General features: G+C 61.3%; 116 protein-coding genes, 1 tRNA gene and 1 pseudogene (1 of these 118 running past the window's edge). 26 read left to right on the forward strand and 92 right to left on the reverse strand.

Annotated elements, in window-relative coordinates; genetic code table 11:
- From CHB88_RS16270 to CHB88_RS24635, 9 genes are all read left to right on the forward strand, one after another.
- Positions 1–365: the 3' portion of a hypothetical protein gene (locus CHB88_RS16270; protein WP_143131321.1), read on the forward strand. 19 nt of this gene lie to the left of the window's left edge; only the last 365 of its 384 coding nucleotides appear in the window; its start codon lies off the left edge, out of view; its stop codon occupies positions 363–365.
- A 132-nt stretch (positions 366–497) separates the two neighbouring features.
- Complete coding sequence (locus tag CHB88_RS26020) at positions 498–1,283, forward strand: endonuclease/exonuclease/phosphatase family protein (protein WP_143131322.1); 786 nt, start codon at positions 498–500, stop codon at positions 1,281–1,283.
- A gap of 593 nt (positions 1,284–1,876) precedes the next feature.
- A complete protein-coding gene (mads1, locus tag CHB88_RS16275) occupies positions 1,877–2,077 on the forward strand; it encodes a methylation-associated defense system helix-turn-helix domain-containing protein MAD1 (RefSeq protein WP_089400506.1) in 201 nt (66 codons plus the stop codon).
- Positions 2,078–2,153: 76 nt separating this feature from the next.
- On the forward strand, positions 2,154–5,009 hold the full coding sequence (locus CHB88_RS16280) for an SNF2-related protein (RefSeq protein WP_425436113.1): 2,856 nt from the start codon (positions 2,154–2,156) through the stop codon (positions 5,007–5,009).
- A 64-nt stretch (positions 5,010–5,073) separates the two neighbouring features.
- A complete protein-coding gene (locus CHB88_RS16285; protein WP_176442515.1) occupies positions 5,074–6,138 on the forward strand; it encodes a phospholipase D-like domain-containing protein in 1,065 nt (354 codons plus the stop codon).
- A complete protein-coding gene (locus CHB88_RS16290) occupies positions 6,101–7,843 on the forward strand; it encodes a site-specific DNA-methyltransferase (protein WP_425436114.1) in 1,743 nt (580 codons plus the stop codon). The genes CHB88_RS16285 and CHB88_RS16290 overlap by 38 nt, the downstream gene beginning before the upstream one ends.
- A complete protein-coding gene (locus CHB88_RS16295) occupies positions 7,840–10,575 on the forward strand; it encodes a DEAD/DEAH box helicase (protein ID WP_089400401.1) in 2,736 nt (911 codons plus the stop codon). Before CHB88_RS16290 ends, CHB88_RS16295 begins: the two co-directional genes overlap by 4 nt.
- A 344-nt stretch (positions 10,576–10,919) precedes the next feature.
- Entirely contained in the window at positions 10,920–11,861 is a 942-nt protein-coding gene (locus tag CHB88_RS24630) for a hypothetical protein (protein WP_143131323.1), read from the forward strand.
- Between the two features lie 44 nt (positions 11,862–11,905).
- Entirely contained in the window at positions 11,906–12,169 is a 264-nt protein-coding gene (locus tag CHB88_RS24635; protein WP_143131324.1) for a DUF4357 domain-containing protein, read from the forward strand.
- Positions 12,170–12,835: 666 nt separating this feature from the next.
- On the opposite strand, the gene CHB88_RS16300 is transcribed toward CHB88_RS24635, so the two are convergent.
- The 8 genes from CHB88_RS16300 to CHB88_RS16335 form a co-directional block, all read right to left on the reverse strand.
- A tRNA-Thr gene (locus tag CHB88_RS16300) sits at positions 12,836–12,911 on the reverse strand.
- A 25-nt stretch (positions 12,912–12,936) separates the two neighbouring features.
- Positions 12,937–13,422: a ClpXP protease specificity-enhancing factor gene (locus tag CHB88_RS16305; RefSeq protein ID WP_089400402.1), complete on the reverse strand. Its 486-nt coding sequence runs from the start codon at positions 13,420–13,422 to the stop codon at positions 12,937–12,939.
- A 75-nt stretch (positions 13,423–13,497) separates the two neighbouring features.
- Entirely contained in the window at positions 13,498–14,109 is a 612-nt protein-coding gene (locus CHB88_RS16310; RefSeq protein ID WP_089400403.1) for a glutathione S-transferase N-terminal domain-containing protein, read from the reverse strand.
- Positions 14,110–14,193: 84 nt separating this feature from the next.
- Positions 14,194–14,958, reverse strand: a complete 765-nt coding sequence (locus CHB88_RS16315; protein WP_089400404.1) for a cytochrome c1 — start codon at positions 14,956–14,958, stop codon at positions 14,194–14,196.
- Between the two features lie 21 nt (positions 14,959–14,979).
- Entirely contained in the window at positions 14,980–16,386 is a 1,407-nt protein-coding gene (locus CHB88_RS16320; protein WP_089400405.1) for a cytochrome b, read from the reverse strand.
- Between the two features lie 2 nt (positions 16,387–16,388).
- Positions 16,389–16,997 (reverse strand): ubiquinol-cytochrome c reductase iron-sulfur subunit, encoded by a 609-nt coding sequence (petA, locus tag CHB88_RS16325; RefSeq protein WP_089400406.1) that lies wholly within the window; start codon positions 16,995–16,997, stop codon positions 16,389–16,391.
- Between the two features lie 303 nt (positions 16,998–17,300).
- The gene (locus tag CHB88_RS16330; RefSeq protein ID WP_089400407.1) at positions 17,301–17,987 is read right to left on the reverse strand and encodes a response regulator; all 687 of its coding nucleotides are present in this window, start codon (positions 17,985–17,987) and stop codon (positions 17,301–17,303) included.
- Between the two features lie 68 nt (positions 17,988–18,055).
- Positions 18,056–18,823 carry a Nif3-like dinuclear metal center hexameric protein gene (locus tag CHB88_RS16335; RefSeq protein WP_089400408.1) on the reverse strand — a complete coding sequence of 256 codons (768 nt, stop codon included), beginning with the start codon at positions 18,821–18,823 and terminating at the stop codon, positions 18,056–18,058.
- Between the two features lie 12 nt (positions 18,824–18,835).
- On the opposite strand from CHB88_RS16335, the gene CHB88_RS16340 reads away from it, so the two are divergent.
- Positions 18,836–20,008, forward strand: a complete 1,173-nt coding sequence (locus CHB88_RS16340; RefSeq protein WP_089400409.1) for a Do family serine endopeptidase — start codon at positions 18,836–18,838, stop codon at positions 20,006–20,008.
- A gap of 12 nt (positions 20,009–20,020) precedes the next feature.
- Entirely contained in the window at positions 20,021–20,698 is a 678-nt protein-coding gene (locus CHB88_RS16345) for a DUF2461 domain-containing protein (protein WP_089400410.1), read from the forward strand.
- Positions 20,699–20,729: 31 nt separating this feature from the next.
- Here the strand turns inward: CHB88_RS16345 and tatC are convergent, their stop codons facing one another.
- From tatC to CHB88_RS16510, 34 genes are all read right to left on the reverse strand, one after another.
- Positions 20,730–21,491 carry a twin-arginine translocase subunit TatC gene (gene tatC / locus CHB88_RS16350; protein WP_089400411.1) on the reverse strand — a complete coding sequence of 254 codons (762 nt, stop codon included), beginning with the start codon at positions 21,489–21,491 and terminating at the stop codon, positions 20,730–20,732.
- Position 21,492: 1 nt separating this feature from the next.
- Entirely contained in the window at positions 21,493–21,999 is a 507-nt protein-coding gene (tatB, locus tag CHB88_RS16355; protein WP_089400412.1) for a Sec-independent protein translocase protein TatB, read from the reverse strand.
- A 66-nt stretch (positions 22,000–22,065) separates the two neighbouring features.
- Positions 22,066–22,293 carry a Sec-independent protein translocase subunit TatA gene (gene tatA / locus CHB88_RS16360; RefSeq protein WP_089400413.1) on the reverse strand — a complete coding sequence of 76 codons (228 nt, stop codon included), beginning with the start codon at positions 22,291–22,293 and terminating at the stop codon, positions 22,066–22,068.
- A gap of 95 nt (positions 22,294–22,388) precedes the next feature.
- Positions 22,389–22,757 (reverse strand): histidine triad nucleotide-binding protein, encoded by a 369-nt coding sequence (locus CHB88_RS16365; protein WP_089400414.1) that lies wholly within the window; start codon positions 22,755–22,757, stop codon positions 22,389–22,391.
- Positions 22,758–22,802: 45 nt separating this feature from the next.
- On the reverse strand, positions 22,803–23,162 hold the full coding sequence (locus CHB88_RS16370) for a phosphoribosyl-ATP diphosphatase (protein WP_089400415.1): 360 nt from the start codon (positions 23,160–23,162) through the stop codon (positions 22,803–22,805).
- Positions 23,163–23,208: 46 nt separating this feature from the next.
- On the reverse strand, positions 23,209–23,613 hold the full coding sequence (gene hisI, locus CHB88_RS16375) for a phosphoribosyl-AMP cyclohydrolase (protein ID WP_089400416.1): 405 nt from the start codon (positions 23,611–23,613) through the stop codon (positions 23,209–23,211).
- Positions 23,610–24,374: an imidazole glycerol phosphate synthase subunit HisF gene (gene hisF, locus CHB88_RS16380; protein WP_089400417.1), complete on the reverse strand. Its 765-nt coding sequence runs from the start codon at positions 24,372–24,374 to the stop codon at positions 23,610–23,612. Before hisF ends, hisI begins: the two co-directional genes overlap by 4 nt.
- Positions 24,371–25,165 carry a 1-(5-phosphoribosyl)-5-[(5-phosphoribosylamino)methylideneamino]imidazole-4-carboxamide isomerase gene (hisA, locus tag CHB88_RS16385; RefSeq protein WP_089400418.1) on the reverse strand — a complete coding sequence of 265 codons (795 nt, stop codon included), beginning with the start codon at positions 25,163–25,165 and terminating at the stop codon, positions 24,371–24,373. The genes hisF and hisA overlap by 4 nt, the downstream gene beginning before the upstream one ends.
- A 68-nt stretch (positions 25,166–25,233) precedes the next feature.
- Positions 25,234–25,872 (reverse strand): imidazole glycerol phosphate synthase subunit HisH, encoded by a 639-nt coding sequence (hisH, locus tag CHB88_RS16390; protein WP_089400419.1) that lies wholly within the window; start codon positions 25,870–25,872, stop codon positions 25,234–25,236.
- Positions 25,873–25,908: 36 nt separating this feature from the next.
- Positions 25,909–26,505 (reverse strand): imidazoleglycerol-phosphate dehydratase HisB, encoded by a 597-nt coding sequence (gene hisB, locus CHB88_RS16395; RefSeq protein WP_089400420.1) that lies wholly within the window; start codon positions 26,503–26,505, stop codon positions 25,909–25,911.
- Between the two features lie 18 nt (positions 26,506–26,523).
- Positions 26,524–27,612: a histidinol-phosphate transaminase gene (gene hisC, locus CHB88_RS16400; RefSeq protein WP_089400421.1), complete on the reverse strand. Its 1,089-nt coding sequence runs from the start codon at positions 27,610–27,612 to the stop codon at positions 26,524–26,526.
- A gap of 29 nt (positions 27,613–27,641) precedes the next feature.
- Positions 27,642–28,412 carry a DNA-methyltransferase gene (locus CHB88_RS16405; protein WP_089400422.1) on the reverse strand — a complete coding sequence of 257 codons (771 nt, stop codon included), beginning with the start codon at positions 28,410–28,412 and terminating at the stop codon, positions 27,642–27,644.
- 13 nt (positions 28,413–28,425) lie between these two features.
- A complete protein-coding gene (gene hisD / locus CHB88_RS16410) occupies positions 28,426–29,739 on the reverse strand; it encodes a histidinol dehydrogenase (RefSeq protein WP_089400423.1) in 1,314 nt (437 codons plus the stop codon).
- A gap of 8 nt (positions 29,740–29,747) precedes the next feature.
- A complete protein-coding gene (gene hisG, locus CHB88_RS16415; protein WP_089400424.1) occupies positions 29,748–30,398 on the reverse strand; it encodes an ATP phosphoribosyltransferase in 651 nt (216 codons plus the stop codon).
- Positions 30,395–31,648: a UDP-N-acetylglucosamine 1-carboxyvinyltransferase gene (gene murA, locus CHB88_RS16420; RefSeq protein ID WP_089400425.1), complete on the reverse strand. Its 1,254-nt coding sequence runs from the start codon at positions 31,646–31,648 to the stop codon at positions 30,395–30,397. Before murA ends, hisG begins: the two co-directional genes overlap by 4 nt.
- On the reverse strand, positions 31,648–31,884 hold the full coding sequence (locus tag CHB88_RS16425) for a BolA family protein (protein ID WP_089400426.1): 237 nt from the start codon (positions 31,882–31,884) through the stop codon (positions 31,648–31,650). The genes murA and CHB88_RS16425 overlap by 1 nt, the downstream gene beginning before the upstream one ends.
- Positions 31,885–31,918: 34 nt before the next feature.
- A complete protein-coding gene (locus tag CHB88_RS16430; protein ID WP_089400427.1) occupies positions 31,919–32,674 on the reverse strand; it encodes an ABC transporter permease in 756 nt (251 codons plus the stop codon).
- Positions 32,671–33,582 (reverse strand): ABC transporter ATP-binding protein, encoded by a 912-nt coding sequence (locus tag CHB88_RS16435; protein WP_089400428.1) that lies wholly within the window; start codon positions 33,580–33,582, stop codon positions 32,671–32,673. Before CHB88_RS16435 ends, CHB88_RS16430 begins: the two co-directional genes overlap by 4 nt.
- A gap of 128 nt (positions 33,583–33,710) precedes the next feature.
- Positions 33,711–33,974, reverse strand: coding sequence for an STAS domain-containing protein (locus tag CHB88_RS16440; RefSeq protein WP_089400429.1), 264 nt, complete (start codon positions 33,972–33,974; stop codon positions 33,711–33,713).
- Positions 33,975–33,983: 9 nt separating this feature from the next.
- The gene (locus CHB88_RS16445; protein WP_089400507.1) at positions 33,984–34,631 is read right to left on the reverse strand and encodes an MlaC/ttg2D family ABC transporter substrate-binding protein; all 648 of its coding nucleotides are present in this window, start codon (positions 34,629–34,631) and stop codon (positions 33,984–33,986) included.
- 188 nt (positions 34,632–34,819) lie between these two features.
- Entirely contained in the window at positions 34,820–35,689 is an 870-nt protein-coding gene (locus tag CHB88_RS16450; protein WP_089400430.1) for an MlaA family lipoprotein, read from the reverse strand.
- Entirely contained in the window at positions 35,686–36,159 is a 474-nt protein-coding gene (mlaD, locus tag CHB88_RS16455; RefSeq protein ID WP_089400431.1) for an outer membrane lipid asymmetry maintenance protein MlaD, read from the reverse strand. The genes CHB88_RS16450 and mlaD overlap by 4 nt, the downstream gene beginning before the upstream one ends.
- A 100-nt stretch (positions 36,160–36,259) precedes the next feature.
- A complete protein-coding gene (gene mlaE, locus CHB88_RS16460) occupies positions 36,260–37,036 on the reverse strand; it encodes a lipid asymmetry maintenance ABC transporter permease subunit MlaE (RefSeq protein ID WP_089400432.1) in 777 nt (258 codons plus the stop codon).
- Entirely contained in the window at positions 37,036–37,839 is an 804-nt protein-coding gene (locus tag CHB88_RS16465; protein WP_089400433.1) for an ABC transporter ATP-binding protein, read from the reverse strand. Before CHB88_RS16465 ends, mlaE begins: the two co-directional genes overlap by 1 nt.
- A gap of 254 nt (positions 37,840–38,093) precedes the next feature.
- The gene (locus CHB88_RS16470; protein ID WP_089400434.1) at positions 38,094–39,557 is read right to left on the reverse strand and encodes a glutamate synthase subunit beta; all 1,464 of its coding nucleotides are present in this window, start codon (positions 39,555–39,557) and stop codon (positions 38,094–38,096) included.
- Positions 39,558–39,629: 72 nt separating this feature from the next.
- Positions 39,630–44,306 carry a glutamate synthase-related protein gene (locus CHB88_RS16475; protein WP_089400435.1) on the reverse strand — a complete coding sequence of 1,559 codons (4,677 nt, stop codon included), beginning with the start codon at positions 44,304–44,306 and terminating at the stop codon, positions 39,630–39,632.
- A gap of 187 nt (positions 44,307–44,493) precedes the next feature.
- Positions 44,494–45,195, reverse strand: a complete 702-nt coding sequence (locus CHB88_RS16480; protein WP_089400436.1) for a transposase — start codon at positions 45,193–45,195, stop codon at positions 44,494–44,496.
- 38 nt (positions 45,196–45,233) lie between these two features.
- Positions 45,234–46,076 (reverse strand): metallophosphoesterase family protein, encoded by an 843-nt coding sequence (locus CHB88_RS16485; RefSeq protein WP_089400437.1) that lies wholly within the window; start codon positions 46,074–46,076, stop codon positions 45,234–45,236.
- The gene (locus CHB88_RS16490) at positions 46,073–47,038 is read right to left on the reverse strand and encodes a diacylglycerol/lipid kinase family protein (RefSeq protein WP_089400438.1); all 966 of its coding nucleotides are present in this window, start codon (positions 47,036–47,038) and stop codon (positions 46,073–46,075) included. The genes CHB88_RS16485 and CHB88_RS16490 overlap by 4 nt, the downstream gene beginning before the upstream one ends.
- Before the next feature lie 166 nt (positions 47,039–47,204).
- Positions 47,205–48,704: an HDOD domain-containing protein gene (locus CHB88_RS16495; RefSeq protein ID WP_089400439.1), complete on the reverse strand. Its 1,500-nt coding sequence runs from the start codon at positions 48,702–48,704 to the stop codon at positions 47,205–47,207.
- Complete coding sequence (locus CHB88_RS16500; protein WP_245845019.1) at positions 48,691–50,391, reverse strand: putative bifunctional diguanylate cyclase/phosphodiesterase; 1,701 nt, start codon at positions 50,389–50,391, stop codon at positions 48,691–48,693. Before CHB88_RS16500 ends, CHB88_RS16495 begins: the two co-directional genes overlap by 14 nt.
- 139 nt (positions 50,392–50,530) lie before the next feature.
- Complete coding sequence (locus CHB88_RS25900) at positions 50,531–50,665, reverse strand: hypothetical protein (protein ID WP_281255028.1); 135 nt, start codon at positions 50,663–50,665, stop codon at positions 50,531–50,533.
- Positions 50,646–51,140 (reverse strand): single-stranded DNA-binding protein, encoded by a 495-nt coding sequence (gene ssb / locus CHB88_RS16505; protein ID WP_089400441.1) that lies wholly within the window; start codon positions 51,138–51,140, stop codon positions 50,646–50,648. The genes CHB88_RS25900 and ssb overlap by 20 nt, the downstream gene beginning before the upstream one ends.
- Positions 51,141–51,163: 23 nt before the next feature.
- Positions 51,164–52,363 (reverse strand): MFS transporter, encoded by a 1,200-nt coding sequence (locus CHB88_RS16510; RefSeq protein WP_089400442.1) that lies wholly within the window; start codon positions 52,361–52,363, stop codon positions 51,164–51,166.
- A gap of 140 nt (positions 52,364–52,503) precedes the next feature.
- Here CHB88_RS16510 and uvrA point away from each other — a divergent pair, with 140 nt between their 5' ends.
- Together uvrA and CHB88_RS16520 are read left to right on the forward strand one after the other, a co-directional pair.
- On the forward strand, positions 52,504–55,365 hold the full coding sequence (gene uvrA / locus CHB88_RS16515) for an excinuclease ABC subunit UvrA (protein ID WP_089400443.1): 2,862 nt from the start codon (positions 52,504–52,506) through the stop codon (positions 55,363–55,365).
- Positions 55,365–55,646 (forward strand): acylphosphatase, encoded by a 282-nt coding sequence (locus tag CHB88_RS16520; protein ID WP_089400444.1) that lies wholly within the window; start codon positions 55,365–55,367, stop codon positions 55,644–55,646. Before uvrA ends, CHB88_RS16520 begins: the two co-directional genes overlap by 1 nt.
- 12 nt (positions 55,647–55,658) lie before the next feature.
- Here the strand turns inward: CHB88_RS16520 and CHB88_RS16525 are convergent, their stop codons facing one another.
- Together CHB88_RS16525 and CHB88_RS16530 are read right to left on the reverse strand one after the other, a co-directional pair.
- The gene (locus CHB88_RS16525; RefSeq protein WP_089400445.1) at positions 55,659–56,564 is read right to left on the reverse strand and encodes an AEC family transporter; all 906 of its coding nucleotides are present in this window, start codon (positions 56,562–56,564) and stop codon (positions 55,659–55,661) included.
- Positions 56,565–56,654: 90 nt separating this feature from the next.
- Positions 56,655–58,646: a monovalent cation:proton antiporter family protein gene (locus CHB88_RS16530; protein ID WP_089400446.1), complete on the reverse strand. Its 1,992-nt coding sequence runs from the start codon at positions 58,644–58,646 to the stop codon at positions 56,655–56,657.
- 149 nt (positions 58,647–58,795) lie between these two features.
- On the opposite strand from CHB88_RS16530, the gene CHB88_RS16535 reads away from it, so the two are divergent.
- From CHB88_RS16535 to CHB88_RS16570, 8 genes are all read left to right on the forward strand, one after another.
- On the forward strand, positions 58,796–59,824 hold the full coding sequence (locus CHB88_RS16535) for a KpsF/GutQ family sugar-phosphate isomerase (RefSeq protein WP_089400447.1): 1,029 nt from the start codon (positions 58,796–58,798) through the stop codon (positions 59,822–59,824).
- Entirely contained in the window at positions 59,824–60,351 is a 528-nt protein-coding gene (locus CHB88_RS16540) for a KdsC family phosphatase (RefSeq protein ID WP_089400448.1), read from the forward strand. Before CHB88_RS16535 ends, CHB88_RS16540 begins: the two co-directional genes overlap by 1 nt.
- Positions 60,348–60,938, forward strand: a complete 591-nt coding sequence (gene lptC, locus CHB88_RS16545; protein WP_089400449.1) for an LPS export ABC transporter periplasmic protein LptC — start codon at positions 60,348–60,350, stop codon at positions 60,936–60,938. The genes CHB88_RS16540 and lptC overlap by 4 nt, the downstream gene beginning before the upstream one ends.
- Before the next feature lie 32 nt (positions 60,939–60,970).
- Positions 60,971–61,525, forward strand: a complete 555-nt coding sequence (gene lptA, locus CHB88_RS16550) for a lipopolysaccharide transport periplasmic protein LptA (protein WP_089400450.1) — start codon at positions 60,971–60,973, stop codon at positions 61,523–61,525.
- A 1-nt stretch (position 61,526) separates the two neighbouring features.
- Positions 61,527–62,267, forward strand: coding sequence for an LPS export ABC transporter ATP-binding protein (lptB, locus tag CHB88_RS16555; RefSeq protein WP_089400451.1), 741 nt, complete (start codon positions 61,527–61,529; stop codon positions 62,265–62,267).
- A 16-nt stretch (positions 62,268–62,283) separates the two neighbouring features.
- A complete protein-coding gene (locus tag CHB88_RS16560; protein WP_089400452.1) occupies positions 62,284–63,768 on the forward strand; it encodes an RNA polymerase factor sigma-54 in 1,485 nt (494 codons plus the stop codon).
- 101 nt (positions 63,769–63,869) lie between these two features.
- Complete coding sequence (gene hpf, locus CHB88_RS16565) at positions 63,870–64,214, forward strand: ribosome hibernation-promoting factor, HPF/YfiA family (protein ID WP_089400453.1); 345 nt, start codon at positions 63,870–63,872, stop codon at positions 64,212–64,214.
- A 172-nt stretch (positions 64,215–64,386) separates the two neighbouring features.
- Positions 64,387–65,472 (forward strand): enoyl-CoA hydratase/isomerase family protein, encoded by a 1,086-nt coding sequence (locus CHB88_RS16570; RefSeq protein ID WP_089400454.1) that lies wholly within the window; start codon positions 64,387–64,389, stop codon positions 65,470–65,472.
- Positions 65,473–65,547: 75 nt separating this feature from the next.
- On the opposite strand, the gene CHB88_RS16575 is transcribed toward CHB88_RS16570, so the two are convergent.
- The 7 genes and pseudogenes from CHB88_RS16575 to CHB88_RS16605 form a co-directional block, all read right to left on the reverse strand.
- The gene (locus CHB88_RS16575; RefSeq protein ID WP_089400455.1) at positions 65,548–66,690 is read right to left on the reverse strand and encodes a deoxyguanosinetriphosphate triphosphohydrolase; all 1,143 of its coding nucleotides are present in this window, start codon (positions 66,688–66,690) and stop codon (positions 65,548–65,550) included.
- Positions 66,691–66,699: 9 nt separating this feature from the next.
- A pseudogene (aroKB, locus tag CHB88_RS16580) lies at positions 66,700–68,381 on the reverse strand (bifunctional shikimate kinase/3-dehydroquinate synthase AroKB).
- A gap of 256 nt (positions 68,382–68,637) precedes the next feature.
- The gene (locus CHB88_RS16585) at positions 68,638–70,803 is read right to left on the reverse strand and encodes a type IV pilus secretin PilQ (protein WP_089400456.1); all 2,166 of its coding nucleotides are present in this window, start codon (positions 70,801–70,803) and stop codon (positions 68,638–68,640) included.
- Entirely contained in the window at positions 70,800–71,342 is a 543-nt protein-coding gene (locus tag CHB88_RS16590; protein ID WP_089400457.1) for a pilus assembly protein PilP, read from the reverse strand. Before CHB88_RS16590 ends, CHB88_RS16585 begins: the two co-directional genes overlap by 4 nt.
- Complete coding sequence (locus tag CHB88_RS16595) at positions 71,339–72,001, reverse strand: type IV pilus inner membrane component PilO (protein WP_089400458.1); 663 nt, start codon at positions 71,999–72,001, stop codon at positions 71,339–71,341. The genes CHB88_RS16590 and CHB88_RS16595 overlap by 4 nt, the downstream gene beginning before the upstream one ends.
- Before the next feature lie 9 nt (positions 72,002–72,010).
- Positions 72,011–72,652 (reverse strand): PilN domain-containing protein, encoded by a 642-nt coding sequence (locus CHB88_RS16600; RefSeq protein WP_089400459.1) that lies wholly within the window; start codon positions 72,650–72,652, stop codon positions 72,011–72,013.
- A complete protein-coding gene (locus tag CHB88_RS16605) occupies positions 72,652–73,731 on the reverse strand; it encodes a pilus assembly protein PilM (RefSeq protein WP_089400460.1) in 1,080 nt (359 codons plus the stop codon). The genes CHB88_RS16600 and CHB88_RS16605 overlap by 1 nt, the downstream gene beginning before the upstream one ends.
- A 415-nt stretch (positions 73,732–74,146) precedes the next feature.
- Here CHB88_RS16605 and CHB88_RS16610 point away from each other — a divergent pair, with 415 nt between their 5' ends.
- The gene (locus CHB88_RS16610) at positions 74,147–76,387 is read left to right on the forward strand and encodes a penicillin-binding protein 1A (RefSeq protein WP_245845025.1); all 2,241 of its coding nucleotides are present in this window, start codon (positions 74,147–74,149) and stop codon (positions 76,385–76,387) included.
- A 75-nt stretch (positions 76,388–76,462) separates the two neighbouring features.
- Here the strand turns inward: CHB88_RS16610 and cyaY are convergent, their stop codons facing one another.
- Positions 76,463–76,792 carry an iron donor protein CyaY gene (gene cyaY / locus CHB88_RS16615; protein WP_089400462.1) on the reverse strand — a complete coding sequence of 110 codons (330 nt, stop codon included), beginning with the start codon at positions 76,790–76,792 and terminating at the stop codon, positions 76,463–76,465.
- Between cyaY and lptM the strand changes: the two genes are divergently transcribed.
- Both lptM and lysA read left to right on the forward strand, forming a co-directional pair.
- The gene (gene lptM, locus CHB88_RS16620; RefSeq protein ID WP_089400463.1) at positions 76,791–77,039 is read left to right on the forward strand and encodes an LPS translocon maturation chaperone LptM; all 249 of its coding nucleotides are present in this window, start codon (positions 76,791–76,793) and stop codon (positions 77,037–77,039) included. The two genes, cyaY and lptM, sit on opposite strands and share 2 nt — an antisense overlap.
- Before the next feature lie 12 nt (positions 77,040–77,051).
- Entirely contained in the window at positions 77,052–78,335 is a 1,284-nt protein-coding gene (gene lysA, locus CHB88_RS16625) for a diaminopimelate decarboxylase (protein ID WP_089400464.1), read from the forward strand.
- Between the two features lie 15 nt (positions 78,336–78,350).
- Here lysA and CHB88_RS16630 read toward each other — a convergent pair whose 3' ends face one another.
- The 5 genes from CHB88_RS16630 to CHB88_RS16650 all read right to left on the reverse strand — a co-directional run bounded on the left by CHB88_RS16630 (position 78,351) and on the right by CHB88_RS16650 (position 84,224).
- Positions 78,351–78,992 (reverse strand): protein-methionine-sulfoxide reductase heme-binding subunit MsrQ, encoded by a 642-nt coding sequence (locus CHB88_RS16630; RefSeq protein ID WP_089400465.1) that lies wholly within the window; start codon positions 78,990–78,992, stop codon positions 78,351–78,353.
- Between the two features lie 68 nt (positions 78,993–79,060).
- Entirely contained in the window at positions 79,061–80,041 is a 981-nt protein-coding gene (gene msrP / locus CHB88_RS16635) for a protein-methionine-sulfoxide reductase catalytic subunit MsrP (protein WP_089400466.1), read from the reverse strand.
- 122 nt (positions 80,042–80,163) lie between these two features.
- Positions 80,164–81,315: a c-type cytochrome biogenesis protein CcsB gene (ccsB, locus tag CHB88_RS16640; protein WP_089400467.1), complete on the reverse strand. Its 1,152-nt coding sequence runs from the start codon at positions 81,313–81,315 to the stop codon at positions 80,164–80,166.
- A gap of 19 nt (positions 81,316–81,334) precedes the next feature.
- On the reverse strand, positions 81,335–83,497 hold the full coding sequence (locus tag CHB88_RS16645; RefSeq protein ID WP_089400468.1) for a cytochrome c biogenesis protein ResB: 2,163 nt from the start codon (positions 83,495–83,497) through the stop codon (positions 81,335–81,337).
- A gap of 67 nt (positions 83,498–83,564) precedes the next feature.
- Positions 83,565–84,224 carry a c-type cytochrome gene (locus CHB88_RS16650; protein WP_089400469.1) on the reverse strand — a complete coding sequence of 220 codons (660 nt, stop codon included), beginning with the start codon at positions 84,222–84,224 and terminating at the stop codon, positions 83,565–83,567.
- Between the two features lie 197 nt (positions 84,225–84,421).
- Between CHB88_RS16650 and yihA the strand changes: the two genes are divergently transcribed.
- Entirely contained in the window at positions 84,422–85,096 is a 675-nt protein-coding gene (yihA, locus tag CHB88_RS16655; RefSeq protein WP_089400508.1) for a ribosome biogenesis GTP-binding protein YihA/YsxC, read from the forward strand.
- 241 nt (positions 85,097–85,337) lie between these two features.
- Positions 85,338–86,351, forward strand: coding sequence for a porphobilinogen synthase (gene hemB, locus CHB88_RS16660; protein WP_089400470.1), 1,014 nt, complete (start codon positions 85,338–85,340; stop codon positions 86,349–86,351).
- Positions 86,352–86,421: 70 nt separating this feature from the next.
- Here the strand turns inward: hemB and CHB88_RS16665 are convergent, their stop codons facing one another.
- From CHB88_RS16665 to CHB88_RS16835, 35 genes are all read right to left on the reverse strand, one after another.
- Positions 86,422–87,060 carry a peroxiredoxin gene (locus CHB88_RS16665; protein WP_089400471.1) on the reverse strand — a complete coding sequence of 213 codons (639 nt, stop codon included), beginning with the start codon at positions 87,058–87,060 and terminating at the stop codon, positions 86,422–86,424.
- A 134-nt stretch (positions 87,061–87,194) separates the two neighbouring features.
- Positions 87,195–89,000: a protein-disulfide reductase DsbD gene (dsbD, locus tag CHB88_RS16670; protein WP_089400472.1), complete on the reverse strand. Its 1,806-nt coding sequence runs from the start codon at positions 88,998–89,000 to the stop codon at positions 87,195–87,197.
- A complete protein-coding gene (cutA, locus tag CHB88_RS16675) occupies positions 88,993–89,325 on the reverse strand; it encodes a divalent-cation tolerance protein CutA (RefSeq protein WP_089400473.1) in 333 nt (110 codons plus the stop codon). The genes dsbD and cutA overlap by 8 nt, the downstream gene beginning before the upstream one ends.
- A gap of 13 nt (positions 89,326–89,338) precedes the next feature.
- Positions 89,339–90,133: an ABC transporter permease gene (locus tag CHB88_RS16680; protein WP_089400474.1), complete on the reverse strand. Its 795-nt coding sequence runs from the start codon at positions 90,131–90,133 to the stop codon at positions 89,339–89,341.
- Complete coding sequence (locus tag CHB88_RS16685; protein WP_089400475.1) at positions 90,126–91,055, reverse strand: ATP-binding cassette domain-containing protein; 930 nt, start codon at positions 91,053–91,055, stop codon at positions 90,126–90,128. The genes CHB88_RS16680 and CHB88_RS16685 overlap by 8 nt, the downstream gene beginning before the upstream one ends.
- Before the next feature lie 120 nt (positions 91,056–91,175).
- A complete protein-coding gene (gene rplQ, locus CHB88_RS16690) occupies positions 91,176–91,571 on the reverse strand; it encodes a 50S ribosomal protein L17 (protein WP_089400476.1) in 396 nt (131 codons plus the stop codon).
- A 191-nt stretch (positions 91,572–91,762) separates the two neighbouring features.
- Positions 91,763–92,740, reverse strand: coding sequence for a DNA-directed RNA polymerase subunit alpha (locus tag CHB88_RS16695; RefSeq protein WP_089400477.1), 978 nt, complete (start codon positions 92,738–92,740; stop codon positions 91,763–91,765).
- 98 nt (positions 92,741–92,838) lie between these two features.
- Positions 92,839–93,462, reverse strand: coding sequence for a 30S ribosomal protein S4 (rpsD, locus tag CHB88_RS16700; RefSeq protein ID WP_089400478.1), 624 nt, complete (start codon positions 93,460–93,462; stop codon positions 92,839–92,841).
- Between the two features lie 153 nt (positions 93,463–93,615).
- On the reverse strand, positions 93,616–94,020 hold the full coding sequence (gene rpsK / locus CHB88_RS16705) for a 30S ribosomal protein S11 (protein WP_089400479.1): 405 nt from the start codon (positions 94,018–94,020) through the stop codon (positions 93,616–93,618).
- A gap of 38 nt (positions 94,021–94,058) precedes the next feature.
- Positions 94,059–94,424, reverse strand: a complete 366-nt coding sequence (gene rpsM / locus CHB88_RS16710) for a 30S ribosomal protein S13 (protein ID WP_089400480.1) — start codon at positions 94,422–94,424, stop codon at positions 94,059–94,061.
- Between the two features lie 29 nt (positions 94,425–94,453).
- Positions 94,454–94,567: a 50S ribosomal protein L36 gene (rpmJ, locus tag CHB88_RS16715; protein ID WP_089400481.1), complete on the reverse strand. Its 114-nt coding sequence runs from the start codon at positions 94,565–94,567 to the stop codon at positions 94,454–94,456.
- Between the two features lie 33 nt (positions 94,568–94,600).
- Entirely contained in the window at positions 94,601–94,819 is a 219-nt protein-coding gene (infA, locus tag CHB88_RS16720; protein ID WP_005663428.1) for a translation initiation factor IF-1, read from the reverse strand.
- Positions 94,820–94,842: 23 nt separating this feature from the next.
- A complete protein-coding gene (secY, locus tag CHB88_RS16725) occupies positions 94,843–96,174 on the reverse strand; it encodes a preprotein translocase subunit SecY (RefSeq protein ID WP_089400482.1) in 1,332 nt (443 codons plus the stop codon).
- A gap of 25 nt (positions 96,175–96,199) precedes the next feature.
- Complete coding sequence (gene rplO, locus CHB88_RS16730) at positions 96,200–96,631, reverse strand: 50S ribosomal protein L15 (protein ID WP_089400483.1); 432 nt, start codon at positions 96,629–96,631, stop codon at positions 96,200–96,202.
- Positions 96,632–96,658: 27 nt separating this feature from the next.
- A complete protein-coding gene (gene rpmD, locus CHB88_RS16735; RefSeq protein ID WP_088710696.1) occupies positions 96,659–96,838 on the reverse strand; it encodes a 50S ribosomal protein L30 in 180 nt (59 codons plus the stop codon).
- Positions 96,839–96,846: 8 nt separating this feature from the next.
- Positions 96,847–97,368: a 30S ribosomal protein S5 gene (gene rpsE / locus CHB88_RS16740; protein ID WP_089400484.1), complete on the reverse strand. Its 522-nt coding sequence runs from the start codon at positions 97,366–97,368 to the stop codon at positions 96,847–96,849.
- A gap of 11 nt (positions 97,369–97,379) precedes the next feature.
- The gene (gene rplR, locus CHB88_RS16745; RefSeq protein ID WP_089400485.1) at positions 97,380–97,742 is read right to left on the reverse strand and encodes a 50S ribosomal protein L18; all 363 of its coding nucleotides are present in this window, start codon (positions 97,740–97,742) and stop codon (positions 97,380–97,382) included.
- Positions 97,743–97,754: 12 nt separating this feature from the next.
- Positions 97,755–98,288 carry a 50S ribosomal protein L6 gene (rplF, locus tag CHB88_RS16750; protein ID WP_089400486.1) on the reverse strand — a complete coding sequence of 178 codons (534 nt, stop codon included), beginning with the start codon at positions 98,286–98,288 and terminating at the stop codon, positions 97,755–97,757.
- 10 nt (positions 98,289–98,298) lie between these two features.
- Positions 98,299–98,694 (reverse strand): 30S ribosomal protein S8, encoded by a 396-nt coding sequence (rpsH, locus tag CHB88_RS16755; RefSeq protein ID WP_089400487.1) that lies wholly within the window; start codon positions 98,692–98,694, stop codon positions 98,299–98,301.
- A 14-nt stretch (positions 98,695–98,708) separates the two neighbouring features.
- Positions 98,709–99,014 (reverse strand): 30S ribosomal protein S14, encoded by a 306-nt coding sequence (gene rpsN / locus CHB88_RS16760; protein WP_089400488.1) that lies wholly within the window; start codon positions 99,012–99,014, stop codon positions 98,709–98,711.
- A 7-nt stretch (positions 99,015–99,021) separates the two neighbouring features.
- Complete coding sequence (gene rplE / locus CHB88_RS16765; RefSeq protein ID WP_089400489.1) at positions 99,022–99,561, reverse strand: 50S ribosomal protein L5; 540 nt, start codon at positions 99,559–99,561, stop codon at positions 99,022–99,024.
- 5 nt (positions 99,562–99,566) lie between these two features.
- Positions 99,567–99,881: a 50S ribosomal protein L24 gene (rplX, locus tag CHB88_RS16770; RefSeq protein WP_089400490.1), complete on the reverse strand. Its 315-nt coding sequence runs from the start codon at positions 99,879–99,881 to the stop codon at positions 99,567–99,569.
- A gap of 9 nt (positions 99,882–99,890) precedes the next feature.
- Positions 99,891–100,259 (reverse strand): 50S ribosomal protein L14, encoded by a 369-nt coding sequence (rplN, locus tag CHB88_RS16775; RefSeq protein ID WP_040039188.1) that lies wholly within the window; start codon positions 100,257–100,259, stop codon positions 99,891–99,893.
- Positions 100,260–100,484: 225 nt separating this feature from the next.
- On the reverse strand, positions 100,485–100,757 hold the full coding sequence (gene rpsQ / locus CHB88_RS16780) for a 30S ribosomal protein S17 (RefSeq protein WP_089400491.1): 273 nt from the start codon (positions 100,755–100,757) through the stop codon (positions 100,485–100,487).
- Entirely contained in the window at positions 100,757–100,948 is a 192-nt protein-coding gene (gene rpmC, locus CHB88_RS16785) for a 50S ribosomal protein L29 (protein WP_089400492.1), read from the reverse strand. Before rpmC ends, rpsQ begins: the two co-directional genes overlap by 1 nt.
- A 12-nt stretch (positions 100,949–100,960) precedes the next feature.
- Complete coding sequence (rplP, locus tag CHB88_RS16790) at positions 100,961–101,380, reverse strand: 50S ribosomal protein L16 (RefSeq protein ID WP_089400493.1); 420 nt, start codon at positions 101,378–101,380, stop codon at positions 100,961–100,963.
- 2 nt (positions 101,381–101,382) lie between these two features.
- Positions 101,383–102,204 (reverse strand): 30S ribosomal protein S3, encoded by an 822-nt coding sequence (rpsC, locus tag CHB88_RS16795; RefSeq protein WP_089400494.1) that lies wholly within the window; start codon positions 102,202–102,204, stop codon positions 101,383–101,385.
- Between the two features lie 9 nt (positions 102,205–102,213).
- A complete protein-coding gene (gene rplV, locus CHB88_RS16800) occupies positions 102,214–102,546 on the reverse strand; it encodes a 50S ribosomal protein L22 (protein WP_176442517.1) in 333 nt (110 codons plus the stop codon).
- Positions 102,547–102,552: 6 nt separating this feature from the next.
- Positions 102,553–102,828, reverse strand: coding sequence for a 30S ribosomal protein S19 (gene rpsS, locus CHB88_RS16805; RefSeq protein WP_089400495.1), 276 nt, complete (start codon positions 102,826–102,828; stop codon positions 102,553–102,555).
- 10 nt (positions 102,829–102,838) lie between these two features.
- Positions 102,839–103,666, reverse strand: coding sequence for a 50S ribosomal protein L2 (gene rplB / locus CHB88_RS16810; RefSeq protein WP_089400496.1), 828 nt, complete (start codon positions 103,664–103,666; stop codon positions 102,839–102,841).
- The gene (gene rplW, locus CHB88_RS16815; RefSeq protein WP_089400497.1) at positions 103,666–103,983 is read right to left on the reverse strand and encodes a 50S ribosomal protein L23; all 318 of its coding nucleotides are present in this window, start codon (positions 103,981–103,983) and stop codon (positions 103,666–103,668) included. The genes rplB and rplW overlap by 1 nt, the downstream gene beginning before the upstream one ends.
- The gene (gene rplD / locus CHB88_RS16820; RefSeq protein WP_089400498.1) at positions 103,980–104,600 is read right to left on the reverse strand and encodes a 50S ribosomal protein L4; all 621 of its coding nucleotides are present in this window, start codon (positions 104,598–104,600) and stop codon (positions 103,980–103,982) included. The genes rplW and rplD overlap by 4 nt, the downstream gene beginning before the upstream one ends.
- 3 nt (positions 104,601–104,603) lie before the next feature.
- Positions 104,604–105,260 carry a 50S ribosomal protein L3 gene (gene rplC, locus CHB88_RS16825; protein ID WP_089400499.1) on the reverse strand — a complete coding sequence of 219 codons (657 nt, stop codon included), beginning with the start codon at positions 105,258–105,260 and terminating at the stop codon, positions 104,604–104,606.
- 154 nt (positions 105,261–105,414) lie between these two features.
- Positions 105,415–105,726, reverse strand: coding sequence for a 30S ribosomal protein S10 (rpsJ, locus tag CHB88_RS16830; protein ID WP_089400500.1), 312 nt, complete (start codon positions 105,724–105,726; stop codon positions 105,415–105,417).
- Positions 105,727–105,808: 82 nt separating this feature from the next.
- On the reverse strand, positions 105,809–106,027 hold a 219-nt coding region (locus CHB88_RS16835; RefSeq protein WP_483869944.1), incomplete at its 5' end, for an EF-Tu C-terminal domain-related protein.

Raw genomic sequence — 106,027 nt, forward strand, 5'->3', positions numbered from 1 at the left:
ACAAGCGCCTAGGCATCCTTGAAGTGAAAGCTGGCTCAATACGTTCCGAGACCACGCAGGCGATGGATGATGCCATTGATGTGCTGATCTCGTTACTTCCCCACATCCCCGGGATATCACACAGAGCACAGACCCATCCTGCAGGGTATGTCGAAGTCGAGGACGTGCCAGCCGTGTCGTCATTTGACCGAATAAATGAGTTGAGTAAGCGAGTCATTAGTAAGTCTTTGACAGGAGATGATTTTTTGATACTCGCCTCACTGAACCAACTCGCAATGGTACCGATGAATTACTTGCGCTACTCTTCTTCCGAGTTTGTAGTTTACTTTGCAAAGATTCTTGAGGACATGGACAATCGTTACTAGGTGTCCTAGATGAACGGTATCATACAAAAGCAAAAGGATTTTATTGTTGATACTGAATACTACGTAGAGTGCGATAGCTTGGACCCTAAAAAACGTCTTGGAAGATTCATCAACTAGTGTCGAGGTGGCTATATGATCACGCGGATCGTCACATGGAACCTCAATCATCATCGCCAAAGCGCTATCCAACGCAAGGCTACTTGGAACTTTCTCGTTGGCTTAAAGGCAGACTTTGCTCTTCTACAAGAATGCGTGCCGTCCGAATGGCCCGCCAATAGGGTCGTTTTCAAAGATGGAGGAATAGGCGGGCGCCGTTCATGGGGGTCCGCCGTAGTCTCGTTCAATCATGACCTCGAGGAGCTTTCAACAATACGCCTCAAAAGCACGGGTCGGTTAGCGTCGCTGTGCAACACGTGGCCAGGATCGGTCGCTATTGCGTACGCTCCCTCACTTGCACTCAGCCTAGTAAGTTTGTATGGATTAATTGACAATGGCTATGCTATCACCACGGTCCACCGGCAATTATCAGATTTGACCCCTCTCTTTGATTCGACATGCTACAGATCTAGGATAGTGGTTGGCGGCGACTTCAATATAAGCACCCAGTTTAGGAGCCCGGATGGCGAGCGCCATAGGAACGCCTTTGAACGGTTACAGACTCTTGGCATGGTCGATGCCATTGCTCTTAATCGGCCACCGCGCGAGCCACTCGCTGATTGCCCCTGTAGTGACAAACCTTGTTCCCATATCCATACGCAACGGCATAACGTTAGTAAGGTACCTTGGCAGAACGACTATATGTATGTAGGAAAAAAGCTGGCGCCTAATGTCGTCGCCTGCTATCCGATCGATGGTGGCTCTCCTGGGTCTTGGCAATACAGCGATCACTGCCCAATAATGCTGGAAGTCGAATTTTAAAACGCAGGTTTTCCAGGCCCTGCTACTGTCCCTGCTTCACAAGAAATATCCCGAGGTCGTGCGCCGCCCGGTCTGCGCCGGTGCGGCAGCAGTGGTTCAATGCCCTGCCGCTAAGCGTCGATCAGATTGCTTAAACAGCGCTTGCTCTTGCGCTGTTGCCAGTCTAACTGGTCGACGCCGCTCTGCTTCAATGGCAATCCCTTTAGCGCGTCGAACGCATCAGAATGCCAACTTAGTTAGCTTTGATGCCGTTTTCCTACAGGTTCTAACAACGATCGGCAAAGAACGTGGTTTGGCAAATGTGCCAGCAAATCAGCTACAACTTAAGCTAAGCGACGCTTTTCGACTCGCGAAGCTGAGGATGACACCCGCGCTTTGGCCACGCACTGCCAGACGCATCTCACCGCCAAAACTTGACTGACCGATCAGTTGAGCCCGCGCGCCGACTCTGCTGGCGCGCCCTCCCTCGATCTTCCGCCTATCGCCACTGGCCCAAGTCTTGCCTATGACCTAGTCGATGCCCCTTAAATATGGGAGAATTGGGCAGACTTGGCAATCATATGCCACCGCAGGTGAAAGCTAAAGGCGACCCGATGACCGATGCAAATGACGAAATCCTGACGCTTGAAGAAGTCGCCGCATACCTGAAGGCTGGGAAAAGAACAGTCTATCGCCTTGCCCAAAAAGGCGAGATTCCTGCATTCAAGCTTGGAGGAACTTGGCGGTTTCGCCGCTCCGAGCTCGAAAGTTGGATCGCTAAGAGCATCAATAAGAAGAAGCCAGTAGCAGAGTGACCATGCACCAAGTCTGCAATTGAATTACCTCTGGTCAGGAACATAGGGAGGACCGCCGTTGATAACGCAGCAGCTTTTGACGCAGCATCAAAGCCAGTACTATGCGTGGCTTTTGACGCGGCGTGCGGCAGGCGACTCGGTGGAGTCGCTGGCGTCCGTCCTCGTTGACTCGCAGGTTGACCTCAATCCGCACCAAGTTGAGGCAGCACTCTTCGCCTGCAGCAATCCGCTATCGCGCGGCGTCATCCTGGCGGATGAGGTCGGGCTCGGAAAAACCATTGAAGCTGGGCTGGTCATCTCGCAACGCTGGGCCGAGCGCCGTCGCCGTATTCTGATCATCGTTCCCGCCAACTTGCGCAAACAATGGCATCAGGAGTTGCACGACAAATTCAGCTTACAGGGCCTTATTCTTGAAGCTAAGAACTACAACACGATCCAAAAGCAGGACCGCCATAACCCTTTTTTAACGGCATCGGGGCCGGTCATCTGCTCATATCAGTTTGCGAAGTCTAAGGCAGACCACATCAAAAACATTGATTGGGATTTGGTCGTACTAGATGAAGCGCATCGACTGCGTAATGTCTATAAGACCAGCAATGTCATCGCCAAAACCCTGAAAGAGGCACTAGACGGTGTTCACTCCAAGGTACTGCTCACCGCCACACCATTGCAAAACTCGCTGTTGGAGCTTTATGGCTTGGTAAGCATAATCGACGACCGCGTATTCGGTGACATCGAAAGCTTTAAGTCCCAATTCACTGCTCACCCCAGAGAGCAGGCTTTCGCCGCGCTGCGAACCCGACTAGCCCCGGTTTGCAAGCGAACGCTGCGACGTCAAGTTCAGCAGTACGTCCCGTACACCGCGCGCATGGCAATCGTTGAGGAGTTCACTCCCAGCAGTGAAGAACGCGAACTGTCAAGTCTCGTTGCAGACTACCTGCGCCGGCCCAATCTCAAGGCGCTGCCGAAGGGCCAGCGCCAATTGATCTCCCTGGTGCTTTGGAAGCTTCTTGCGTCTTCCACTCACGCCATTGCGGGGGCTCTGGAGACTATGGTTAAACGCCTGCAAGGCGAGCTCGACGGAACATCGGAGGATCCAGATCTTGCCGCAGTGCTGAACGAAGACTATGAGTCGCTCGACGAAACTGTCGACGAGTGGAACGGGCAAGACCCAAACGCTCCATCACGAACGCTGATCGAGCGAGATGTCGTAGCACAGGAGATCGCCGAACTTCGGCATTTTAGGACACTTGCGACCAACATCCGCGACAACGCAAAGGGAAAAGCGCTGTTGACAGCACTTGATCGAGCGTTTTCCGAGCTGGAGCGTCTCGGCGCGGCCAAGAAGGCCATTATCTTCACCGAGTCAAAGCGCACGCAGGAATACCTGCTTTCTCTGTTGGCGGACACGTCCTATGGGGACGGCATCTTGCTATTCAATGGCACCAACAGCGATGCTAAGGCCCAAGCCCTCTACAAAGACTGGCTTAAGCGTTACGAGGGAACGGATCGCATCACTGGTTCCAAAACCGCCGACACCCGAGCCGCACTGGTCGAGCACTTCAAGGAGCGCGGTACTGTAATGATTGCGACTGAAGCTGGTGCCGAAGGCATTAACCTTCAGTTCTGCTCATTAGTCATCAACTACGACCTGCCTTGGAACCCGCAGCGTATCGAACAACGCATAGGTCGCTGCCACCGGTACGGTCAAAAATTCGACGTGGTGGTAGTAAATTTCGTCGACCGCAGCAATGAGGCTGACGCGCGTGTTTATGAGCTACTGTCACAGAAGTTTCAGCTATTTGAAGGAGTTTTTGGGGCCAGCGATGAAGTTATGGGTGCCATTGGCTCTGGTGTGGACTTTGAACGTCGCATCGCCGACATCTACCAAAATTGCCGCGACCCAGCAGCCATTAAAACAAGTTTTGATCAATTACAACTCGACTTGTCTAATGAGATCAGTGAAGCGATGGTCAAGACTCGCCAGATCTTGGTAGAGAATTTTGACGAGCAAGTGCAAGACAAGCTGCGCATCCGCGCGGAGGATAGCCTTTCCGCACGTTGCAAATACGAAAGGATGCTGATGGATTTGACCAGGACTGAGCTGGCCAACTACGCCACGTTCGACGAAGATGGATTCGTCCTTCAGAGGACTCCGGAATCGGTCCGCGGCGCAATCAATCCTGGGCGCTACGAGCTTCCTCGACGCTCCGGTGGTGCATACCTCTACCGGATTGGACATCCGCTTGCCGTCTGGGTGACCCACCAAGCCAAAACTCGCGAACTTGCAAGCACTCGGCTCGTCTTTGACTATGCCGCCTATGGCACGCAGATCAGCACGCTCAAGGCCTATCGAGGCAAGACAGGCTGGTTGACCTTGAAGTTATTGTCCGTGGAAGCCCTGGGGAACCAAGAGCAACACCTGGTAGTGGCAGCTAGCACTTCGGATGGGCAGGCCCTTGCAGAAGACGATCCAGAGAAGTTGCTTCGCTTGCCTGCACGATCGAAGTCAGCGGAGTTTTTCACTGCGATGGACGCCACCCTCGTGGAAGACGTGGAAGCCCGCAAGACCGCTCTGCTCCGTGAAATCAACAAGCGCAATCTCGGCTACTTCGAACAGGAAGTCCGGAAGCTGGACGCTTGGGCCGATGATTTAAAGCTCGGACTTGAGCAGGAGATCAAGGTCATTGATGCTGACATCAAGGAAGTGCGCCGTTCAGCCGCAACCTCACCAACACTCGAAGAAAAGCTGACCTATCAAAAGCGGCAGCGAGATCTTGAGGCCAAGCGCACAAAGCTACGACGCGAGTTGTTCGCACGACAAGATGATATCGAGGCTCAGCGCAACGACTTGATCACGCAGCTAGAAGCGCAGCTGCAACAGCAGGTCGTTGAGCAGACGCTTTTCACCATCGAATGGGAACTTGTGTGATCTCTGGAAAAAATCAACGTAACCGTTCATGGCGCCCTGCTTTTTCAATCGCGGCGGACCTAGCATGAAAATCAAATTTCAAATACAAACGCCGACGAGCAAACCGGCCCTTACGCTCGCTCATCTAATAAGTGAGCGCGCAGAAAAAACTTGTTTTGACGAAGTCTTAATCTCGGCTGCTTATGTGACTATCTCTGGAATTCGTTTATTAATGAATGGATTTTCCAATTCAATGCCCAGCAGTAGTAAATGGCTTATTGGTCTAGACGACTACATAACTCAGCCTGGAGCAATTGACACTGCGATGGCCATTCCTGGCGCAGAGGTTAAAGTAGTTTCGTATGCCGAACTGGGGCTGCGGTTTCACCCTAAAGTCTACATACTCCGTAAAAAGTCAAAGCCTAAGCAAACGCTGACAATATTAGGGTCCTCTAATTTAACATCGCAAGCACTTTCTAAAAATGGCGAGGCGAATGCGATTATTGACGCGGAGAACCAAGAAGATCTCCTGACTACTCAAGAGCTTTGGGATGCCCTCTGGAAGCAAGGCCACTCACCTACAAAGCAAGAACTAACTGCTTATAAGATTAAATATGAGGCGCAAAATGCTCGAAAGCCGAAGGCAGTCGTAGTTAAGCAGAAGCCAAAACCAAAGCCAGGAATGATTATTCTTTCGTCAGATGACGCAGAGTTGGATCCTACGCTAGCGAATGTTTGTTGGATCGAATGTGGATACATAACGGCCATGGGTCGAGAGATCGAACTAAAAGCTGAACAGGGTCTCTTCTTTGGCTTAAATCCCACAGGAGAGAAACCCAGAATATTCGATTTCATAGTCTCTTCTGGGAATAAAACACAACTTCGCTTGAAATTTCAAGCGAATCATATGTGGCGCCTGCAATTGACAAACGAGGTTCCGGAAGTGGCCTTGGGCCTCCGCCCCCGCCTTCGAGATGGGACACTCGGACGTTCTCCTTACGTAGCAGTCTTCGAACGAACCGATAAAAAATCACTTTTTCGCTTGCGCTTTATCGATCTATCATCTATGGAATTCAAAAAGCTTACACAGAAGTCCGGTCAGTTGGGAACTCTTGGAAAAACAGCAGCCAGACAGTACGGCTGGTGCTGATAACGGACAAAATATGCAACGTCTCGAATTAAACTGGATTGGAAAGAGCAACCGCCCTCTGCTTGAACCTCGGATTCTTCTCGAAGATTCCGAGAAATCCTATCACGCAGCTGTACGATATGGGGAAACGGATCAGTTCGATAATTCACTGATTTACGGCGACAACCTGCTTGCCTTGAAGGCCCTTGAATTTCAATACTCAGGAAAAATCAAGTGTGTATTTATTGATCCGCCTTACAACACGGGAAGCGCATTCGCTCAATACGACGACGGTCTTGAACATTCCATATGGCTTGGCCTCATGCGCGATAGACTTGAAATTATTAGGAGCCTATTGTCAGAGGATGGATCACTTTGGATATCAATAGACGACAACGAAGCACATTACCTTAAAGTTATCTGCGATGAGATTTTTGGCAGAACCAATTTTGTAGCTAACGTTGTTTGGCAGAAGAAATACACAATCGCAAATGACGCAAAGTGGTTGTCCGAAAATCATGATCACATATTAGTCTACGCAAAAGAAAAGGAACAGTGGCGGCCAAATAAGATGCCACGTACTGAGGAAATGAATGCTCGGTACAAAAATCCAGACAAGCATCCTAAGGGTCCGTGGAAGGCAACTCCTCTGCACGCAAAAAGTGGTTCAGAAAATAATAGAAATTTTTCCTTCACGTTCAGAAACGGGGTGAAATGGAGTCCTCCAGCGGGAACTTTTCCACGATTTTCCGAAGACACGCTAAGGCGGCTGGATACGGGCAATGAAATCTGGTTTGGGAAAGACGGTACGGCGGCACCGTCCAGAAAAACTTTCTTATCTGAGCTCTCAGACGAAGGAACTCCTTGCCCAACCATTTGGCTACATACAGATGTAGGGAATAATCATGAGGCGCGTGAGGAAGTAAAGGCATTCAATCCCACAAATCCCTTTGACACACCGAAGCCCGAGAGACTACTTCAAAGAATCGTTCATCTTGCAACCAATCCTGGTGACTTAGTGCTCGATTCATTTGCTGGCTCTGGCACGACTGGCGCTGTCGCGCACAAGATGGGTCGGCGCTGGATAATGGTCGAGCTAGGCGAGCATTGCCATACCCATGTCATTCCGCGACTCAAAAAGGTCATTGATGGCACCGATCGTGGTGGCATAACTGAAACCGCAAATTGGCAGGGTGGAGGTGGCTTTCGGTATTACAGGTTAGCACCAAGCCTGATAGTTAATGACCGATGGGGAAATCCTGTCATTAATCCTGAATATAATTCGGCGCAGCTGGCAGAGGCAATAGCCAAACTGGAAGGCTTTTCTTATGCACCTTCAGAGGTAAATTGGTGGGAACACGGTCGCTCAAGCGAGCGCGACTTCATTTATGTCACTACTCAGAACTTGTCGTCACAGCAGATACAGGCTCTTTTCGACGAGGTAGGCAGCGAAAGAAGCTTGCTTGTATGCTGTGCGGCTTTCCACGGAATTACAGCTGAAGAGGCGTCAGTACGTTGGCCAAATTTGACGGTGAAAAAGATCCCCAAGATGGTGTTGGCCCGCTGTGAATGGGGCCACGACGACTACAGCCTCAATGTAGCAAACCTGCCAATGGCCCAGTTAGAAAAACATGCGCCTGCAGCTAACTCTGCAGCACTTAAAAGCAAAAAATCTGTCAGAGCGAGCGCCGGGCAGGGTGGTCTGTTTGAAGAGAACGAAGAATGAACGCACGTGTCCTGAATGCTGTCACCGGTAGATTGTCTCTTCGGCCTCCACAAGCAGAATCTCTCTCGAAATTGGTGCATGCGCTTAAGGCCGCTCCTGATATGCTCAGTCACGAGCAGGACCTGGCGTCGATTCTCTCTACCCTAAAAGCAGAGTTTCCAACCCTTCAAGACTTCGAGCGAGAATTTCCATCGTTGTGCTTTGCTCTCGCTACCGGCGTCGGAAAAACCCGACTGATGGGTGCGTTCATAGCGTACCTTCATTTAGCACACGGCATCAACAATTTCTTCGTTCTGGCACCGAACCTGACGATTTACAATAAGCTGATTGCTGACTTCACGCGCAACAAGCCTAAATATGTTTTCAAGGGGATTGCTGAGTTTGCACTGCATCCACCGCTGATTATCACAGGCGACAACTACGATCAGACGGGTGCGGTGGTGCAGGATCAGACGATGAAATTAGGCAACGATGTGCGCATCAACATCTTCAACATCTCGAAAATTAATTCCGAAGTGCGCGGTGGCAAGGAGCCGCGCATCAAACGGATGAAGGAAGTTCTTGGAGATAGCTACTTCAATCATCTGGCTAACCTGTCAGATCTCGTGCTGCTGATGGATGAGTCACACCGCTATCGGGCCAGCGCTGGGGTTCGATCCATCAACGAGCTGAAGCCGCTTTTCGGCCTCGAGGTGACGGCGACGCCTTTCGTAGAATCCACGCGCGGTCCCGTGCCATTTAAGAACGTGGTGATGGACTACCCATTAGCACGTGCAATGGAAGACGGCTTCGTAAAAGAGCCCGCCGCTGTTACTCAGCGCAATTTCGACGCTAAAGCTCACACGCCCGAAGAGATCGAAAAGATCAAATTGGAGGATGGCGTTCGCCTGCATGAAACAACCAAAGTGGAGCTACTGACATACGCCCGCGAGAATAGCGTCAAGGTTGTGAAGCCGTTCATGCTCGTGATAGCGCGTGATACTACTCATGCAGCGCAACTTTTGGCGCTTCTAGAGTCAGATGCCTTCTACGATGGGCGCTATCAGGGTAAGGTGATTCAGGTCGACTCCAGCCGCACGGGCTCAGAAGAGGAGGACATGATCACTCGCCTTCTTGCGGTGGAGAACGTCGACGAGCCGACAGAGATAGTCATTCACGTCAACATGCTGAAAGAGGGCTGGGACGTTACTAACCTCTACACTATCGTGCCGTTGCGAGCGGCCAACGCTCGCACGTTAATTGAACAGTCTATTGGTCGCGGGCTGCGTCTGCCTTACGGCAAGCGAACGGGCGTCGCTGCGGTTGATCGTCTCAACATTGTCGCACATGACAAGTTTCAGGAAATCATCGATGAGGCCAACCGGGGTGATTCACCAATCCGGCTGAAGCAGGTAATCCTCGAAGCGTCGGGCGCCGACGACAAGAAGGTAAGCGTCCATGTTGGTTCGGGTTTGATGACCCGACTCGGGCTTGCGGATGTGCCCTCCATCGTAAGCGCCCCAGTCAACGTAGGCACGGCCCTGAGCAGCCCCGCTCCTCCACCAATTTTCGCAACCGAAGGTGAACGCGAAGCCGCTCGCGTCGTGATGGACGTTATAGGGCGATACGAGGTTAAGCGTGATTTTGTACCCACCAGCAGCGCACTGCTGAACGCAGAAGTGCAAGCGGCAATTCTTGCCGAGGTTACGGAACGTCTTAAGCCTGCACAAGGTGAGTTGCTGACAGGCGTTGGTGACGGAATTGCTGAAATCAATCTATCAGCGGTGGTTTCGAAGACCACCGAGATCGTCGTCCAGCAAACTATCGACATTCCCCGGATTGTAGTAGTGCCGACTGGCGAAGTCACTACGGGCTTCCACCCGTTCAAGCTCGACGTAGCTCAGTTGCATCTCCAACCGGGTGAACGCGAGATCGTCATTCATAACCTACACACCAACGAGCAAGACACCTTGGCGTCGGAAGTTGGCCTCAAAGAGCAGCGGCTGGAGGACTACATCGTCCACGCACTAGTGGACTTTGATGACATCGACTACTTCACGCACGCAGATCTACTTTATGACCTCTCGGGACAAATGGTGCAGCACTTGCAAGGATACTTATCAGAAGCAGAAGTCAGAGGCGTGTTAGATCGGGATCGCAGATTGATCGCCCGCGAAATTCGGACGCAGATGATGGCACACTTCTGGGAAGAGGCAACGGAGTACGAGGTGAAGGTCAGCCGAGGCTTTACAGAGCTCAAGCCGTGCAACTTCACTGCCACTGCAGGACAGACGGCACAACACTTCCGGGAAACCGTTACCGAGCTTGGGCGGATCAAGCAGATGCTGTTCAGCGGCTTCGCGCGTTGCCTTTATCCGTTGCAGAAGTTCGACTCCGACACGGAGCGGCGCTTCGCCGTCATCCTGGACCGCGACGCTGCGAAGTGGTTTAAGCCTTCTAAGGGCCAGTTCCAGATTTACTACAAGATGGGCAGTGAGCAGCCGGAGTATATTCCTGACTTTGTAGCAGAGACGGAAGCGTCCAAGTTCATGGTAGAAACAAAGGCAAGAACCGATATCAATACTCAAGAGGTCCGGGCAAAAGCTGGCGCTGCTGCACGCTGGTGCACGTACGCTTCAGATCACGCAATGGCGATTGGCACCAAGCCTTGGCGGTACTTGCTTGTGCCGCACGACGAGATAGCCGAATCGAAACGGCTCACCGATTTCCTGCGCTTTGAAGTGAAGATGTGACCAGATCCGGTATCAATGCCATCGTAACGTACAACGATACGTGTAGGTACTTAACTAAATCTAAGGGAGCTCCGACGACAGTTGTTCTAAGAGCCTGTTTGAAAACAAGCCAAAGGTGAAAGATCTTTGCATCACCTTGAGATGCGGCGCAATAGGCTTTCGGCAAAGAGCGAGAATCCGCAAATCCATTGCGCTATTTCGCTTCCTTGAGCCGTTTTCAAACAGGCTCTAATCGCCCGCATGGAGTCGCAGCGAAGTTAATACGCATTTCTCTCGGTATGCGCTTAAAGAAAAACGTCCGACAGCCAAAACCTCTTTTAATTTTGTCTTAAAAGAAGAGAAACATGAATTTCCTAGAACCCGTCCTTGCGCGCTGCACCGACAGAACAGTGCTTGCCAAAGAAAACCCTGTTTTACCCAGCCCTCAGTCGATCCTTTCAAACGATTTTCTATCGGAACAAAATCTCATAGGTGTGAGCTTTGATTATTTCATTGATTGGACCTCGAACCAGCTAAATAAAGACTTTTGGCTCAAATGCCCATTTGAATCAACGATCACGGGCGACCTTTCACACTTAAGTGATGACGATATAACACATGGTCTTCGCGGGCATCAAAAGTTTATGGAGCTTGTTGCGTTTTCGTCGGCAAACGCATGTTCCGCATCTGCAATAGTTTTTGATGATTGTCATTGCTGGAATGATGAGGAAACATCCTCGATCATAATCGCCCGGTGGCCTAAAGATCCGCAAAAAAAGAAGGGTCTGGAAATTTCGAGACTTCGTCTGTCCCAGGTTAAGGAATTAATCAAATTTCGATCCGGCGGTCCGTTTCCCATAGGGAAGAAAGGACTGCAATATGGCACCTCGTGTCTAGAATGTCATCTCTCAAAAACTGACGCCCTTTGGCCCGGAGATGTGGATTTATTGCTGTGTGGAAAATCCTCGATGAAGCCAATAGCAATTATTGAGTTAAAAAAACATACAGAAAGCTCAAAAAAGAATTTTCGACAGCAAAAGCTTTCAAACTATTATCCGGGTGAAGACGGGCCGAAATATGATCGATTAGCTCTTCTTTCTCAACAAATCAGCCCGGGTAGAAAGATAAAAATTTTCACCTTGTATTACTCCACCCTTCGTTCCGAGTTAAGTGTGAGGCTCGAAGAGATCGTGGGTACGTTTGGATCGTTGATTGGTCAGCAGCAAACTTCTTTCAACATTACTGTTAGAGACCCGGTGAGTGGTTACCGAAAGGTAATAGAGGAGATAGCTAAGCATTCGAACTAATTTCCGCATCTCCCAGGGCAACATTCATATCCGACGAGCATTAAATGAGCGATGAGAAACTACTTCCAAAAATAGGCGACAAACTGATCCACAACTTCAGGAAAAGGGAAGGTTGTATAACTGCGGAGGTGATATCAGTTGACGCGAAACGAGGTAACGTGACCTTAAAAATTGGTCAGGAGATTTATTCCTCGTTGTCTTCTGCAGCTCAAGCTATTTCAGGACACGCCAATAATGGATGGACGTATTGGGGCTTAAAAAAGCAGAAGCCGAAAAAGCAGAAGCCAAAAAAGCAGCGGGCGCGATAAATATATTTTAGCCGTGCGTCAAACGTCGGCTTGGGCACAGCAACATGCTCCAGATAGGCCCCCACTACATCGAATTGATTGCTGGAGTTGTTTTACGAGGCCTCTTGAGCGGAGAGTACGGGAGGTAGAGAAAGGTGTCCTTGATGGCGGCCCCTTAGACTCACGCACAACTAACAACGCCTAATGCATAAAAACGATTCGGATCTCTGACCTAGAACGTGACGGGCTAGGACATCCACCCCATGATTAGCCGACTCGCATAACTGCCCGCGGCCTGACGAGAGCCCTTATCCTAGACTATCTAGAGTTGAACGTAGGCAAGGTGCTACTGCTCGGCAAGTGGACGTGCAGTGTTTACCATGGACAAACCGTTGTCGCCATCGATGGCTTATGGACATGCCACTGGAAAGTGGTTTTTAGTCCCCTTTGCCAGCTTTGTTGCCTGCGGCCTAAAGCCTAGGCTTATGGTCTGCCGATCTAGGGCTGTCTACATTCTACGTATGTTTATTGGCGCAGGGGATATGGGCTGGACGCTCGATTCTCTGCTTGAAGAATGAGACTCGCAACCCAAGTTGAAAGCCATCCAAAAAAGCTACACAGTGCCTACACCGGTCGAAAATGAGAAAAGGCTTACAGCCCGCTAAAGCTGTAAGCCTTTGATTTTTATGGTGCCGGCTGCCGGATTCGAACTGGCCACCTGATGATTACAAGTCAACTGCTCTACCAAATGAGCTAAGCCGGCATAAAACCTGAATGTCTATTATACGTTATTTGACCCGGGTAAGCGTAGGCCGTCCGCCGCCCTTTTTGGGGGGATCGGGGTTGTCATTTCCAGACTCGTCGCTTGGCGCAGCCGCCTCCGCAGTCGGAACGGCGGACAGCGTCGCGCCTCCCTCGCCGTCTTCCTTTTCCTGCTCGGCTACCGACGTGGCAGTCGCCGGCGGCGCTACTTCAAAAGCCATGCCCTGCCCGTTTTCACGGGCATAGATGGCGACGACGTTTTCCACCGGGATGGAAATGTCCTTGGCCACGCCGCCGAAACGGGCGCTGAAACTGATGACCTCGTTTTCCATCTTCAGGCCGCTGGTGGCGGTGAAGCTGATGTTGAGGACGATTTCGCCGTTCTTGACGAATTCCCGCGGCACGCGGGTCCTGGCGTCGACCATGGCGGCGAGATAAGGCGTGTAGCCGTTATCGGTGCACCATTCGTAAATCGCACGCAGCAGATAGGGTTTGGTGGAAATTTCAGACATGTTGAGAGCCCATGATGGAGCGGTGCTTCACGCCTGTCCCGCCGGAAAACATGCGGCGGGACAGACATGGCGCCATCAGCGGCGCATGACTTTCTCGGACGGGGTCAGCGCTTCGATATAGGCCGGGCGGGAGAAGATGCGTTCTGCATACTTCATCAGCGGCGCGGCAGTCTTGGAGAGCTCGACGCCGTAGTGGTCGAGGCGCCAGAGCAGGGGCGCGATCGCCACATCCAGCATGGAGAACTCGTCGCCCAGCATGTACTTGTTCTTGAGGAAGAGCGGCGCCAGCGTGGTCAACCGGTCGCGGATTTCTAGGCGCGCCTTTTCCTGCGCCTTTTCGGCACCCTTGGACTTGTCGTTCTCCAGCGTATGCACGTGAACGAACAGCTCTTTCTCGAAATTGAACAGCATCAGGCGGGCACGGGCGCGCATCAGCGGGTCGGCCGGCATCAATTGCGGATGCGGGAAGCGCTCGTCGATATATTCGTTGATGATGTTCGACTCGTACAGGATGAGATCGCGCTCGACCAGGATGGGTACCTGGCCGTACGGGTTCATCACGGAGATGTCTTCCGGCTTGTTGAACAGGTCGACGTCGCGGATTTCAAAATCCATGCCTTTTTCAAACAATACCAGTCGGCAGCGCTGGGAAAACGGGCAGGTGGTGCCTGAATAGAGAACCATCATTTGGTAGTTCCTTAGAAACAAATAGGGTGAGACGCTTCACGGCTCACCCTGGTGATACGGAATTCGGTTAATGGCAGATGCGGCTTACTTTACATCTTTCCAGTATGAGGCGTTGAGGCGCCAGGTCAGGAACAGGAAGCCGCCCAGGAACAGCAGCACCCAGACACCGAGGTGGCGGCGGGTATTCTGCGCCGGTTCACTCATCCAGTCGAGATAGCTGACCAGGTCGGCGACGGCGTTGTCATACTCCAGCTGCGACATCGTGCCCGCCTTGACCATCTCGAACTTCTCGAACTTGTGCACCGATTTCGAAGGATCGTGCGGATCCTTTTCCTCGACGAACTTGGCGCTGCGCACGCCCTGCAGATCCCACATCACATGCGGCATGCCGACGTTGGGGAAGACCAGGTTGTTCCAGCCGGTCGGACGGGTGTCGTCCTTGTAGAAGGTCCGCAGGTAGGTGTACAGCCAGTCGGTACCCGGGCCGGCTTCGGAGGACTTGGCACGGGCGATCACCGACAGGTCGGGCGGCGTGGCGCCGAACCAGTCCTTGGCATCCTTGGTCGGCATGGAAACCTTCATCAGGTCGCCCACCTTTTCCGTCGTGAATAGCAGATTGTTCTTGATCTGGTCTTCCGACAGGCCAATGTCCTTGAGGCGGTTGTAGCGCATCGCAGATGCGCCATGGCAGTTCAGGCAATAGTTGACGAACAGCTTGGCGCCATGCTGCAGGGCGGTGATGTCGTTGGTGCGCGGTGCCAGGTGGTCGAGCGGAAAACCGTCTTCGCTCGCCAGGGCCAGCACGGGAACAAACGCAACAGCCGCAATCAGTTTTTTCAGCAATTTCATGTTTGTCTTATCCCTTGCGGCTTAGTGCGGCTGGAAGGTTACACGGCTCGGCACCGGCTTGAAGCTGCCCATGGTGCTCCACCACGGCATCAGCAGGAAGAACCCGAAGTAGACGAAGGTGCAAATCTGCGAAACCAGGGTACGGGTCTCGGTCGGCGGCAGGATGCCCAGGTAGCCCAGGATCAGGAAGCAGACGCCGAACAGGAGATAGACATACTTGTGCCAGGTCGGACGGTAGCGGATGGAGCGCGCCGGGGAATGATCCAGCCACGGCAGGCCGCCCAGGATCAGCACCGATACGCCCATCAGCACCACGCCCCAGAATTTGGCATCGAACACGAACATGCCGATGATGGCGGCAACGCCGACCGCCAGCGCCACAATCTTCCAGAAACCGGCCAGGCGCGACTTCAGGATCAGCAGCGCCACGTAGGCGGCGGTGCCGGCGGCAAGCCAGTACATGAACTGCGACGTCGTGGCGCGGAGGATGGAGTAGAACGGCGTGAAGTACCAAACCGGCGCGATGTGCGGCGGGGTCTTCAGCGGGTCGGCGGGGATGAAGTTGTTGAACTCCAGGAAGTAGCCGCCCATTTCAGGCGCGAAGAACACCACTGCGGTGAACACGATCAGGAAGATCGAGACGCCGAAGATGTCATGCACCGTGTAGTACGGGTGGAACGGGATGCCATCCATTGGGATGCCATTGGCGTCCTTGTTGGCCTTGATCTCGATGCCGTCCGGGTTGTTGGAACCGACTTCGTGCAGCGCGATGATGTGCGCGAACACCAGGCCGACCAGCACCAGCGGAATGGCGATGACGTGGAAGGAGAAGAAGCGGTTCAGGGTGGCGTCGGACACGACGTAGTCGCCGCGGATCCAGAGCGACAGGTCCGGACCGATGAACGGGATCGCGCCGAACAGGTTGACGATCACCTGGGCGCCCCAGAACGACATCTGGCCCCACGGCAGCAGGTAGCCGAAGAAGGCCTCGGCCATCAGCGACAGGAAGATGGCGACGCCGAACAGCCACAGCAGTTCGCGCGGCTTGCGGTAGGAGCCGTACAGCAGGCTCTTCAGCATGTGCAGGTAGACCACGATGAAGAAGGCCGAAGCGCCGGTGGAATGCATGTAGCGCACCAGCCAGCCCCAGGGCACGTCGCGCATGATGTACTCGACCGAGGCGAAGGCCAGGTTGGCGTCCGGCTTGTAGTGCATCACCAGGAAGATGCCGGTGACGATCTGGATCACCAGCACCAGCAGCGCCAGCGAACCGAACATGTACCAGAAGTTGAAGTTCTTCGGCGCGTAGTATTCGGAGATGTGGGCGCGCCAGGTGGCCGACAGCGGGAAGCGGGCGTCGATCCAGGCCAGGGCCTTGCTGCCCTCGGCGGGCACCGGGGTGGGATTGGGCTTGTGGGAAGTCGCCATGATTACGCCTCGCCTTTCTCGTCTTTGCCGATCAGGAGCTTGTTGTCGCCGAGGTACATGTAGCGCGGGACCTGGAGATTGTCCGGCGCCGGCTTGTTCTTGAAGACGCGGCCGGCGAGGTCGAAGGTCGAGCCATGGCAGGGGCAGAGGAAGCCGCCGGCCCAGTCGTCGGGCAGCGACGGCTGAGGACCCGGCTGGAATTTGCTCGACGGCGAGCAGCCGAGATGCGAGCAGATGCCGACGGCGACCAGCACGTCCGGCTTGCGGGAACGGTATTCGTTGCGGGCGTATTCGGGCGTGAGTTCGTCCGGGTTGCGTTCCGACTTAGGATCGGCCACGGCATTGTCCGTCTTCTTCAGCGACGCCACCATCTCCGGCGAGCGCTTCAAGATCCAGACCGGCTTGCCCCGCCATTCGACGGTTTTCATCTCTCCCGGCCCCAGGCCGGCAATGTCAACTTCTACCGGCGCGCCGGCGGCCTTGGCCCGCTCGGACGGCTGGAAGGTGGAGACAAACGCCCCTGCAGTAGCCAGGCCAGCCACACCGCCCGCCGCGCAAGTTGCGACGAGCAAGCCGCGCCGGCCGGAATCGACCTGCTTTTCATTACTCATACCAACCCCAATCAGTCAAAATGCGAAATCTGCTCGAAACTACCGTCAACCTTAAATTATATCTGACGAAGCTGTTGATTCAAAGGGAATACATTCTTTCCATCCACTCTTGACTGAACGGGGTGGCGAAGGCGTGACAAATCAGCCCGGGCAGCGCCATTGCGAGGGGGGAATGGAGACGAGACCGGTCGATTCCGGACATGGCCGAGAATGATCCGCCGGTGGAAACGACCATTGCCCGGCAAGCCGCATCAGAGCGCCGGGCGAATGAGGAAGGAAAAACTGCGTGGTGTCGGCTTGCGCTTAACGCGCCATGCGCTCCATCTGCAGCAGACCGCGCTTGTGCGCTTCGAACACCGCCTCGCCGCGCGAATGCACCGCCAGCTTGGAGTAGATGTTCTTGATATGCGTTTGCACCGTGCCCACCGACACCGACAACTGGCGCGCGACTTCGTTGTAGCTGTCGCCGCGGGCGATCAGATCGAGGATGGCGGATTCGCGCCGCGTCAGCGCCCCGATGGCCGGCAAGCTGGGCGCGGCCGGCTTCTTCCCGCCGCGCACCTTGTCCAGCACCATGCGGGCGATTACCGGGCTCATCGGCGCCCCGCCGGCGCGCAGGTCGCGGAGGAAACGGGCGATATCCAGCCGCTCCGCATCCTTGAGGACGTAACCGGCGGCGCCAGCCTCGATGCAGGCCAGGACGTTTTCCTCGTCGCTGGATACGGTCACGACCATGATGTCGCATTGAGGCTGGGCCTTGACGCAGGCCTTGATCACATCCAGACCGGAACCGTCCGGCAGACCGAGATCGGCGAGGAGTACGTCGAACCGGTTCCGGGAGAGCAGGTCAATCGCCTTGGCCTTGGTATCGGCGGTCAGCACCTGCAGATTGCCATCGCTTTCCAGTACGGCGCAAAAGGCATCTCGTACATCGGGATCATCTTCGACAACCAAAACATGCATACGGCGAGGCGAAACGGTTGGTTCCATGATTTTCCTCAATGCAAATTGTTTCCCCCATGATATAGCGCATCAGAAACTTTTCATCAAGTCTTTTCTTATACCGGATTAAAAATATCGATGAAGCGATGCTCGATTCCGAAATTCTGTGCAAGATGCTCGCCTACCGCCTGTACGCCGTAGCGTTCGCTTGCATGATGGCCGCAGGCGATATAGGCAGCGCTCGCCTCCCGCGCCAGGTGCACGGTCTGCTCCGAGATTTCTCCGCTGAGATAGACGGACGCGCCGGCGGCCAGCGCGTCTTCCATGTAGCCTTGCGCGGCGCCGGTGCACCAGCCGATGCGGCCGAGCGGCTGAGCGGGATCGCCGATCACCATCGGCTCACGCGCCAGCCGGCTTGAGATTACCTTGGCAAGATCGCCAACCGTCTTCACCGCCGGATCGCCCGGCGTGCCGAGCCAGCCGATATCGTTCTCGCCGAAGCGGCCGTCGGCGGCCAGCCCGAGCCGCTTTGCCAGCTGGGCGTTGTTGCCGAGTTCCGGATGCATGTCGAGCGGCAGATGATAGGCGAACAGATTGATGTCATGCGCCAGCAGGCGCTTCAGACGCGCATGCTTCTGGCCGACGATGCGGGCATCCTCGCCGCGCCAGAAATAGCCATGGTGGACCAAAATGGCATCGGCGCCGGCCTCGATGGCCGCATCGATCAGCGCCAGACTGGCGGTGACGCCGGTGACGAGACGCCTGATTTCCGGCTTGCCTTCGACCTGAATGCCATTTGGGCAATAATCGCGAAAACGGGTAATATCGAGCACTCTGGCCAGGTAGCCGGCCAGCTCCGCCCGCTCCATCGTTCCTTGATTCATTCACATTCCTTTATGCGACGTCTCTGGTTGTTGTTTGCGCAAACCGTCACCGTGGGTTTGGCGGTCTGGTTCATTGTAGCGAGCCTCAAGCCCCAGTGGATCGGCGACCGCAGCCGCAGAACGCATCCCGGGGCCAGCCCCATCGCGGTGGCGGAAGCGCCGGCACATGCCTCGCCTGGTCAGGGCTCTTACCGCGAGGCGGCGAAGCGGGCCATGCCGACGGTGGTAAACATCTTCACCACCAAGGGTCCCAGCCGGCCCAAGAATCCTTTCATGGACGACCCGGTGTTCCGGCGCTTCTTCGGCGACCAGCAGGAAGACAAGCAGTTCAGCCTCGGTTCGGGCGTGATCGTCAGCCCGGAAGGCTTCATCCTCACCAACAACCATGTGATCGAGACCGCCGACCAGATCGAGGTGGCGCTGGCCGACGGCCGCAAGACGGTGGCAAAACTGGTCGGCAGCGACCCCGAGAGCGATCTGGCGGTCATCAAGATCAATATGTCCAACCTCCCCGCCATCACATTCGGCCGCGTGGAGCAGGCCCAGGTGGGCGATGTGGTGCTGGCCATCGGCAACCCGTTCGGCGTGGGCCAGACCGTCACCTTCGGCATCGTGTCGGCCTTGGGCCGCAATCATCTCGGCATCAACACCTTCGAGAACTTCATCCAGACCGACGCTGCCATCAATCCCGGCAATTCCGGCGGCGCGCTGACCGACAGCAACGGCAATCTCATCGGCATCAATACCGCCATCTATTCGCGCAGCGGCGGCTCGCTCGGCATCGGCTTCGCCATTCCGGTGAGCACGGCGAAGAACGTGATGGACGCCATCATCGCCAACGGCCAGGTGATTCGCGGCTGGATCGGCGTCGAGCCGCAGGACATCACCCCGGAACTGGCGGACAGCTTCGGCCTCGGCCGCAAGTCCGGCGCCATCATCGCCGGCGTGCTCAAGGGCGGCCCTGCCGAGCGGGCCGGCATGCGCCCCGGCGACATCCTGGTGGCGGTCGAAGGCAAGCCGGTGAACGACACCACCGACATGCTCAATACCATCGCCCAGCTGACGCCGGGGCAGAAAGCGCGCATGACGGTGCTGCGCAAGACCCAGGAGTCGACCCTGGATGTGGTGGTCGGCAGACGGCCCCAACCCAAGCGGGACCCACGCCAGCAACAGGAAGAGGAATGAGGAAGCGGCGCAATGCACGTACGTGATTTGATCGGCTACCTCGGCGAACTCGCCGAAAACAACAACCGCGCCTGGTTCGTGATGAACAAGCCGCGCTACGACATCCTGCGCGCTGAATTCCTGGAACTGGTGGTGCGGCTGATCCGCGAGATCGGAAAGTTCGATCCTGCCGTGGCTGACTGCAATCCGAAGAAGGCGCTGTTCCGCATCAACCGCGACATTCGCTTCTCCCACGACAAGAGCCCGTACAAAACCTATTTTTCAGCGGCCATCACCGCCAGCGGCCTGAAGAAGCCGAGCCAGGGTGGCGGCCCGTCCTATTATTTCCATATCGATGCGAATGGCACGCTGCTGGTGGCCGGCGGCGAATACATGCCGCCGCCGGCGCGCTTGAAGGCGATACGGGAGCGCGTGATCGAGGATGCGGCCGGCTTCGGCAAGATGCTGAAGAACAAGCGCCTGAAGCAAACCTATGGCGACCTGCAGGAGGAATGCAAGCTCAAGCGCCTGCCCAAGGGTTTCGAGAATGCCGAGGTCCATCCCGAATATCTCAAGCTCAAGAGCTTCATCGTCTGGACCGAGACCAGCCTGAAGAACAAAAAGCCGGACGACCTGGCGGAGCAGATCGTGTCCGGCTTCCGGGACAGCCAGCCCTTGGTGAACTGGCTCAGGGAAATTCCGCTGGCTTGAGCGCCTGCCGACGCAATGCGCAATTGCGCAATTATGCCGTCTCTTCTTCTGGCGCCCGCGTTGCACGGGCGAAGATCGGCGCCACCAGCAATCCCACCTCGTACAGCAGGCACAGCGGCAAAGCCAGCAGCATCTGGCTCATGATGTCCGGCGGCGTGACGACGGCCGCCACCACGAAGGCGGCGACGATCACATAGGGCCGGATTTCCTTCAGCTTGTCGATCGACACCAGCCCCATGCGCACCAGCACAATGACCACGATCGGCACCTCGAAGGTGACGCCGAAGGCGATGAACATGGTCATCACGAACCCGAAATAGCTGTCGATGTCAGGCGCGACCGACACCGATTTCGGCGCGAATTCGTTGACGAACTTGAACACCACGCCGAAGACGAAGAAATAGCAGAAGGCGACGCCGGCGATGAACAGCAGCGAGGACGAGATCACCAGCGGCGCCACCAGCCGCTTCTCGTGCGTGTAGAGGCCGGGCGCGACGAAGGCCCAGGCCTGGTACAGCACCCAGGGCAGCGCGATGACGAAGGCCACCAGCAGCGTCACTTTCACCGGAATGAGGAAAGGCGTGATGACGCCGGTGGCGATCATGTGGCTGCCTTCCGGCAGCGCCGACATCATCGGCTGCGCCAGCAGGTCGTAGATGGTGCCCGCCCAAGGCATCAGGCAGACGAAGACGAGAATGATCGCCACGCCCGCCTTCATCACGCGGTTGCGCAGTTCGACCAGATGCGAGATGAAGGTGTCGGTCGCACCCGATGCTTGTTGGTCTTCGGTCATGTCAGTGGAAGGATTTGCGCGCCATGCCGGCGGGACGGAACTTGGCCACGCGGGCGGCGCCGGAGATCACGCGGGTGCGGCGGCCGTGCTGGTGCTTGTACCAGGCCGGAATGGCGGAGGTGCGCGCCAGCTTCTTGCGGCGGAAGTCCTTGGCCTTCACCGCCGCCTGGTCAGGCGTCGGCGGGCTGGCCAGCGGATTCGCATCGTACTGGCTCACCGTGGCCGGGTCGTCCCAAGCGCTGTTGAAGCCGGACTCTACGTCGGACATGTTTTCGCGCACCGTCTGCTCGACGTTGGAAGCCGCGTCCTGCATGTCTTTCTGCATCTTGCGCAGCTCTTCCAGCTCGATCTCGCGGCTCACCTCGGACTTGACCTCGTTGATATAGCGCTGCGCCCTGCCAAGCAAGGTGCCGGCCATGCGCGCCACCTTGGGCAGGCGCTCCGGGCCGATGACGACCAGGGCAACGACCCCGATCAGCGCGAGTTTTGAAATGCCAAGATCGATCATGTGAAGGGAAGAAACCGGGCGGGAAGCGGGCCGGCACGCTCAGCGGCGCGGCCCGTGCGGGGACGTTCAGCTCTTGGACTTTTCCTTGGCTTCGACGTCGATGGTGGACTTGTCGGCGACCTGCGAAGGAGCGGCCGGGCTGGCGGATTTCTCCTCCTCGCCCTTGACGCCATCCTTGAAGCCCTTGACCGCCTTGCCGAGGTCGGAGCCGATGTTGCCGAGCTTCTTGGTGCCGAAGACCAGCATGACGATGACCAGCACGATGAGCCAGTGCCAAACGCTAAACGAACCCATTTCTTTCTCCTAAGAGGCTTGCGCCCTATTTGCCTGATGCTTGTTTCTGTCTCCGCGCCCGCAGTAATGCATCGTGCGAGGCGGATGACGACTGATTAACGCTGACCGCGCCAGGGTCGCGGTCCGCCGATGACGTGAATATGCAGATGGTACACCTCCTGGCCGCCGTCCGGTCCGGTATTGACCAGGGTTTTGAAGCCGCCGCTGCCACTGCCATCCTCGCTGGCATAGCCGCAACCCTGCTCAGCCGCCAACTTCGGCGCCAGCAGCATCATTTTACCCAAGAGCGCAGCGTGGCTTTCGTCGCAGGACGAGAGCGCCGCCACGTGCTGCTTCGGCACGATGAGCAGGTGCACCGGCGCGGCCGGATTGATGTCGTGAAAAGCGATGACATCGTCGTCTTCGTACACCGGTTTCGTCGGAATCTGTTTGGCGGCAATCTTGCAGAAGATGCAGTTGTCCATGTCTCCGTCACCCTTCGTTCTGTGGTTTGTTTGAAAACGGCCGCGTCAGTCCTCGGCGTTGCGTCCGGCCGGCTTGCGGCTGGCCTTTTCCTCGATGCCGGAAACGCCTTCGCGGCGCGCCAGTTCCGCGATCACATCCTGCGGTTTCAGATCGAATTGCGCCAGCAGGACCATGGAATGGAACCAGAGGTCGGCGCATTCATACAGCACCTTGGACTTGTCGCCGCCGGCACGCGCATCCTTGGCCGCCATCACCGTCTCGGTGGCTTCTTCGCCGATCTTTTTCAGGATGGCATCGTCGCCCTTGGCAAACAGGCGGGCGACATAGGATTTCTCCGGATCGCCGCCGTTGGCCGGCTTGCGGGATTCGATCACTTCCGCCAGGCGCTGCAATGTATCGCTCATGTGTTTGTCCGATGCTTTCAGGAATCGTTCCGACGCTGCCTGGCGTCTACTTGTAAATGCTTTCGGGATCCTTCAGCACCGGCTCTACCGACTGCCATTCGCCGTTCTCGGCGCTGCCCTCGAACTTCTGGAAAAAGCAGGAATGGCGGCCCGTATGGCAGGCGATGCCGCCGGCCTGTTCCACCTTCAGCAGCACCACATCCTCGTCGCAGTCGAGCCGGATGTCGTGCACCTTCTGTACATGGCCGGACTCCTCGCCCTTGTGCCACAGCTTCTTGCGCGAGCGGCTCCAGTACACCGCCTCGCCCAGCTCGACTGTCTTCGCCAGCGCCTCGCGGTTCATCCAGGCGAACATCAGCACGTCGTTGGAGCCGACCTCCTGGGCAATCACCGGCACCAGGCCGTGCTCATCCCACTTGATCTTGTTCAGCCACTTGTCCTTGAGGCTCATGCCAGCCTCATCGGAATGCCGCGCTCGGCCATGTACTGCTTGGCTTCCTGCACGGTGTGCTGGCCGTAATGGAAGATGCTGGCCGCGAGCACCGCATCGGCGCGGCCTTCGGTGACGCCATCGGCCAGGTCCTGCAGGCCGCCGACGCCGCCGGAAGCGATCACCGGAATGGCGATGGCATCCGACACCGCGCGCGTCAGCGCCAGGTCAAAACCGCTCTTGGTGCCGTCGCGGTCCATGCTGGTCAGCAGGATCTCGCCCACGCCCAGGCTTTCCATTTTCTTCGCCCATTCGACCACGTCGAGGCCGGTCGGCTTGCGGCCGCCGTGGGTGAAGACTTCCCACTTGCCGTCGCCGGTGCGCTTGGCATCGATCGCCACCACGATGCACTGGGAGCCGTACTTGTGGGCAGCGTCGTAGACCATCTGTGGATTGGCCACGGCGGTGCTATTGATGCTGATCTTGTCGGCGCCGGCATTGAGCAGGCGGCGCACGTCTTCCACCGTGCGCACCCCGCCGCCCACCGTCAGCGGAATGAAGACCTGCGACGCTACCGCCTCGATGATGTGCAGGATCAGGTCGCGTTCATCGGAGGTGGCGGTGATGTCGAGGAAGGTCAGTTCGTCGGCGCCCTGCTCGTCATAGCGGCGAGCGATCTCCACCGGATCGCCGGCGTCGCGCAGTTCGACGAAATTGACGCCCTTGACGACGCGGCCGGCGGTCACGTCGAGGCAAGGGATGATGCGTTTTGCCAGGGTCATGCTTGGTCTTCTTCCGCCTGCTGCTCGTAGCCGCTGAGTTCGTCGGCGCGCTGCTGGGCATCGGCGAGATTGAGCGTGCCTTCGTAGATGGAACGGCCGCAGATCACGCCTTCGATGCCCTCGTCCTGCACCGCGCACAGCGCCTCCACATCCTTGATGGTGTGCACGCCGCCGGAGGCGATGACCGGGATCGTCATGCTCTGCGCCAGCTTGACGGTGGCGTCGATGTTGACGCCGCCCATCATGCCGTCGCGGCCGATGTCGGTATAGATGATGGCTTCGCAGCCATAGTCCTCGAATTTCTTTGCCAGGTCGATCACCTCGTGGCCGGAGAGCTTGCTCCAGCCGTCGGTCGCAACCTTGCCGTCCTTGGCATCCAGGCCGACGATGATCTGGCCGGGGAAGGCGCTGCAGGCATCGTGCAGGAAGCCGGGGTTCTTCACCGCGGCGGTGCCGATGATGATGTAGGACAGGCCGTCGTCGAGATAGCGCTCGATGGTGTCGAGGTCGCGAATGCCGCCGCCGAGCTGGATCGGGATCTCGTCCACGTTGTTGTCGCGGGCGAAGTCGCGCATGGCCTTGATGATGGCCTTGACCGCGGATTCGTTCTTCGGCTTGCCGGCGAAGGCGCCGTTGAGGTCAACCAGATGCAACCGCCGGGCGCCCTGCGCCAGCCAGTGCCGCGCCATGTCGGCGGGATCCGGGGAGAAAACCGTGGCCTGGTCCATATCGCCCTGTTTCAGGCGCACGCATTGACCGTCTTTGATGTCGATGGCAGGAATGAGCAGCATGGCTGGGTTAGCAGTGTGGTTGGTTGAGGAGGGTGGAGAAGCGGGCGACTAGCATTTGTGAGATCGAATTACGGATTCCAGTGTACAAAATTCTTGTAAAGCTGCAGGCCGGCGGCCGCGCTCTTTTCCGGGTGAAACTGGGTGGCGAAGATGTTGTCGCGGCCGACCACCGAGGTGAAAGCACCGCCGTAATCGGTTTCGCCCAGCGTGTGTCGGCCGAGTTCCGGCACGGCGTAATAGCTGTGCACGAAATAGTAGTAGCTGCCGTCCGGGATGCCTTCCCAGAGCGGATGGGCGATGGTCTGGCGCACCCGGTTCCAGCCCATCTGCGGCACCTTGAAGCGCGAGCCGTCGTCCTGCACCCGGCCGTCGAGGCGGAAGCGCACCACCTTGCCCGGCAGCAGGCCGAGGCCGGGCACGTCGCCCTCCTCGCTCCAGTCGAACAGCATCTGCTCGCCGACGCAAACGCCGAACATCGGCTTGCTGCGGGCGGCTTCGATCACCGCTTCCTTCAAACCTGACTGCGCCAAGCTGCCCATGCAGTCGCGCATGGCGCCCTGCCCCGGCAGCACGATGCGGTCGGCGGCGCGGATGTCCGCGGCGTCGCTCGAAATCCGGATGTCCGCTTCCGGCGCGACATGGCGCAGCGCCTGCGCGACGGAGCGCAGGTTGCCCATGCCGTAATCCACTACAACGATTTTATTCATTTCAGAAAACCAGATGCCCCTGCCGGCCGCGCCGGATTACAGGCTGCCTTTCGTCGAAGGGATGGTGCCGACGGCGCGCGGATCGATCTCGGCGGCCATGCGCAGCGCGCGGCCGAATGCCTTGAACACGGTTTCGCACTGGTGGTGCGCATTGTCGCCGCGCAGATTGTCGATGTGCAGCGTTACCAGTGCATGGTTGACGAAGCCCTGGAAGAATTCGCGGGCGAGGTCGACGTCGAAGTTGCCGATCATGGCGCGGGTGAAGGGTACGTTGAAATGCAGACCGGGGCGGCCGGAGAAGTCGACCACCACGCGCGACAGCGCCTCGTCCAGCGGCACGTAGGCATGGCCGTAGCGGCGCACGCCTTTCTTGTCGCCGATCGCCTTGGCGAAGGCCTGGCCGAGGGTGATGCCGGTATCTTCCACGGTATGGTGGGCGTCGATGTGCAGATCGCCCTTGGCCTCGATGTCGAGATCGATCAGGCCGTGACGCGCGATCTGATCGAGCATGTGGTCGAGGAAGGGGACGCCGGTATTCAGGTTCTGCTTGCCGGTGCCGTCGATATTGATCACGACGCGGATTTGCGTTTCGTTGGTGTTGCGCGTGATCTCTGCAACGCGGGACGTGGACATGTTCAAGAGAGTGAAAGATTACATTGCGAGCGATGCGACGAAGGCATCGAGGAAAATCCGGTTCTCTTCCGGCGTGCCGACGGTTACCCGCAAGCAATTCTCCAATAATGGGTGCATTTTACCGACATTTTTAACCAAAACCTTCTGCTTCAACAATGCAGAAAATAGGTCGTTGGCCCCTATTTTGCCGGTTTTCAGCCGGATCAGCAGAAAATTGGCTGCCGACGGGAACACTTCCGCCGCGCCGGTGGCGGTCAGCGCCTGCGCCAGGCGGCTGCGCTCCTCGCGCAGTTGCGCTGCCTGGGCGTCGAGAATGTCGCTGTGCTCCAGCACGAATTCGGCCGCCGCCTGAGTCAGCACATTGACGTTGTAGGGCGGACGCACCTTCTCGAACTCAACCAGCAGCTCGGGCGAGGCGGACAGGTATCCGAGCCGGATGCCGGCCAGGCCGAGCTTGGACACGGTGCGCATCACCACCAGATTGGAAAACTCCGGCAGGCGCGGCATGAAGCTGGCCTGGGCAAAGGGCTGGTAAGCCTCGTCCACCACCACGATGCCGCTGTCGCCGACGGCGCGGAGGATGGCGACCATGGCGGCCTCGTCGAACAGGTTGGCGGTGGGATTGTTCGGATAGGCGAGATAAACGATGGCGGGCTTCTCGCGCGCGATCGCGGCCAGCATGGCGTCCAGGTCGAGGGCGAAGTCCGGCTTCAGCGGCACGCCGACGAAACCGAGGCCGGCGAGCTTGGCCGACATCTCGTACATGACGAAGCCCGGCACCGGCGCCAGCACCTTGGCGCCCGGCTTGGCGCAGGCCACCGAGAGAATGGTGATCAGCTCGTCCGAGCCGTTGCCGAGCACCACGTCGAAGCCCGCCGGCACGCCGAGGCGCTCGCAAATGCGGCGCTTGAGCTCGGTGTAGGACGGAATCGGATAGCGGTTCATTGCCACCTCGGCCAGGCGCCGGCCCAGCTCGGCGCGCAGGTCGGCCGGCAGCTGGTAGGGGTTTTCCATCGCGTCCAGCTTGACGAAGCCGGAGGCGTCGGGCACGTGGTAGGCAGACAGCGCCAGGATGTCCGGGCGGATGATGTTCTGGGTCAGTGACATGGCGTTTCGGTCTTGGTGTTGGCAGGTTCTCAGGCGGCGGCGTTTTCCAGCCCGGCCAGGCGGTTCTCGATCAGCGCGCAATACTGCGGATTCAGCTCGAAGCCGACGAAGCGGCGGCCGCAGCGTCGCGCCGCCACCGCGGTGGTGCCGCTGCCCATGAAGGGATCCAGCACCACGCCATCGGCGGGGCAGGAAGCCTTGATCATGCGCTCGACGATCTCCAGCGGTTTCTGGGTCGGGTGGTCTTCCCGTTCCTTGTGCTCGCGGTGCAGGCGCGACACGCTCCACACGTCCTTCGGGTTGTAGCCGATCTCCAGCCATTTGGCGCCGACGAAGATGCTGCGCGAGCGCGCCTTCTTGGTCTGCTCATCATACGGAATTCGCACCGCGTCGAGATCGAAATAATAATCCCGGGCGTTGACGAAGAAGCCGATGGTGTCATGCACGGACGAAAACTTACGGGTGCTGCCGCCCATGGACGGCACGCGGCGGTCCCAGATGATCTCGTTCATCATCGTCATGCGGCGCTTGAGCATGACGAAGATTTCCGGCGAATAGCGCCAGGTGAGAAAGATGTAGAGGCTGCCGCTGGGCTTGAGCTTGGGCAGCGCGGCATCGATCCAGGCCTCGGTCCAGCGCAGGTAGGCGTCGGTATCGAGCTTGTCGGAATCGTTGCCGTAATCCTTGCCGAGGCCGTAGGGCGGATCGGCGATCAGCAGGTCGATCGCGCCGTCCGGAATGCGGGCCAGGCCCTGCAGCGCATCCTCGCAGAAGATGCGGTCGACCCAGGGCTGGCTCATGCGCGCGGTAATCTCATTTGAGGCGATATTCCGCCGAGCGGGCATGCGCCTGCAGGCCTTCGCCGTAGGCCAGCTCGGCGGCGATGCGGCCCAGCGTCTGGGCGCCGGCGGCGCTGACGTTGAGGATGCTGGAACGCTTCTGGAAATCGTACACCCCCAGCGGCGACGAGAAGCGCGCGGTGCGCGAAGTCGGCAGCACGTGGTTCGGGCCGGCGCAGTAATCGCCCAGCGACTCGGAAGAGTAGCGGCCGAGGAACATGGCGCCGGCATGGCGGATCTTGTCGGCCCATTGCTGCGGGTTCTCGGCCGAGATTTCCAGGTGCTCGGCGGCGATCAGGTTGGCGATCTCGCAGGCTTCGTCCATGTCGCGCACCTTGACCATGGCGCCGCGGTTGGTGAGCGAGGTGCGGATGACGTCCTTGCGCGGCATGTCCTCCAGCTGGCGCTCGATGCTGGCCTGCACCTTCGCGAGATACGCATCATCCGGGCAGACCAGGATGGATTGCGCCAGCTCGTCGTGCTCGGCCTGGGAAAACAGGTCCATCGCCACCCAGTCGGGATCGGTGCTGCCGTCGCACAGCACCAGGATCTCCGACGGGCCGGCGATCATGTCGATGCCGACCACGCCGAACACCCGGCGCTTGGCGGCGGCGACATAGGCATTGCCCGGGCCGACGATCTTGTCGACCTGGGGGATGGTATCGGTGCCGTAGGCCAGCGCACCGACGGCCTGGGCGCCGCCGATGGTAAACACCCGGTCGACGCCGGCGATCGCCGCCGCCGCCAGCACCAGTTCATTCTTCACGCCGCCCGGGGTCGGCACCACCATGATTACTTCCGCCACGCCGGCCACCTTGGCCGGGATGGCGTTCATCAGCACCGAGGAGGGATAGGCAGCCTTCCCGCCCGGCACATAGATGCCGACGCGGTCCAGCGGCGTAACCTTCTGGCCCAGCACCGTGCCGTCGTCTTCCGCATAGGTGAAGCCATCCGAACCGCATTCCTTCTTTTGCCGCTCATGGTAGGAGCGCACCCGCTTGGCTGCCGCCTGCAGCGCGTCGCGCCGCTCCGGCGACAGGCTGCCGAGCGCCCGCTGCAGCTCGTCCTGGCCGATTTCCAGCGCGGCCACGCTCTGCGCCTGCAGGCGGTCGAAGCGGTTGGTATGCTCCAGCACCGCGGCGTCGCCGCGCGCCTTGACGTCGGCCAGGATGCGCGCCGCCGCCTGGTCGATGGCTTCATCCTCGCTCGCCTCGAAGGCGAGCACGGCGGACAGCTTCCGGCGGAAATCGGGATCGCTCGAATCGAGCCTCTGGATCTGGATGGTCATGCGGGTTCTCACTCGGCCCGGGAGGCCTTTTCGAATGCGTCGAGGATGGGCTGCAGGCGCTCGCGCTTGAGCTTCAGCGCCGCCTGGTTCACCACCAGGCGCGAGGAGATGTCCATGATGTGCTCCACCTCGACCAGGTTGTTGGCGCGCAGCGTGCTGCCGGTGCTGACCAGGTCGACGATGGCGTCCGACAGGCCGACCAGCGGGCCCAGTTCCATGGAGCCGTACAGCTTGATCAGGTCGACGTGCACGCCCTTGGCGGCGAAGTGCTGTCGGGCGGTCTGCACGTACTTGGTCACCACCCGCAGTCGCGCGCCCTGGCGCACCGCGTTCTGGTAATCGAAGCCCTTGGGCACCGCCACCGACAGGCGGCACTTGGCGATGTTCAGGTCGATCGGCTGGTACAGGCCCTCGCCGCCATGCTCCATCAGCACGTCCTTGCCGGCCACGCCGAAGTCGGCGGCGCCGTACTGGACGTAGGTTGGCACGTCGGAGGCGCGCACGATGATCACCCGCACCTGCGGATCGTTGGTCGGCAGGATCAGCTTGCGGGAAGACTCCGGATCTTCGGCGACGGTGATGCCGGCGGCTTGCAGCAGAGGCAGGGTTTCCTCGAAGATGCGGCCCTTCGACAGCGCGAGGGTCAGCTGCCGGCTCATGCCTTCACCCGCTGGATGTCGGCGCCGACGGCGCAGAGCTTGGCTTCCATGCGGTCGTAGCCGCGGTCGAGATGGTAGATGCGGTCCACCAGGGTCTGTCCCTCGGCGGCGAGGCCGGCGATGACAAGCGAGGCGGATGCGCGCAGGTCGGTCGCCATCACCGGCGCGCCGACCAGCTTGTCCACGCCCTGCACGATGGCGGTGTGGCCGTCGATGGTGATGGCGGCGCCGAGGCGGTTCAGCTCCTGCACGTGCATGAAGCGGTTCTCGAAAATGGTTTCCGAGACATGGCTGGCGCCGTCGGCGATGCAGTTGAGCGCCATGAACTGGGCCTGCATGTCGGTCGGGAAGCCCGGGTACTCGGTGGTGCGGAAGCTGACGGCGCGCGGGCGCGCCGCCATCTGCAGGCGAATCCAGTCCGGACCTGAGGTGATGATGGCGCCGGCCTCGCGCAGCTTGTCCAGCGCCACGTCGAGGATGTCGCTGCGGGTGTTGGTCAGCATGACGTCGCCGCCGGCCGCCGCCGCGGCGCACAGGAAGGTGCCGGTCTCGATGCGATCGGCAATCACGGTATGGCTGGCGCCATGCAGCCGCTCCACGCCCTGCACCACCAGGCGGTCGGTGCCGATGCCGCTGATCTTGGCGCCCATCGCCACCAACAGGTTGGCGAGGTCGGTGACTTCCGGCTCCCGCGCCGCGTTTTCCAGTACGGTCTCGCCGTCGGCCAGGGTGGCGGCCATCAGCAAGTTTTCGGTACCGGTGACGGTGATCATGTCGGTGACGATGCGCGTGCCGCGCAGCCGCTTGGCCTTGGCATGGATGTAGCCGGCCTCGATGGCGATCTCGGCGCCCATGGCCTGCAAGCCCTTGATGTGCTGATCGACCGGACGCGAGCCGATGGCGCAGCCGCCCGGCAAGGAGACGCGGGCTTCGCCGAAGCGGGCCACCAGCGGGCCGAGCACCAGGATGGCAGCGCGCATGGTCTTCACCATCTCATAGGGCGCTTCCAGCTTGTCGACCGCCGCGCCGTCGAGGGTGATGGCGTCGCCATTGCGCTCGATGGCCAGACCCATCTGGCCGAGCAGCTTGAGCATGGTGGCCACGTCCTGCAGATGCGGCACGTTGGACAGAGCAACGGTGTCGCTGGTGAGCAGGCCGGCGCAGAGGATGGGCAGGGCGGCGTTCTTGGCGCCGGCAATCGGGATTTCCCCGGAAAGACGGTTTCCGCCGGTGATGAGCAGCTGGTCCATTATGGCTGGAACTCTTCAGGAGCAAGGGTTTTCATGGAGAGCGCGTGGATTTCCTCGCGCATGCGATCGCCCAGCGCCGCGTACACCAGCTGATGGCGCTGGATCAGGCGCTTGCCGCGGAAGGCGGGCGAGACGATGGTGGCGGTGAAATGCTGGCCGTCGCCTTCGACTTCCAGATGGGTGCACTCGAGGCCGGCGGCGATATAGCTCTTGACGAGCTCGGGCGTGGGCAGCATGGATAAATTCTTTCGATAGGAAGCGCGTTGCGCATTAGTGACGCAGCTTGTAGCCGCTCTTCAGCAGGCGGACGGCGACGCCGGCCACGACCAGGAAGAAGACGGCGACGACGGTCAGGCTGATCGACGGATCGACGTCCGACTTGCCGAAGAAGCCGTAGCGGAAGCCGTCAATCATATAAAAAAACGGGTTGAAGTGCGACACCGCCAGCCAGAACTTGGGCAGCGAGTGGATGGAATAAAACACCCCGGAGAGGAAGGTCGCCGGCATGATGATGAAGTTCTGGAAAGCGGCGAGCTGGTCGAACTTTTCCGCCCAGATGCCGGCAATCAAGCCCATGGTGCCGAGGATGGCGGCGCCGAAGAAGGCGAACAGCAGGATCCACAGCGGTGAGGCGAAGCTCAGGTGGGCGAACCAGACGGTGATGATGAACACCCCGGCGCCGACCGCCAGACCGCGCACCACGGCGGCGGCGACATAGGCGCCGTACAGCTCCCAGTGCGACAGTGGCGGCAGCAGGATGAACACCAGGTTGCCGGTGATCTTCGACTGGATTAGCGAGGAAGAACTGTTGGCAAAGGCGTTCTGCAGCACGCTCATCATCACCAGGCCGGGCACCAGGAAGGCGGTGTAGGTCACGCCGGGATAGACCTGCACCCGGTCTTCCAGCACATGGCCGAAGATCATCAGGTACAGCAGCGCGGTGAGGATGGGCGCGGTGATGGTCTGGGTGGCGACCTTCCAGAAGCGCAGGATCTCCTTGTAGAACAGGGTGCGAAAGCCGGTCATTTCTCGCCCTCCATGATCTGGATGAACACGTCCTCCAGATCGGCCTGCTGCAGATGCATGTCTTCGATCACCGCGCCGGACTGGCGCAGCGTGGCGAGGATGGGCTCGACTTCGGCATAGTCGGTCACGCGCAGGGTGTACTTGTTGCCGGACACCAGTTCGTCGGGGTGCGAAACCAGGTGATGCAGCCCTTCCGGCAGCCTGCCCTGCCCCAGCTGCACGATCAGCTGGGAACCGGAGATGCGCTTGATCAGCGCCGAGGTGGAGTCCAGCGCCACCACCTTGCCGAATTTCAGCATGGCGATGCGGTTGCACAGCGCCTGCGCCTCTTCCAGGTAGTGGGTGGTGAGCACGATGGTATGGCCTTCCCGGTTCAGGCGGCCGATGAACTGCCACAGCGTCTGCCGCAGCTCGACGTCGACGCCGGCGGTCGGCTCGTCCAGCACGATCACCGGCGGCTTGTGCACCAGCGCCTGCGCCACCAGCACGCGCCGCTTCATGCCGCCGGACAGGGCGCGCATGTTGGTGTCGGCCTTGTTGGTCAGGTCGAGATTTTCCATCACCTCGTCGATCCAGGCGTCGTTGTTCTTCAGGCCGAAGTAGCCGGACTGCATGCGCAGGGTTTCGCGCACGGTGAAGAAGGGATCGAACACCAGCTCCTGCGGCACCACGCCGAGGTGCTTGCGGGCCTCGCGGTAGTCGTTGACCACGTCGTGGCCATGGATGGCAACCGAACCGGAATCGGCCCGGTTGAGGCCGGCGACGATGGAAATCAGCGTGGTCTTGCCGGCGCCGTTCGGTCCGAGCAGGCCGAAGAACTCGCCCTGCTCGATCGTCAGGCTGACGCCGCCCAAGGCCTGCAGCGACTTGTAGCGTTTCTTGACATCGGTGATTTGCAATGCAGCCATGGTGGCGAGAACGGTCTCGAAAAAATGGCGCCGCCGGCTAGCGTGCCGGCTTGGCGAAACCCTTGATTATATTGGATTTCCGACTTGAAAGCCGGAACGGCATGGGAAGGGTGTAGGCGACCGCTTGGTCAGTGATGCTGATGCAGCAAGTCTGACAGGTCGTAGAGGTGGATCAGGTCCTGCAGATTGGCAGGTACCTGGGTAAAGCGGACCTTGGCGCCGCGCTTGGCGGCGGCGCGCTGCCAGCACAGCAGCGTGGCCACGGCGGCGGAATCGACCGCCTGCAGCCGGCCGAGGTCGATCTCCGACTGGCCGGCCGAAATCGCCTGCAGGCCGGCTTTCATCACGCCGGCCGCGTTGGCGAAGGTAAGCGATTGTTCAGGCTGGAACATGGCGCCGGATCAGGACTTGCTGCCGCTGCGCGTAGCGCTGGCGGCCAGGCGCTTGTTCTTCTCCGACAGGGTCTTGATCAGGCCGTCGATGCCGCCCTTGCTGATCTCGGAGGCGAAGTTGCCCTTGTAGGTTTCGACCAGCCAGGCGCCGAGGACGTTGACGTCGAAGATCTTCCAGCCGGCGGCCGTCTTTTCCAGGCGGTAGTTCAGCTGGATCGGTTCGCCGCCCTTGGGCTGCAGCACCTGCGAACGGACCTCGACTTCATTGTCGCTCTCGGCGCGCATCGGCTTGAATTCCAGCTTCTGGTCGCGGATCTGCGAGATGGCGCCGGAGTAGGTGTAGACCAGCAGGCTGCGGAATTCAGTGGTGAGCTGCTTCTGCTGCTCCGGCGTGGCTTCGCGCCAGTAGCGGCCGGCGGCCAGGGCGGTCATGCGCTGGAAGTCGACATGCGGCAGCACCTTGGCCTCGACCAGCTCAAGCACCTTCCTGGTGTTGCCGGCCTGGATGTCCTTGTCGTTCTTGGCGGTAGTGAGCACTTCTTCGCTGATGCGCTTGATTAGCGCATCCGGTGCTTCCTGGGCTTGAGCGGGCGCGGTGAAAGCGAGCGCGCCAGTGGCCAGACCGATGATCGCGAAAAGTTTGGTGAAAAGTTTCATGTTGTCCTGAATAAAGATGAACACGCCGACGGATTCAATACCGTCTGCCCAATAACTCCCGGCGGCCATGCCCAGATGACAGGCAACCCATTTCAGGAGTAACGAAGTGTTTCAGCAGCGTTTCAACCGAGGCACCGGGGCGGCCGGCGGGGACAACGGCGCCGCAGCACCGTTGCGATTGGCATATTTTACTGCTTGGCGGCTTCCGCCACCGGCGCGATGCCTTGCCCGGCGGCCGGCGAAGCCTCTCGTTCCACTTCGACAAGCGGCTTGGAAGCGGGTTCCTGCGCAGCCGGCTCGGTAGCCGCTTCCGGCTTGGCCGCATCAGGCGTGCCTGGCTGGGATGCGGTCTTCGGCGCGCCGTCATCCTCGTACGAGGAGCGGGAAGTTTCACCGTCGCGGATCGTGCTCTCGCGGCGCTGCAAATACGCATCGCGCACGAATTCATAACGGTCCAGCGCGGCTTCTTCCAGCAGGTTGGAGGCATCGAGCAGGCCCGCACGCACGTCGACGATGCGCAATCCGATCCCTGCCGCGTGGTGCCCGCCGCTGCTGATGTAGTTCAAGGGATCGGCCGTGAGATCGACCGGCAGCGCAGCACTATCACGTATGGTGGATGAGCCGAACACCGGCAGCACAACGTAGGGACCCGGCTTCACGCCCCAGGTGCCGAGCGTCTGGCCGAAGTCTTCCTTGTGCTTGGTAATGCCCATTTCGGTGCCCCAGTCCAGCAGGCCGCCAAGGCCGAACGTGGTATTGACGGCAAAGCGCATGACATCGGATACGCCGTCGCCGATCTTGCCCTGAAGCAGATTGTTCACCGCCGTCCAGACGTCGCCGAGGTTGCCGAAGAAGTTGTTGACGCCGGTGCGCACCATCGAAGGCAGCTTGCTGTAGCCTTCGGCGGCCGGGCGCAGCGCGACGTCGTCGAGCCGGTCGTTGAAGTTGAACATCGCCCGATTGAAGTTTTCGAGCGGGTCCCTGGGATTGCTGCCGACAGCACATCCCGACAGGGCCAGCGACAATGTCACCGCCGCGAGAGAAGCACCATGCCTCATTTGCCGTTGTCCTTTCCTTCCGCCGCCTTGCTGTAGAGGAACTGACTGATCAGGTTCTCCAGCACGACGGCTGACTGCGTCATTTTGATGCGGTCGCCCGCCACGAGGTTGCTGGTGTCTCCCCCCGGCTCGAGGCCGATGTATTGTTCACCCAGGAGCCCGGACGTGAGAATCTTGGCCGAGCTGTCCTTGGGGAACTTGTAAGTGCTGTCGAGGCTGAGGGTGACGACGGCCTGATAGCTCTTGTCGTCGAAGCGGATATCCGCCACCCGGCCCACCACCACGCCGGCGCTCTTGACCGGCGCGCGCGGCTTGAGGCCGCCGATGTTGTCGAACTTGGTGATGACAGTATAGGTGCTGTCGAAGGACATGCTGCTCATGTTGCCGGCTTTCAGCGCCAAAAATACCAGCGCCGCCGCGCCCAGCAGAACGAAGAGCCCGACCCACAGATCCAGTGATTTACGTTGCATAGCCATTTCTTTCAAAGATGCCGGGCCGCCCGCCGGGCGCCCGTGACAGATTCGTGCAGGCGCGCAGACCGACTGAGCGGCTGCGGCGCCGGTGCGACCGCTAGTTGAACATCAACGCCGTCAGCAGGAAGTCCAGCCAGAGTACGCCGAGGGAAGCGATCACCACCGTGCGCGTGGTGGCGCGTGCGACGCCCTCCGGCGTCGGCTGCGCTTCATAGCCCTGGTAAAGGGCGACGAAGGTTACCGCAAAACCGAAGATGATGCTCTTGATCACGCCGTTGGCGATATCCTTCCAGACATCGACGCCGGCCTGCATCTGCGACCAGAAGGCGCCTTCGTCCACGCCGATCAGCTGCACGCCGACGATATAGCCGCCGAAGATGCCGACCGCGCTGAAGATCGCCGCCAGCGCCGGCATGGCGATGACGCCAGCCCAGAAGCGCGGCGCGATCACCCGTTCGACCGGATTGATGGCCATCATTTCCATCGCCGCCAGCTGTTCGCCGGCCTTCATCAAGCCGATCTCGGCGGTGAGCGAGGTGCCGGCGCGGCCGGCGAACAGCAGCGCCGTCACCACCGGGCCGAGCTCGCGGGTCAATGACAAGGCGACAAGCAGGCCGAGCGCCTGTTCGGAACCGTACTTGTTGAGCGTGTAGTAGCCCTGCAGGCCGAGCACGAAGCCGACGAACAGGCCGGACACGGCGATGATCACCAGCGAGTAGTTGCCGATGAAATGGATCTGGTCGGTGATCAGCCGCGGCCGCCGCAGCAGCGCGCCCGAACGACCGAGCAGTTGCAGAAAGACGCGGCTCGCATAGCCGACGTTGACGATGAAGTTCGTCACCATGCCGCCGAGGTGGGAGACCAGGTTCAGCATCAGCGCCCTCCTCCGAGTCCGAAATCCTCGGCCAGGGATCTGCCGGGATAGTGGAAGGGCACCGGGCCGTCCGGCTCGGCATGCACGAACTGCTTCACGAAGGGGTCCTCGGAGGCGAGCATCTCGGCCGGCGTGCCGCTGGCGACGATGCTGCCCTTGGACAGGAAATAAACATAGTCGGCGATGGCAAAGGACTCATGCACGTCGTGCGACACCAGGATGGAGGTGGAGCCGAGCACGTCGTTGAGGCGACGGATCAGATTGGCGGTGACGCCCATGGAGATCGGGTCCAGACCGGCGAAGGGCTCGTCGTACATGATGAGCTGAGGGTCGAGGGCGATGGCGCGCGCCAGCGCCACCCGCCGCGCCATGCCGCCGGAAATTTCGGCGGGACGCAGCTGCGCCGCGCCGCGCAGGCCGACCGCATGCAGCTTCATCAGTACCAGGTCATGGATCGTTTCTTCCGGCAGGTCGGTGTGCTCGCGCAGCGGGAAGGCGACGTTCTCGAATACCGACAGGTCGGTGAACAGCGCGCCGTGCTGGAACAGCATGCCCATGCGGCGACGCATCTCGTACAGGCCGGACGTCGACAGCGACGCCACCGTCTGGCCGTTCACGCTGACCGAGCCGCGCTGCGGCTGCACTTGGCCGCCGATGAGGCGCAGGATGGTGGTCTTGCCGGAACCGGAGCCGCCCATGACGGCGATCACCTTCCCTTGCGGAAAATCCATGTGCAGACCGCTCAGAATGGGGCGCTGGCCATAGGAAAAGTGAAGATCGCGGATTTCGACAATGTTGGACACGAAATTGAAGCGGATGAAATTTGATGAAGTCTGAGATTGTAGGACAGAAATGGCAATCCCACATTGTCGGCAATTCGTCTTGACGGAAGCACAATCCCGACGAACGGCGCAGCCGCATGAAAAAGCCCGCCGCATCGTGCGATGGCGGCGGGCTTCGTCGCGGACGTGAGCCGGGGAAGCGGGACAGGCCTGCGCCTGTCCCGCCCGGCGAACGCTGCCTCGGCTTGCAAGCCGAGGCTGGGCGATCCGCTGGATCAGCGCGGCAGGACGGTGGATCCCATCAGGAACTGGTCGACTTCACGGGCGCACTGGCGGCCTTCGCGGATCGCCCACACCACCAGCGATTGTCCGCGGCGCATGTCGCCGGCGGCAAACACCTTGTCGACCGAGGTGCGATAGCAGCCGTCGCCGTCGATGGTGGCCTTGGCATTGCCGCGGGCATCCTTGGCGACGCCGAAGGCGTCCAGCACCTGTTGTACCGGCGAGACGAAACCCATGGCCAGCAGCACCAGATCGGCCTTCAGCTCGAACTCGGAATCCGGCACTTCCTGCATCTTGCCGTCCTTCCATTCGACGCGGGCGGCGATCAGCTTCTCGATCTTGCCGTTCTTGCCCTCGAAGCGCTTGGTGGCCACCGCCCAGTCGCGATCGCAGCCTTCCTCGTGGGAGGAAGAGGTGCGGAGCTTGGTCGGCCAGTACGGCCATACCAGCGGCTTGTTCTCGGTTTCCGGCGGCTGCGGCAGCAGCTCGAACTGGACCACGGAAGCGGCGCCATGGCGGTTGGAGGTGCCGACGCAGTCGGAACCGGTGTCGCCGCCGCCGATGACGATGACATGCTTGCCGGTGGCCAGCAGCTGATCCTTCAGCTTGTCGCCGGCGTTGACGCGATTCTGCTGCGGCAGGAACTCCATGGCGAAGTGGATGCCGCTGAGGTCGCGGCCCGGCACCGGCAGGTCGCGCGGCTGCTCGGCGCCGCCGGCGATGACGACGGCGTCGAACTCCTGCTGCAGCTGCTCCGGCGAGACGGTTTCCCTGGCCAGGTTGGTGATGTTGGCCGGGAAGTCCTTGCCGACCAGTACGCCGGTGCGGAAGGTCACGCCTTCGGCCTTCATCTGCTCCACGCGGCGGTCGATGTGGCTCTTCTCCATCTTGAAGTCGGGGATGCCGTAGCGCAGCAGGCCGCCGACGCGGTCGTTCTTCTCGAACACGGTGACGTCATGGCCGACGCGCGCCAGCTGCTGGGCGGCGGCCATGCCGGCCGGGCCGGAGCCGACGACAGCGACCTTCTTGCCGGTCTTGAACTGGGGCACCTGCGGCACGACCCAGCCATTTTCCCAACCCTTGTCGATGATGAAATGCTCGATCGACTTGATGCCGACGGCATCGTTGTTGATGTTCAGCGTGCAGGCGGCTTCGCAGGGCGCCGGGCAGATGCGGCCGGTGAACTCCGGGAAGTTGTTGGTGGAGTGCAGGTTGTCCAGCGCCTCCTTGTAGTTGCCCTTGAAAACGAGGTCGTTCCAGTCGGGGATGATGTTGTTGACCGGGCAGCCGCTGTTGCAGAAGGGGATGCCGCAGTCCATGCAGCGCGCGCCCTGGACTTTCGCCTGCTCGTCGCTGAGGTGCATGATGAATTCTTTGTAATGCTTCTTGCGCGCCTCGGGCGCTTCGCTCGCTTCCTGCAGGCGCTGGAATTCCAGAAAACCGGTGACTTTACCCATGATGTTCCTTCGATATTTTTCTGCCTCCCCGCCGGCGTTCGGCGGGGAGCTTGTCGTCGTTGATGACCAGGCTTACGCCGCGATCTTTTCCTTGGACTTGGCGGCGTTGATCTCGCCCAGCGCCCGCTTGTACTCGGTCGGGAAGACCTTGACGAACTTGGTGCGGGCAGTGGCCCAGTCATCCAGCAGGTTGCGCGCGCGAGTGCTGCCGGTGTACTTGAAGTGGCGCTCGATCAGACCCTTCAGGATCGCCTCGTCGGTCTGTCCTTCGCCGTTGCGGGCCTGGCTGTGCCAGATCGCGCGGTCCATGGTGTTTTCCTGTTCGCTGCTCGAGAGCACGGTTTCCAGGGTCACCATCGACATGTTGCAGCGGGCGGCGAATTCACCTTCCGGATCGTAGACGTAGGCGATGCCGCCCGACATGCCGGCGGCGAAGTTGCGGCCGGTGGCGCCGAGCACGACCACGGTACCGCCGGTCATGTATTCGCAGCCATGGTCGCCGGTGCCTTCCACCACGGTGGTGGCGCCGGAGTTGCGGACCGCGAAGCGCTCGCCCGCGACGCCGTTGAAGAAGGCTTCGCCGGAGATCGCGCCGTACAGCACGGTGTTGCCGACGATGATGTTGTCGACGGCGCGGCCGCGGAACTCGGTGTTCGGACGCACGATGATGCGGCCGCCCGACAAGCCCTTGCCGACGTAGTCATTGCCCTCGCCCACCAGATCGATGGTGATGCCGTGCGCCAGGAAGGCGCCGGCCGACTGGCCTGCGGTGCCGTGCATCTGGATGTGGATGGTGTCGTCCGGCAGACCGTCGTGGCCGTAGCGCTTGGCGACTTCGCCCGACAGCATGGTGCCGACGGTGCGGTTGACGTTCTTCACCGGGGAGATGAAGGAAACCTTCTCGCCCTTCTCCAGCGCGGCTTTCGCTTGCGCGATCAGCTTGTGGTCGAGCGCCTTCTCCAGGCCGTGATCCTGCTCCAGCACCTGGTAGCGCGGCTCGTCGGCCGGCACGTCCGGCATGTGGAAGATCTTGGTGAAATCCAGGCCCTTGGCCTTCCAGTGCGACACCGCCTTCGACTTGTCGAGCAGGTCGGCGCGGCCGATCAGCTCGTCGAAGGTGCGTACGCCCAGCTGCGCCATGATCTGGCGCGCTTCTTCCGCAACGAAGAAGAAGAAGTTGACCACATGCTCGGGCTTGCCCTGGAACTTGGCGCGCAGCACCGGATCCTGGGTGGCGACGCCGACCGGGCAGGTGTTGAGGTGGCACTTGCGCATCATGATGCAGCCTTCGGCGACCAGCGGCGCGGTGGCGAAGCCGAATTCGTCGGCGCCCAGCAGCGCGCCGATGACGACGTCGCGGCCGGTCTTGATCTGGCCGTCGGTCTGCACGCGGATGCGGCTGCGCAGGCGGTTCAACACCAGGGTCTGCTGGGTTTCGGCGAGGCCGAGTTCCCACGGCGAGCCGGCGTGCTTGATGGACGAAAGCGGCGAAGCGCCGGTGCCGCCGTCATGGCCGGCGATGACCACGTGATCGGCCTTGGCCTTCGCCACGCCCGCGGCCACGGTGCCGACGCCGACTTCGGACACCAGCTTGACCGAGATCGAGGCGCGCGGGTTGACGTTCTTCAGGTCGTGGATCAGCTGGGCCAGGTCCTCGATCGAGTAGATGTCGTGGTGCGGCGGCGGGGAGATCAGGCCGACGCCCGGCACCGAGAAGCGCAGCTTGGCGATGTACTCGGACACCTTGTGGCCCGGCAGCTGGCCGCCTTCGCCCGGCTTGGCGCCCTGCGCCATCTTGATCTGGATCTGGTCGGCGGAGATCAGGTACTCGGCGGTGACGCCGAAGCGGCCGGAAGCCACCTGCTTGATCTTGGAGCGCAGCGAGTCGCCTTCCTGCAGCGGCAGGTCGACTTCGATGCGGTCGCGGCCGATGACGGAAGCCAGGGTCTCGCCCTTCTTGATGGGGATGCCCTTCAGTTCCATGCGATAGCGGTTCTCGTCCTCGCCGCCTTCGCCGGTGTTGGACTTGCCGCCGATGCGGTTCATGGCGATGGCCAGGGTGGCGTGCGCTTCGGTCGAGATGGAGCCGAGCGACATGGCGCCGGTGGTGAAGCGCTTGACGATTTCCTTGGCCGGCTCGACTTCATCCAGCGGAATCGCCTTGCTCGGATCGATCTTGAACTCGAACAGGCCGCGCAGCGTCATGTGCCGGCGCGACTGGTCGTTGATGATCTGGGCGTATTCCTTGTAGGTGGAAAAGCTGTTGGCGCGGGCCGAATGCTGCAGCTTGGCGATCGCGTCCGGGGTCCACATGTGGTCTTCGCCGCGCACGCGGTAGGCGTACTCGCCGCCGGCATCCAAGGCGTTGGACAGCACCGGGTCGTTGCTGAAGGCCAGCTTGTGCAGGCGCAGCGCTTCCTCGGCCACTTCGAACACGCCGATGCCTTCGACGTTGGAGGCGGTGCCCTTGAAATACTTGTCGACCAGCGCCTTGTTGAGACCGATGGCTTCGAAGATCTGCGCGCCGCAGTAGGACATGTAGGTGGAGATGCCCATCTTCGACATGACCTTCATCAGGCCCTTGCCGACCGCCTTCTGGAAGTTGTAGATGGTCTTCTCGGGCGACAGCTCGCCCGGCAGGCCCTTGGCCATTTCGCACAGGGTATCCATCGCGAGGTAGGGATGGATGGCTTCGGCGCCGTAGCCGGCCAGCAGCGCGAAATGATGGGTTTCGCGGGCGGAGCCGGTTTCCACCACCAGGCCGGTGGAGGTGCGCAGGCCCTTGGAGACCAGGTGCAGGTGGATGGCGGAGGTGGCCAGCAGCGCCGGGATGGCGACCTGCTCGGCGCTGACCTTGCGGTCGGAGACGATCAGGATGTTGTGGCCGGACTTGACGGCGTCGACCGCCTGCGCGCAGAGCGAGGCGATGCGGGCTTCGATGCCTTCCTTGCCCCAGCCCACCGGATAGCAGATGTCCAGTTCGAAGGACTTGAACTTGCCGCCGGTATGGGCGCTGATGTTGCGCAGCTTGGCGATGTCGGCGTAGTCCAGGATAGGCTGGGCCACTTCGAGGCGCATCGGCGGGTTGATGTTGTTGGTGTCGAGCAGGTTGGGCTTGGGTCCGATGAAGGAGACCAGCGACATCACCATGGCTTCGCGGATCGGGTCGATCGGCGGGTTGGTCACCTGGGCGAACAGCTGCTTGAAGTAGTGATAGAGGGTCTTGTTCTTGTTGGACATGACCGCCAGCGGCGAGTCGTTGCCCATGGAGCCGACAGCTTCCTCGCCCTGCACCGCCATCGGCGACATCAGGAACTTCAGGTCTTCCTGGGTGTAGCCGAACACCTGCTGGCGGTCCAGCAGCGGAATGTCGGACTTGGCGTCATCCTTCTCGGCCGGCAGTTCGTCCAGCTTGATGCGGACGGAGTCGATCCACTGCTTGTACGGCTTGGCGTTGGCGTAGGTGTCCTTCAGTTCCTTGTCGTCGATGATGCGGCCGGCGTCGAGGTCGATGAGGAACATCTTGCCTGGCTGCAGGCGCCATTTCTTGATGATCTTGGACTCGGGAATCGGCAGCACGCCGGATTCGGACGCCATCACCACCAGGTCGTCGTCGGTCTGGATGTAGCGCGCCGGACGCAGGCCGTTGCGGTCCAGGGTGCCGCCGATGTGGCGGCCGTCGGTGAAGGCCATGGCGGCGGGGCCGTCCCACGGCTCCATCATCGCCGCATGGTACTCGTAGAAGGCGCGGCGGTTGTCGTCCATCAGGGTGTGGTTTTCCCAGGCTTCCGGGATCATCATCATCATCGCCTGGGGAACCGGATAGCCGGCCATCACCAGCAGTTCGAGCGCATTGTCGAAGCAGGCGGTGTCGGACTGGCCTTCATAGATCAGCGGGAACAGCTTCTGCAGGTCGTCGCCGAGCACGGCGGATTTCATCACGCCTTCGCGGGCGCGCATCCAGTTGAAGTTGCCCTTGACGGTGTTGATTTCGCCGTTGTGGGCGATCAGGCGGTACGGGTGGGCCAGCGGCCACTCCGGGAAGGTGTTGGTGGAGAAGCGCTGGTGCACCAGGGCCAGGGCCGAGACGCAGCGCGGGTCCTGCAGGTCCTTGTAGTAGACGCCGACCTGGTCGGCCAGCAGCAGGCCCTTGTAGACCACGGTGCGGGCGGACATCGACGGCACGAAGAATTCCTTGCCGTGGATGAGGTTCAGCGCCTGGATGGCGTGGCCGGAGGACTTGCGGATGACGTACAGCTTGCGCTCCAGCGCATCGGTCACCATGATGTCGGCGCCGCGGCCGATGAAGATCTGGCGGATGACCGGCTCTTTGGCGCGCACGGTCGGGGACATCGGCATGTCGGTGTCGATGGGCACGTCGCGCCAGCCGAGCACCACCTGGCCTTCGGCCACGACGGCGCGCTCGATTTCCTGTTCGCAGGCCAGGCGGGATGCATGCTCCTTCGGCAGGAACACCATGCCGACGCCATATTCGCCGGGCGGCGGCAGGGTGATGCCCTGCTTCGCCATTTCCTCGCGGTAGTACTGGTCGGGGATCTGGATCAGTATGCCAGCGCCGTCACCCATCAGCTTGTCGGCGCCCACGGCGCCCCGGTGATCCAGGTTCTTCAGGATCAGCAGGCCCTGCTCGACGATGGAATGACTTTTCTTGCCTTTGATATGAGCAATGAAACCGACGCCACAGGCGTCATGTTCATTGGACGGATCATAGAGTCCTTGCGCTTGCATGAGCTTTCCCCACTGCTAAATAAAGATGAGCCTGAAGGATAGTGCAGCGCTATAGATAGTTCAATAAAAAAAATTGGGGTCAGAGCAGCATTAATTGACGAACCACAAGTGCGCATGCATAAATGGGGACGGAGTTGCAAGCGTTTGATTTCGTGACGGTTTGCTATTTTTAGGTGCAGATGCCAATTCAGGCCGAGATGGGATTACGCTTGGCTGGGCGTCCTCTTTTGGCTGGCGCGACGCGGCGAGCGGTCTCCTTCTCCAGCCGATTGCGGAAGGCTATGGAACCCAGTGGCCATCCCTGGCGCAGATTGCGCGACAGGGACACCACGTCCTGCTCGCTCAATGCCTGCTCATAGGCATCCCGATAAGCCCGTTCCCTTTCGAACGGCGTGTTGCCCAATGCCCAAGTCAGACGGTGATCGGTGATCACCGGGTCGGTGCGGGCGCCAATATGGTGGGCATGGCTGGACCATTCATAGTTCGCCGCCTCGGCCACCAAGCCGTTGCGGACTGGCAACGATTCCAGATAATGGGTGCAGGCTTGCAGATAGGTCGCGGCTTCCACCACCGTGGCGCGGAACCGGCCTTGCCAGAGGGTGCCGGCGCGCTTGTACCTGGCATTGAAGTAAGGCACGTATTGCCGCCCCAGCCATTGCATCATCCGGCCCAGGGATTCGGCGGCCGCCGGCGTCACCAGCAGGTGAACCTGATCCGGCAGCAGCACATAGCCATGCACCGCCACCTGGAACAGCCGGCCGGCCTCCTTCAGCCAGCGGAGGTATGCCTGGTAATCCTCCTGCTCGCGGAACACGGGCTGGTGGTCCAGCGCATCCAGGACGACATAATGCACCTCGTTCGGAATAACCAGTCGGGGTAAGCGGGCCATGGCGAGCGCAAGGAGAAAATCGGCATTATAGGCGCCGATCAGACCGGGCTGTCTGCCGCTTCCCAGCCATGCGCGTGCCGAACGAACCGGTCTTGCCGCGCCAGCCGGAATGTGCGCGCGCCCGACTGGTAATGATGCTGCGCCACTTCCAGCAGCTGGCCACCCTCCCCTTCCGACCGGACATGCAGGCAATTGAAGGAATTCGGCGCGCCCGATCGTACCCGGTGCGACACCGCCGTGCCGGCGCCGGCCAGCACGAAATGGCGGCCGACGTGCGGAAAAGCTCGTGCGGTGGTCGTCGCCAGCGGCACATGCACATGGCCGCTCAGCACCACGTCGACCCCATGGCGCGCCAGATCGGCGGCAATGCGGTCGGCTTCGATCAGAATCTCCGCCGCATCCTCCTCCCGGGCGGTGGCCAGCGGCTGGTGCACGCAGGCGATCAGCAATCCGGCCCGGCCTCCTTCTCCCCCGTCGCGTCTCAGGCCAGCCGCGATGACATCGCTGGCAAGGGTGCCGCGGGTATGACGCAGCCGGCTGGTGGTATCGAAACCGACGATGCGCACCTGGCCATTGCTCCAGCCGGCCGGTGAGTCGCCGAAAGCGCGGCGGTAGCCGGCGTAGGGTTGCACCAGGCGCAGCGGCAGATTGAACAGCGGCAGGTCGTGGTTGCCCGGGATGACCACCAGCGGCAGCGGCGGCAGGGAATCCAGGAAGGCACGCGCCCGCTCGAACTCCGGTTTTCGCGCCCGCTGGGTGATGTCTCCGGACAGCACCAGCACGTCCGGCTGCAGGGCGCGGATGGTTTCCGCGGCCGCCTGCAGCACCGGCGTGACTTCGGTGCCGAAATGCGTGTCGGAAAGATGGACGATGGTGGTCATGCCGGCAAGCCGTCGTGCGGCACCGCCACCGTCAGCGCATCCGGCAGAATCCGGAAATCGAGCGGCGTGGCCAGCCGCACGATTTCGCCATCCACCACCACGTCGATGCGGCGCTTGCGGGTCGCGGCGGAGAAGGCATCGGCGCAAAACGTTTCCAGGCTTTCGTTCTGGTTCAGGCGACGGGTAGCGCCATGCCACAGCAGCTTGGCCGCGCCGAACCGGGTCACCGGCCGCAGCAGCAGCACCGCCAGGCGCCTTTCGCGGGCGCACTGCACCGCATCCAGTTCCAGCCTGGCCAGCTGCAGCTCGTTGTGGCAGACGAATACCATGGCGGTGCGCCGCACCTGCTCATGCCGGGCGCTGGCAATCTTCACCGCGAATGGACGGTAGCCGGCCAGCAGCGTCGCCACCGCCGAGAGCACCGCCACGATGCGCGAGCGGCCGAAGCGGGCCTTGTCCTGCTCCCGCTCGCGGATGATGCGGCTGTAGAGGCCGAAGCTGGCGTTGTTAAGGAACACTTGCTCATTGACCTTGGCCACCGTCACCCGCCGCAGGGCCGGCGCCAGCAGCAGCCGCGCCGCCTCCGCCGCATCCTGCGGAATGCCGAGCTGGCGGGCGAAGTAATTGAACGTGCCGGCCGGGATCACCCCCATCGCCACCCCGTGGCGCAGGCAGGCCGAGGCGACGGCATTGATGGTGCCGTCGCCGCCGACCGCCACCAGCATGCCGCCGCAGGTCGCTGCTTCCGACGCATGCCGGTCGCACAGCGCGGCCAGGCGGGCCGGCGGCGCCACGTCGACGATGGCAAGCCGGTCGCCGGCAGGCGCCAGCGCTTCCTCGATGGCTTGGCGCAGCGCCGGCTTTTCGCCGCTGCCGGCGCGTAAATTGAGGATGACGGTGATGCGGCGGCCTGCCGCGGGAGACGCGGACGGCAATGCCTGTACCGGCTGGATGTCGGTCATGGGTCCGGCTGCTGGTAGGAATGAAATCGCCGGCAGGAGCGCTGCCTGGGTGAATCGGGCAGACGCCCGGCTGGCGCGTGTCCGCCAGCATAGCGCTTTTTGGAAAAGGCAATCCCGACTTGGCGCAAGGAACCGCGCCGGCGAGGCGAACGATGCGTTCAGGCCGTCAGAGCAGCATCCGCACCCATTGCGGATTGACCTGCCGCTGGCGTTCGATGGCTTGCACCGCCAGCACCCGCAATTCGTTCAGCGGCGCCACATCGGCGCTCTCGATTCTGGCCGGCGGCAGCAGCAGGTCCCAGTCGCCGTAGATGAAGCCCACCGGCTGGCGGTTCACCATCAACGGCAGCAGGGTGAAGCTGCGCACCGAGGGCAGCGCCTCGCGCCACCAGCGCGGCAGCTTCTTGACGAAGACGGGGTCGCGCGCATTCTCGACGAAGATCATCTTGTCGTTGGCGAGGGCGGCATGGAACACGTCCGGCTGGTAGGCATCGCCGAAGCGCAGCTGCGGCAGCTTTTCCTGCACGCCTTCGCCGAAGCTCATGCACACCCGGTACAAGCCCTCCTCCTGGTCGCGGATGAAGGCGATGGCGCGGGAAAAGCCGAGGCCCTGGTGCACCGTTTCCAGCGCCATCGTCATGACTTGCGGCAGGCTGGCATTGCCCAGGGCGTCGCGCATGTCGGCCAGGCCGCGCTGCAGGCGCTGCGCCGCATCGGCGGGCTTGCCGAGCGCCGGCGGAAGGCTGACGGGCGGTTCCGTCGCGCGCGCCGGACGCGGAGCGATCGCGTTTTCCTCGACCGCGCTGTCCTGGCCGATGCTCACCGCGGTCAGGACCTGGGCGAACTCGAGCCCCAGCATGTCGGCATAGTCCTGGGCCAGCTGAACCAGCGCCGGGGATTGCGGACCGGCCTCGCTGTACAAGGCGTCGGCGCAGCGCGACGACAGCGTCGACACCGTGGCCAGCCATTCGGCATGATCCAGAGGTTCGCCGGCATCGCGCGGCACGACGTGCCGGAAGGTATCGGTCAGGCTGCCCGGCAGACCCCATTGCCTGCCGGCGAGGCGGCCGACTTCGTCCAGGCCCAGGCCGAGCACCTCGACCGCCGCCTCGTTCTCGCCCATGCCCTGGCGGCACTTTTCCTGCACCGCTTCCCAGCATTCGGTGAGATAGAAGGTCACCATCATGCGGCCCAGGCCATGCAGCATGGAACACACCACCGCTTCCTCGGAATCCCGAGTGCCTGCAGAAGACGCCACCTGGCGGGCGATATGGCCGGCCAGCACCGCCTTTTCCATTTCCTGGCGCGCCACGCTCGAATCGGTGGAGGCGTTGGTCAGGCCGTCGATCAGCTTCAGGCCGAGGGCAAGGTGGCCGATGGTTTCGGTGCCGAGCACGATCACCGCCTTGGAGACGGTGTTGATCCCTTGGCCGAACACCGAATACATGGCGCTGTTGGCCAGGCGCAGCACTTTCTGCGTCAGCGCCGGGTCCGACAGCACGGTGCGGGTCATGTTGAACTCCCGCTCCTCGTCGCCCTGCATGGCGCTGATGATGGTGTGGATCACCTTGGAAAAGCCGGGCATGTCGCCGCGCTGCCGCACCCGCGACCACAGCAGCGCCATGGTCTCGTCGGCGAGCGGGGGCGTCGGCTTAAGCGGGCTCATCGACCGTCTCTCCGGATGCCGCTTCCCGTGCCGCCTGCTCGGCTTCGAGCAAGCTGATGATTTCCTGCGGCGGCAGCGGCCGTCCGGTGAAGAAGCCCTGCACCAGGCCGCATCCCTGTTTGGCCAGGTAATCGAGCTGCTCCTGGTTTTCCACGCCCTCCGCCACGGTGTTGACATCGAGATGGCTGGCGAGGCTGATCACCACGTTGCAGATGGCCGCATCCTTCACCGAGCGCGGCAGGTCCTTGATGAAGGCGCGGTCGATCTTCAGCGTCGCGATCGGGAAGCGCTTCAAATAGGCGAGCGAGGAGTAGCCGGTGCCGAAGTCGTCGATGGCGATGCGGACCTTGCGCGCGGTGATCGCGTTGAGCAGGCTTTCCGCGTGCTCCGGGTCGGACATCAGGATGCCTTCGGTGATCTCCAGCAGCAGCTGCTCGCCGTTCAGGCCGGACAGCCGGATGGCGTCGTTCATGACATCGATGAACTGATCGTTGCGGAACTGGCGCGGGCTGACGTTCACCGACACGTACAGCGGGCGGCCGATGATCTCCTCGAAGCGCTTGATCTGCACGCAGGCCGCCTTCAGCGCCCAGCCGCCGAGCAGGTTGATCAAGCCATTGCTCTCGGCCATGGGGATGAACTGCGCCGGCGAGACCATGCCGGTGCCCGGCCGCATCCAGCGCATCAGCGCCTCGAAGCCCATGATCTGGCGGCTCCGGGCATCGACGATGGGCTGGTAGTGCAGCAGGAACTCGCCGTCGCGCACCGCCTGGAACATGGCGGCTTCGAGCGAGACGTCGTGCTCCGGCTGGGTGAATTTCTCGGCGCTGTAGATGACGCAGCGCGCCTTGCCGGTTTCCTTGGCGCGGTACATCGCGGTGTCGGCATGGGCGAGCAGCTTGACTTCGCTGTCGCCGTGCTCGGGGAATACGGCGACGCCGATCGAGGTGCCGATGTACAGCGTATGGCCCTGTATCTCGAACGGCTGCTGCATGGCGGAAATCATGCGCCGGGCGATGATCTGCAGCTCGGCCTCCGACACCGCGCCCGGCACCACGGCCACGAATTCGTCGCCGCCGACGCGTGCCAGGGTGTCAATGTCGCGCAGCGTGTCCATCAGGCGCGCCGCCGCCACCTGCAGCAGCGCATCGCCGACCGGATGGCCGAGCGCATCGTTGACCTTCTTGAAACCGTCCAGGTCCAGCGCCAGCACCGCGAAGCCCTTGCCGGTGCGGCGCGACTGGGCCATCGCCATGCGGATGCGGTCCGACAGCAGCGAGCGGTTGGGCAGGCCGGTAAGGGCGTCGTGGGTCGCCATGTGGCGCAGGCGCTCTTCGGTTTCCTGCTGGCTGGTGATGTCGCGTCCCACCGCCAGCAGTTCGGTATCCTGGCTTTCGCCGGCATAGGCCGACAGCTGCAGTTCCATCCAGAGCGAATTCTGGGCCGTCTTCATGCGCAGGTTGACCCGTGTCGGGCGCGCTGCGCGTATGGCTTCCTCGATCGCCGACTTCAGCGCGACGTGATCGACCGGGGCCACCAGCGCCGCCAGCGGCAATCCGGCGAGTTCGGCATCGGTGCCGATCAGCTCGCGGGCGCGCCGGCTGAAGCCGATGATTTCGCCCTGCCGGTCGAGTCGAAATACCGCATCCCCAGCCGCTTCCATCAGGCTGTCGAGTTGGGCTTTCATCGCGGTTTCTGGCCGGTCGCGGCGTATGGAAAACATGTTGCTGCTTGATCCCGTTCGGGTATGGCGCCGGCTTGCATGTCAAATGTCAGGCCACCATACATTGCTTTAACGCAATATTAGCAAATTGCAGCTGGTAAATTCATTTTTTGGAAAAAAAAGTAAAGCGATGCTGCGAAATCGCCTTGGCAAAAAGAAAAGCCCCGCCCGGCAGGATGCCGGCGGGGCTGATGTTCAGCTCTGCAATGGACTGGAGATCAGAACGGGATGTCGTCATCCATGTCGCTGAAGTTCGGCGCCGGCTTGGACGCGCCGCGGGAAGCGCCGCCGCCTGAGGCGGGCGCCGGACGGGACGGCATGCCGCCGCCGTATTCGTCATCCATGGAAGCACCGCCGCCTGCGCCGCCGCCCATGCCCTGCCGGCTGCCCAGCATCTGCATGGTGTCGGCGATGATCTCGGTGGTGTAGCGCTCCACGCCTTCCTTGTCGGTCCACTTGCGGGTCTGCAGGCGGCCCTCGACGTACACCTGGGAACCCTTCTTCAAGTACTGGCCGGCGATTTCCGCCAGCTTGCGGTAGAAGGTGATGCGATGCCACTCGGTCAGTTCCTTCTTTTCGCCGGTGGCCTTGTCCTTCCAGCTCTCGGTGGTCGCCACCGCCACGTTGGTGACCGCGTCGCCGTTGGGCATGTAGCGGGTTTCCGGGTCGCGGCCCAGGTTGCCGACGATGATGACCTTGTTTACCGATGCCATAATTTTCTCCTCACCTAAAATTCCTAGACAGCCGCTGGCTGGGCAACCCCGCGCGGCGGCAGATTTCGCATGCCCGACGCGATTATAAGCCAGGCGATGCTCACGGCCATGCCCAAAATAAAGACCGACTGCGGCCCAAGATGCTGCTTCATCCAGCCGCCCATCGCGCCGCCGCAGAACAGGCCGATCGCCTGCAAGGTATTGTAGACGCCGAGGGCCGCGCCCTTGGCCGAGGCCGGCGCCAGGCGCGACACCAGGGAGGGCTGGGTCGCCTCCAGGATGTTGAAGGCGATGAAGAAGGCCAGCAGCAGCGCCACCAGCAGGCCCCAGTGCATGCCGTCCGGATGCGACAGCACCAGCCAGAAGCCGGCCTGCACCAGGCACATCAGCATGATGGCGCCGAGGAACACCTGCTTCGACCTGCCGCGCCGCTCGCCGGCGAAGACGGCCGGCAGCATCAGGATGAAGGAACCCAGCACCACCGGCAGATACACCTTCCAGTGCTCGGCGATCGGCAGGTCGGCAAACTGCACCAGGGCCGCCGGCACGACGACGAACATCGCCATCTGCGTCAGGTGCAGGGCGAACACGCCGTAGTTCAGGCGCAGCAGCTCGCCATTCTTCAGGACGGAAGAGAACGGCACCTTGTTCATCGCCGGCGCAAGCGGCGCCGGCGGCACCACGTAGGCGACGACGAAGATGGCAGCGATCGACAGCACGCCGGTCAGGATGAAGATGCCCCCCATGCCGATCGCCTGGTACAGCACCGGCGCGGCGATCAGCGACAGCGCGAAGGTCAGGCCGATGGAGCCGCCCACCATGGCCATGGCCTTGGTGCGGTGCTCTTCCCGGGTGGTGTCGGCGATGTAGGCGGTGACGGCGGCGGAGATGGCACCGGCGCCCTGGGCGGCGCGGCCGAAGATGACCCAGTAGATATTGGTGGCGGCCGCCGCGACGAAGGAACCGAGCGCGAACAGGATCAGGCCGATGATGATGACCCGCTTGCGGCCGTATTTGTCGGAGGCGGCGCCGAAGGGAATCTGGCCGAAGGATTGGGTCAGGCCGTAGATGCCCATCGCCAGCCCGACCAGGGTGGCGCTGTCGCCGCCTGGCAGGGAACGGGCATGTACTGCGAACACCGGCAGGATGAGGAACATGCCGAGCATGCGCAAGGCAAAAATTGACGCCAGCGACACGCTGGCGCGGACTTCCTCGCGGCTCATTTTGTCGGCGGAAGCGGAAGCTTTATTGGTTGGCATGAGGTCTTGACAACGGGGCGAAGTGCTGCGTACGAGCGACTTCAAAACCCGTTATAGTATCAGGTTGACCGATTCAAAGCCCCTGTCCCTGTTGAAAGCAGTTCATGGAAGAAATTCGAATTCGCGGCGCCCGTACCCACAACCTGAAGAACATCAGTCTTGAACTCCCCCGGAACAAGTTGATCGTCATCACCGGACTGTCCGGCTCCGGCAAGTCCTCGCTCGCCTTCGACACCCTGTACGCCGAGGGGCAGCGCCGCTACGTGGAGTCGCTGTCCGCCTATGCGCGCCAGTTCCTGCAGCTGATGGAAAAGCCGGACGTGGACCTGATCGAGGGCCTGTCGCCGGCAATCTCGATCGAGCAGAAGGCGACCTCGCACAATCCCCGCTCCACCGTCGGCACGGTGACCGAGATCCACGACTACCTGCGCCTGCTGTATGCCCGCGTCGGCACGCCCTACTGCCCCGACCATCCGGAAAATCCGCTGGCGGCGCAGTCGGTGTCGCAGATGGTCGATGCGGTGCTGGCCATGCCGGAAGACACCAAGCTGATGATCCTGGCGCCGGTGGTGGCCAACCGCAAGGGCGAGCATGTCGACCTGTTCGAGGAAATGCAGGCCCAGGGCTTCGTCCGCTTCCGCATCCAGAGCGGCACGGGCAAGGCGCGCGTCTATGACGTGGACGACCTGCCGAAGCTGAAGAAGACCGAGAAGCACACCATCGACGTCGTCATCGACCGCCTAAAGACCCGGCCCGACGTCAAGCAGCGCCTGGCCGAAAGCTTCGAGACGGCGCTGCGCCTGGCCGACGGCCGCGCCATCGCGCTCGAGATGGATACCGACAAGGAGCACCTGTACTCCAACAAGTTCGCCTGCCCGACCTGCGGCTACTCGCTGCAGGAACTGGAGCCGCGCCTGTTCTCCTTCAACAACCCGATGGGCGCCTGCCAGGAGTGCGACGGCCTGGGACACATCGAATTCTTCGATCCGAAGCGCATCGTCGCCTTCCCCAACCTGTCGCTGGCCAGCGGCGCGATCAAGGGCTGGGACAGGCGCAACCAGTTCTATTACCAGATGCTCACCAGTTTGGCGGAGCACTACAACTTCGACCTGGACGAGCCGTTCGAGAAGCTGCCGGAGAACGCGCAGCAGGTGGTGCTGTACGGCTCCGGCCGGCAGACGGTGCCCTTTACCTACATCAACGAGCGCGGCCGCGCGGTGGTGCGGGAGCATACCTTCGAAGGCGTGGTGAACAACCTGCAGCGCCGCTACCGCGAAACCGATTCGATGGCGGTGAAGGAAGAACTGGCCAAGTTCATCAACCAGAAAGCCTGCCCGGTCTGCGAAGGCGCCCGCCTGCGGGTGGAGGCGCGCAACGTCAAGGTGGGCAGCGGCAGGCAGCAGCGCGCCATCTATGAAGTGGCGGCGACGCCGCTGCGCGAGACGCTGGAATTCTTCGAGACCCTGAAGCTGACCGGCGCCAAGCGCGAGATCGCCGACCGCATCATCAAGGAAATCGTCTCGCGCCTGAAGTTCCTGAACAACGTCGGCCTCGACTATCTCTCGCTGGAGCGCAGCGCCGATACCCTGTCGGGCGGCGAAGCGCAGCGCATCCGCCTGGCGTCGCAGATCGGCTCCGGCCTGACCGGCGTCATGTACGTGCTCGACGAGCCCTCCATCGGCCTGCACCAGCGCGACAACGACCGCCTGATCGCCACCCTGCAGCACCTGCGCGACATCGGCAACAGCGTGCTGGTGGTGGAGCATGACGAGGACGCCATCCGCTGCGCCGACTACATCGTCGACATGGGTCCCGGTGCCGGCGTGCATGGCGGCGAGGTGATCGCGCGCGGCTCGCTGCCCGAGATCCTCAAGAGCAAGAAGTCGCTCACCGCCAAGTATTTGAACGGCACGCTGGAAATCGCGGTGCCGAAGAAGCGCACGGCGTCCGATCCGAAGCGCCAGCTGGTGATCACCGGCGCCTCCGGCAACAATCTGCGCGACGTCACCCTGCAACTGCCGGTCGGCCTGCTGACCTGCGTTACCGGCGTTTCCGGCTCCGGCAAGTCGACCCTGGTCAATGACACCCTGTACAACGCCGCCGCGCGCCATCTGTACGGCTCGCATGCGGAACCGGCGCCGTTCGAGTCCATCTCCGGCCTGGAGCATTTCGACAAGGTGATCGCGGTGGACCAGGCGCCGATCGGCCGCACGCCGCGCTCGAATCCGGCCACCTACACCGGCCTGTTCACCCCGATCCGGGACCTGTTCGCCACGGTGCCGGCGGCCAAGGAGCGCGGCTACTCGGCCGGCCGCTTCTCCTTCAACGTCAAGGGCGGCCGCTGCGAGGCTTGCCAGGGCGACGGCGTGCTGAAAGTGGAAATGCACTTCCTGCCCGACGTCTACGTCCCCTGCGACGTCTGCCACGGCAAGCGCTACAACCGCGAGACGCTGGAAGTCGAATACAAGGGCAAGAACGTCAACGACGTGCTCGGCATGACGGTGGAAGAAGCGTTCGAATTCTTCAAGCCGGTACCGGTCATCGCCCGCAAGCTGCAGACCCTGCTCGACGTCGGCCTCGGCTACATCCGCCTCGGCCAGAGCGCCACGACCCTGTCGGGCGGCGAGGCTCAGCGGGTCAAGCTGTCGCTGGAACTGTCCAAGCGCGACACCGGCCGCACCCTCTACATCCTGGACGAGCCGACCACCGGCCTGCACTTCCACGACATCGACCTGCTGCTGAAGGTGATCCATCGCCTGCGCGACCAGGGCAACACGGTGGTCATCATCGAGCACAACCTGGACGTGATCAAAACCGCCGACTGGCTAGTGGACCTCGGTCCGGAAGGCGGCGCGGGCGGCGGGCAAATCATTGCCGCCGGCACGCCGGAGGACGTGTCGAAGAACCCGGCCAGCCATACCGGCCGCTACCTCGCTCCGCTGCTGACGAGGAAGAAGGCAGCCTGATGACGGCCCGGCATCTGCGCATCTCCGGCGTGGTGCAGGGCGTCGGCTACCGCGCCGCGTTCGAGCGGCGGGCGCGCGTGCTCGGCTTGTCGGGCTGGGTGCGCAACCGCAGCGACGGCACGGTGGAAGCCGTGGTCGCGGGCAGCGAGGAGGCATTGAACGAGATCATCGTCTGGTCGCAGCGCGGCCCGGCGATGGCCAGGGTGGACGATGTGGCCGTCATGGAAGCGGCGCAGGACGCGGCCGGCGATGCCGGCTTCCGGGTGCTGCCGACCGCTTGAAGATTACGCGCTTCAGCGCAGGCCCAGCCAGAGGCCGAGCGGCACGAAAGCCAGCGCCAGGAAATTTCCGAGCAGGACGATGGATGCCACCTTGTCCGGCTCCTGCTTGTATTGCTCCGCCACCATGAAGCAGAACACGGCCGGCGGCAGCGAGGCGAACAGATACATCTGGCCGCGCTGGGCCGGCGGAAGCATCAGCAGGCCATCCAGCAGCCAGGCGACCGCCAGCCCGGACAGCGGGCAGACGATGGCGCCCATCAGCCCGATATGCCAGCTCTTGAGGGTGACGTCGGTCATGCGCACGCCGAGTGAAAACAGCATGAGGGGAATGCAGGCGTCGCCCAGCATCTTCATCGCCTGCATCAGCGGCGCCGGTAGCGCGATATGGAAAACCGCGAACACCATGCCGAGCATCATCGACAGCATCATCGGGCTGACCAGGAATTTCAGCGACGAGCCCTGGCGCGCCCGACCGCTCTCGATGATCTTGATGCCGACGGTGAAGTACACCACGTTGCAAGCCATGAAGAGCGCCACCGCCGAGGACAGGCCGGCCGGGCCGAAGGCCAGCGCCGCCAGCGGCAGGCCCATGTTGCCGCAATTGTTGTACATCATCGGCGGCACGAAGCTGCGCGGGTCGTAGCCCAGCAGCTTGCATACCGGCCAGGCAATGAGGCCGGAGCCGAGCGCGATCAATACCCCGGCCAGGATCAGCATGCTGTTGTGCGCCAGGTCGAATTCCTTGGCCGCGAGCGCGCTGAACACCAGCAGCGGGCACAGCACGTCCATGCTGATCCGGTTCACCGCACCCATGTCCGACTTCACCGCATCGCCGCGCAAGCGGGCATAGCCGTAGCCGAGCGCGATGGTCAGGAAAACCGGCAGGATGATGCTGAGGATGCGCTCGAAGACTTGCATGGACGGGAAGCGGAGGGACGAAGGACAGGCGGCATTGTAGCCTGCCGCCCCCCGGCGCGTTCCGCAGGGCGGCGCCGAGACGGCCCTGCTTCAGTGCTTCTTCAGCAGGCGCTCCTCCGCCAGCGCCACGCCTTCGGTGGTGCCGCGCAGGACCACGATATCGCCCGGCTCCAGCACGGTGTCGGGCATGACATCGATGCGCTGCTTGCCGCGGCGGACAATGGTGACCTCGGCGCCGAGCGGGGCCAGGTCGAGCTGCTGCAGCGACTGGCCGACGGCGCCCGCGCCTTCGTCCAGCGCCACCGAATGCAGCCGCACATGCAGGTGCTCCGCATCGTCCGGCGCATCGCCGGCGCCGTGGAAATAGCCGCGCAAGGAGGCATAGCGCTCGCCGCGCGCCACCTGCACCCGATGCACCACCCGACGCACCGGCACGCCAAGCATCAGCAGCGCATGCGAAGCCAGCATCAAGCTGCCCTCGATCGCTTCCGGCACGACCTCGGTGGCGCCGGCGGCACGCAGCTTGTCGAGATCGGCGTCGTCGTGGCTGCGCACGATCACCGGCAGCGTCGGCGCCAGCTCATGGGCGAAGCTGAGCAGCTTGATGGCCGAAGGCGTGCCGGCGAAGGTGATCACCAGCACCGCTGCACGGTGAATGCCGGCCGCCACCAGGCTTTCGCGCCGGGCTGCATCGCCATAGGAGACGTTGGCGCCGGCCGCCTGCGCCTCGCGTACCCGATCCGGGTCGAGGTCGAGCGCATGGTAGGCAATCTTTTCTTCCTCCAGCAGCCGCGCCAGGCTCTGGCCGCTGCGGCCGAAGCCGGCGATCAGCACATGCTTCTGGGTGGTCATGGTTCGGGTCGCGATCTGGGTCAGCGCCAGCGACTGCAGCATCCATTCATTGGCCGACAGCTTCATCACGATCGCATCCGACTTCTCGATGATGAAGGGCGCCAGCAGCATCGACAGCACCATCGACGCCAGGATCAGCTGGATCAGCATGGGATCCATCAGTTGCAGGCCGCCGACCTGATTCAGCAGCACGAAGCCGAATTCGCCCGCCTGCGCGAGATAGAGGCCGGTGCGCAGGGCGACGCCGGTGGATTCGCCGGCCAGGCGGGCCATCAGGGCGATCAGCCCGAACTTCACCAGCACCGGGCCGCTCAACAGCAGCAGCACCAGCCAGAAATGCTCCACCACCAGCCGCACGTTGAGCAGCATGCCGACGGTGACGAAGAACAGGCCGAGCAGCACGTCACGGAAGGGCTTGATGTCTTCCTCCACCTGGTGCTTGTACTCGGTTTCCGAGATCAGCATGCCGGCGACGAAGGCGCCCAGCGCCATGGACAGCCCGGCCAGTTCGGTGATCCAGGCGGCGCCCAGCGTGATCAGCAGCAGGTTCAGCATGAACAGCTCCTGCGAGCGCCGCTTGACCACGATGCGGAACCAGCCGCGCATGAGCTGCTGGCCGATCACCAGCAGCAGCACCAGCACGATCATCGCCTTCATGCCGGCCAGCGCCAGGGTCGGCAGCAGGTCGCCGGTATTTCGGGCCAGCGCCGGCACCAGGATCAGCAGCGGCACCACCGCCAGGTCCTGAAACAGCAGGATGCCGATGATCTGGCGTCCATGCGGCGCTTCCAGCTCCAGCCTTTCGGTGAGCAGCTTGGAGACGATGGCGGTGGAGGACATGCACAGCGCCCCGCCGAGGGCGAAGGCGGCGCGCCAGCTGATGTTCAGGAATTGCGGCAGGAAGGTCGCCATCAGCCAGCCGAACAGCATGGCGGCGACGATGGTCAGCAGCACTTGCGCCATGCCCAGCCCGAACACGGTGCGACGCATGGCCGACAGCCGGGGCAGCGAAAACTCGAGGCCGATGGAGAACATCAGGAACACCACGCCGAATTCCGCCAGCAGGCTGGTCGTGTTGTTTTCCTCAGCCAAGCCGAAGCCATGGGGACCGATGACGATGCCGACCGCCAGATAGCCCAGCATGGGCGGCAGATGCAGAGTGCGGAAGACCACCACGCCGAAGACCGCGCTGGCGAGAAGCAACAAGGTCAGTTCAAGAGCTGAATGCATGCATCCTGGATGAAGAGGTTTTTGCTGATTTCCCGATGGACGATGCGTGCGGGAATCCCCATCGCAATGCAGCTTGAGCGCCCTCAAGGCGGGAAATTATCTGGGCACTGGCAGGTTTTTTGCTTTGCCAGTTGGTTTATACTTCGGGCATGAGTGTACCCCATGCCCCAACCCCGCCGAAATCCTTCGATGACGCCGACGCCCAACGCGTGCTGGCGTTGGCCTGCGACACCCTGCAAATCGAAGCCGATGCCATTATTGCATTAAAACAGCGTCTTGCCGCCGGTGCCGGGCAGACCTTCATCGCCGGAGTGCGCCTGATCCTCGATTGCCCCGGCCGCGTTGTCGTTTCCGGCATGGGCAAGTCCGGCCACATCGCCCGCAAGATCGCCGCGACCCTTGCCTCCACCGGCACGCCGGCGCTGTTCGTCCACCCGGCCGAGGCCGCCCACGGCGATCTCGGCATGGTGACCCTGTCCGATGTCTTCGTCGCCATCTCGAACTCGGGCGAGACCGCCGAGCTCCTTGCCATCGTACCCATCATCAAGCGCATGGGCGCCAAGCTGATCGCCATCACCGGCAACGACGCCTCCAGCCTGGCGCAGCTGTCGAACGTGCACCTCAATGCCGGCGTGGAGAAGGAAGCCTGCCCGCTCAACCTGGCGCCGACGGCCAGCACCACCGCCACCCTCGCTCTGGGCGATGCTTTGGCGGTGGCGCTGCTGGATGCGCGCGGCTTCAAGGAAGACGACTTCGCCCGCTCCCATCCCGGCGGCGCGCTCGGCCGGCGCCTGCTGACCCACGTGCGCGATGTCATGCGCTCCGGCGATGCCGTCCCTGCCGTCGCGGCCGGGGTGTCCCTGACCGACGCCTTGCTCGAGATCAGCAGCAAGGGCATGGGCATGACCGCCATCGTCGATGCGGACCGGCGCGCCGTCGGCATCTTCACCGACGGCGACCTGCGCCGCCTGCTGGAGGGAGCCCACGATTTCGCCAAGCTGAAGATCGCCGAGGTGATGCATGCCAACCCCCGCACCATCGGCCCGGATCAGCTGGCGGTGGAAGCAGTGGAGATGATGGAGAAATTCCGCATCAATCAGCTGCTCGTGGCCGATGCGCAGGGAGCGCTGGTCGGCGCCCTGCACATCCATGACCTGACCCGCGCCAAGGTGATCTGATGGATGCCAGCGTGATGGACAGGGCGCGCCGGGTTCGCCTCATGGTCTTCGACGTCGACGGCGTGCTGACTGACGGCGGGCTGCATTACGGCCCCGAGGGCGAGGTGCTGAAGCGCTTCAACGTGCTCGACGGCCACGGCATCAAGCTGCTGCAGCAGTCGGGCGTGGACACCGCCATCATCAGCGCGCGCAAGTCCGCCATCGTCGAGCGCCGCGCTGCCGACCTCGGCATACGTCATGTGCGGCAAGGCGTGCACGACAAGCGCACCGCCTTCGCCGAATTGCTGCGCGAGACCGGCCTGAGCGCAGAGCAATGCGGCTTCATTGGCGACGATGTCATCGACCTTCCGATTCTGCTGCAGGTCGGCTTTGCCGCCAGCGTGCCCAACGGCCACGAGGCGGTGACTTCCCGGGTGCACTATGTCACGCGGTCGGGCGGTGGCCAGGGCGCGGCGCGCGAGCTGTGCGACCTGATCCTGCGCGCGCAGGGCAACTATGAAGCGGCCCTGGCGCCGTACCTGACATGAGATTCCGTCCGCGCCGCCTGCGCGCGCTGTTGATCTTCCCGCCGCTGCTCGCGCTGGCGCTGGGCAGCTTCTGGCTGCTGGAAGTGACGCGCCGCGCCGGCGAGGAAACGCCCGGTGTGCAGAACCGCACTGAGCCCGATTTTTACGTCGAGAAATTCAGCTATGTCAGAATCTCGAACAAGACCGCGACGCGCTATCACGTCGCCGGCGAGCGCCTGACCCACCAGCCGCAGGATGACTCCTACGAAGTGGAACAGCCGGTGCTCAGCGGCCTCAACGATCCGCAGACGCCGCCCTTCATGATCAATGCCGAACATGCCCGCCTGGAAAATCAGGGGGAGAAGGTGCATCTGTATCGGAACGTGCAGATGGACCGGCCGGCATCGGGCCAGTCGGATCATCTGCACCTGACGTCGGACTACATGCTGGTGCTGCCGGACGAGTACATCATGCGCACCGACAAGCCGGTGGATATCACCACCAGCCAAGCACACCTTGCCGGCATCGGCATGTATGCCAACCATGCCACCGGCGAGTTTCGCCTGGCCGGCAAGGTGCATGGCACTTATCAAGCCGCACGCCGTTGAGCCGCGCTATAACAATATATCGAGGACTTCGAATGATCCGTGGTGTTCTGCTCCGACTTTTCCTGCTGACGGGATTGGCTGTGGCGGGAGTCGCCCATGCCGAAAAGGCCGACTCCGACAAGCCGACCAACGTAGAGGCCGACCAGATGGCCTATGACGATGTGCATCAGGTCAATACCTTCACTGGCAATGTGGTGCTCACGCGCGGCACGCTGATCATGCGCGCCGCCAAGCTGGTGGTCACGCAGGATCCGGCCGGATACCAGTACGCCACGCTCACCGCCGCGCCCGGCGCGCTGGCCACGTTTCGCCAGAAGCGCGACGGCGGTCCGAATCAATGGGTGGAAGGCGAGGCGGTGCGCATCGAGTACGACGGCAAGGCGGAACTCGTGAAGCTGTTCACCCGCGCCAAACTGCGCCGGCTGGAAGGCACGAAACCGACAGATGAAGTGGAAGGCGAGTTCATTTCCTACGACAGCCGGGCGGAGTTTTTCTCGGTCAACAATACCGCCACCGGCGAGAGCAAGCCGGGCGGCGGGCGCATCAAGGCGGTCATCCAGCCGCGCAACGACGCGAAGGGCAAGTGAGATGCAGAACAGGCTCGAAGCCCGCGGCTTGCAGAAGAGCTATGGCGCGCGCCAGGTGGTGCGCGATGTGTCCCTGCAAGTCGAATGCGGCCAGGTGGTCGGCCTGCTTGGCCCGAACGGCGCCGGCAAGACGACGTCGTTCTACATGATCGTCGGACTGGTGCCGTCGGATGCTGGCGAGATCCATCTCAACGGCGTTGCGATCTCACGACTGCCGATTCATCGGCGCGCGACCCTTGGTTTATCCTATCTGCCGCAGGAAGCTTCGGTGTTCCGGAAGCTGACCGTGGCGGAGAACATTCGCGCCGTGCTCGAATTGCAGCGCGACAACGGCAAACCCCTGGCAGGCAGCGTCATCGATGAAAAACTCGGCACCCTGCTGGCGGAACTGCAGATAGAAAAACTGAAGGACAACCAGGCGCTGTCCCTGTCCGGCGGAGAACGGCGCCGGGTGGAAATCGCCCGGGCGCTGGCAACCAATCCGCGCTTCGTGCTGCTGGACGAACCCTTCGCCGGCGTGGACCCGATTGCCGTGATCGAGATCCAGCGCATCGTGCGCTTTCTGAAGGAACGCGGCATCGGCGTGTTGATTACCGACCACAACGTGCGCGAAACCCTCGGGATTTGCGACCGGGCGTATATCATCAATCAAGGCGCCGTTCTGGCGAGCGGTACGCCGGATGAAATCATCGAGAATGAATCCGTGAGACGGGTTTACCTGGGAGAACACTTCCGCATGTAGGAAGACTCAAACAAGCATGAAACAGACCCTCCAACTTCGCATCTCGCAACATCTGGCGCTCACTCCGCAGCTGCAGCAGTCGATCCGGCTATTGCAGTTGTCCACTCTCGAGCTGCACCAGGAGCTGGAGCAGATCCTGTCCGAGAACCCGATGCTGGAACGCGTCGACGATCCGCTCGACAATTCGGTGCGGCTGCTCGCCGACGGCGCCATCACGCTTGGCAGCACCTCGCAGGAGTCGACCGGCACGACCACCGAATCGGGGCCTGCCGGCGAAGGCGAAGGCTTCAGCGGCAGCGAAGGCAACGGCGAAGGCGCCGAGGGGGAAGGCGCCGGAGACAAGGACTGGAGCTTCGACGACGTTGCCCGCACCTCCAAGGCCCCGGAAGATGATGATGCCCGTCCGCAACTGGAGGCGCACGACACCACGCTGCGCGAACACCTGCTGGAACAGATGCGCGTGACGGTGCGCGAAAGCCGCGACCGGGCGCTGGTGGAGCTGATTATCGACGCCCTCAACGACAACGGTTATCTGGAAGAGCCGCTGGAGGAAATCCATGCCCGCCTGCCGGAAGAACTCGGCGTGGAACTGGAAGAACTGAACGTGGCGTTGAAGTTGCTGCAGAGCTTCGAACCGGCCGGCGTGGGCGCACGCTGCGCCTCGGAATGCCTGGCCATCCAGATCCGCCGCTTCCCCAAGGTGCCGCTGGTGACCCGCCGGCGCGCGCTGACCATCGTCGAGCAGCACCTGACGCTGTTCGCCCAGCGCGACTTCAACAAGCTGAAGAAGGTTCTCGACTGCGACGACGAAGACCTGCGCGAAGCCCAGGTGATCATCAAGCAGTGCAACCCGCATCCGGGCGCCGCCTTCGCTTCCGATGCCTCGGATTTCGTCGTGCCGGACGTGATCGTCAAGAAAACGAAGAACGGCTGGCAAGTCATGTTGAACCATGATGTCATGCCGCGCCTGCGGGTGAATGCGCTGTATGCCAACATCCTCAAGCAGAGCAAGGGTGAGGGATCGCTCACTTCGCAGCTGCAGGAGGCAAAATGGCTGATCAAGAACATGCGCCAGCGTTTTGACACCATTCTGCGCGTGGCGCAGGCCATCGTAGACCGCCAGCGCAACTTCTTTTCCCACGGCGAAGTGGCAATGCGCCCTCTTGTGTTGCGCGAGATAGCTGATACACTGGGCTTACACGAGAGCACAATCTCGCGTGTCACGACTCAGAAGTACATGCTTACCCCGCATGGAATGTTCGAGTTGAAATACTTCTTCGGAAGTCACGTCGCCACGGAGGCAGGAGGAGAAGCCTCGTCGACGGCGATCAGAGCACTCATCAAACAATTGATAGGAGCAGAAGACCCCAAGAATCCATTCTCGGATAGCAAGATTGCGGACATGTTGGGGGAACAAGGCATGGTGGTCGCGCGCAGAACCGTCGCCAAATATCGCGAAGCCTTGAAGATTCCGCCCGTCAACCTCCGCAAGTCCCTGTAGTACCCAAAACCATGTAGTGGTTACCGTTGCTGTGTTCCGGCGTGGCTCGTCTGCGCGGACACGTTGAGAACCGCCAGCGACACCATCCATAGGAGCGCTGTATGAATCTCACCATCAGTGGACATCATCTCGAACTGACCCCAGCCATTCGCGACTACGTGCAAGGCAAGCTGGAGCGCATTACACGCCATTTCGACCATGTCATTGATATCGCGGTCATCCTCGGGGTCGAGAAACCCTCCGAGAAGGACAAGCGTCAACGAGCCGAAGTGAACCTGCGCCTGAGGGGCAGCCTCATCCACGTGGAGAGTTTTGCAGGAGACCTGTACGCAGCGATCGATTCACTGATCGACAAGCTGGACCGCCAGGTGTTGAAGTACAAGACCAAGGTTCAGGACCATCAGCGCGACGCCATCAAGCGCATGCCTGACATGGCTTCCGCGTAGATCGCGATTATCCCAACCGCGCCCGAGGGCGCAATTTGAAGGGCGCATGACGGCGCCCTTTTTCATGTTCGTCCCAGCCGTCGCTGGGGCAATCTCATCGAAAGTCTGGCGGACGACAGAGCGCGCCATGCCGCTTGGCTACAATGAAGCCCTCACTTCATCTTTTCCTCGTATGAGCCAGGACATCCTCAGTCAAGTGCATCGCCGCATCGGCTTCATCACCCTCAATCGGGCGGCAGCCCTGAATTCGCTTTCGCTGCCGATGATCAGGACCATGACCGAGCAATTGCAAGCATGGCGGTCGGATCCGGCCATTGATGCCGTGGTAGTGGACAGCAGCAGCGACAAGGCTTTCTGCGCCGGCGGCGACATCCGTTTCTTCCATCGTGCCGGATCGAGCACGCCGGCCGGCGGCAGCGCTCTTCTGGAAGATTTCTTCACCGAGGAGTATGCGCTCAACCACCTGGTGCATCATTACCCCAAGCCGTATGTGGCCCTGATGAACGGCATCGTGATGGGCGGCGGGATGGGCATCGCTCAGGCGGGCGCTGCGAGCCGGCTGCGCGTCGTCACCGAGCGGACCCGGATGGCCATGCCGGAGGTGAACATCGGCTTGTTTCCGGACGTCGGCGGCAGCCACTTCCTGTCGCGGGCACGCGGCCAAGTCGGGACCTATCTCGCGCTCACCGGCGAAGCCATAGGCGCAGCCGATGCGCTGTTTGCCGGACTGGCGGACGTGTGCCTGCCAAGTGCACGGCTTGAGGAATTGAGGGCAGCCCTGCGCCAGTCGCATGCCGACGATGTGCATGCGCTCATCGATCGCTTCGCTGTGTCGCAAGATACCTTGCCCGCGCCGGGGCTGCTGGCGGTGAACGAAGCCGCCATCGAGCGGCATTTCAGTCTGGCGACCGTTGGCGAAATCATGGCCTCCCTCGGCCGGGACGACAGCCCCTTCGCACGATCCTGCCTGCAAGCGATGGGCCGGCGCTCGCCGTTGATGATGTGCGTGGCGCTCGAGCAGTTGCGCCGCGGCGCCGGCATGCATATCGCCGATTGCCTGCGCATGGAGCGCAGCATGATGCGCTGCTGCTTCGAACAGGGCGAAGCGCTGGAAGGCATACGGGCTCTGGTGATCGACAAGGACAATCAGCCGCGCTGGCAACCGGCGCGGCTGGATGAAGTGACGGAGGCGATGATAGCCCGCTTTTTCGAGCCGGCGTGGCCGGCGCATGCGCATCCGCTGCGGGACTTCGTTTAGGAAGAGCGAGCTTGCGGCTGCGGTATTTGCTTCCCCGCTTTTGCAGGCGCAGCGCCGCTGTCGTGCGCCGAGGCTTCAGTCCTCGCCAACGGTGAACAGGCGGCGGTGTTCGCGCATGGCGTAGCGGTCCGTCATGCCGGCGATGTAATCGGCCACCTTGCGCGCCTGGCGGCCGACGGCACCGGCATTCGCTTCCAGCTGATAGTCTGGCGGAAGCAGCCGCGGCTCATCCATGAATGCCTCAAACAGATCGGAAACGATGCGGCGCGCCTTGCTGGTCATGCGGTTGACCTGGTAATGGTGGTACAGGTTACGGCTCAGGAACTGCTTCAGGTGCACCGCATCGCGCTTCATGGCATCGGAGAACGCAATGAGCGGCGGCGCCGCGCGTACGTCCTCCACACTCTTTACGCCGGCGTCGAGGATGCGCTGCGCCGAGGTGGCGGACAGATCGACGATCAATGCATTGATCATGCGCCGAATGGTTTCATGAATGGCGCGCCGGCCGCCGATGCCGGGGCAGGCCAGCTCCGCCTCGCGCCGATGCCGCGCATAGAAGTCGACCTGCTCCATTTGCTCGGTGGTCAGCAGTCCCGAGCGCAGTCCGTCGTCGATGTCGTGGTTGTTGTAGGCGATTTCGTCGGCGAGATTGGCGAGTTGGGCTTCCAGCGTCGGCTGCCGGCGGTCGATGAAGCGCTGTCCGAGCTCGCCGAGCTTCAATGCATTGGCATGCGAGCAGTGCTTCAATATTCCCTCCCGCGTTTCGAACATGAGGTTGAGGCCATTGAAGGCGCCATAGTGCTCTTCCAGCTCATCGACCACCCGCAGGCTCTGCAGGTTGTGCTCGAAGCCGCCGTGGTCTTTCATGCAGGCGTTCAGGGCATCCTGGCCGGCATGGCCGAAGGGCGTATGGCCGAGGTCGTGCGCCAGCGAGATGGCTTCGACCAGATCTTCGTTCAGCTTCAGGGTGCGGGCAATGGAGCGCGCGATTTGCGCCACTTCCAGGCTGTGCGTGAGGCGGGTGCGGAAAAGGTCGCCCTCGTGGTTGACGAACACCTGGGTTTTGTACTCCAACCGGCGGAAGGCGGCCGAGTGAATGATGCGGTCGCGGTCGCGCTGGAATTCGCTGCGCGTTCCGGGCGGCGGCTCGGGGAAGCGGCGGCCTCGCGATGCGTCCGAGCGGGCGGCATGAAGAGCGAGGCTGGCTTCCGGGATCATGGGATCAGATTACCCCGTTCTGCCGGTACAGGCCTTGATGGCAGCCAGCAAGGTGTCCTGCGGCACCGCAGTAATCACGGTGCTGCCAAGCGGCTTGAGCAGGATGAATTTGATCTGTCCTCCCTCGTTCTTCTTGTCGATTTCCATCAGGTCGAGCCAGCGCTCGTCGCCGAGGTCCGGAGCGACGGTCGGCAGGCCTGCCGCGCGCACCAGCGCCGTGATACGGTCCCTGGTCGGCGCATCGATGAAGCCGAGCCGATGGGAGAGATCCGCTGCCATCACCATGCCGCAGCCCACCGCCTCGCCGTGAAGCCACTCGCCATAGCCCATGCCGGCTTCAATCGCATGGCCGAAGGTATGGCCGAAATTCAGGATCGCGCGCAGACCGCCTTCGCGCTCGTCCTGCCGCACCACGTCCGCCTTGATCTCGCAGGAGCGCTGGATGGCGTAGGCCAGTGCGGCGGCATCGCGTCCGACCAGCCGGCCGATGTTGTGCTCGATCCAGGCAAAGAAGGCGGGATCGATGATGGCGCCATGCTTGATCACCTCCGCCAGGCCGGCCGACAGCTCGCGGTCGGGAAGCGTATCGAGGGTATCGGTGTCCGCGACCACCGCCAGCGGCTGGTAGAAGGCGCCGATCATGTTTTTGCCGAGCGGATGGTTGATTGCCGTCTTGCCCCCCACCGATGAATCGACCTGGGCCAGCAGCGTGGTGGGCACTTGAATGAAGGGCACGCCGCGCATGTAAGTGGCGGCGGCAAAGCCGGTGAGATCGCCGATGACGCCGCCTCCGAGTGCGATCAGGGTGGTCTTGCGGTCGCAGCGCTCGCCCAGCAGGGTATCGAACACCTTCATCAGGCTGGCCCAGTTCTTCTCTTCCTCGCCGTCCGGCAGCACCACGGTCGTCACCTCCTTTCCCGCGGCTTGCAGGCGCTCCACCATGGGCCGCAGATAGAGCGGCGCCACGACGTCGTTGGTGACGATGGCGGCGCGCTTGCCGCGGACGTGCTGACTGACGCCAGCGCTATCTTTCAGGAGGCCGCTGCCGATGGTGATCGGATAGCTGCGCTCTCCCAAGTCGACTTGGAGGGAAATAAGGTTGGAAGACGGGGTGCTCATTGATTCGATGAAATATCGTGCGGCTTGCTGGAGGATGGGGAAGCGGCGGACTGCGCCAACTCGAACTGGGACAGTTGCGCCACGATCATATTGACCAGCGATTGAACATTGGGCCGGCCTGTCTCGATGACGAAGTCGGCCACTTCCCGGTACAACGGCTCGCGTTCCCGCGCCAGCTGTTCCAGCTTTCCGCGCGGATCGGCGGTCTGAAGCAAGGGGCGGTTCTTGTCGTGGCTGGTGCGCTGCAGGATGCTGCTGATGCTGGCACGGAGGTAGATGACGGTACCGCGCTCCTTCAGGCAGGCGCGGTTTTCCGGGCGCAGGACGGCGCCGCCGCCCGTTGCCAGCACGAGATCGGGCTGGGCAGTCAATTCCTGGATGATGTCTGCCTCGCGCTGCCGGAAATTCGCTTCACCCTCGATCTCGAAGATGAGCGGAATCGAAGCCCCTGTGCGGGCTTCGATCTCATGGTCGGTGTCGATAAAACGCTTGTTGAGCTTTTTTGCCAGGGCGCGGCCGACCGTGGTTTTGCCTGCGCCCATGAGTCCGACAAGAAAAATATTTCCGTGCATAGGGACGAAGTGTACACGCTTCGCATGCGGGAACCCAAACCGGCTTGGCCCCGTCTGGAGCGGCCTGCCCTGCCAGGACGGCGCCCCGAGTCCGGGCTTGGCTATCGGTCCCGGGTGCACTGTGAACGCCGCTTGCATGCGGCTTGAATGGAAACGCGGGTAAGCGAGGAGCAACAAGTGAGGAGCAACAACAGCTGCCCCTCGCTGGAGAACTCAATCTTCCGGAACGCCGGCCGTCCAGCCGAAGCGTCGCTCGTTACCGGGTCAGCGGATTGCCAGCCACCACCTTGGGCGTGATGAAGACGAGGAGCTCGGTCTTGTCATTGGTGCGGCCGGTGGTTTTGAATAGATAACCCATGACAGGAATGTCGCCGAGCAAGGGCACTTTCGAAACCTGATCACGCTCGGTCTGCTGGAAGATGCCGCCCAGGACCACGGTGCCGCCATTCTCGACCAGCACCTGGGTCTTCACATGCTTGGTATCGATCGCAAAGCCGGCACGCGTTTCAACACCGACGCTGTCCTTGTTGACGTCGACATCCAGGATGATGTTGCCGTCCGGCGTGATCTGCGGCGTGACTTCCAGCCGCAGATTGGCCTTGCGGAAGGCAATGGAGGTCGCACCGCTGCTGGTGGCAACTTGATAAGGCAATTCGGTGCCCTGCTCGATGACCGCCTTGAGCTGGTCGGCTGTCACCACACGCGGGCTCGAGATGATCTTGCCTTTTCCATCGGCTTCGAGCGCCGACAGCTCCAGGTTCAGGAATCGGTTGGCGGCCGCCGAAAAGAGACTGATGGCGAAGCTGCCCGGATTGACGCCGTTGATGCCGGCGGCAGGCAGGTTGACGAATTGGGTATTGTTGTATGACTGGTCGGACAGCTTGGCCTGCCCGGTGATTTCGCCAACGCCTTGATAGTTGCCTGTGATGGCGGCGTTACCGTTGCCAATGCCGTAGCCGGTTTCGCCGCCGCGCAGGGTGCGCAGATCAGTGAATCCGAGCTTGGCGCCAAGATTCCTGCTGAACTTGTCATCGGCTTCGACGATACGGGCTTCGATCAGCACCTGCTTCGAAGCGATGTCCGTCTTCTGCACCAGCTTGCGCACCTCCTCCAGCTTGGACGGGATGTCGGTGATGAAAAGCTGGTTGGTGCGCGGATCGATCACCGCGCTGCCGCGTTTGGAGAGGATGGATTTCTTGGCATCGCCGCCATCCAGCCCAAAGACCAGCTTGAAGGATTCCGCCTTCTGGTAGTTGAGCTGGAAGACTTCGCTCTTGAGCGGCTCCAGCTCGGCGATCTGGGCTTTCTGCTCCAGTTCCAGCTTTTCCTTGGTCAGCAGCTCATCCCGGGGCGCGATCCAGATCACCGAGCCGTTCTTGCGCATGTCGAGGCCCTTGGCCTGCAGCACGATGTCGAGCGCCTGGTCCCATGGCACATCCTTCAGTCGCAGCGTCAGGCTGCCGCCGACCGTGTCGCTGGTGATGATGTTCAGTCCGGTGAAGTCGGCGATCACCTGCAGCACGGTGCGCACTTCGACGTTCTGGAAATTGAGCGACAGCTTCTCGCCGCGATAGCTCTGCGGACCTTGGGAAAGCCGGTTCGGATCTTCCTTGACCGGCTTCACCTCCACCACCAGCTGCGTGTCGCTCTGGTAGGCGCTGTGCTCCCACAAGCCCTTGGGCGTGATCACCATGCGCACGTTGTCACCCTGACGGGTAGTGACAACGGTCTGCACCGGCGTGCCGAAGTCGGCGACGTCCAGCTTGCGGCGCAGGGCATCCGGCAGACTGGTCTTGAGGAAGTCGACCACGATGCTCTGGCCCTGCTGCCTGACATCGACGCTGCCGCTGCCGGGCGGCAGCTCGACCACGACCCGGCCTTCGCCATTGCTGCCGCGCCGGAAGTCGATGTCGCGCAGCGCACGGCTGGCCGATGCCGTGGCGGGCGCGGCGCTTCCCGCAGTGCCGGTTGACGCCGCCATCGGCTTGGCTGCGGCGCCGGTGCCGTCAATGGTGACGACTACCTGATTGCCTTCCACCGCCGTGGCATAGCTGAGCGGGCGCGAGAGATTGAAGACAAGGCGCGAACGCTCGCCGGCCTGGACCACGTTGACGTTGCGGACATCGCCAATACCGATTTCCTGGCTCGACTTGCCGGTGGCATTGGCAGTATCGGCGAAATCCAGCGCAATGCGCGCGGGATTGGTAATCGAAAAACCGATCGGCGGCTTGGCGACAGGCCCCTTCATGCCGATCCTGACCACCACGTTGGCGCCTTGCTGGTTGGCGCTGATGGATTCGATCGCGTTTTCCTGAGCCGAGGCGAAACCGGCAGCGCCGGTCAGGCAGAGGGCAAGCAGCGCTTTGCATGCTCGGCGGGCGGACAGGTTCCAGACCCGATGCGGTATTGATGCTGCATTCATTTTTTATTCTCCTGCAATTCGAGCTTGGCGTCGCGTTCAGTCCACTCGCCGCTCGCATCGCGCACGATTTCTTTGATATGCACTTCGTCTTCTGTGACTCGGGTGATGCGGCCGAAATTCTGGCCGACGTGATTGCCGATCTTGGCTCGGTACACCGACTTCTCCACCTGCAGCAGGGCGAAGGTCTGGCCCGGCCGCTCCAGCGTGCCGACCATGCGGATGGTATCGAGCGGGAAGGACTCCAACGCCTCCTTGCGACGCTCCAGGTCGGGCTTGATGCCATTGCCGGAATTGGCCTGAAGCTTGGCCAGCGCAGCGGACAGCTTGCCGGGACTGAAGGGATCCGGATCGTTCTTGCCGCTGTAGGCGAAAGGAATGAACTGTTTCGGCTCAGCCAGCTTGGGTACCGATGGGCGCGTCTGCTTGCGCACATCCTCCATCCATTGCTTGACCTCCTGATTGCCGCTGTCGCCGCAGCCGGCCAGCACGAGAACCGGCGCCGCAAGCAGCGAAAGGACGCGGAGACTGGCGCGCTTCATTTCTTCGCTCCCTGGTTTTTCTTCTCCGCCGCCGACTTGCGCTGCGCCTCGACTTCCTCCTTGTCGAGGTAGCGGAAGGTCTTGGCTACCGCCTCCAGCGCCAGCGAGCCGTCCTTGCCGGCGTTCAGATTGAGATTGTTGAGGGTGACAATGCGCGGCAGCTTGGCGATGTCGCTGGTGAAGGCGCCGATGTCATGATAATTGCCGGCCACCTTGATCTCGATCGGCAGCTCGGCGTAGTAATTCTTGACCACGACCTGTCCCGGCTTGAACAAGTCGAATTGCAGGCCGCGGCCGAGACCTGCCTGGTTGATGTCCGAAAGCAGCGCATCCATTTCGGCCTTGCTGGGCAGTTGCTTCTCCAGCGTGGCGACGTACTCGCTGACCTGCTTCTTCTGCTCCCGCAGCGCGTTCAGGTTGATGGCCTGCTGCACCTTCAGCTTATAGGCGTCGCGCAGCTTCTGCTCTTCCGCCTGGCCATTGGCCAATTCCTCCTGCTGCCCTTCCAGATAACCGAACCAGCTGACCACCAGCACGCCGAGCAGCACCCCGATGCCGCACAGGATGCGCGGCAGGAGGGGCCACTGGCCGGGATGCCTGCCGTTCAGGCCGTTGAATTGCGCGCTGAGGGAAGCGCCCAGTTGTTTCAGGTTTGCCATGCCGTGTCCTTACTTGCCCGTTTCCTTGCCGGCGCTGGCCGCCAACATCGGATTGCCCGGCGCCGTGCCGTCCTTGGCCGCGCCATCCTTGTCGCGCGGGCGCTTGATGCCTACGTTCACGGTGAAATCGAAAACCTTCTTCGAGTCCTTGCCCTGCCCGATTGCGGTGGAGCGGATCTCGATCAGGTCGGGCCGTTCCAGCCAGGGTGAATTGTTGCCGAGGTTGCGCAGCAGTTCGGACACCCGTTCGTTGGATTGAGCATAGCCATTGAGGGTGACTCGCTGGCTCTCCTGCTTGAAGCCGCGCAGATAAACGCCTTCCGGCACCTGCTTGACCAGTTCATCCATCAGATAGACCGGCTGGTTGCGGTCGCTCTGCAAGTCTTCCACCGCCTGCTGGCGCGCCTTCAATCCCTCGATTTCCTGGCGCAGATTGGCGATTTCCTTGATCTGCTGGTCCAGTTTGTCGTTTTCCGCCTTGATGTAGTCATTGCGCTGATTCTGGTCGCTGATCTGGGCGACGAAGACGCCGTTGATGCCAAGGACCAGAACTGCGCCGCACAATCCTGACAGCGCAAGCATCTTGTAGAAGGCGGCCTTGCGCAGCTTGCGCTTTGCTTCCCGATGCGGGAGGAGGTTTATCTTGATCATCAATCGAATCCCCGCATCGCCAGGCCGCAGGCCACGAGGTAGGCGGGGGCATCCAGGTTGAGTTGTTTTTCGCGGACGTCGCCGCTGCGCTTCATGCCCTTGAACGGGCTGATCACGGTGGAGGATACCTTCGTCCGCTCGGCGATCATCTCCACCAGGCCGGGCATGTTGGCGCAGCCGCCTGCGAGGAAGATATGGCCGATGCTGGTGTAAGGCGTGGAAGTGTAGAAGAACTGAATGGCGCGGTTGACTTCGATCGCCGCGTTTTCGAGAAAAGGCTGCAGATGTTCGGCCGCATAGTCTTCCGGCAGGTCGCCTTCGCGCTTTTTCATCTCGGCTTCCTCGAAGGACATGCCATAGGCGCGGGCAAGATCCTGCGTCAGCTGGGAACCGCCGAAAGGCTGCTCTCTTTCGTAGATGGTCTCGCCATTGAGCAGCATGGAAACCTGGGTGACCTGGGCGCCGATCTGGAACAGCGCCACGATCTGATCCGCGCCCGCTTTCGGCATCTGTGCGACGATGCGCCCGAGCGCTGCCCGGGCCGCGTACGATTCGATGTCCATGACCAGCGGCTTGAGCCCCGCCGCTTCCGCCACGGCGATGCGGTCCTCGACCTTTTCCTTGCGGGTGGCGGCGAGCATCACCTCTACATCCTCGGGTGAGCCCTGGGCCGGACCGATCACGTCGAAATCGAGACTGACTTCGTCCAGCGCGAAGGGAATGTACTGGTTGGCTTCGCTCTCCACCTGCACCTCGAGCTCATCCTCGCTCAAGCCGCCGGGCAGAATGATTTTCTTGGTGATGACCGAAGCAGGCGGCAGGCCTAGGGCCACATGGCGCGCGCGGGTCCCGCTCTTTTTCCAGGCGCGGCGCACGGCTTCCGCTACCTGCTCGATGTTTTCGATATTGCCGTCGACCACGGCACCACGCGGCAGCGGCTCATGGGCGCAACGCTCCAGGCGCAGATCGCCCTTCCCGGCTTCCGTGAGTTCGACAAGCTTTACACCCGACGTGCTGATGTCCAATCCAACCAATGGCGGATTCTTGGGACTAGTCAAAAAGCCCAGATCTAGTGCCAAAGCTTGCTCCCGAAAATGATGTTTCCTGTGTGAACGCTTTTCCGGATTGCCTGTCCAAACCGTTCAAAAGCCGCTCTTTTGCAGGAAATCTATTTAAAAACCTATATTTAGGTGATATACGTCGACAGTAACTTAGATGCTAGCAACAAGCCTCGAATGGTGTCCAGAAGTTTCCGCACGGGAACATTGCCGTGCGTTGCCAAAAGTCCACTCGGATTTCCCTATTGAGGGTTCATTTGCGGTCTAATGGACAGAGCGCGTCGCTATAATGCCTCGTTTCCGAATTTCCCTCTATTAAGTATTGCGCATGGCCTCTGCCCCTCGTGCGAACACGCCTTCCAAGGAAGCGCCGCAACGTTCCAAATCCATTCTGGCTCGCACCCTGATCGGTGTCGCGGTCGGCCTGTTCGGGATCATGATCGCCGGCGCCCTCATGCTCGGCTTCATGCTGGCCATGGCTTATCCCAACCTGCCGGCGCTGGACTCGCTGACCGATTACCGGCCTAAGATCCCGCTGCGGATCTATTCCGCCGACAATGTCCTGATCGGCGAATTCGGCGAAGAGCGCCGCAACCTGGCCCGCATCCAGGACATTCCCGATGTGATGAAAAAGGCTGTGCTCGCCATCGAGGATGACCGCTTCTATGAACACGGCGGCGTCGACTACATCGGCATCCTGCGTGCGACGATCCACAACGTCACCGGCGGCGCCCGCCAAGGCGCCTCGACCATCACCCAGCAGGTGGCGCGCAATTTCTTCCTGTCGAGCGAGCAGACCTTCAAGCGCAAACTGTATGAAGTGCTGCTGGCCTGGAAGATCGAGCAAAATCTTTCCAAGGACCAGATCCTCGAGGTGTACATGAACCAGATCTATCTGGGTCAGCGCGCCTACGGCTTCTCGTCCGCGGCGCAGATTTATTTCGGCAAGCGCCTGCAGGACATTTCGGCCGCCGAAGCCGCCATGCTGGCCGGGCTGCCGAAGGCGCCGTCTGCCTATAACCCGGTGGCCAATCCGAAGCGCGCCCGGGTACGCCAGCAGTACATCCTGCAGCGCATGTTCCAGCTCGGCTACCTCACCGAGGCAGAGTATGCCGCCGCCAAGGACCAAGTGCTGCGGGTCAAGACCGACAGCAACGAGTTCGGCGTGCATGCGGAGTACGTGTCCGAAATGGTGCGCCAGATGGTGTACGACCAGTTCAAGGAAGATACCTATACCCGCGGCCTCACCGTGCATACCACCATCACCAAGGCCGATCAGGATGCCGCTTATCTGGCGCTGCGCCAGGGCGTGATGGATTATGAAAAACGCCACGGCTATCGCGGTCCGGAAGCCTACATGGAAATTCCGGCTGCCAAGGAAGAAGCCGACGATGCGATCGAAGTCGAGCTGGCCGAGCATGGGGACAGCGACGACATGGTCGCCGCCGTGGTGCTGGAAGCGTCGCCCAAGCATGTCAAGGCGGTGCTGGCATCCGGCGAGGAGATCAATATCACCGGCCAGGGCCTGACCTTCGCCGCCAGCGCGCTGAGCGAGAAGGCGGCGCCGAACCGGCGCATCAAGCGCGGCGCCATCATCCGCGTCGTGCAGGAAGGGCAGGCCTGGAGCATCACCCAGATGCCGGATGTGGAATCCGCCTTCGTCGCCGCCAATACTCAGGATGGCGCCATTCGCGCCCTGGTTGGCGGTTTCGATTTCAACCGCAACAAGTTCAACCACGTCACCCAGGCATGGCGCCAGCCGGGCTCGTCCTTCAAGCCTTTCATCTACTCGGCATCGCTGGAGAAGGGGCTGTCACCGGGCACCCTGATCAACGACTCGCCGATCAGCTTCGATGCCGGGCAGACCGGCGGCCAGGCATGGGAACCGAAGAACTACGACGGCAAGTACGACGGCCCGATCACCATGCGCAAGGCGCTGACCAAGTCGAAGAACATGGTTTCCATCCGCATCCTGCAGCGCATCGGCGCCAAGTACGGCCAGGAGTACGCCAGCCGCTTCGGCTTCGAGGCCGAGAAGAATCCGGCCTACCTGACCCTGGCGCTGGGCGCGGGCGCGGTCACGCCGCTGCAGGTGGCCGGCGCCTACGCGGTGTTCGCCAACGGCGGCTACAAGGTCAATCCCTACATCATCTCCAAGATCACCGATGCCTCGGGCAAGGTGCTGTCGCAGGCTTCGCCCGATCGCGCCGGCGAAGAAGCCAACCGCGTGATCGACGAGCGCAATGCCTTCCTGATGGATAGCATGCTGAAGGATGTGGTGAAGTTCGGCACCGCCGCCAAGGCGCTGTCGCTGAAGCGCCCGGACATCGCCGGCAAGACCGGCACCACCAACGACTCGGTGGACGCCTGGTTCGCCGGCTACCATCCGAAGGTCGTGGGCGTCGCCTGGATCGGCTTCGACCAGCCCAAAAACCTGGGCAACAAGGAAACCGGCGGCGGTCTTGCGTTGCCGATCTGGATCAGCTACATGCAGAAGATCATCAAAGGCCTGCCGCTGGAAGAGCGGGCGGTGCCGGACGGCATCGTGCAGGTGAACGGCGAATACTATTACGCCGAAAATCCGCCGGGTGCCGGGGTGCGCAGCCTGGGCACGGATGAACGCCCGAACAGCGAGGAAGAAAAAACCAAGGATGCGGTCAAGAACGAGCTGTTCTGATACCGCTCCCGCAAATCGAAAAGCCCGGCCCGCGATGCGGCGCCGGGCTTTTTTCCATCTGTCGCAGGACGCAGATCAGCTCAGGTCGACGCGGGCGCCGCCCTGCTCCTCGACCATGCCTGACAGCGCCGCGAACAGTTCGGAGCCGTCGCGGGTGTTCACCCAGCGCTCGCCCTCGCGACGGTAGTGGAAGCCGCCGGAACGGGCGGCGACCCACATTTCCTGCATCGGCGCCTGGCTGTTGACGATGATCTTGGAGCCGTTGTCCGAGAACTCGATCTCCAGCACATTGCCGCTGCGCTTGCATTCCACGTCCAGTTCATCGGCGTCGAATGCGCGCTCCAGCGCGTTCTCGATACGGTTCAGGGTCGCCTCCGCCAGCGACAGGAATTCGGATTCAGTCATGCTACACTCCGCACAGTTCGTCAAACCCAAGATTCTAACTGTGAAGCCCGCTCTCCATATTCGCCGCCGTCCGGCGCTGTTCCTGATTGCGGCACTGGCGGCGGGCATGGCGCTCGCCGGTTGCGGCCAGAAGGGACCGCTTTACCTGCCCGCCAAGCCGGTGCCGGCAACGCCTGCCGCCTCTGCGCCCGCCGTGCCGCCGCCGGTCGACGCGAATCGGGATCGCATCACGACGCCCTCTCCTTAAGTCTCCAGCAACATGTCCTATTTCTCCTATCAGCACGGCGCCCTGTACGCCGAGGGCGTGCCGCTTGCCGACATTGCCCGGCAATTCGGCACCCCGGTCTATGTCTACTCGAAGGCCGCCTTCAGCGACCACTATGCCGCCTACGCCACTGCTTGCAAGGCCAATGGCCGCAGCGAGCGCGATGCGCTGGTGTGCTACTCGGTGAAGTCCAATTCCAACCTGGCGGTCCTGAACCTGCTGGCCGGCCTGGGCTCCGGCTTCGACATCGTCTCCGGCGGCGAGCTGCAGCGGGTGATTGCCGCCGGCGGCGATCCGCGCAAGGTGATTTTTTCCGGCGTCGGCAAGAGCCGCGAGGAAATGCGGCTGGCGCTGTCGCACGACATCCTGTGCTTCAACGTCGAATCCATCCCCGAGCTGCACCGCCTGAACGAGGTGGCGGGCGAAATGGGCCGCAAGGCGCGCGTCTCGCTGCGGGTGAATCCGAACGTGGACGCAAAGACCCATCCCTACATTTCTACCGGCCTGAAAGAAAACAAGTTCGGCATCGCCTTCGAAGATTCGCTGGCGACTTACCGCGTCGCAGCCGACCTGAAGCACATCGAGGTTACCGGCATTGATTGCCATATCGGCTCGCAGTTGCTGGACGATGCGCCGCTGCTGGAAGCGCTGGACAAGGTGATCGAACTGATCGATCAGCTTGCCACTGAAGGCATCGTCCTGGACCATCTGGACATCGGCGGCGGCATTGGCATCACCTATGCCGACGAAAAGCCGGTGGCGGTGAGCGACTACCTGAACCGGCTGTTCGCCCGCATCGACGCCTGGCGGCGCGAGAAGCACGGCGGCGCGCCCATCAAGGTCATGTTCGAGCCGGGCCGCTCCATCTCCGGCAATGCCGGCATCCTGCTGACGGAAGTGCAATTCCTGAAGCATGGCGCCGACAAGAATTTCGCGATTGTCGATGCGGCGATGAACGACCTGATGCGTCCGGCGATGTACGAAGCCTTCCACGACGTGCGTACCGTGGCCCAGCGCGGTGAAGAAGCGAAGGTCTACGACGTGGTCGGTCCGGTATGCGAATCGGGCGACTGGCTGGCGCGCCAGCGCACCCTCGCCATCGCGCAGGGCGATCTGCTGGCCATCATGTCTGCCGGCGCCTACGGCATGACCATGGCATCCAACTACAACACCCGCGGCCGCGCGGCGGAAGTCATGGTGGACGGCGACAAGGCGCACCTGATACGCAAGCGTGAAACCCCGCAGGAATTGTTCGCCCTGGAATCCATTCCGCGCTGATTCCTACCCGCCTCCTCAGGACGCAGCCGGCCGCGCCGGCACCTTCCGGCCCTTCGGCTGCGTCACCTTCCAGTACACCCGCAGCAGCAGCAGCACGCCAATGATGGATCCCAGCAGGATGGGCTGGGCAAAGTCGTTCTTCCCGGCCTTCATCCACCAAAAATGCAGAATGCCGAGCCCGGCGATCAGATAAACCAGCCGGTGCAGCGCCTGCCAGCGCTTGCCGCCCAAACGTCGCAGCATGCCGTTGGTGCTGGTTGCCGCCAGCGGAATCAGCAGCACGAAGGCCGTGAAGCCGACGGTGATGAAGGGGCGCTTGAGCACATCCTTCCACATTTCCGCCAGGTCGAAGAAATGGTCGAACCAGAGGAAGGTCATGAAATGCAGCGTCGCGTAGAAGAAGGCAAACAGGCCGATCATGCGGCGCAGCCTGAGCACCCAATTCCATCCGCTGAGCCGCCGCAGCGGCGTCACCGCCAGCGTGATGGCGATGAAGTACAAGGTCCAGTCGCCGGTGCTGCGGGTGATGAATTCGATCGGGTTGGCGCCGAGGCGGTCGGTGAAGCCGAACAACACCAGCCGGCCAAGGGGAATCAGGGCAGCAATGAAAACGATTACCTTGAACAGCTGCAGCTGGCGCGCGGTCGGATTGAACATGCGGGATCACTCCTGGTGGAGCGCGCCGGCGCATTCGCCGGCGCGGGACGACGGCAGGATGGAAAACGTCAGAAGAACTTTTTCAGGTCCATGCCTGTGTACAGCGAAGCGACATCGCTGTAGCCGTTGAACATGAGCGTCTTGCGCTTGCGAGCGAGAAAACCGTCTTCGCCGATGCGGCGCTCCGTCGCCTGCGACCAGCGCGGATGGTCCACGTCCGGATTGACGTTGGAATAGAAGCCATACTCCTGCGGCGCCGAGACGTTCCAGGCGGTCTTGGGCTGCTCGCGGGTGAAGCGGATCTTGACGATGGACTTGGCGGACTTGAAGCCGTACTTCCATGGCACGACGATGCGCACCGGCGCGCCGTTCTGATTGGGCAGCACCTCGCCGTACATGCCGACTGCCAGCAGCGTGAGCGGATGGTTGGCTTCATCCATGCGCAAGCCTTCGACGTAAGGCCATTCCAGCACCGGGCTGCCCAGTCCCGGCATCTGCTTCTTGTCGGCCAGGGTGGTGAATTCCACGAACTTGGCATTGCCGGTCGGCTCCGCTTTCTTGATGATTTCGGCAAAGGAGTAGCCGGTCCAGGGAATCACCATGGACCACCCCTCCACGCAGCGCAGCCGGTAGATGCGCTCTTCCAGCGGCGCCAGCTTGAGCAGCGCATCCAGGTCCAGCGTCATCGGCTTCTTTACTTCGCCTTCGATGGCAATGGTCCAGGGACGCGGCTTGAGCGTGCCGGCGTGGTGCGCCGGGTCCGCCTTGTCGGTGCCGAACTCGTAGAAATTGTTGTAGGTGGTGGCGTCCTTGAAGGCAGTGGGCTTGTCCATCACCACATAGGCGCTGTTCTGCTTGGCAGCGAGCTTCTGCGCACCGGGGGTCTGCGCGAAGGCTTCGCGCAAGGCCATCTCGGCCAGCGCCCCGCCGGCGATGGGGCCGAGCGCGAGCTGCTTGATGAAGTCGCGGCGCGATTCGAAAATCTCGCGCGGCGTGATCTCAGAGGAGAACGGGAGATCGATCCCGTTAGGTTGGCGCTTGATCAACATGTCTGCTCCCATCCCTTCATGAATGAAGTTGGCGATGCAATATCCAGACCGGCAGGTGCCGGGCCTGGCTGGCCAACAAGCTTACCGCTTCCAGCACGAGCATGCGCCAGACTGCCTCGGCATTACAGCTGGCCGTAAGAATGCAGGCCCGAAAGAAACATGTTGACGCCGAGGAAGGCGAATGTCGTCACCACCAGGCCGACCAGCGCCCACCAGGCCGCCATCTGTCCGCGCAGGCCCTTCATCAGCCGCATGTGCAGCCAGGCGGCGTAGTTGAGCCAGACGATCAGCGCCCAGGTCTCCTTCGGATCCCAGGACCAGTAACCGCCCCAGGCTTCGGCCGCCCACAGGGCCCCGAGGATGGTGGCGATGGTGAAAAAGGCGAAGCCGACCGCGATCGCCTTGTACATCACGTCGTCCAGGACTTCCAGCGACGGCAGGCGATCGGCCAGCATGCCCTTGGACTTGAGGAGGTAAGCCACGGCCACCATGGCGGCCAGCGCGAAGGTGCCGTAGCCGATGAAGTTGGCCGGCACGTGGATTTTCATCCACCAGCTCTGCAACGCCGGCACCAGCGGCTGGATCTCCGATGCCTCGCGGCTGATGGTGTACCAGAGCAGGAAGCCGACCGCGGCGGAAATCACCAGCAGCACGAAGGGGCCGAGCTGGCGGGTTTCATAGCGCTGTTCGTAGTACAGGTAGAACAGCGCGGTGATCATGCAGAACAGAATGAAGACTTCGTACAGGTTGGAGATGGGGATGTGGCCGATGTCGGCGCCGACGAGGTAGGACTCGTACCAGCGCACCAGCATGCCGGTGAAGCCGAGCACCACTGCCGACCAGCACAGGCGGCTGCCGATGGCGCTGCCGAATCCGGAGCGCGTGGCCAGCCCGCCCCAGTAGAACAGAGTGGAGAGGAAGAACAGCGTGCTCATCCACAGAATGGCCGACTGGCTCGACAGCAGGTACTTCAGGAAGAATTTCTGGTTGGCCGCCTCGAGGCTGCCGCCGTACAGGGAAATCGTGAACAGGGCGAGGGCCGCCAGCAGCGCCATCAGCGGCCGCACCGGCTTCCAAGTCCAGCCGAGCCAGGCGAAGGTCGGCGCCGACAACAGCAGTACGCCCTTCTCGTAAGCATCCATGTATTCGCCGAAGCGGTTCAAGGCGAACAGCGCGCCGGCGAACAGCGCGGCGGCATACAGCCAGTCGATGATGCCGAGCCGGCGGAAGAAGCCCGGCGGGGCGGTATAGGCAGAGGTCTGGGTCAGTTCCATGGCTTTCTCCGTACCGGCATCACGACTGGGCCGGCGCTGTGTTCACTGCTGCTTGCGGCGATTGCGGCGATTGCGGCGATTGCGCCGCGGTCTGGGTCAGGCGCGCCTTCAGCGCTTCGAACTCCTTCTCGAAGTCGAGCGTCTTGCGCTGGGCGCTCATGGCCATCAGCGCGCGGGTGCCGCCCTGTTCCGGCTTGAGCCAGATCCAGAGCCGGCGTTCGCGGATGTAGAACATGGCGAAAACGCCAAGCGTCAGCAGCAAGCATCCGAGGTATACCACATTCTTTCCGGGCGAGCGGGTTACCTGGAGAACAGAAGCTTTGACTTCGGTAAATTCCTTCAGTTGCAGGTAGACCGGCGAACCATAGAAGAAGGCGTCCGAGTAGGCGTTGGCGGCCAGCTGCAGGAAGCGGCCATGCTTGTCGTCGGCGGCAATCGGCGGCAAACCTTCCTTCTCGCGCGCCGCCTGCCACAGTTCCCACAGGGTGCCGTTCAGGATTTTCATGAAGATGTCGGCCGCCTTTTCCTGTTCCTCGGTTGGCAATTTTTCCAGGAAGCGCGAAACCGCCAGGTAGCCAGCCTGCTGCTCGTTGCCGGCGAAAATGCCGAGGCCGCGCGACGCCGATTGCTGCAATTGGGCGCGCAGCTTCTCCGCATCCTCGCGGTTGCCCGGCATGGCGCGGTCGGCGTAGCGCCGGGCCGCCTTTTCCCGCAGGTCGGCATTCTGCAGGGCGGCGCGCAAGCGCATCCACTCATCCACCGAGTCCTGGTCGTCGGCTGGAATGCGCAAGTAGCGGAACGGCTCTGCCGGCGAGGTGCGTACGCCGGTCAGGAACACCCACGCGCCTTCCACCTGCACCGGCTGCATGTAGTTGTGATACTCCCGCGCCTGGCCGGTCTTGTCGCGCAGCTTGTATTGCACGCTCGGACCGACGTTCTTCAAGTCCTTGCTGTTGGCATTCTTCGCCGCCGAGCCGAGCTGCTTGTCGAGGCCGGCGCCGAAGCGTTCGTTGAAGCTTTTGCCAGCATTCACCGCCCGCACGTCCTGGCCGGCCTGCGCCATGTTTTCGACGTTGAAGGGACGGAAGCCCGACCACTCCACCGTGTACTCCTTGCCGCTGCCCAGCGCCGTTGATTCGCCAACCTCGCCTCTGATGGAGAAGGTGGCGTGGCTGCCTCCGCTCATCGGATAGCCGGTCAGGGTGAGCTTGCTGCCGCCATCCTCGAAGCTCGACTGGTACACCGCCACGCCCTTGTGGATGAGCGGTTCGTTGACCTTGATGGTGGCGGGAAAGGTCTTGCCGGTGTCGTTGTCGCGGATCACCACTTCGCTGGCGAAAAGCTTCGGCATGCCGGTGGAGTAATGTTCGATGACGAAGCGCTTGAGCTGAATGCTGAACGGCAGTTCCTGGATCAGCACGCCGTTCTTCTGCGGGATGACGGCGGTACTGCTGGTGGCGCCTTCGGGGATCAGGGTGTTGGCGCGGAAAGTGGGATTGCCGAGGCCGAGGCGATGCTGGGGACCGATGTCGGCGATCAGGCCGTTGCCGGCAAACGGCGTCTTGCCATACATCCATTGCTGGAAGCGGATCGGCAGGTCGGAATCCAGCAAGCCGCCGATGCAGATGATGACGATGGCGCTATGGGCGAAGATGTAGCCCCACTTGTTGGCCGCGCCCTGCTTGGCGCTGATCAGGGTTGCCTCATTGCGCGCCAGGACTTTCACCTTGTAGCCGCTGGCGGCAACCACATTGGCCAACTGCTGGGTCAGGGTTGCAGGCGCGGCACCCGTGTTCCATTCGGCGCGATGATGAAAGTTGCGCAGCGACTGCTCGCGCACGTTCTCACGCCAGCTGCGCATGTCCTTCAGCATTTTCGGCGCATTGCGCACGATGCAGAGCGAGGTCGACACCACCAGGAAGGCCATGATCAGCAGGAACCACCAGGCCGAGTACACGGCGTACAGGCCGAGCTTGTCGAAGACGTCGAACCAGAACGGGCCGAACTGGTTGACGTAGTTCGGCATCGGCTCGTTCTGCTTGAGCACGGTGCCGATGATGGAAGCGATGGCGATCAGCGTCAGCAGGCTGATCGCAAAGCGCATGGAGGAAAGCAGCTCGACCGCGTCGGCCAGCCAGCGCCGGCGCGTTTGCAGTTGGACGCCTGATGTGCTCGTGTTCATGATGTCTTCAAAAAGCAAAGGGGGCGGCATCCGCCACCCCCTTCCATTGTTTTCTCGCTATGTCTTGTTATCGCAGGCCGGCGATGTAATCCGACACGGCCGCGATTTCATCATCCGACAGGCGCTTGGCGATGGTGTTCATCTGCGCGCTGTTCTTGCGGGCGCCGGTGCGGAAGCTGGTCAGCTGGGCAACGGTGTATTCCTGGTGCTGGCCGCCGAGCCGGGCAAACTGGGCCGGGATGCCGGCGCCCGCAGGTCCGTGGCAGCCGGCGCAGGCCGGCACGTTCTTCTCGGCAATGCCGGCGCGATAAATCTTTTTGCCCAGGTCGATCGTATCCTTGTTCTTCGCCGCGCCCGGCTTCTGAACCTGGCGGTCGAGATAGGCGGCGATGTTCTTCATGTCTTCTTCAGTGAGCGCCTTGGAGATGGGCGTCATCACCGGATTGTTGCGGTTGGGCGTGCGGAAGTCCGACAGCTGCTTGGCCACGTACTCGGCATGCTGAGCGGCCAGCTTGGGATTCTGGACGATAGTGGAATTGCCGGCGGCGCCATGGCAGGCCACGCAGGCCGGGATGTTGCGGGCATTGTCGCCGTTCGCATAGAGGGTCTCGCCCTTGGCCGCATCCACCTTCGGCGCTGCCTTTTCTTCTGCTGCATGAGCGATGGAAGATACCGCCAGCATCGCAACGAACATGGACTTCACAAACGGTATAAACGCACGATTCATTCAAACCCCTGGGACATGATATTAAAATTCTGGTTACCGACCCGGCTCGTGCTGCGTCTCCATCATCCCTGCGGCATCGCCGCATGATCGAAACCGCAGCTAGGCTTTTGCTTCTGTCTGGCGGCGTATCATAAGAACCCCTTATTGTACAATAGCTTCCCGGCATTTTGCCCATCCGCCTCATTTTCCCGCTCAACATGTCCCTTCTCTGGCAAGCCCGCTTTTTCACCACCGTGAACCACCTCCGGGATTTGCCCAAACTCCAGGTTCCCGAGATCGCCTTCGCCGGCCGTTCCAACGCCGGCAAGTCGACCGCCCTCAACATCCTCTGCAACCAGAAGCGGCTGGCCTTCGCCTCCAAGACGCCAGGCCGCACCCAGCACATCAACTTCTTTTCCATCGGCGGCGCCCACGTCGGCCAGCACCGCCACGATGAGACCCGCCTGGACGAAGTGCGCGCCCTGCTGGTCGACCTTCCTGGCTATGGCTATGCGGAAGTCCCCGGCGCAGCCAAGGAGCACTGGAACGCGCTGCTCGGCAACTACATCCAGCGCCGCGAGCAGCTGGCCGCGCTGGTGCTGATCATGGACGCGCGCCGGCCCTTCACCGATCTCGATCTGCAGATGCTGGAGTGGTTTGCCATAACCGGCAAGCCGGTGCATTGCCTTCTGACCAAGGCCGACAAGCTGAACCGCAATGACTCCACCAATGCGCTGCGCCAGGCGCGCACCGTGCTGCAAAGCTATGTGGATGAGACCGGCAAGCCCTTCCCGTACACGGCGCAGCTGTTTTCGGCGATCAAGCGCACTGGAATCGAGGAAGCGGATGAACGTTTGCTGTCCTTGCTGGGTCTGGACAAGACCGCTGAGTGAAGCACTGCTTCGTTCGCACTGCTGCTTTTGAAAGGTCAAAAAAAACCCTGGAGAAAGGGGAAGATCTCCAGGGTAATAACGCCTTATCGCTAATGCTACGATACGGCCCCGCTCAGGGAGGAGAAGCGGGAGGTGAGTGATCACCTGCCTATCTGACGAAAGGCTGAAATAAAAGTTTCATGTTTGCTCTCGTTTTTTATGTTTTCTGAGCCGCATTCGGCTCATTTCACGAATCCAACCTATGTCCCGTCCAACTGTCCCTGCCCAATTCCCCGCCATCCGCATGCGCCGCATGCGCAAGGATGCGTTCTCCCGCGCCATGATGCGGGAAAACGTGATCACCGCCGCCGACCTGATCTATCCCGTCTTCATTCAGGAAGGCAAGGATCAGCGCGAGAAGGTGGCGTCCATGCCGGGCGTGGAGCGTCTGTCGGTCGACCTGCTGCTTGGCGTGGCGGAAGAATGCGTGGAGCTCGGCATCCCGGTGATGGCGCTCTTCCCGGTGATCAACCCCAGCCTGAAGACGCCGGATGGCATCGAAGCCACCAATCCGGAAGGCCTGGTGCCGCGCGCCGTGCGCGAACTGAAGGCGCGCTTCCCTGAACTCGGCATCCTGACCGACGTCGCGCTCGATCCCTACACCAGCCACGGCCAGGACGGCGTGCTCGACGGCGACGGTTATGTCCTCAACGACGAAACCACGAGCCTGCTGGTGCGGCAGGCGCTGGTGCAGGCCGATGCCGGCGTCGACATCGTCGCCCCGTCCGACATGATGGATGGCCGCATCGGCGCGGTGCGCGCCGCGCTGGAATCCCGGCATCACATCCATACCCGCATCATGGCCTACTCCGCCAAATACGCTTCCGCTTTCTACGGCCCGTTCCGCGACGCGGTCGGCTCCGCGGCCAACCTGGGCAAGGGCAGCAAGGCCACTTACCAGATGGACCCGGCCAACAGCGACGAGGCGCTGCGCGAAGTGGCGCTCGACATCGCCGAGGGCGCCGACATGGTGATGGTCAAGCCGGGCATGCCCTACCTCGACATCGTGCGCCGGGTGAAGGACGAGTTCCGCATGCCGACCTTTGCCTATCAGGTCAGCGGCGAATACGCGATGATCAAAGCCGCCGCGAAAAACGGCTGGCTGGACCATGACAAAGCCATGATGGAAGCCATGCTGGCCTTCAAGCGCGCCGGCGCCGACGGCGTACTGACGTATTTTGCGCGCGACATCGCGCGCCGGCTGAAGACCGCCTGAATCGGTCGTACTGCTTCCGAAATAAAAAAAGCGCCCGCATGACGGGCGCTTTGTTCTGGGGCCGGCAGGATTACTTGTTCGGCTGCGGGGTGAGGCGCAGATACGGACGCGGCGCAGTGTAGCCTTTCGGGAATTTCTGCTTGATCACCGCTTCGTCCTGCAGCGACAGCGGAATGATGACGTCATCCCCATTGCGCCAGTTGCCCGGAGTGGCAACGGTGTAGCCATCGGTCAACTGCAATGCGTCGATCACGCGCAGTACTTCGTCGAAATTGCGGCCGGTGCTCATCGGATAGGTGATGATCAGGCGCACTTTCTTCTTCGGATCGATCACGAACAGCGAGCGCACGGTCATGGTCTCCGACTGGTTCGGATGGATCATGTCGTACAGCTCGGCGACCTTCTTGTCGGCATCGGCGATGATCGGGAAACCGACGACGGTCTTCTGGGTTTCCTCAATGTCCTTGATCCACTGCACGTGCTTGTCGGCCGGGTCGACCGACAGGGCGATGGCTTTTACATTGCGCTTGTCGAAGTCGGCTTTCAGCTTGGCGGTCAGGCCGAGCTCGGTGGTGCAGACCGGGGTGAAGTCGGCCGGGTGGGAGAACAGCACCACCCAGGAATCGCCTGCCCATTCATGGAAGCGGATCTTGCCGATGGAAGAGTCCTGTTCGAAATCGGGTGCGGTATCGCCAAGTCGCAGAGTCATAGCAGTCTCCAGAGTTTGTCCAGTGGTAAATATAATTTCCGGCTGCCGGCAGTCCAAGGACAGATAAGTTTGAATCTTATGCAAGATTGCATATATGTCCAGCCGGGCTGCTATTGTAGTCTGCGCAGCGGCGTTTAGCCGCCGATGGCTGCATCGACGCTGCGCAGGAACTTGTCGGCGTCCTGGTAGCCGATGACCCGCCTGCCCTGCGCTTCCTGTCCCTGGCGATCGAAGAAGATGATGCCCGGCGGGCCAAACAGCCTGAAGCGCTTCAGCAGCGCCTTGTCGTCGGCGTCGTTGGCGGTGACGTCCGCTTGCAGCAGCACCATGCCGGCAAAGCGCTGCTGTACGCGTGGATCGGAAAAGGTCAGCTTCTCCATCTCCTTGCAGGACACGCACCAGTCGGCATAGAAGTCCAGCATCACCGGCTTGCCGCCGGCCTGCGCGATGGCCCGATCCAGGTCGGCGCCGGACTTGATGCGCTGAAACGTAACCGCATGCGATGCTGTACCGGTCAGGTGCGCCAGCGGCGCCAGCGCGTCACGGCCGCCGGTGGCAACGCCGACCAGCTGCACCAGCCCGAAAGCGGCGAGCAGCAAACCGATTGCCTTCACCGGCCAGGCTGCTGCCCTGCCCCACAAGAGGTAGGCGCCGAAGCCGATTCCGAGCGCCGCCCAGCCGAACATCGGCAATTGCGGCGGCAGCATCGGCGAAAGAATCCACAGCGCCATGCCGAGCATCAGGATGCCGAACAGATGCTTGACCGACTCCATCCACCTACCTGCGCGCGGCAGCAAGGCGCCGGCCGACAGGCCGACCAGCAGCAGCGGCACGCTCATGCCGGCGGCCAACGAGAAGAGCGCGCTGCCGCCGATGAAGACGTCGCGCGTCTGGCTGATGTAGACCAGGGCGCCGGCCAGCGGCGCGGCGACGCAGGGCCCCACGATCAAGGCGGAAAGCGCTCCCATGGTGAACACGCCGAGCATCCTGCCCCGGGCCTGCCTCTCCGACAACTGGCTGAGCCGGTTCTGGATGGCGGCCGGCATTTGCAGCTGATAGACGCCGAACATCGACAAGGACAGCATCACCATCAACAACGCGAAGGCGCCCAGCATCCAGGGGTTTTGCAGCGCCGCCGAAAGGCCCTCGCCGAGCAGGCCGGCGGCCACGCCGAGCAGCGTGTAGATCAAGGCCATGCCGAGGGAGTACATGGCCGACAGCAGCAGCGCCCGTCGCCGGCTGACGTGGCTGCCCTCCCCGACGATGATGAACGACAGAATAGGCACCATCGGCAGCACACAGGGCGTAAAGGACAGGCCGATGCCGAGCAGCAGGAAAAGCGGCACGATGAGCACCAGGCGACCGCTTTTGAGCGAGGATTCGATGCGGCCCATGTCGGAATCGGGCTGGCTCGCTGCGGCCTGCGTGCCGGCGTTCGACACAGGCGCGGAATCGATGGCGGCGCCCGCGCCGGTGATCGCCGCCAGCAGCCCGCCGCCATTGGGCGAAAGCGTGGCGCTGGTATCGATCGGGGAGTAGCACAAGCCCTTGTCGGCGCACCCCTGGCTGGTAGCGGTCAGGGTGAAGCGTCCGGCGGCCTCGACCGGGATGCGTATGGTGACCCGCTTGCGGTAGGTCTCGACATCCTTCTTGAACGTGTCGTCGTACTTGACCTTGGCCGGCGGAAAATCCGGCGGTCCGAGCGTCGCGCCCTCGGCCTTGAAGGCGAAGCGCTCCTTGTACATGTAGTAGCCGTCGGCGATGTCGTAGCTGACTTCCGCCGTCTTCGGATCGGCCATGCGGGCGGAAAACTTGAACGCCTTTTCCGGTTCCAGGAAGTCTTCATCGGCGCCTGCATGCAGCGGCCAGCCCCATACGGCGAAAAGCAGTGCCAGCAGTCCGGCGCGCAGCAACCGCGACAGGAAGGCGAAGTCATGCATGCCGGCTTCCTCGGGTTTCGTCGGCTACCCACGCCAGATAGGCCGGCAAGCCGGCACTGACCGGGATGGCGACGACTTCGGGCACGTCGTAAGGATGCTGCTGCCGTATCGCGGTTTCGAGTGCGTCGTAGCCGGTGGCGGGCGTCTTGATCAGCAGCGTAACCTCGGCAGCTTCTTCGACGGCACCCTGCCAGCGGTATAGGGATCGCACGCCCGGCAGGATATTGACGCAGGCGGCGAGGCGCTGTTCGACGATATGCCGAGCCAGCGCTTGGGCGCTGGCCCCGTCGGGTAGGTTGGTCAGGACGATCAGGATTTCGCTCATGGTCGCGTCTTGGTCATTTGAGCAGGCGCCGGCGCGTCAATATCGTGGCGACATAGAAGCCGCCAACGCAGTAGGCCGCCAGCACCAGCAGATTGGCCAGCGGCGCAGTTGGCCAGCCGCCCAGAATCAAGGGGCGGATCAGGCTTACGGCGGCGCTCAGCGGCAACAGGCTGGCGAGCGACTGCAGCCAGCCTGGCAACTGGCTCGCCGGGTAATACACGCCGGACAGGAAGATCATCGGCGTCAGCACCAGGGTGAAGTAATAGGTAAAGAAATCGTAGCCCTTCGCCAGCGCATTCACAACCAAGCCGAGAGAGGCGAAGGTCATTCCAATCAGAAACAACAGCGGCAGCACGACGAGCGATTGCGGATGCAGGCCTATCCCGAGCAGGAAGATGACGCCGAGGATGGCGGTGCCCGAAAACAGCGACTTGGTGCCGGCCCATAACATCTCGGCGAGTATCACATCGTCCAGCGCCAGCGGCGCATTCAGCAAGGCTTCCCAGGTCTTCTGCACATGCATTCGCGAGAAGGCGGAGTACAGGGCTTCGAAGGAGGCAGCCATCATCACTGACATGCAGATCGAGCCGGAGGCAAGGAATTGTATGTACGGCACACCATCGATGGTCTTGAGCAGGCTGCCGAGGCCATAACCGAAAGCCACCAGCGTGATCAGCGGATCGGCAATATTGCCCAGCACGCTGGCGACGGCGAGCTTGCGCCACACCAGGAAATTGCGGCGCCAGATCGGCAGGAAGCGAAGCGAAAATTGCGGCAGGTTGTAATGGGAGCGGCGGGTCTCAGTCACGCATTTCCCTTCCAGTGAGTTTGAGGAACAGGTCTTCCAGATTGGCCGGCCGGTGCAGGTAGCGCACCCCGGCAGCGTGCTGCAGGCTTTCCAGCAGCGGCTTGGCATCGTTGGTATAGCAAAACACCGTCTCGCCACTGATTTCCACCCGGGCCGCAAGCTCCTTTCCCTGGGCATGCCAGGCGAGTGCATTCTCGCCATAGACTTCGACGACCTCTGATTCGATATGCTGGCGGATGAGTTCCCGGGGCGGGCCTTCGGCGATCAGGCGGCCATGATCGATCACGGCGAGGCGGTCGCAGAGACGCTCGGCTTCATCCATGAAATGGGTGGTCAGCAGAATGGTCTTGCCCTGGTTGAGCAGCGTCTTCAGCCGTTCCCAGATCAGATGCCGCGCCTGCGGATCGAGCCCCGTGGTGGGTTCGTCCATGAAGATCAGATCGGGGTCGTTCACCAGTGCCCGCGCCAGGGTCAGACGCCGCTTCATGCCCCCCGACAGCTCGCCGATGTTGGCGTCGCGCTTGCTGGTCAGGCTGGCAAATTCCAGCAGCTTGGGAATGCGCTCTTCGATCACCTTCTCACCGATGCCGAAGTAGCGGCCGAATACCCGGAGGTTTTCTGCCACGGTGAAATCGGGATCGAGATTATCTCCCTGCGGCACCACGCCCACACGCACCCTCGCCTGCCGGGCCCGCGCCGGGATGGGTTCGCCCACCAGGGAAATGCTGCCGCCATCGGGTTCAGTCAGGCCGAGGCAGAGCCGCAGCGTGGTGGTTTTACCGGCGCCGTTCGGTCCGAGCAAACCATAGCACTCGCCCGGCCGCAATTGGAATGTCAGACCGTCGACCACGATGAAACGCTGATCGCCATCGCCGTAGAATTTTTGCAGCTGATTGACTGCCAGGATGCTGTCGTCGCGCATGTCCGCTATCAGAGTTCGCTTCAGTCCGACATCTTGCCACAGACGCCGCGCACGCACGCTGCGCCAGAAAAGCAAAAAGCCAGGCGATCAGCCTGGCTTTACATTGACGCGGTGACTTTATTACTCAGCGGTCGGGACGTCAGCTTCGGCGCTGACTTCCGGACGATCGACCAGCTCGACGAAGGCCATCGGTGCGTTGTCGCCCTGACGGAAACCCATCTTCAGGATGCGCAGGTAGCCGCCGTTGCGGTTGGCGTAGCGGGGACCGAGTTCGGAGAAGAGCTTGAGCACGATCTCGCGGTCGCGCAGACGGGAGAAAGCCAGACGCTTGTTCGCCAGGGAGTCGGTCTTGCCGAGCGTCAGGATCGGCTCGACGACGCGGCGCAGTTCCTTTGCCTTCGGCAGGGTGGTCTTGATTGCCTCGTGGCGCAGCAGCGATACGGACATGTTGCGCAGCATGGCGAGACGGTGGGAAGAAGTACGGTTCAGCTTGCGAAGGCCGTGACGGTGACGCATGGTGTTTTCCTTTCGGGTTTAGTTTGAATCCAGCTCTTCTATCGGCTTCCAGGGAGGCCGCGGGCCGGTAAATATCGATGACAAAAAAGCAGGCACAGCCCGTGTTTCTCGGCTGCGCCGGCATTGTAGTCGCAATGGACCGGTTTGGACAGCAATTAGTTCGCCATCCATGCCGGCCGAGTGCGGCTCAATTACTTCTCGAGACCGGCGGGCGGCCAGTTCTCCAGCTTCATGCCCAGGGTGAGACCACGGGAAGCGAGGACTTCCTTGATCTCGTTGAGCGACTTGCGGCCGAGGTTCGGGGTCTTCAGCAGTTCGTTCTCGCTGCGCTGGATCAGATCGCCGATGTAGTAGATATTCTCGGCCTTGAGGCAGTTCGCCGAACGGACGGTGAGCTCCAGGTCATCAACCGGACGCAGCAGGATCGGGTCGACCGACGGCGCACGGGACGGCGCTTCAGCAGCGGCTTCGGTGCCTTCCAGGGCGGCGAACACATTCAGCTGATCGACCAGTACGCGAGCCGATTGGCGGATCGCTTCTTCCGGCGAAACGACGCCGTTGGTCTCGATGTTCATCACCAGCTTGTCGAGGTCGGTGCGCTGCTCCACGCGAGCCGATTCGACGGCGTAGGAGACGCGGCGAACCGGCGAGAAGGAAGCGTCGAGGATGATGCGGCCGATCGTTTTGTTTGCATCTTCCGACAGGCGGCGCACGTTGCCCGGTACATAGCCGCGGCCCTTCTCGACCTTGATCTGCATGTCCAGCTTGCCGCCGGCGGTCAGATGGGCAATGACATGATCCGGATTGATCAGCTCGACATCGTGCGGCAGGTCGATGTCCGACGCCAGAACCGCGCCTTCGCCTTCCTTCTTCAGGTTTAGGGTGACCTCGTCGCGGTTGTGCAGCTTGAAGACGACGCCCTTCAGGTTCAGCAGCATGTCGACAACGTCTTCCTGAACACCGTCCAGTGAAGAGTACTCATGCACCACGCCCGCGATGGTGACTTCGGTCGGCGCATAGCCCACCATGGAAGACAGCAGAACGCGACGCAGGGCGTTGCCCAGGGTGTGGCCGTAGCCACGCTCGAACGGCTCCATGACCACCTTCGCGTGGCCGGCGCCGAGCGCCTCGACTTCAATGATACGGGGCTTCAACAAGCTGTTTTGCATGAAATGTCCTTTTCAATACCCTCGGCTCGTTACACCGATAAGGCTGATGGCATTACGAAAAAAGCCCTCCCGAAGGAGGGCGGATACCTTACTGCGGATTAGCGCGAATACAGTTCGACGATCAGCGATTCATTGACATCGTTGGCGATCTCGGAGCGGTCCGGCATGGACTTGTAGGTGCCTTCCATTTTCTTGGCATCCACGGCAACCCAGGAGGGCATGCCGCCCTGCTCGGCGAGGGACAATGCCTCGACGATACGGGCCTGCTTCTTGGCTTTTTCACGCACGGCGACCACGTCGCCCGCCTTAACCTGGTAGGAAGCGATGTTCACGACCTGGCCGTTGACGGTGATGGCCTTGTGGCTGACCAGCTGACGTGCCTCGGCGCGGGTGGAGCCGAAGCCCATGCGGTAAGCAACGTTGTCCAGACGGGACTCGAGCAGCTTCAGCAGGTTTTCGCCGGTGTTGCCCTTGCGGCGGTCGGCTTCGGCGAAATAGCGGCGGAACTGGCGCTCCAGGATGCCGTACATGCGCTTGACCTTCTGCTTCTCGCGGAGCTGGTTGCCGTAGTCGGAGGTACGGGCGCCGGAGGTGCGGCCATGCTGGCCGGGCTTGGAATCCAGTTTGCACTTGGAATCCAGCGAGCGGCGGGCGCTCTTGAGGAACAGGTCCGTGCCTTCGCGACGGGAAAGTTTTGCTTTGGGTCCGATATAACGTGCCACGTTGATTTCCTTTGATGATATGACGCCCCAGAACGATCTTTCAGAATCGACAGGCGCTAGTCCGGTCGCGTTGCGAACCGAACGGTGGTCTTACGAACAAAACCCGCCAAAGCTGCTGGCGGGTCGCAAACTGCATTATAGAACAGCCGCGAATTAGATGCGGCGGCGCTTCGGCGGACGGCAGCCGTTGTGCGGAACCGGCGTGACGTCCTGGATCTGGGTGATCTTGATGCCAAGGCCGTTCAGGGCGCGAACCGCAGATTCGCGGCCCGGGCCCGGGCCCTTGATGCGAACTTCGAGGTTCTTCACGCCATATTCCATTGCCACTTTGCCTGCAGCTTCGGCTGCGACCTGAGCGGCGAACGGGGTGGACTTGCGCGATCCCTTGAAGCCGGCACCACCCGAAGTCGCCCACGACAGAGCGTTGCCCTGACGGTCGGTGATGGTGATGATGGTGTTGTTGAACGAAGCGTGGATGTGAGCCACACCTTTCGCGACGTTCTTCTTGACTTTCTTGCGCACGCGGGCGGCCGCTGCGTTGTTGGGGCTTTTTGCCATTACGTTTCCTTAAATCGGTGACTTGTTGGCCGATCGGCTTATTTCTTCAGCGACTGAGCAGCCTTGCGCGGGCCCTTGCGGGTACGTGCATTGGTGCGGGTACGCTGGCCGCGGACCGGCAAGCCCTTGCGATGGCGCAGGCCGCGGTAGCAGCCGAGGTCCATCAGACGCTTGATGTTCATCGACAGTTCGCGGCGCAGGTCGCCTTCGACGACGAACTTGCCGATTTCATCGCGCAGCTTCTCGAGCTCGTTGTCGTCCAGATCCTTGACCTTCTTGTTGGTCGCAACGCCGGTGGTGGCGCAGATCTGTTCAGCGCGCGGACGGCCAATACCGTAGATGGCGGTCAGGCCGATAACGGTGTGCTGGTGGTTGGGGATGTTGACCCCTGCAATACGTGCCATTCGTTATTTCCTTGATCGGTAATCTGATATTAACCTTGGCGCTGCTTGTGACGCGGCTCGGTGCAGATGACGCGAACGACGCCTTTGCGCTTGATAACTTTGCAGTTGCGGCAGATCCGCTTTACGGATGCGAGCACTTTCATTTTTGCCCTCTTTCTTCCAGTTCTAGTTTGCTTTTACTTGGTGCGGAACACGATGCGTGCCCTGCTCAAATCGTACGGTGTCAGCTCTACGGTGACCTTGTCCCCGGGAAGGATGCGGATGTAGTTCATCCGCATCTTACCGGAAATGTGTCCCAGGACCACATGTCCGTTTTCCAGCTTCACCCGGAATGTTGCGTTCGGCAGATTCTCCAGAATCTCACCCTGCATCTGAATAACGTCGTCTTTTGCCATGCGTTCGCTCGTTCTCCTTCGCCTTATCGCGTCGGAAGTCCGCCTTTGAAGTTCGCCTTGCGCAACAAGGACTCGTATTGTTGAGACATCACGTAGTTTTGTACCTGGGCCATGAAGTCCATGGTAACCACTACGATAATCAGCAACGACGTGCCACCGAAGTAGAACGGCACCTTCCAGCGCGCAATCAGAAATTCAGGCAACAGGCACACCAATGTGATGTACACCGCGCCAGCCAGAGTCAAACGCATCAGAATGCGGTCGATGTAGCGTGCAGTCTGCTCGCCCGGACGGATGCCTGGAACGAAAGCGCCGCTCTTCTTCAAGTTGTCTGCCGTTTCACGGCTGTTGAATACCAGTGCCGTGTAAAAGAAACAGAAGAAGACGATCGCAACTGCATAGAGCAGCGCATGAATCGGCTCGCCTGGCGCCAGCGACGCAGCCAGGTCCTTCAGGAAACGCACGAAGGGATTCGTGGTGTCGCCCGAGGTGAACCAGCTGGTGATCGTTGCCGGAAACAGGATGATCGACGAAGCGAAGATCGGAGGGATGACGCCCGCCATATTCAGCTTCAGCGGCAAATGACTGCTTTGGCCGCCGTAGATCTTGTTGCCGACTTGACGCTTGGCGTAGTTCACCAGAATCTTGCGTTGACCACGCTCGATGAACACCACCAGGAACGTGACCACAGCGACGATCGCACAAATCAGAATCGCCGACAGCGCACTCATTGCACCGGTGCGAACCAGTTCGAACAAGCCGCCGAGGGCATTCGGCAGTCCCGCCGCGATACCCGCGAAGATGATGATGGAGATACCGTTGCCCAGACCTCGCTCGGTGATTTGCTCACCCAGCCACATCAGGAACATGGTGCCCGTCACCAGCGTCACGATGGTCGTGAAGCGGAACGCCAGACCCGGATCGATGACCAGACCCGCCTGCGATTCGAGAGCGACTGCAATACCCAACGCCTGGAACGTCGCAAGCACCAGTGTCCCGTAACGGGTGTACTGGGTAATCTTACGCCGCCCGGCTTCGCCTTCCTTCTTCAGCGCTTCCAGCTGCGGCGAAACGATCGACAGCAACTGCATGATGATCGAGGCCGAGATGTACGGCATGATGCCGAGCGCGAAAATGGTAAAGCGCGACAAGGCGCCACCGGAAAACATGTTGAACATCCCCAGAATGCCGCCCTGGTTCTGCTTGAACAGTTCGGACAACTGAGTCGGATCAATGCCCGGCACCGGAATGTGGGCACCAACGCGGTACACCACCAGGGCAGCCAGCAGGAACCACAGGCGCCCCCATGGAAAACCGCTTGCTGCACTCTTCGCGAGTTGGGGAGAGGTCGCCAATTAACGCTCCAAGCTCGAAAACTGCTTATGCAAGCGTGCCGCCTGCTGCTTCAATCGCTTCCTTCGCGCCCTTGGTGGCAATCAGGCCCTTCAGGTTGACCTTTTTGGTCAACTCGCCGGACTTGATGACACGCACGACACGAGCAAGCTCATGAACCAGGCCAGCTTGCTTCAGTGCCAGCAGGTCGATGTCCTCGACCGGCAGCGATGCCAGGTCGGACAGACGCACTTCCGCTTTGTACGGAGTGGCCAGCGACTTGAAGCCACGCTTCGGCAGACGGCGCTGCAGAGGCATCTGACCGCCTTCGAAGCCAACCTTGTGGAAACCGCCGGAACGGGATTTCTGTCCCTTGTGACCACGGCCGGCGGTCTTGCCCAGACCGGAGCCGATACCACGGCCAACGCGACGCTTGGCGTGCTTGGCGCCAGCTGCGGGTTGAATGTTGTTCAATTCCATGATTTGATTCGCTCCCAGACCGGAGTCTTAGGAGACTACCTTCACGAGATAAGCTACCTTGTTGATCATGCCGCGTACTGCCGGAGTGTCCTGCAGTTCGGACACCGAGTTCACGCGACGCAGGCCGAGACCGCGCACGGTGGCACGGTGGTCCTGACGAGTTCCGATAAGGCCTTTGACCAGCTTGACTTTGATAGTGTTCGCCATAGTTAACCTCAGCCGAGAATTTCTTCAACCGACTTGCCGCGCTTGGCAGCAATCTCGGAAGGCGTGTTCATCTTCGACAAGCCGTCAATGGTCGCGCGGACCATATTGTACGGGTTGGTCGAGCCATTCGACTTCGCCACGACGTTGGTCACGCCCATGACTTCGAAGATCGCGCGCATCGGACCGCCGGCGATGACGCCCGTACCGTCCTTGGCCGGCGAAATCATCACGGAGGAAGCGCCATGCTTGCCGTTCACGGTGTGCTGCAGCGTACCGTTCTTCAGCGTGACCTTGATCATCTTGCGACGAGCTTCTTCCATCGCCTTTTGAACGGCCACCGGCACTTCCTTCGACTTGCCTTTGCCCATGCCGATGCGGCCATCGCCGTCACCAACCACCACGAGAGCCGCGAAGCCCATGATCCGGCCGCCCTTCACCACTTTGGTGACGCGGTTCACGGCGATCATCTTCTCGCGCAAACCGTCGTCGCGCTCTTCGCCTTGCTGCACTTTGCCTTGCATCTTTGCCATGACAGTTTTCCTTAGAACTTCAGACCGGCTTCACGGGCAGCGTCGGCGACTGCCTTGACGCGACCGTGGTAGCGGAAACCGGAACGGTCGAAAGCTACCTGCTCGATACCTGCCTTCAACGCCTTTTCCGCGACACGCTTGCCCACCAGCGCGGCTGCGGCGGTGTTGCCGCCTTTGCCTGACTGGCCAGCCAGTTGCTGACGCACTTCAGCTTCGAGAGTGGAAGCCGAGGCCAGGACCGTGGAATCCGGTCCGATGATGTTTGCGTAAATGTGCAGGTTGGTGCGATGTACCGCCAAGCGGTTCACCTTGAGTTCCGCGATCTTTGCACGGGTTTGGCGTGCACGACGCAGACGCGATTGTTTCTTGTCCATCGTCAACCCCTTTTACTTCTTCTTGGTTTCTTTGAGCGTCACCACCTCGTTCTGGTAACGCACACCCTTGCCCTTGTAAGGCTCGGGTTCGCGGTACGCGCGAACTTCAGCGGCGGTCTGACCGACTTTCTGCTTGTCGATCCCCTTAATCACGATTTCCGTCTGGCTCGGGGTTTCGCACTTGACGCCTTCAGGCATCTGGTGCACCACCGGGTGCGAGAAACCGAGGGACAGGTTGAGCGCGTTGCCTTGGGCCTGGGCACGATAACCCACGCCAACCAGACTCAGACGCTTCTCGAAACCTTTCGTCACGCCCTGAACCATGTTGTTCAGCAGCGCACGCACGGTGCCGGACATCGCATTTGCTTCGCGGCTGTCGTCGGCCGGCGTGAGCTTCAGCGTGCCGTTGTCGTTTTCGACTTTGACTTGACCGGTCAGCGGCAGCGTCAGCGTGCCCAGCGGTCCCTTGACTACGATACGGTCGGCAGAGATCGTGACTTCCACGCCCTGAGCCAACACGATCGGCATTTTACCTACGCGAGACATTGTGCACTCCTTAAGCGACGTAGCAGATAACTTCACCGCCGACGCCGGTTGCACGCGCCTTACGGTCTGTCATGACGCCCTTGGGAGTGGAAACGATAGCCACACCGAGACCGTTCATCACATTGGGGATGTCATCCTTGCCTTTGTAGATGCGCAGGCCGGGACGGGACACGCGCTCGAGGCGCTCGATCACAGGACGGCCAGCGTAGTACTTCAGGCCGATCTTGAGTTCTGCCTTGCCGTCCGCTTCGGAGACGGCGTAGTCTTCAATGTATCCCTCATCCTTCAGCACGGTTGCGATGGCAACCTTGACCTTGGAAGACGGCATCGCGACGGTGGTCTTCTGGACGCCCTGCGCGTTGCGGATACGGGTCAACATGTCGGCGATAGGATCGCTCATACTCATTGCATCTTCTCCTATTACCAGCTTGCTTTGGTCATACCGGGAATCTCGCCACGCATGGCGGTTTCACGGAGTTTGGTACGGGCCAGGCCGAACTTGCGGAAGGTCCCGCGGGGACGTCCGGTCAGGGAGCAGCGATTGCGCTGGCGGGTCGGGTTCGCATTGCGCGGCAGCGCCTGCAGCTTGAGGCGAGCTTCATAGCGCTCTTCCTCTGACTTCGATTGGTCAGCAATCACAGCCTTCAGCTCGGCGCGCTTGCCGGCGTATTTCTTGACCAGGTCCGCACGCTTCTGTTCGCGGTTAATCAGTGCCAGTTTTGCCATGGCATCCTCAGTTTCTGAACGGGAATTTGAATTCGGCGAGGAGAGCTTTCGCTTCTTCGTCGGTCTTCGCGGTGGTGGTGATGCTGATGTTCATGCCACGCAGCGCATCGATCTTGTCGTACTCGATCTCGGGGAAAATGATCTGCTCTTTCACACCGATGTTGTAGTTGCCACGACCGTCGAAGGCACGACCGGACACGCCACGGAAGTCACGCACGCGCGGCAGCGCGACGGTGATCAGGCGATCCAGAAATTCGTACATGCGGGCACCACGCAGAGTCACCATGCAGCCGATCGGGTAGCCTTCGCGGATCTTGAAACCTGCAATAGCTTTGCGGGCCTTGGTCACGACTGGCTTCTGACCGGCGATCTTGGTCATATCGCCGACAGCGTGCTCAATGATCTTCTTGTCGGCCACCGCCTCGGACAGACCCATATTCAGGGTGATCTTGGTGATGCGGGGCACTTGCATCGGCGACTTGTAACCGAACTTCTTGGTCAGCTCACCGACGACCTTGTTTTTGTAGACTTCTTGCAAACGAGCCATGATGTTTAAGCCTTCACAACTTCGCCGTTGGAGCGGAAGATACGGACATTCTTGCCGTCGACGTTTTTCACGCCAACGCGGTCCGCCTTGCCGGTCGCGGCATTGAACAGGGCGACGTTAGACACGTGGATCGGCATTTCCTTGTCGACGATGCCACCGGTAGCGCCGGTCATCGGGTTCGGACGAACCGCCTTCTTGGCGACGTTGACACCTTCCACGATTACGTAATCTGCATCGACACGGGCCTTGACTACGCCACGCTTGCCTTTGTCTTTGCCGGTCAAAACGATAACTTCGTCGTTTTTGCGAATCTTGTTCATGTCGGTTCCTTACAGCACTTCAGGGGCGAGCGACACGATCTTCATGAAACGCTCAGTGCGCAGCTCGCGGGTCACCGGCCCGAAGATACGGGTGCCGATCGGCTCAAGCTTGTTATTCAACAGCACTGCAGCGTTGCCATCGAACTTCACCAGCGAGCCATCTTGACGGCGAACACCCTTGGCGGTGCGAACCACCACGGCGTTGTAGATCTCGCCCTTCTTGACGCGTCCGCGGGGTGCCGCGACTTTAACGGTTACTTTGATGACGTCTCCAATGCTCGCGTAGCGACGCTTGGAACCGCCCAGCACCTTGATGCACATGACTTCACGCGCACCGGTGTTGTCGGCCACTTCTAGCCGGCTTTCGGTCTGGATCATAATATTTTCTTTCCCAACTTAATCCGCTTTATTTTCCCGAACCGGGAGAGCGGTCAGTCTTGGTCCCGTCAGTTTCCCCTGCTGGGGCCACTGGGTAGGAGGACGGTTTGAAAAACTGCTGCAAGCCTGCCGGCGGCTTCTACCGGTTCGGCTGTCTTGGCCACATATGGACCAAGCCCGAGAGAATAACAGCTTTCTCCCGGGCTTGCAAGGGCTTCGAGCCTTTTAGACGATTTGGGCAGTTTGCACGACGCGTGTGACGCTCCATGCTTTCGTCTTGGAAATGGGGCGACCTTCCTGGATCTCGACGGTATCGCCTTCTTTCGCCACGTTGCCTTCATCGTGGGCGTGGTACTTGTTCGAACGGACCACGATTTTGCCGTACAGAGGATGCTTGACGCGGCGTTCAACCAGAACGGTGACCGTCTTGTCCATCTTGTCGGATACGACACGTCCAACGAGCGTGCGCTTGAGCGCAGGTTTTGCTTGATCGTTCATTATTTCGCGTCCTTCGAATTCATGACGGTCTTCACACGCGCGATGTCACGGCGTACTTTCTTCAGCTGCGCAGTGTTGTTCAACTGCTGCGTCGCGATCTGCATGCGCAGACCGAACTGGGCTTTCAGAAGGTCGTTCAGCTCCTTCTGCAGCGCAGCCTTGTCCTTGCCAACGAGTTCAGATGCTTTCATGTTGATGTTCCTTTATTGGCCGACCTGGCGCACCACGAAGGTGGTTGCCAGAGGCAGCTTCGCGGCCGCGAGGCGGAAGGCTTCACGGGCGAGCGCTTCGTCAACGCCGTCCATCTCGTACAGCACCTTGCCAGGCTGGATTTCGGCGACATAGTACTCGGGGTTGCCCTTACCGTTACCCATACGGACTTCGGCCGGCTTCTGGGAAATCGGCTTGTCCGGGAAGATGCGGATCCAGATGCGGCCGCCACGCTTGATGTGACGGGTCATGGCGCGACGAGCTGCCTCGATCTGGCGCGCGGTGATGCGGCCGCGGGCAGTTGCCTTCAGGCCGAATTCACCGAACGAAACGGCGGTACCGCGAGTGTGCGAAATGCCCTTGTTACGGCCTTTCTGCTCTTTACGATATTTTCTACGTGCTGGTTGCAGCATGCTTATTCTCCTGCTTTCTCAGCCGTTGCCTCGCCGGCCTTGGCGCGAACGCGGCCAGCACCGGGAGCGGAACGACCGGGCGCGCCTTCAGGCTTCTTGCCACGCGGGCGGCTGCCGGGTTTGCCATCGTCGCGACGCGGACCGCGGCGCTTCTTGTCGTCATCGGCCGGGGTTTCCACGATCGGAGCTTCGCCGCTTGCAAGGCGATCGCCTTTGTAAACCCAGACCTTGATGCCGATGATACCGTAGGTGGTTTCGGCCTCGCCGAAGCCGTAGTCGATATCGGCGCGCAGGGTGTGCAGGGGCACACGACCTTCGCGATACCACTCACGGCGAGCGATCTCGATACCGTTCAGACGGCCGGACGACATGATCTTGATGCCCTGAGCGCCCAGACGCATGGCGTTCTGCATGGCCCGCTTCATCGCGCGACGGAACATGATGCGCTTTTCGAGCTGCTGGGCGATCGAGTCGGCGATCAGCTGAGCGTCCGTTTCCGGCTTGCGGATTTCTTCGATGTTGACGTGCACCGGCACGCCCATCAGCTTGGAGAGATCAGACTTCAGAACTTCGATGTCCTCGCCCTTCTTGCCGATGACTACGCCAGGACGCGAGCTGAAAATCGTGATGCGCGCGTTCTTTGCCGGGCGCTCGATGATGACGCGGCCGACGGAGGCGTTTTTCAGTTTCTTCTTCAGGTAGTCACGCACCTTCAGGTCTTCGTTCAGCATGCTGGCGAAGTTGCCATTGCCAGCGTACCAACGGGACCCCCAGTTGCGAGTAACAGCAAGCCTGAATCCGGTCGGGTGAATTTTCTGTCCCATCGTGACCCCTTAGTTACCGACAGTCACGTAGATGTGACAGGTTTGTTTCGTGAAGCGGTCACCACGTCCCTTCGCGCGAGCGATGAAACGCTTCATGACCGTGCCTTTTTCGACGTAGATCGTCTTGACTTTCAGCTCGTCGATATCGGCGCCATCGTTATGCTCGGCGTTCGCGATTGCGGACTCGAGAACCTGCTTGATGATGCCGGCACCCTTTTTCGGGCTGAACGCCAGGATGTTGAGCGCTTGGTCGACCTTCTTGCCGCGAATCAGGTCAGCAACCAGGCGACCTTTTTGGGCAGACAGACGTGCGCCACGGAGATTAGCTTTGGTTTCCATCATCTGACCTTATTTCTTGGCCTTCTTGTCGGCAGCGTGGCCCTTGAACGTCCGGGTCAGCGCGAATTCGCCGAGCTTGTGGCCTACCATGTTTTCGGAGACATATACCGGCACGTGCTGCTTGCCGTTATGGACGGCGATCGTCAGGCCGATGAAGTCCGGCAGAATGGTCGAACGGCGCGACCAGGTCTTGATGGGCTTCTTGTCCTTGGTCGCCTGTGCGGTCTCGACCTTCTTCACTAGGTGGGCGTCGCAGAACGGGCCCTTTTTGAGTGAACGTGTCATGTATTACCCCTTATTTCTTGCCACGGCGCGAGACGATCATGGAAGTCGTGCGCTTGTTCTTGCGCGTCTTCTTGCCCTTCGTCTGCTGGCCCCACGGCGACACCGGATGACGACCTGCGGAGGTGCGTCCTTCGCCACCGCCGTGCGGGTGGTCGATCGGGTTCATCACAACGCCACGAACGGTCGGGCGTACACCGCGCCAGCGCATCGCACCGGCCTTACCGATCTTGCGCAGGTTGTGCTCGCCGTTGCCGACTTCGCCAACCGTGGCGCGGCACTCGATGTGCACGCGGCGGACTTCACCGGAGCGCAGGCGGACCTGGGCGTAGGTGCCTTCACGCGCCATTAGCACGACGCCAGCGCCGGCGGTACGGGCGATCTGGGCGCCTTTGCCAGGCAGCATTTCGACGCAATGCATGGTGGTGCCGACCGGGATGTTGCGGATCGGGAGGCAGTTGCCAACCTTGATCGGGGCTTCCGCGCCATTCATCAACTGATCGCCGACCGCGACGTTACGCGGAGCGATGATGTAGCGGCGCTCACCGTCGGCGTAGCATACGAGGGCGATGTGCGCGCTGCGGTTCGGGTCGTACTCGATGCGCTCGACTTTCGCCGGGATGCCGTCCTTGTTGCGACGGAAATCGACCACGCGGTAGTGGTGCTTATGGCCGCCACCGATGTGACGGGTGGTGATGTGACCGTTGTTGTTACGGCCGGCGGTCTTGGACTTCTTCTCGACCAGGGCGGCGAACGGACGGCCTTTGTACAGGTCGGGATTGACGACCTTGACCATACCGCGGCGGCCAGCCGAGGTCGGTTTCATTTTCACGAGTGCCATTATTTAGCCTCCTCGGTGAAGTTGATTTCCTGACCAGGCTTCAGGCACACGAACGCGCGGCGGGTGTGGTTGCGGCGACCGTTGAAACGGCCTGCGCGCTTCTGCTTACCCTGGCGGTTCACGACCTGGACGGATTCGACTTGCACCTTGAACATCAGTTCGACGGCAGCCTTGATTTCCGGCTTGGTGGCGTCCGGGGTAACCAGGAACACGACCTGCTCGTTCTTCTCGGCGACCATGGTTGCCTTTTCCGAGATGACCGGAGCCAGCAATACCTTCATCAGGCGCTCTTCGCTATGCTTGATTACTGCGCTCATGCCAGCATCTCCTCAATCTTTGCCAGAGCCGGCTTGGTGATCAGCACTTTCTTGTAGAACACCAGGGAAACCGGATCGGCGTGACGCGGCTCGACGATCATGACGTTGGCCAGGTTGCGGGAAGCAAGCAGCAGGTTTTCGTCGAGGTTGTCAGTGATGACCAGCACGGAATCCAGACCCATGCCCTTCAGCTTCTGGGACAGCAGCTTGGTCTTCGGCGCGTCAAGCGACAGGCTTTCCACGACAGAGAGACGGTCTTCGCGAGCGAGCTGGGACAGGATCGAGCAGACACCTGCGCGATACATCTTCTTGTTCACTTTGTGAGTGAAGTTTTCGTCAGGCGAGTTCGGGAAAATCCGGCCGCCTCCGCGCCACAGCGGCGAGGACGACATACCAGCACGGGCACGGCCGGTGCCTTTCTGGCGCCACGGCTTTTTGGTGGTGTGACTGACTTCTTCACGGTCTTTTTGCTTGCGGTTGCCGCTGCGAGCGTTGGCCTGGTAAGCAACGACGATCTGGTGAATCAGCGCTTCGTTGTAGTCGCGACCGAAGATGGTATCGGAAGCCGCCACATTGGCGGAGGCCTGACCTTGGTCGTTCAGGAGCTTGAGTTCCATTGATTAGGCTCCCTTCTTAGCTTTGACTTTGACTGCCGGCACGACGACGACTTCGCCGTTCTTGGCACCAGGGACAGCGCCGCGGACCATGATCAGCTGACGCTCGGCGTCGACACGGGCGACAACGAGGTTCTGCACGGTGCACTTCACGTCACCCATGTGACCGGTCATGCGCTTGCCGGGGAAAACGCGGCCCGGATCCTGCGCCATACCGATGGAGCCAGGAACGTTGTGAGAACGGGAGTTACCGTGGGTGGCACGGCCGGAGGCGAAGTTGTAACGCTTGATGGTGCCAGCGTAACCCTTACCGATGCTCACGCCCTGCACGTCGACTTTTTGTCCAGCCTCGAACATGCCGACAGCAATCACGTCGCCCGCCTTTAGTTCGGCGGCCTTGGCGGCATCGATACGGAATTCTTTGATGACGGTACCAGCTTCCACACCCGCTTTGGCGAGGTGGCCGGCAGCTGCTTTGTTGACGCGGCTTGCACGGCGCTGACCGAAGGTGACCTGAACCGCGGAATAACCATCGGTTTCAGGCGTTTTGATCTGTGTCACGCGGTTGTTGGACACGTCGATCACGGTAACGGGGATGGTATCACCGTCGTCCGTGAAGATGCGCATCATGCCAACCTTGCGACCAAGAAGGCCTAGGCTCATTGTTTTCTCCATTCCCGCCTGCGATTGGGCGGGGCTGACATTAAAAACTACGAAAATAGTGAAGCCCGCCGAAGCGAGCTTTACCGTAGCCGGCCATTATAGCCGGCCTTTTTTTCCGCCGCAAGCATTCGCTTGCGCTGGCGACGGAATTTTGTTATTGCAATTTGATCTCTACGTCCACGCCGGCCGGCAGGTCGAGCTTCATCAGTGCATCAACGGTCTTGTCGGTCGGATCGACGATGTCCATAAGGCGCTGGTGGGTGCGGATCTCGAACTGGTCGCGCGAGGTCTTGTTGACGTGCGGGGAACGCAGAACGTCAAAACGCTGGATGCGGGTCGGCAGGGGAACCGGGCCCTTGACGACGGCACCGGTACGCTTGGCGGTGTCAACGATCTCGAGCGCGGACTGGTCGATCAGGCGGTAGTCGAAAGCTTTGAGGCGGATGCGGATTTTCTGGTTTTGCATGGTATTTCCTTGAAAGAACGAGCTGCGGGCATCCGCCCGCAGCGATATTTAAGTCAGACGCAATTCAGAGAACTGCAACGCCTTACTCGATGATTTTGGCAACGACGCCGGCGCCAACGGTACGGCCACCTTCACGGATGGCGAAGCGCAGGCCTTCTTCCATCGCGATCGGGTTGATCAGCTTGACCGTGATCGACACGTTGTCGCCCGGCATGACCATCTCTTTGTCCTTCGGCAGCTCGATCGCGCCGGTCACGTCCGTGGTACGGAAGTAGAACTGCGGACGGTAGTTGTTGAAGAA

This window comes from Noviherbaspirillum humi (assembly GCF_900188095.1).
Taxonomy (GTDB): domain Bacteria; phylum Pseudomonadota; class Gammaproteobacteria; order Burkholderiales; family Burkholderiaceae_D; genus Noviherbaspirillum; species Noviherbaspirillum humi.

What these genes read in the sequence shown, in the direction of transcription:
- rplF (WP_089400486.1), bottom strand. Translation starts at nt 98,288, where the DNA reads ATGTCTCGCGTAGGTAAAATGCCGATCGTGTTGGCTCAGGGCGTGGAA.
- rplP (WP_089400493.1), bottom strand. Translation starts at nt 101,380, where the DNA reads ATGCTGCAACCAGCACGTAGAAAATATCGTAAAGAGCAGAAAGGCCGT.
- hisF (WP_089400417.1), bottom strand. Translation starts at nt 24,374, where the DNA reads ATGACCCTGGCAAAACGCATCATCCCTTGCCTCGACGTGACCGCCGGC.
- CHB88_RS26020 (WP_143131322.1), top strand. Translation starts at nt 498, where the DNA reads ATGATCACGCGGATCGTCACATGGAACCTCAATCATCATCGCCAAAGC.
- CHB88_RS16430 (WP_089400427.1), bottom strand. Translation starts at nt 32,674, where the DNA reads ATGACCGGCTTTCGCACCCTGTTCTACAAGGAGATCCTGCGCTTCTGG.
- CHB88_RS16650 (WP_089400469.1), bottom strand. Translation starts at nt 84,224, where the DNA reads ATGAATCGTGCGTTTATACCGTTTGTGAAGTCCATGTTCGTTGCGATG.
- CHB88_RS16510 (WP_089400442.1), bottom strand. Translation starts at nt 52,363, where the DNA reads ATGAGCCGCGAGGAAGTCCGCGCCAGCGTGTCGCTGGCGTCAATTTTT.
- hisB (WP_089400420.1), bottom strand. Translation starts at nt 26,505, where the DNA reads ATGTCCACGTCCCGCGTTGCAGAGATCACGCGCAACACCAACGAAACG.
- lptB (WP_089400451.1), top strand. Translation starts at nt 61,527, where the DNA reads ATGCAGAACAGGCTCGAAGCCCGCGGCTTGCAGAAGAGCTATGGCGCG.
- hisH (WP_089400419.1), bottom strand. Translation starts at nt 25,872, where the DNA reads ATGAATAAAATCGTTGTAGTGGATTACGGCATGGGCAACCTGCGCTCC.
- rpsM (WP_089400480.1), bottom strand. Translation starts at nt 94,424, where the DNA reads ATGGCACGTATTGCAGGGGTCAACATCCCCAACCACCAGCACACCGTT.
- lysA (WP_089400464.1), top strand. Translation starts at nt 77,052, where the DNA reads ATGTCCTATTTCTCCTATCAGCACGGCGCCCTGTACGCCGAGGGCGTG.
- CHB88_RS16575 (WP_089400455.1), bottom strand. Translation starts at nt 66,690, where the DNA reads ATGATCCCGGAAGCCAGCCTCGCTCTTCATGCCGCCCGCTCGGACGCA.
- rpsK (WP_089400479.1), bottom strand. Translation starts at nt 94,020, where the DNA reads ATGGCAAAAAGCCCCAACAACGCAGCGGCCGCCCGCGTGCGCAAGAAA.
- CHB88_RS16560 (WP_089400452.1), top strand. Translation starts at nt 62,284, where the DNA reads ATGAAACAGACCCTCCAACTTCGCATCTCGCAACATCTGGCGCTCACT.
- rplN (WP_040039188.1), bottom strand. Translation starts at nt 100,259, where the DNA reads ATGATCCAGACCGAAAGCCGGCTAGAAGTGGCCGACAACACCGGTGCG.
- CHB88_RS16320 (WP_089400405.1), bottom strand. Translation starts at nt 16,386, where the DNA reads ATGGCGACTTCCCACAAGCCCAATCCCACCCCGGTGCCCGCCGAGGGC.
- cutA (WP_089400473.1), bottom strand. Translation starts at nt 89,325, where the DNA reads ATGAGCGAAATCCTGATCGTCCTGACCAACCTACCCGACGGGGCCAGC.
- rpsQ (WP_089400491.1), bottom strand. Translation starts at nt 100,757, where the DNA reads ATGAACGATCAAGCAAAACCTGCGCTCAAGCGCACGCTCGTTGGACGT.
- rplB (WP_089400496.1), bottom strand. Translation starts at nt 103,666, where the DNA reads ATGGCACTCGTGAAAATGAAACCGACCTCGGCTGGCCGCCGCGGTATG.
- rpsE (WP_089400484.1), bottom strand. Translation starts at nt 97,368, where the DNA reads ATGGCAAAGATGCAAGGCAAAGTGCAGCAAGGCGAAGAGCGCGACGAC.
- CHB88_RS16425 (WP_089400426.1), bottom strand. Translation starts at nt 31,884, where the DNA reads ATGCTGCCCACGCCCGAGCTCGTCAAGAGCTATATCGCCGCCGGCCTC.
- CHB88_RS24630 (WP_143131323.1), top strand. Translation starts at nt 10,920, where the DNA reads ATGAATTTCCTAGAACCCGTCCTTGCGCGCTGCACCGACAGAACAGTG.
- msrP (WP_089400466.1), bottom strand. Translation starts at nt 80,041, where the DNA reads ATGTTGATCAAGCGCCAACCTAACGGGATCGATCTCCCGTTCTCCTCT.
- rplV (WP_176442517.1), bottom strand. Translation starts at nt 102,546, where the DNA reads ATGATGGAAACCAAAGCTAATCTCCGTGGCGCACGTCTGTCTGCCCAA.
- CHB88_RS16470 (WP_089400434.1), bottom strand. Translation starts at nt 39,557, where the DNA reads ATGGGTAAAGTCACCGGTTTTCTGGAATTCCAGCGCCTGCAGGAAGCG.
- lptM (WP_089400463.1), top strand. Translation starts at nt 76,791, where the DNA reads ATGCTACACTCCGCACAGTTCGTCAAACCCAAGATTCTAACTGTGAAG.
- CHB88_RS16665 (WP_089400471.1), bottom strand. Translation starts at nt 87,060, where the DNA reads ATGACTCTGCGACTTGGCGATACCGCACCCGATTTCGAACAGGACTCT.
- petA (WP_089400406.1), bottom strand. Translation starts at nt 16,997, where the DNA reads ATGAGTAATGAAAAGCAGGTCGATTCCGGCCGGCGCGGCTTGCTCGTC.
- CHB88_RS16445 (WP_089400507.1), bottom strand. Translation starts at nt 34,631, where the DNA reads ATGAAACTTTTCACCAAACTTTTCGCGATCATCGGTCTGGCCACTGGC.
- uvrA (WP_089400443.1), top strand. Translation starts at nt 52,504, where the DNA reads ATGGAAGAAATTCGAATTCGCGGCGCCCGTACCCACAACCTGAAGAAC.
- CHB88_RS16440 (WP_089400429.1), bottom strand. Translation starts at nt 33,974, where the DNA reads ATGTTCCAGCCTGAACAATCGCTTACCTTCGCCAACGCGGCCGGCGTG.
- lptA (WP_089400450.1), top strand. Translation starts at nt 60,971, where the DNA reads ATGATCCGTGGTGTTCTGCTCCGACTTTTCCTGCTGACGGGATTGGCT.
- tatB (WP_089400412.1), bottom strand. Translation starts at nt 21,999, where the DNA reads ATGATCGATCTTGGCATTTCAAAACTCGCGCTGATCGGGGTCGTTGCC.
- CHB88_RS16520 (WP_089400444.1), top strand. Translation starts at nt 55,365, where the DNA reads ATGACGGCCCGGCATCTGCGCATCTCCGGCGTGGTGCAGGGCGTCGGC.
- CHB88_RS16685 (WP_089400475.1), bottom strand. Translation starts at nt 91,055, where the DNA reads ATGCGCGACGACAGCATCCTGGCAGTCAATCAGCTGCAAAAATTCTAC.
- dsbD (WP_089400472.1), bottom strand. Translation starts at nt 89,000, where the DNA reads ATGCATGACTTCGCCTTCCTGTCGCGGTTGCTGCGCGCCGGACTGCTG.
- tatC (WP_089400411.1), bottom strand. Translation starts at nt 21,491, where the DNA reads ATGACCGAAGACCAACAAGCATCGGGTGCGACCGACACCTTCATCTCG.
- CHB88_RS16645 (WP_089400468.1), bottom strand. Translation starts at nt 83,497, where the DNA reads ATGAACACGAGCACATCAGGCGTCCAACTGCAAACGCGCCGGCGCTGG.
- rplQ (WP_089400476.1), bottom strand. Translation starts at nt 91,571, where the DNA reads ATGCGTCACCGTCACGGCCTTCGCAAGCTGAACCGTACTTCTTCCCAC.
- CHB88_RS16295 (WP_089400401.1), top strand. Translation starts at nt 7,840, where the DNA reads ATGAACGCACGTGTCCTGAATGCTGTCACCGGTAGATTGTCTCTTCGG.
- hisI (WP_089400416.1), bottom strand. Translation starts at nt 23,613, where the DNA reads ATGAGCCTCAAGGACAAGTGGCTGAACAAGATCAAGTGGGATGAGCAC.
- CHB88_RS16595 (WP_089400458.1), bottom strand. Translation starts at nt 72,001, where the DNA reads ATGGCAAACCTGAAACAACTGGGCGCTTCCCTCAGCGCGCAATTCAAC.
- rplE (WP_089400489.1), bottom strand. Translation starts at nt 99,561, where the DNA reads ATGGCTCGTTTGCAAGAAGTCTACAAAAACAAGGTCGTCGGTGAGCTG.
- hisC (WP_089400421.1), bottom strand. Translation starts at nt 27,612, where the DNA reads ATGTCACTGACCCAGAACATCATCCGCCCGGACATCCTGGCGCTGTCT.
- infA (WP_005663428.1), bottom strand. Translation starts at nt 94,819, where the DNA reads ATGGCAAAAGACGACGTTATTCAGATGCAGGGTGAGATTCTGGAGAAT.
- hemB (WP_089400470.1), top strand. Translation starts at nt 85,338, where the DNA reads ATGTCCCGTCCAACTGTCCCTGCCCAATTCCCCGCCATCCGCATGCGC.
- CHB88_RS16540 (WP_089400448.1), top strand. Translation starts at nt 59,824, where the DNA reads ATGGATGCCAGCGTGATGGACAGGGCGCGCCGGGTTCGCCTCATGGTC.
- CHB88_RS16285 (WP_176442515.1), top strand. Translation starts at nt 5,074, where the DNA reads ATGAAAATCAAATTTCAAATACAAACGCCGACGAGCAAACCGGCCCTT.
- CHB88_RS16330 (WP_089400407.1), bottom strand. Translation starts at nt 17,987, where the DNA reads ATGGAACCAACCGTTTCGCCTCGCCGTATGCATGTTTTGGTTGTCGAA.
- CHB88_RS25900 (WP_281255028.1), bottom strand. Translation starts at nt 50,665, where the DNA reads ATGACGACATCCCGTTCTGATCTCCAGTCCATTGCAGAGCTGAACATC.
- rpsC (WP_089400494.1), bottom strand. Translation starts at nt 102,204, where the DNA reads ATGGGACAGAAAATTCACCCGACCGGATTCAGGCTTGCTGTTACTCGC.
- ssb (WP_089400441.1), bottom strand. Translation starts at nt 51,140, where the DNA reads ATGGCATCGGTAAACAAGGTCATCATCGTCGGCAACCTGGGCCGCGAC.
- CHB88_RS16365 (WP_089400414.1), bottom strand. Translation starts at nt 22,757, where the DNA reads ATGGACAACTGCATCTTCTGCAAGATTGCCGCCAAACAGATTCCGACG.
- CHB88_RS16405 (WP_089400422.1), bottom strand. Translation starts at nt 28,412, where the DNA reads ATGAGCCAGCCCTGGGTCGACCGCATCTTCTGCGAGGATGCGCTGCAG.
- CHB88_RS16475 (WP_089400435.1), bottom strand. Translation starts at nt 44,306, where the DNA reads ATGCAAGCGCAAGGACTCTATGATCCGTCCAATGAACATGACGCCTGT.
- CHB88_RS16585 (WP_089400456.1), bottom strand. Translation starts at nt 70,803, where the DNA reads ATGAATGCAGCATCAATACCGCATCGGGTCTGGAACCTGTCCGCCCGC.
- CHB88_RS16305 (WP_089400402.1), bottom strand. Translation starts at nt 13,422, where the DNA reads ATGTCTGAAATTTCCACCAAACCCTATCTGCTGCGTGCGATTTACGAA.
- CHB88_RS16535 (WP_089400447.1), top strand. Translation starts at nt 58,796, where the DNA reads ATGAGTGTACCCCATGCCCCAACCCCGCCGAAATCCTTCGATGACGCC.
- CHB88_RS16530 (WP_089400446.1), bottom strand. Translation starts at nt 58,646, where the DNA reads ATGCATTCAGCTCTTGAACTGACCTTGTTGCTTCTCGCCAGCGCGGTC.
- mlaD (WP_089400431.1), bottom strand. Translation starts at nt 36,159, where the DNA reads ATGCAACGTAAATCACTGGATCTGTGGGTCGGGCTCTTCGTTCTGCTG.
- ccsB (WP_089400467.1), bottom strand. Translation starts at nt 81,315, where the DNA reads ATGGAACTGACCCAGACCTCTGCCTATACCGCCCCGCCGGGCTTCTTC.
- rplW (WP_089400497.1), bottom strand. Translation starts at nt 103,983, where the DNA reads ATGAGCGCAGTAATCAAGCATAGCGAAGAGCGCCTGATGAAGGTATTG.
- rpmJ (WP_089400481.1), bottom strand. Translation starts at nt 94,567, where the DNA reads ATGAAAGTGCTCGCATCCGTAAAGCGGATCTGCCGCAACTGCAAAGTT.
- hisD (WP_089400423.1), bottom strand. Translation starts at nt 29,739, where the DNA reads ATGACCATCCAGATCCAGAGGCTCGATTCGAGCGATCCCGATTTCCGC.
- murA (WP_089400425.1), bottom strand. Translation starts at nt 31,648, where the DNA reads ATGGACCAGCTGCTCATCACCGGCGGAAACCGTCTTTCCGGGGAAATC.
- CHB88_RS16570 (WP_089400454.1), top strand. Translation starts at nt 64,387, where the DNA reads ATGAGCCAGGACATCCTCAGTCAAGTGCATCGCCGCATCGGCTTCATC.
- tatA (WP_089400413.1), bottom strand. Translation starts at nt 22,293, where the DNA reads ATGGGTTCGTTTAGCGTTTGGCACTGGCTCATCGTGCTGGTCATCGTC.
- rpsH (WP_089400487.1), bottom strand. Translation starts at nt 98,694, where the DNA reads ATGAGTATGAGCGATCCTATCGCCGACATGTTGACCCGTATCCGCAAC.
- CHB88_RS16525 (WP_089400445.1), bottom strand. Translation starts at nt 56,564, where the DNA reads ATGCAAGTCTTCGAGCGCATCCTCAGCATCATCCTGCCGGTTTTCCTG.
- CHB88_RS16600 (WP_089400459.1), bottom strand. Translation starts at nt 72,652, where the DNA reads ATGATCAAGATAAACCTCCTCCCGCATCGGGAAGCAAAGCGCAAGCTG.
- CHB88_RS24635 (WP_143131324.1), top strand. Translation starts at nt 11,906, where the DNA reads ATGAGCGATGAGAAACTACTTCCAAAAATAGGCGACAAACTGATCCAC.
- rpmD (WP_088710696.1), bottom strand. Translation starts at nt 96,838, where the DNA reads ATGGCGAACACTATCAAAGTCAAGCTGGTCAAAGGCCTTATCGGAACT.
- CHB88_RS16450 (WP_089400430.1), bottom strand. Translation starts at nt 35,689, where the DNA reads ATGAGGCATGGTGCTTCTCTCGCGGCGGTGACATTGTCGCTGGCCCTG.
- rplO (WP_089400483.1), bottom strand. Translation starts at nt 96,631, where the DNA reads ATGGAATTGAACAACATTCAACCCGCAGCTGGCGCCAAGCACGCCAAG.
- mlaE (WP_089400432.1), bottom strand. Translation starts at nt 37,036, where the DNA reads ATGCTGAACCTGGTCTCCCACCTCGGCGGCATGGTGACGAACTTCATC.
- CHB88_RS16480 (WP_089400436.1), bottom strand. Translation starts at nt 45,195, where the DNA reads ATGGCCCGCTTACCCCGACTGGTTATTCCGAACGAGGTGCATTATGTC.
- CHB88_RS16590 (WP_089400457.1), bottom strand. Translation starts at nt 71,342, where the DNA reads ATGAAGCGCGCCAGTCTCCGCGTCCTTTCGCTGCTTGCGGCGCCGGTT.
- CHB88_RS16340 (WP_089400409.1), top strand. Translation starts at nt 18,836, where the DNA reads ATGCGACGTCTCTGGTTGTTGTTTGCGCAAACCGTCACCGTGGGTTTG.
- rpsJ (WP_089400500.1), bottom strand. Translation starts at nt 105,726, where the DNA reads ATGCAAAACCAGAAAATCCGCATCCGCCTCAAAGCTTTCGACTACCGC.
- CHB88_RS16310 (WP_089400403.1), bottom strand. Translation starts at nt 14,109, where the DNA reads ATGATGGTTCTCTATTCAGGCACCACCTGCCCGTTTTCCCAGCGCTGC.
- rplX (WP_089400490.1), bottom strand. Translation starts at nt 99,881, where the DNA reads ATGAACAAGATTCGCAAAAACGACGAAGTTATCGTTTTGACCGGCAAA.
- mads1 (WP_089400506.1), top strand. Translation starts at nt 1,877, where the DNA reads ATGACCGATGCAAATGACGAAATCCTGACGCTTGAAGAAGTCGCCGCA.
- cyaY (WP_089400462.1), bottom strand. Translation starts at nt 76,792, where the DNA reads ATGACTGAATCCGAATTCCTGTCGCTGGCGGAGGCGACCCTGAACCGT.
- rplR (WP_089400485.1), bottom strand. Translation starts at nt 97,742, where the DNA reads ATGGACAAGAAACAATCGCGTCTGCGTCGTGCACGCCAAACCCGTGCA.
- hisG (WP_089400424.1), bottom strand. Translation starts at nt 30,398, where the DNA reads ATGAGCCGGCAGCTGACCCTCGCGCTGTCGAAGGGCCGCATCTTCGAG.
- rpsN (WP_089400488.1), bottom strand. Translation starts at nt 99,014, where the DNA reads ATGGCAAAACTGGCACTGATTAACCGCGAACAGAAGCGTGCGGACCTG.
- rpmC (WP_089400492.1), bottom strand. Translation starts at nt 100,948, where the DNA reads ATGAAAGCATCTGAACTCGTTGGCAAGGACAAGGCTGCGCTGCAGAAG.
- rplD (WP_089400498.1), bottom strand. Translation starts at nt 104,600, where the DNA reads ATGGAACTCAAGCTCCTGAACGACCAAGGTCAGGCCTCCGCCAATGTG.
- CHB88_RS16370 (WP_089400415.1), bottom strand. Translation starts at nt 23,162, where the DNA reads ATGAGCGATACATTGCAGCGCCTGGCGGAAGTGATCGAATCCCGCAAG.
- CHB88_RS16490 (WP_089400438.1), bottom strand. Translation starts at nt 47,038, where the DNA reads ATGACCGACATCCAGCCGGTACAGGCATTGCCGTCCGCGTCTCCCGCG.
- CHB88_RS16435 (WP_089400428.1), bottom strand. Translation starts at nt 33,582, where the DNA reads ATGGCTGCATTGCAAATCACCGATGTCAAGAAACGCTACAAGTCGCTG.
- lptC (WP_089400449.1), top strand. Translation starts at nt 60,348, where the DNA reads ATGAGATTCCGTCCGCGCCGCCTGCGCGCGCTGTTGATCTTCCCGCCG.
- rplC (WP_089400499.1), bottom strand. Translation starts at nt 105,260, where the DNA reads ATGAGCCTAGGCCTTCTTGGTCGCAAGGTTGGCATGATGCGCATCTTC.
- CHB88_RS16695 (WP_089400477.1), bottom strand. Translation starts at nt 92,740, where the DNA reads ATGCAAAACAGCTTGTTGAAGCCCCGTATCATTGAAGTCGAGGCGCTC.
- yihA (WP_089400508.1), top strand. Translation starts at nt 84,422, where the DNA reads ATGTCCCTTCTCTGGCAAGCCCGCTTTTTCACCACCGTGAACCACCTC.
- rpsS (WP_089400495.1), bottom strand. Translation starts at nt 102,828, where the DNA reads ATGACACGTTCACTCAAAAAGGGCCCGTTCTGCGACGCCCACCTAGTG.
- CHB88_RS16610 (WP_245845025.1), top strand. Translation starts at nt 74,147, where the DNA reads ATGATCGCCGGCGCCCTCATGCTCGGCTTCATGCTGGCCATGGCTTAT.
- CHB88_RS16500 (WP_245845019.1), bottom strand. Translation starts at nt 50,391, where the DNA reads ATGAAAGCCCAACTCGACAGCCTGATGGAAGCGGCTGGGGATGCGGTA.
- hpf (WP_089400453.1), top strand. Translation starts at nt 63,870, where the DNA reads ATGAATCTCACCATCAGTGGACATCATCTCGAACTGACCCCAGCCATT.
- CHB88_RS16345 (WP_089400410.1), top strand. Translation starts at nt 20,021, where the DNA reads ATGCACGTACGTGATTTGATCGGCTACCTCGGCGAACTCGCCGAAAAC.
- CHB88_RS16335 (WP_089400408.1), bottom strand. Translation starts at nt 18,823, where the DNA reads ATGAATCAAGGAACGATGGAGCGGGCGGAGCTGGCCGGCTACCTGGCC.
- CHB88_RS16495 (WP_089400439.1), bottom strand. Translation starts at nt 48,704, where the DNA reads ATGAGCCCGCTTAAGCCGACGCCCCCGCTCGCCGACGAGACCATGGCG.
- hisA (WP_089400418.1), bottom strand. Translation starts at nt 25,165, where the DNA reads ATGCTGCTCATTCCTGCCATCGACATCAAAGACGGTCAATGCGTGCGC.
- CHB88_RS16630 (WP_089400465.1), bottom strand. Translation starts at nt 78,992, where the DNA reads ATGTTCAATCCGACCGCGCGCCAGCTGCAGCTGTTCAAGGTAATCGTT.
- CHB88_RS16315 (WP_089400404.1), bottom strand. Translation starts at nt 14,958, where the DNA reads ATGAAATTGCTGAAAAAACTGATTGCGGCTGTTGCGTTTGTTCCCGTG.
- CHB88_RS16485 (WP_089400437.1), bottom strand. Translation starts at nt 46,076, where the DNA reads ATGACCACCATCGTCCATCTTTCCGACACGCATTTCGGCACCGAAGTC.